Origin of the sequence: Streptomyces peucetius (assembly GCF_025854275.1) — a bacterium.
GTDB classification, from domain to species: domain Bacteria; phylum Actinomycetota; class Actinomycetes; order Streptomycetales; family Streptomycetaceae; genus Streptomyces; species Streptomyces peucetius_A.
Window position 1 is genome coordinate 1,425,027 of sequence record NZ_CP107567.1, and the last position, 111,970, is coordinate 1,536,996.

The window sequence follows — 111,970 nt, forward strand, 5'->3', positions numbered from 1 at the left end:
GACCATGGTGCCGATGCCTTCGTCGGTGAAGATCTCCAGCAGGATCGAGTGCGGGACCCGGCCGTCGATCACCCGGGCGGTGTTGACGCCGTTTCGCACGGCGTGCAGGCAGCCCTCCATCTTCGGGACCATGCCGCTGGACAGCTCCGGCAGCAGTTTCTCGAGCTGGGACGCGGTGAGCCGGCTGATCACCTCGTCGCTGTTCGGCCAGTCCTCGTAGAGTCCCTCGACGTCCGTGAGGACCATCAGGGTCTCGGCGCCCAGCGCCGCAGCGAGAGCCGCAGCCGCCGTATCAGCATTGACGTTGTAGACATGTCCGTCGTCCTGGGAGCGCGCGATCGAGGAGATGACCGGGATGCGGCCGTCGGTGAGCAGCGCCGCGATGGCGCCGGTGTCGATCTCGGTGATCTCGCCGACCCGGCCGATGTCGACGAGTTCGCCGTCGATCTGCGGCTGGTGCTTGGTGGCGGTGATGGTGTGGGCGTCCTCGCCGGTCATGCCGACGGCGAGCGGGCCGTGCTGGTTGAGCAGGCCGACCAGTTCGCGCTGCACCTGGCCGGCGAGCACCATCCGTACGACGTCCATCGCCTCCGGCGTGGTGACCCGCAGGCCCGCCTTGAACTCGCTGACCAGGCCGTGCCGGTCGAGCGCGGCGGAGATCTGCGGGCCGCCGCCGTGCACGACGACCGGCTTGAGGCCGGCGTGGCGCAGGAAGACGACGTCCTGGGCGAAGGCGGCCTTCAGGTCCTCGTCGATCATGGCGTTGCCGCCGAACTTGATGACGACGGTCCTGCCGTTGTGACGGGTCAGCCAGGGCAGCGCCTCGATGAGGATCTGCGCCTTGGGCAGTGCGGTGTGCTTCCTGGTGGCTGTCATGAGGAGTACGCGCTGTTCTCGTGGACGTAATCGGCGGTGAGGTCGTTGGCCCAGATGACGGCGGACTCCGCACCGGCGGCGAGGTCCGCGGTGATCTTCACCTCGCGGTAGCGCATGTCGACCAGGTCCCGGTCCTCGCCGACGGAGCCGTACCTGCAGACCCAGACGTCGTTGATGGCGACGTTGAGCTGGTCGGGCTCGAAGGCGGCCTTGGTGGTGCCGATGGCGGACAGGACACGGCCCCAGTTTGGGTCCTCGCCGTGGATGGCGCACTTGAGCAGGTTGTTACGGGCGATGGAACGGCCGACCTCGACGGCGTCGTCCTCGGTGGCCGCGTTGATCACCTCGATGCGGATGTCCTTCGAGGCGCCCTCCGCGTCGCCGATCAGCTGCCGAGCCAGGTCGTCGCAGACGGCGCGCACGGCCTCGGCGAACTCGCTCTGGCCGGGGGTGATCCCGCTCGCGCCGGAGGCCAGCAGCAGCACGGTGTCGTTGGTGGACATGCAGCCGTCGGAGTCGACCCGGTCGAAGGTCTGCCGGGTGGCGTCGCGCAGTGCCGCGTCGAGGGCGGCGGCCTCCAGGTCGGCGTCGGTGGTGAGGACGACGAGCATCGTGGCGAGGCCGGGGGCGAGCATGCCCGCGCCCTTGGCCATGCCGCCGACGCACCAGTCGTTACCCTCCGCGACGGCCGTCTTGTGGACGGTGTCGGTGGTCTTGATGGCGATGGCGGCCTTCTCGCCGCCGTGCTCGGAGAGCCGGCCGGCGGCCGTCTCGATACCGGGCAGCAGTTTGTCCATCGGGAGCAGCACGCCGATCAGGCCGGTGGAGGCGACGGCGATCTCGCCGGCGCTGAGGCCGAGCACGTCGGCGGCCTTCTCAGCGGTGGCGTGGGTGTCCTGGAAGCCCTTGGGGCCCGTGCAGGCGTTGGCCCCGCCGGAGTTGAGCACCACGGCGCTGACCTCGCCGCCCTTGAGGACCTGCTCCGACCACAGGACCGGTGCGGCCTTGACGCGGTTGGAGGTGAAGACGCCCGCGGCGGCGCGGCGGGGGCCGGTGTTGACCACGAGGGCCAGGTCCGGGCTGCCGCTCTCCTTGATCCCGGCGGCGATACCCGCCGCCGTGAATCCCTTCGCTGCGGTCACGCTCACTGTGCGACTCCATTCGCTTCTCCGCCCGTGCAGCTCAGCAGTGCGGGCATCGTGTTCGTCTGCGGCCCGGCGGCTGCACGTGCGTCGCTCACGGTGCGACTCCAATCGTGGAAAGACCCGTGCTCTCGGGAAGTCCGAGGGCGATGTTCATGCTCTGCACCGCGCCGCCGGCGGTGCCCTTGGTGAGGTTGTCGATGGCGCTGATGGCGATGACGCGCCCGGCGTTCTCGTCGTACGCGACCTGGATCAGGACGGCGTTCGATCCGTACACGGAGGCCGTGGTGGGCCACTGCCCCTCCGGCAGCAGGTGGAGGAACGGCTCGTCGGCCAGCGCCTTCTCGTACGCGGCCCGTACGTCCTGGGCGGTGGTGCCGGGCTTCGCCTTCGCGGAGCAGGTGGCGAGGATGCCGCGGGGCATGGGGGCCAGGGTGGGCGTGAAGGACACGGTGACCCGCTCCCCCGCGACGGCGCTGAGGTTCTGGATCATCTCGGGGGTGTGGCGGTGGCCGCCGCCGACGCCGTACGGGCTCATGGAGCCCATGACCTCGGAGCCGAGCAGGTGCGGCTTGAGCGCCTTGCCCGCGCCGGAGGTCCCGCTGGCGGCGGTGATCACGGCCTCGGGCTCGGCGATGCCCGCCCGGTAGGCGGGGAACAGGGCCAGCGAGACGGCGGTCGGGTAGCAACCGGGCACCGCGACACGCTTGGACCCCTCCAGCGCGGCGCGGGCACCCGGCAGTTCGGGCAGGCCGTACGGCCAGGTGCCGGCGTGCTCGGAGCCGTAGAACGTCTGCCAGTCGGCGGCGTCCTTCAGCCGGAAGTCGGCCCCCATGTCGATGACCAGCACGTCCTTGCCGAGCTGCTCGGCGACGGCGGCGGACTGCCCGTGCGGCAGGGCCAGGAACACGACGTCATGCCCGGCGAGCACCTCGGTGGTGGTCGGCTGGAGCACCCGGTCGGCCAGGGGCAGCAGGTGCGGCTGAAGGCCGCCGAGGGTCCGGCCCGCGTTGGAGCTGCCGGTCAGGGCGCCGATCTCGACCTCCGGATGGGCCAGGAGCAGGCGGAGCAGTTCCCCGCCCGCATACCCGCTCGCCCCGGCGACTGCCACTCGTACCGTCATCGAAAATCCTCCTCATCGATGGCATGACTATACGCATCCATGCAGGTTTATGCAATGACTGGCCTGCGGCGCCCACCCGACCCGATCGGACACAGGATGTCGCGTCCGGCCTGGTGGGCGCTGCCTAGCGTGGTGATCGTCAAAAGGAAGGAGAACCGGGCATGCTGGAGCGGCTGAACCAGGCCCTGGAGCACATCGAGCGCCGTCTCGACCGGACCGTGGAGGTGGACGAGCCGGCGCGCATCGCGGCCACCTCGGAGTACCACCTGCGCCGGATGTTCTCCGCGCTCGCGGGGATACCGCTGTCGGAATACATCCGGCGCCGGCGGCTCACCCTCGCGGGCGCCGAGGTGCTCGCGGGGCGTGAGCCGCTGCTGGACATCGCGGTGCGCTACGGCTACGGCTCGGGCGAGGCGTTCGCGAGGGCGTTCCGCGCCATGCACGGCGTCGGGCCGGGCGAGGCCCGGCGCACCGGCGCCGCTCTGAGCTCCCAGCCCCGGATGGCCTTCCGCCTCGTCATCGAAGGGAGCAGCAGCATGCGCTACCGCGTCGCGGACAAGCCGGCCTTCAACGTCGTCGGCCTCAAGGCCCGGGTACCACTGGTGCATTCGGGGCCGAACCAGGCGATCATGGACTTCGTCCGAGGGATCGAACGGCAAGCCGTGGAGCGGCTGGAGAAGCTGTCGGACCAGGAGCCGCACGGCATCGTCGCGGTCTGCGACGACCTGGACCCCAGCCGCGCCGAGGGCACCGAGCTCGACTACTACCACGGCGTGATCACCTCCGCGGCCGCCCCCGGGGGCACGACCGCCCTGGCCGTCCCGGCCGGCACCTGGGCGATCTTCACCACCTCCGGGCCGGCACCGCAGGCCGTCCAGGAACTGTGGCGGGACGTTTTCACCGAGTGGTTCCCGTCGAACCCGTACCGCAGCCGCCCCGGCCCCGAGATCCTGCGGACCCGTCTGTCGCCGGACGGAACCGAGGCCGACGCCGAACTGTGGCTCCCGGTGGGGCCCGAGCTGGGCTGAACGACGTGCCCCAGCCCCGGGGGGCGGGCGCGTGCGAGTGCTTCGGCCGGCCCGGAAGGCGGCCGAAGCGCTCCGTCACAGCGGACCGGATCTGCTCTCGGCAGATCGGGTGGGGCGGCCGCCGCTCCCGGTGCTTGGGTGTCGGTATGGAGATCTTGGTTCTTGGCGGAACGGCATGGGTGGGCAGGGAGTTGTCGCGGCAGGCGATGGAGCGCGGCCATCGGGTGACGTGCCTGGCCCGCGGCGAGAGCGGGGACGTCGCGGACGGAGCGACGCTGGTCGCCGCCGACCGGCGCGACCCTTCGGCGTACGCACCGCTGCTGGAGCGTGCCTGGGACGCGGTCGTCGAGGTGTCGTGGCAGCCGGGGTTCGTCCGTGCGGCGCTGGACGCGCTGGGCAGCCGGGCGAGGCACTGGACGTACGTCTCCTCCGTCAGCGCCTACGCCTCCCACGCCGCGCCGGACGCGGACGAGTCCGCGCCCCTGCTGGCCCCCACCGGGCACGACGAGGCCGACCGGGCGGTGTACGGCGAGGCGAAGGCCGCCTGCGAGCAGGCATCGACGGCCTCCGTGGGCGACCGCCTCCTGATCGCCCGCGCCGGCCTCATCGGAGGTCCCGGCGATCACAGCGGACGCTCCGGCTACTGGGTGGCCCGGGCCGCCCGTGACCCGCGGGGACCGGTGCTGGTACCCGACGCGCCGGCACTGCCGACGCAGGTGGTCGACGTGCGGGACCTGACCGCCTGGCTGCTCGACGCAGCCGAGAAGGGGACGACCGGCACGTACGACGCCGTCGGCCCGGTCGTCCCGTTCGCACGGTGGATCGAGCTGTCCCGCGCCGCCGGGGGGCACACAGGGGCGGTGGTCACCGCCGACCCGGCCTGGCTGCTCGCGAACGACGTGGCCCAGTACATGGGCGACGAGTCGCTGCCCATGTGGCTGGCCGACCCGGCCTGGCTGGGGTTCTCGGCCCGGAGCGGGTCGGCGGCGCGTGCGGCGGGCCTGCGCCATCGACCTCGCGCGCAGTTGCTGGCGGACACCCTGCGGTGGGAACGCGAGCAGGGCCTGGACCGGGCACGACGCGCCGGCCTCAGCGCCCGTCGTGAGCGCGAGTTGCTCGACGGCCTCGGCTGAGGCTCTCCGCTCTCCGCCTCCCCGCGCGAACACGTCCCACCGGGTCGCCGAGACCCGCCGGACGTGTCCGGCGTCACCGGCCGCCGTCGCGGGGCCGGTGCAGGCGGGCGCGGGGCCGGTTCGGGGCGGGCGCGGTCCCTCAGTGCGCCTCGGGGGACCCCTCGGCCCGCGCCGCGTTCTTCGCCTTGATGCGCTCGGCCTCCTTGCGGACCTCGGCCTGCGTGGCACGCTCCTGCCGCAGCCAGCCGGGAAGCTCCCGCTTCAGCTCGTCGATCTGCTCCGTGGTGAGCGGGTCCGTGAGCCCGCCGCGCGCGAGGCCGGCGATGGAGACGCCCAGCTTCGCCGCGACCACGGGCCGGGGGTGCGGACCGTTGCGGCGCAGGTCCTGCAGCCACTGGGGAGGGTCGGCCTGCAGCGCGTTCAGCTCGCCGCGCGTGACCACGCCCTCCTGGAACTCGGTGGGGGTGGCCGGGAGGTACACACCCAGCTTCTTCGCCGCGGTCGCGGGCTTCATCGTCTGGGTGTTCTGGTGCGACGTCATGATGTCAAGGGTATCGACCATGTTCGATACCTCCGACCACGACCGGTAGCCTGGCGGCGTGACAGGCTCGGAAACACCCCCTTCGTTCAGGCTCGCCTACGTCCCGGGCGTGACGCCGGCCAAGTGGGTGCGGATCTGGAACGAGCGGCTGCCCGACGTGCCGCTGACCCTGGTCGCCGTCTCCGCGGCCGACGCACCCGGAATGCTGCGGCGCACCGACGCCGACGCCGGGCTCGTGCGGTCGCCGATCGACCGCACCGACCTCAGCGCGATCCCTCTCTACACCGAGACGACGGTCGTGGTGGTCCCGAAGGACCACGTCGTGGCGACGGTCGACGAGGTGACCGCGGAGGATCTCGCCGACGACATCGTGCTGCACCCGCTCGACGACACCCTCGAATGGGAGCGCCTGCCGGGGCGGCCCGCGATCGAGCGCCCCGCGACCACGGCCGACGCGATCGAACTGGTGGCGGCCGGGGTGGGTCTGCTCGTCGTCCCCCAGTCGCTCGCCCGGCTGCACCATCGCAGGGACCTGACCTACCGGCCGGTCACCGACGCTCCGGTCTCGAGCGTGGCGCTGTCGTGGCCAGAGGACGGGACCACCGACCTGGTGGAGCAGTTCATCGGGATCGTCCGCGGGCGGACCGTCAACAGCACACGGGGGCGCGCGCCGGCCGCGGCGCAGCCGAAGTCCGAGCGCCCCGCGACGGGCGGCGCCCGCCGCGGGCAGGCAGCGGCCGGCAAACCGGCGGCGAAGCGCACCCGAGCCGGATCTCCCGGCGCCAAGGGCGGCAAGGGAACCCGGCGCGGCAAACCCCGCCGCCGGTCGTAACCGCTCCGGTCGTCGTAACGGGCCCGGTCGTGACGGCTCGGGTCGTGACGGCCCAGGCCGTGCGGGACGGACACGTCGTCGGTGTGCCCGCGGTGTGACGCGTTCAGGCGGCGGCTTCGAGGCACAGGTGCCAGCGGCCCGGTACGCCGGTCAGTGTCACCGTCGACAGCGGCCGGACGTCGACGTTCCAGTACATCGAGGGATGCGCGCGCAGCGCGTACACGAACGCCGCCCGGACGACGGCCGGCTCGGCCACGGCGACGATGGAGCCGCAGTCCTGCGCGGGACGGGTGTCAAGCCAGCCCCCTATGCGCGAGATGAAACCCAGCAGCGGCTCCCCGCCGTGCGGGGCACTGCGCGGGTCCGCCAGCCACGCGTCGACGGCGGCGGGTTCCCTCGCGGTGACCTCGGCGAGCGTGAACCCGCGCCAGCGGCCCATGTCGCAGTCCCGCAGCGCGGGCTGCGCCAGCGGCGCGAAGCCGAGGGCCTCCCCGGTCTCCCGGCTGCGCGGGGTGGGCGAGCAGTAGCGCAGCTCGGCGGCGCTGAGCGGTACGAGGGCGTGGGCGGCGAGCTGAACCTCGTCCCACCCCGCCCGGTCGAGCGGCCGGTCGTCGTCGAAGCGCTCGGTGAGCAGGGTGGAGGTGCGCGCGGCGGCGACCAAGGTGACCCGGACACTCATGGCGTGATGGTGCTGTCCGGCGCCCCGCAGGTCAAGGGGTCGCCGGGAGCGAGGACCGAAGGGGCAGCACCAGCCAGTCCCCGGGATTCTCCACGGCCCGGAATCCGGCCTTCTCGTAGACGCCGTGCGCGTCGTCGGTGGTGAGCAGGATCCTGCGTACCCCGAGCGGGACGAGGTGGTCGCGTACGGCGGCGACCAGGGCGGTTCCGAGGCCGTTGCCGCGGGCGGGCCGGTCGACGTACACGTCGCAGAGGTAGGCGAAGACGGCGTGGTCGGTGACGACGCGCGCGTAGCCGGCCATCTCACCGGTCGAGGTGACGTAGGCGCCGAAGTTGAGCGATCCGGCGACCGCGCGGTCGTGCGCCTCGCGGCTGCGGCCGATGGCCCAGTAGGCGTCGGTGGACAGCCAGTGATGGGACCGGGCCACATCCAGGCGGCCGGGGTCGGTGGAGATGGTGTAGGAACCGTACGTCGTGGCGCTCATGGCGGGAGGCTCGCACGGCGCCGGCGGTTCTGTCAGGGCGTTTTCCGCGGTACGGGATCCAGCGCGGCGCGCAGCCTGCGGACGCCCTCCGCGATCTCGGCCGCGCCCGCCACGCCCGCGAAGCTCAGGCGGAGGTGTCCGGCGGGAGGTTCGGCGCAGAAGTAGGGGCGGCCGGGTGCCACGGCCACGCCCGCCCGCAGGGCGGCGGCGGCGAGAGCGGTCTCGTCGGTGCCGTCCGGCAGTCGCAGCCACAGGTGGTACCCGCCGGCGGGGATGTGGGGCAGGGAGAGTCCGGGCAGTTCGAGCCCGAGGGCGGCCGTCATGGTGTCGCGCCGGGTCTTGAGTTCGGCGGCCACGGCGCGCAGATGGCGGCTCCACGCGGGAGCGCCGACCAGTTCCAGCGCGGCTTCCTGGAGGGGGCGGGGGACGAAGAAGTTGTCGACGACGTGGATCGCGCGGAGCCGTTCGAGCACCGGACCGCGGGCGGCGAGGACGCCCACCCGCAGGCTGGGCGAGGTGGCCTTGGTGAGCGAGCTGACGTGCACGACGACGCCGTCGTGGTCGTCCGCCACCAGCGGAGCGGGCAGCGGCCCCGCGTCGTCGTGGACGAGACGGCGGGCGAAGTCGTCCTCGACGACGAAGGCCCCGGCCTCGCGGGCGATCCGCAGCACGCCGGCGCGCCGCGCCGGTGCGAGGACCGCGCCCGTCGGGTTCTGGAAGAGCGGCTGGCAGACGAAGAGCCGGGCGCCGGTGGCCCCGAACGCCGCCGCGAGCAGTTCCGGCCGTACCCCTTCCGCGTCCACGGGGACCGGTACGGGCCGCAGCCCGGCGGCGCGGGCGATGGCGAGCATGCCCGGGTACGTGGGCGACTCGACCAGGACGGGCGCGCCGGGCGGCGCCAGCGCGCGCAGTGCGGTGGTCAGTGCCGACTGCCCGCCCGAGGTGACCAGCACATCGGCGGCGGTGACGGTGCCGCCGAGCCCGCGGGCGAACCATTCGCGCAGTTCGGGAAGCCCGTCGGTGGGCGGGCGGCCCCAGGCCCCCGGCCGGCGCCCGGCGCGGGCGAGCGCGGCGGCCATGGCCCGTTCCGGCTGGAGCGAGGGGTGCAGATAGCCGCCGTTGAACTCGACGACGCCCGGCGGCGGCGCGGCGAGGGTGACGAGGACACCGGCCGCGTCGACGGCCCTCGGTACGACCTCCGCCGCGGCGTCGGCGCTGAGGGCGACCTCCTGCCAGGATGTGTCGCCGGCGGGCGGCGCGTCGGGGCGGGGCCGGGCCCGGTAGGCACCCGCGCCGGGCCGGGTGACGACGAGCCCCTCGGCGGCGAGTTGCGCGAGCGCGCGGGAGACGGTCACCGGGGAGACCCGGAAGCGTTCGACCAGAGCCCGGCTCGACGGCAGCTTTCCACCTTCCGGGTAGCGGTTCAGCTCGCTCTTCAGCGAAGACGCCAGCTCCGCCACGCTGCTACGCTCATGCATGACAGCACAGGATAGCGCTACCACCGACACCCCGATAGCGGTCAGCAGCGGCACCCTGCTCGCCGCGCTGGGCATCGTCGCCTTCTCCCTGACGTTTCCGTCCACGGTCTGGGGCCTCGAGAGCTTCGGCCCGTGGTCCCTGACGGCTGTGCGCGGCGTGCTCGCCGCGGCCGTCGCGGGCACGTTCCTGCTGACGCTGCGCGTACCGCTGCCGGAGCGCCGGCACTGGGCCGGCCTCGCGACCGTCGCCGCGGGCGTGGTCGTGGGATTCCCGCTGCTGACGACGCTCGCGCTGCAGACGTCGACCACCTCGCACGCCGCCGTGGTCGTGGGACTGCTGCCGCTGACGACCGCGGCGTTCGCCACTCTGCGCACCGGCGGCCGGCCGTCCCGTACGTTCTGGGCCGCGGCGCTCGCGGGGGCGGCCGTCGTGATCGCGTTCACGGTGCGGGAGAGCGGCGGGGCGCTGCACGCCGGTGACCTGTATCTGTTCGGCGCGCTGCTGGTGTGCGCCGCCGGCTACACCGAGGGCGGCCGGCTCGCCCGGCAGATGCCGGGCTGGCAGGTGATCGGCTGGGCCCTGGTGCTGTGCCTGCCGCTCGCGCTCGCCGGCTCCGCCGTGGCGCTGTCGTACGAGCCGGTCCACCTCGGCGCGCGCGGCGTGATCGGGCTGGTCTGGGTCGCCGCCGGGTCCACGTTCTTCGGTCTGTACGTCTGGTACCGCGGGATGGCCGAGATCGGTGTCGCCAGGGCCAGCCAGCTCCAGCTCGCCCAGCCGCTGCTCACCCTCGTCTGGTCGGTGCTGCTGCTCGGCGAGGACCTCTCGCCCGCGGCCCCGCCGGCCGCCCTCGCCGTCCTGGTGTGCATCGCCGTCACCCAGCGGTCACGCAGCTGAAGGTGCAGCGGGCTCCCCCGGCCGTAGACTCGACAACACGGACCATTCGACACATCGAGCCGCTTCGAGGAGGTCACTCCCGATGCAAGCGAACGTGGGCGACACGCTGCTGGTGCACGGCAGGACCGTGGGACAGCACGACAAGGTCGCCGAAGTCGTCGAGGTACTGGGGCCCCAGGGCAATCCACCGTTCCGCGTCCGCTTCGAGGACGGGCACGAGGCGCTCCTGTCCCCCGGCCCCGACACCGTCGTCAGGCACCACGAGAAGACCTGACTCCGCCCCCTCTCCGGACCAGGGCCGGGCCGGCGGGCCGGACCCTGGTTGCGTCTGCGGTCGGGGCGTCCTCGGGTCGGTGCGGCTGTGTCCGGTCCGGCGCTGCGGTCGTTGCGGGTGCGGTCCGGCCGGGTTCAGGCCGGTGGCCGGACCCTGGTCGGATAGTGGTCGGCCACGACCCGGGTCATCGCGCCGATCGGGTCGGTCACGACCTCCATCGCCGAGAAGTAGCAGTGACCGGCGACCTCCGGGTACCGCTCGGCGTACGTGAGATGCCGGGAGAGCTCCGAGGGGTCCTGCCAGGCCTCCGGCTGCCCCGGCGCACCCGCCTTGTACAGGGCCTCCCCGATGAAGAGGTCGACGCCGGTGCCTCTCGCCACCTCCGCCCACCAGGGCACGAGCATCTTGTAGTCGGCGGGCGGGAAGCCCATGTTCCAGTAGACCTGGGGCACGACGTAGTCGATCCACCCCTCTTTTACCCAGCGCCGGGTGTCCGCGTGCAGGTCGTCATAGGTCTGCACGCCGGCCTCCGTACGCGATCCGAGTGGGTCCGTCGCGGCGTTGCGCCACACACCGAAGGGGCTGATCCCGAAGCGGACGTGTTTCTTCACGGCCTTGATCCGCGCGGCCGTCTCCCGCACCAGCCGGTCGATGTTGTCGCGGCGCCATGCGGCCTTGTCGGTGAAACCACCGCCGTACCGCGCGAAGGTCGCGTCGTCGTCGAAGGCCTGGTCGGGGACGGGATACGGGTAGAAGTAGTCGTCGAAGTGGACCGCGTCGACGTCGTAGCGGACGACGGCGTCCATGATCGCGTCCTGCACGAAGCGCCGGACCTCCGGGACACCCGGGTCGTAGTAGAGCTTCCCGCCGTACGCCACCGTCCACTCCGGGTGGAGCCTGGCCGGATGGCTCTCGACCAGGCGCGTCGGGTCGGTGTGCGTGGCCACCCGGTACGGGTTGAACCAGGCGTGCAGCTCCAGACCGCGCCGGTGCGCCTCGCGCACCGCCGTGCCGAGGGGGTCCCAGCCCGGGTCCCTGCCCTGGACGCCGGTCAGATACTGGCTCCACGGCTCGTACGGCGACGGCCACAGGGCGTCCGCGGTGGGCCGGACCTGGAGGACCACGGCGTTCAGCCGGCGGTCCACCGCGGTGTCGAGGTACGCCAGGAGTTCCGCGCGCTGCCGGTCGGCCGGCAGGCCCGGCTGCGAGGGCCAGTCCCGGTTCGCGACGGTGGCGAGCCACATCCCGCGGAACTCCCGCTTCGTCTGCCGCCCCCGGCCCCGGCGCCGGTTCTCGGCAGCGGCGCCGGTCCCTGCCGCGTCCCCGGCCGCCGCGAACGCGGCGAGCGCTCCGGCCGCCGTCACCACGAACCCTCTTCTGCCGATACGCCCCATAAGTCCACCTCTGTCAGGCTCGGTGTCCACCGCCGTATCCGCAGAGCATGCCCGCCCCGGGCGCTCGGGCATCCACACATCCGGAGTAACGTCGTGGGGTCGGGCGGGCGCCGGAACCATACGGGGGACCTGCCGGCCGAAGGATCAGCGAAAGGCACGAGGTGACGGACTCAATGGCCGACATTGCACGCGTCGGAGTAGTGGGTTGCGGCCAGATGGGCGCGGGCATCGCGGAGGTGTGTGCCCGCAGCGGCCTCGAGGTGAAGGTGGCCGAGACCACGGGTGAGGCCCTGGAGATCGGCCGTACCCGGCTGTTCAACTCCCTCTCCAAGGCCGCCGAGCGCGGCAAGATCAGCGAGGAGGAGCGCGACGCCACCCTGGAGAGGCTGAGCTTCACGACCGACCTCGGGGAGTTCGCCGACCGCGACCTCGTCATCGAGGCCGTCGTGGAGAACGAGCAGGTCAAGACCGAGATCTTTCAGGTGCTGGACCAGGTGGTGACCCGCCACGACGCGATTCTCGCCTCCAACACCTCCTCCATCCCGCTGGTGAAACTGGCTGTCGCGACCTCCCGCCCCGACCAGGTCATCGGCATCCACTTCTTCAACCCGGCCCCGGTGCAGAAGCTCGTCGAGCTGATCCCGGCGCTCACCACCTCCGAGGAGACCATCAAGCGTTCGGAGGCCGTGGTGCAGCAGGTGCTGGACAAGCACCCGATCCGCGCCCAGGACCGCTCCGGCTTCGTGGTCAACGCTCTTCTCATCCCGTACCTCCTCTCGGCGATCCGGATGTTCGAATCGGGCATCGCGTCGCGCGAGGACATCGACAACGGCATGGAGATGGGCTGCGCCCACCCCATGGGGCCGCTGAAGCTCTCCGACCTGATCGGCCTCGACACCGTGGCCTCGGTCGCCGACAGCATGTACGCGGAGTTCAAGGAGCCGCTGTACGCCGCTCCCCCGCTGCTGCAGCGGATGGTGGACGCGGGCCGGCTCGGCCGCAAGACGGGCTCCGGCTTCTACACGTACTCCTGACCGGTCGGCGTCGCCCGCCCGGCCCGGCGGTGCCACGGCCCGTGGCGCCGGGCCGCGCGGTGCCGCCGGGCAGGCCGGCCGTCAGCCGAACCGCAGGTGGTGCAGCATCAGCAACCCGGCCGCCATGCCGGCGGCCGGGACCTCGCCGCGGGCGATCATGTCGGGCACCAGCTTGAGCGGGACCCACTCGCGGCGCGAGGACTCGAAGTCGTCCACGGGGTGACCTGTGTACGTGGCGTCCTCGGCCCAGTAGAGGTGGTGGCGGGCGTCGGTGAGGCCGTTGGACGGCTCCACGGTCAGCAGATGGTGGAGGGGACCGGGCCGCCAGCCGGTCTCCTCCTCCATCTCCCTGGCCGCCGCCGCCCGGACGTCCTCCCCGTCCTCGACGACACCGGCGGCGAGCTCCCACCCCCAGCTGTCGGTGATGAACCGGTGCCGCCAGAGCATCAGCACCTCGTTGGCCTCGTTGACGGCGGTCGCGACGGCAACGGGGCGGAGGCGGACGAGGAAGTGGTCCAGATGCCGGCCGTCGGGCAGCTCGACATCGGCGAGATTGACCCTGAACCACCGGTTCTCGTACACGGTTTGTTCGCTCAAGTTCGTCCACTGCATGTTTCTGCCACCTTCCGACACGTAGATGGCAACATGGCAGCAGGAGCCCGGTCATAGGGGAACGCGCAGCGCCCCCTCGATGAGTCCGGCCGTCTCTTTCGCGCCGGCACAACCGCTCGCCGCCAGCCCCTCACGCACCGCCCGCAGCCGGTCCCTCAGCCGCTGCGACTCCATCCCCCTGGCCCGCTCCAGCATCTCCGCCGCGGTCCGCGCCGCGCGGTCCGCCTCCCCCTGTCGCAGCTCGATCTGGCTCAGCAGGGCGAGCCGGTGCACCCGGCCGCGGTCGTGCGCCGGTGTGCCGACGGCGGCAGCCGCGTGCGCCCTCGCGGCCGTGAGATAGCCCAGACCGAGCAGCGCCTCGGCGACCTGTACGTCGACCAGGCCCGGCTGGACGTAACCGGTCTCGTCCGGCTCATGACCGGGGCGGATCCGACCCGCCTCCGACTGCGCACGCCGGATGCAGGTCAGCGCGCCGGCGGCGTCGCCCAGATGCGCGTACGCCTTGGCCTGCATCGCGTACAGGTCGGCGGCCAGAGCCGGGGTGATCTGCCGGCCGGCCGACCGCAGCGCCGCCTCCGCGAAGGCGAGCGCCTGCCGGTGCTCGGACATGAACAGCGACTGGTTGACCAGAAGCGCGACGACGTACGCGCCCAGCCCCCGGTCCCCGCTCGCTTTCGCCAGCCGCAGCGCCTGGTGGAAGTAGCGCTGGGCCGGTCCGTGCGCGTCGGAGTCGTAGGAACAGATACCGGCCACCGCCACCAGTCCCCCTGCGGCACGGTGCAGTTGACGGCCCAGCGCGTCGCCGTACGAGCCGCGCAGCAGCGGTGCGGTCTCCGCGTTGAGGAAGCCGACGATGCGGGAGCGGGTCGCGACACCGCCCGCCCGCCGGTACATCAACTCGTAGTGCGCGCGGGCGGCCCGGAGCATCTCGATGTCCGCGGTGCCGACACGGGTGCGGCCCTCGCGTGAGACGTCCGAGTCCTCCGGCGGGTTCTCCCACTCCCAGACGGGCATCACGGCGGGCGTTCCGGTGACAGCGGGCGCCGGGGCTTCGCGTGCGCCCTGCTGCCGCTGCCGCTGCCGCTGCTGGGCCTCGTACCGCCACTGCGCGGTGGCCCGCTCCACGAACCCGGACAGCGACGAGTTGTGCGGCACGGCGCGGTCCCCTGCCGGTACGCCGAGACCGATGTCGTCGAGCGTGACCACGCGCCGCAGCCGGCCCGCGAGCACCTCGCAGATCAGGTCGGGCACCTGGCCGCGGGGCCGCTGCCCCTTCAACCACCGTGCCACGGCGGTGTGTTCGTACCGCAGCGACAGTCCCCTGGCCGAGCCCGCCAGGTTGACGCGGGCGGCCAGACCCGCGTGGGAGAAACCCGCCTCTTCGAGCAGTGCGTCGAGCAGGGTGTTGGGCTGCATGGCCCCCTCCGGTGACTCAAGTCCGCTCAGGGTAGTGGAGGGCGAATCGCACGGGGTGTGAAAGTAGTGCGCTTTTCTGCGGCTTGTGTGCTCTGCCCGGGGCCGGGGCGGGGGCTGTTGACTTAACTGCCTCTCCCTGGGAGGCGGCCGGGCCGCCGGCTCCCCCTCGTACAGTGCGGCGGCCCTGATCGCGCCGTTCGTCCTGCTGATCTGCCCGACACTCCGCGGCAGGGCGGACGGCGCGCGTGCCGTGGCGCCTGCGGCGGACTTGCCCCCACCCCGCTGTACCGATGTGCGGCTCCGCCGCGTGGCGGGGCAAGCCCCGGACCCGTACCGCGCTTCGCGCGATGACCTCAAACTCTCCCTACGGCCCTACGGCCCTACGGCCCAGCGGCCGTGGGTGGGGTGCCTCCCACGCCGCCAGGCGCAGGGGGCCATGCCCGCAAGCCGGGCTCGATGTGCCGCTGTGGCAACTTCAGCCTCGCCGGCGTTTGAGGCGCGGGTCCGGGGCGGAGCCCCGACAGGACCGGCGCACTCCAGCCCCGCCGGCGACTGAGGCGCCGGGCTCGGGGCGGAGCCTCCGAAAACGGGTCCAAGTGGAGACCGCCGTGCGGCGGAGCCGCATGTCGGGACAGCGGGAAGGGGCGGGGTGGGGGAAACGCATCGCGCAGCGGCGACCGCGGAGGGCCCGGCAGGCCGGCGTGTGCACGCCGGTCGGCCGGGCCCTCCGCAACGAGACGAACGGGGCTCACGCGCCCCGCAACACCGCTCCCGTCCGCTCCGACGCCAGCGCCACCGCCGCGTCACGCGCGGCCGACGCCTCGTCGACCGTCAGCGTGCGGTCGGCCGCACGGAAACGCAGCGCGTACGCGAGCGACTTGCGGCCGCCCCCGATCTGCTCGCCGGTGAAGACGTCGAACAGCCGGATGGACTCCAGTAGTTCGCCCGCTCCCTCGCGCAGCGCGGACTCGACGTCCGCCGTGGGCACGTCGTCCGCGACGACGAGCGCGACATCCTGCGTGGCGACGGGGAACGTGGAGATCTGCGGCGCCTGGACGACTCCGGTCACCGCCTGCTCCAGCACGTCGAGCTCCAGCTCCATCGCGCAGGTGCGGTCCGGCAGGTGCAGCGCCTTGACGACGCGCGGGTGCAGTTCGCCCGCGTGGCCGACGAGGGTCTCCTCGCCGTCCACCGTGGCGTACAGCGCGGCGCAGCGGCCCGGGTGCCACGGCGCGTGCTGGTCGGCGCGGACCGTCAGCTCGACGCCCGCCTCGCGGGCGACCAGCCGGCCGGCCTCGACGGCGTCGGCCCAGTCGGCCGGGCGGCCCTTGCCCCACCAGCCGTCCTGCTCGCGGGCGCCCGCGAGGACGACGGCGACGCGGCGCGGCTGGCGCGGGAGTGCGGCGTCGAGGCCGGCGATCTCCTCGTCGGTCGGGCGGCGGTCGACGGGCAGCCGTACCGCGCGCCGCTCCTCGCCGGTGGGGCGGAAGACGAGACCGGTCTCGAAGAGCGCCAGGTCGTGGCTGCCGCGGCCGTCGTTGCGGCGCAGTGCGCCGAGGAGGCCCGGCAGCAGCGTGGTGCGCAGCGCCGGCTCCTCGTCGGAGAGCGGGTTGACGAGCCTGACGACCCGGCGGCGGGCGTCGTCGTTCTCCAGGCCGAGCTGGTCGAGGACGGGCTCGCCGATGAAGGGGTAGTTCGGCGCCTCGACGTAACCCGCGCCGGCCAGGGCGCGGCCGACCCGGCGGTGCAGCCGCTGCCGGGCGGTGAGCCCGCGGCCGGACGGCGGGGTGGGCAGCGTCGAGGGCAGGTTCTCGTAGCCCTCCAGCCGGATGACCTCTTCGGCGAGGTCGTTGGGCTCCGCGAGGTCGGGCCGCCACGAGGGGACGGTGACGACGAGGTCGTCCTGTCCGTACACGTCGCAGCCGACCTCCTGGAGGCGGCGCACCACGGTCTCGCGGCCGTAGGTGACGCCTGCGACGCGGTCGGGGTGGTCCGCGGGCATGGCGATGGTGCGGGGCGCGCTGGGCGCGACGACCTGGGTGACGCCGCCCTCCGCCGTACCGCCGGCGAGGAGCACCAGCAGGTCGACGGTGCGCTGCGCGGCCGCTGCCGCGGCCTGCGGGTCGACGCCGCGCTCGAAGCGCTTGGAGGCCTCGGAGGACAGCTTGTGACGGCGCGCGGTGCGGGCGATGGCGACCGGGTCGAAGTGCGCGGCCTCGATGACGACCTCGGTAGTGGCACCGGCGGTGTCGTCGTGGTCGGCGATCTCGGTGTTGGCGCCGCCCATGACGCCCGCGAGGCCGATGGGTCCGCGGTTGTCGGTGATGACGAGGTCTTCCGCGTCGAGCACGCGCTTGGTGCCGTCGAGCGTGGTGAGCTTCTCGCCGGGCTCGGCGCGGCGCACCCCGATCGGCCCGTCGAGACGGGAGCGGTCGTAGGCGTGCAGCGGCTGGCCGAGCTCGAGCATCACGTAGTTGGTGATGTCGACGGCGAGCGAGATGGGACGCATCCCGGCCTTCTGCAGCCGGCGCTGCAGCCAGATCGGGGAGCGCGCCTCGGCCTCGAGGCCGACGACGGTGCGCGCGGTGAAGCTGTCGCAGCCGACCGGGTCGGCGACGTCGACGGGGTAGCCGTACGAGTTCGGCCCGGGCACGTCCAGCAGCGCCGGGTCGCGCAGCGGCAGGCCGTAGGCGGTGGCCGCCTCGCGGGCGACACCGCGCAGGGAGAGGGCGTAGCCCCGGTCGGGGGTGACGGCGATGTCGAGGACCTCGTCGACGAGTTCGAGGAGCTCGATCGCGTCGGTGCCGACCTCGTGCTCGGGCGGGAGCACGATGATGCCGCCGCTGCCGTCGTCGCCCATGCCGAGCTCGTCGCCGGAGCAGATCATCCCGTGGGAGGTCTTGCCGTACGTCTTGCGGGCGGCGATCGCGAAGTCACCGGGCAGCACGGCGCCCGGGAGGACCACGACGACCTTGTCGCCGACGGAGAAGTTGCGGGCGCCGCAGACGATCTCCTGCGGCTCGCCGGTGCCGTTGGCCCGGCCGACGTCGACGGTGCAGAAGCGGATCGGCTTCTTGAACTCCGTCAGCTCCTCGATGGTCAGCACCTGGCCGACGACGAGGGGGCCCTTGAGCCCGGCGCCGAGCTGCTCGACGGTCTCGACCTCGAGGCCGGCGGCGATGAGCTTGGCCTGGACGTCCCGGCCGGTCTCCGTCGCCGGCAGGTCGACGTACTCCCGCAGCCAAGAAAGCGGGACCCGCATCAGATCTCCATCCCGAACGGCCGGGTGAACCGGACGTCACCCTCGACCATGTCTCGCATGTCTTCGACGTTGTGGCGGAACATCAGCATCCGCTCGATGCCGAACCCGAAGGCGAATCCGCTGTACTTGGTGGGGTCGACGCCGCAGGCGGTGAGCACCTTCGGGTTGACCATTCCGCAGCCGCCGAGCTCGATCCAGCCTTCGCTGGAGCAGGTGCGGCAGGGCCGGTCCGGGTTGCCGACGGACTCGCCGCGGCAGACGTAGCAGACCATGTCCATCTCGGCGGACGGCTCGGTGAAGGGGAAGAAGTTGGGCCGCAGACGGGTCTTCATGCCCTCGCCGAACAGTGCCTGGACCATGTGGTCGAGGGTGCCCTTGAGGTCGGCCATGGTCAGGCCCTCGTCGACGGCGAGCAGCTCGACCTGGTGGAAGACGGGGGTGTGCGTGGCGTCCAGCTCGTCGGTGCGGTAGACCCGGCCGGGGCAGATCACGTAGACCGGCGGCTCCCGGTCGATGAGCGAGCGGATCTGCACGGGCGAGGTGTGGGTGCGCAGCACCACGCCGGAGTCCGAGCCGCCCTGCTCGTCCTGGACGAAGAAGGTGTCGTGCTCGCCGCGCGCCGGGTGGTCGGGGCCGATGTTGAGGGCGTCGAAGTTGAACCACTCGGCCTCGACCTGCGGGCCCTCGGCGACCTCGTAGCCCATGGCCACGAAGACGTCCTCGATGCGCTCGGAGAGCGTGGTCAGCGGGTGACGGGCACCGGCGGGCACGCGGTCGTGGGGCAGCGTGACGTCGACGGCCTCCTCGACGAGCACCCGTGCGTCGCGCTCGGCCTCGAGCTCGGCCTGGCGGGCGGCGAGCGCCTTGCCGACGGCGGCACGGGCCTGACCCACGCGCTTGCCGGCCTCTGCCTTGGCCTGCGGCGGCAGTGCGCCGATCTCGCGGTTGGCGAGCGAGAGCGGCGAGGTGCCGGAGGTGTGCGCGGATTTCGCGTGCGCGAGCGCCTCGAGGGAGTCTGCGGCGGCGAAGGCTGCGAGCGCCTCGTCCCGCATGCGCTCGATCTCTTCCGGTTTCAGTGCCTCGACCTCAACCGGGTCGTACGACTTATTGGGTGCGGACATCTCTTCCCGTACTTCCGATGGGCTGGCTGGGGACCCCGCACGTCAGGGACGACCGAGGACGCAAAGGTGCCAAAGGTCGAGTCTAACGGGGTGTGGAGCGGCGAATGAGCCCGCCGGTCGCCCGGGCCCTCCCGCTGCGGCCGGGAACGGCCGCTACTGGAGGTGTGCCGGGGTGCCGACGGGCAACGTAAATCGGAACTCGGCACCGCCGCCGGGTCCCCGGCCGACGGTGATCGTCCCGCCGTGCGCCTCGACGATGCCCTTGACGATGTACAGACCGAGGCCGGTGCCGCCGCGTTTGCTCCCCCGCCAGAAGCGGGTGAAGACTCGGCCCATCGACTCCTCCGGAATGCCGGGGCCCTCGTCGGTCACGGTGACGGCGGTGCCGGTACCGCTCTGCTCATGCGCGGAACGCGAGGGCGCTATGTCGATGGTGACAGTTCCCTCGCCGTGCCGCACCGCGTTTTCCAGCAGGTTGCCGAGCACCTGGTCGATCTTGTCGGGGTCGGCCCACAGGTCGGGCAGCGGCCGGGTGACGTGGACCCGGAAGCGGTCGGGAGCCTGGCCGGCGGCCACGTGCGCGTCGACGTGGCGGCGTACGGCGGCGCCGAGGTCGACCGGCTGGCGGCGCACCTCGAGACGGCCGGAGTCGATGCGGGAGATGTCGAGGAGCTCCGCGATGAGGCGGGTGACGCGGCCCGCGTCGGCGTCGACGGTCTCCAGCATCAGTCGCTTCTGGTCGTCGGTGAACCGCTCCCACTTGGCGAGGAGGGTCGCCGTGAAGCCCTTGACGGAGGTCAGCGGGGAGCGCAGCTCGTGGGCGACGGTGGCGATCAGCTCGGCGTGGCTGCGTTCGCTGCGGCGGCGGGCCTCCGTGCCGCGCAGGCTGACCACGAGCCGGCGCAGCGGGCCGGTGGGGGCGTCACGCACGTAGCGGGCGGAGACGAGGACCTCGCGGCCGCCGGGCAGCAGGAGATTGCGCTCGGGCTGGCCGACGCGGGTGGCGAGCCCGCCGTACGGGTCGGTCAGGGTCCACCAGCGGCGGCCCTTGAGGTCCTCCAGCGGCAGGACGCGTTCCAGCGGCAGCCCGATGGCGTCGGTCCTGTCCACGGCGGTGATGCGGACGGCGGCCGCATTGAAGCAGACGACGAGTCCCCGCTCGTCGGCGACGACGAGACCGTCGGGGAGCTCGTCGGGGTCGATCAAGGGCGCCTGGGCGCCCCACAGGGCCGCGTCCTGCGGCTCTGCCGGCCTGCTGGTCCCGACCGTCATGTCCCCGTACCCCACCTCTCCGCCGGCGCAGTGGGCCCCCGAGTGCGTCACACTACTAGCTGAAAGTGACGTCGCCGACCCCCTGAGCGAGTGGTCCGTCAGGTCGCCGGGGCACCCTTGGCCCCGGCGCGCTGGGCGCGCGCCGACGCGTAGAGACATACGGCCGCCGCGGTCGCCAGGTTCAGGCTCTCGGCCTTTCCGTGGATCGGGACGCGTACGACGGCGTCGGCGAGCGCTCGTGTCTCCTCCGGCAGTCCCCAGGCCTCGTTGCCGAAGATCCAGGCGGTGGGACCGCCCATGGTGCCGGCGTCGAGCTCGTCGTCGAGGTCGTCCTCGCCCGCCCCGTCGGCGGCGAGCACGCGTACGCCCGCGTCGCGCAGCCCCTGGACGGCCTGCTCGACGGGTACGCCGACGGCGACGGGGAGATGGAAGTGGGAACCGACCGAGGCGCGCACGGACTTGGGGTTGTAGAGGTCGACGGACGCGTCGGTGAGGATCACGGCGTCCGCGCCTGCGGCGTCGGCGCAGCGCAGCACGGTGCCGGCGTTCCCGGGGTCGCGTACGTGGGCGAGCACGGCGACGAGCCTGGGGCGGGCGGCCAAAATGTCCTCGAAGGGCGAGTCGAGGAACCGGCAGACGCCGACGAGGCCCTGCGGGGTGACGGTCTGGGAGACCTCGGCGAGCACGCTGTCCGCGGCGTGGTGGACGCGGGCCCCGGCGGCCCGCGCTGCGTCGACGATGTCGGCGTAGCGCTCCGCTGCCTCGACGGTGGTGAACAGCTCGACCAGTGTCGCCGCGCCGTCGGGCCCGCGGTGGGCGACGGCCTCCCGGACGGCCTGCGGCCCCTCGGCGATGAACAGGCGGTCCTTCCCCCGGAAGTTGCGCTTGGCGAGCCGCCGTGCGGCGGTGACTCGGGGCGAGCGGGGGGAGATCAGCTCGGGGGTCGGCATGCGGCTCGACGGCTCTCTCTCACGGGTCCGGTTGGGGAAATGTTTCGTTGCGTGCGGTCGGGCGGGCGCCGCGGGGCCTCGGTACTCGGCCGTGAGCCTCGGCGAGTGCGGGCGCGGCCGTGAGCCTCGGCGAGTGAGCCGAAGGGGCGCGCGAGTGTCGAAAGTGGAGAACACGCGGAGGTCCCGAGGAACGAGGGACCGAGCATGATCGACCGTCGACACTCGCATCAAGCGCCCCGGAGGTGAACCGAGCCCTTGAAAAAGAAACGAGACCCGCAGGCCGAGGCCTGCGGGTCCGGTTCGGCTCCGTGCGGGCGTCAGGCAGCCTTGGGAGCGTTGACGTCGCTCGGCAGCGCCTTCTGCGCGACCTCGACGAGCGCGGCGAACGCGCCTGCGTCGTTCACGGCGAGCTCGGCCAGGATCTTGCGGTCCACCTCGATGTTGGCGGCCTTCAGCCCCTGGATGAGGCGGTTGTACGTCATGCCGTTCTGGCGGGCAGCGGCGTTGATGCGCTGGATCCACAGCTGACGGAAGTCGCCCTTGCGCTTCTTGCGGTCGTTGTAGTTGTAGACCAGGGAGTGGGTGACCTGCTCCTTGGCCTTGCGGTACAGGCGCGAACGCTGACCGCGGTAACCGCTGGCCTGCTCGAGGATCGCCCGGCGCTTCTTGTGGGCGTTGACTGCCCGCTTGACGCGTGCCACTTGTTGACTCCTTGTAGCGGGGCCGTGGTTTCCTCACACGACCCGAAAACGAATTGGTCCCGGTCTCGGCGTCCCGCCCCCGTCACCGGGGACGCGGGACGTCACTTGCCGAGAAGCTTCTTGATCTTCTTGGCGTCGGCCGGAGCCATCTCCGCGTTGCCGGTGAGGCGACGCGTCAGCGTGGACGGCTTGTGCTCGAGCAGGTGGCGCTTGCCGGCGCGCTCGCGGAGCACCTTGCCGGAGCCGGTGATCTTGAAGCGCTTCTTGGCACCGCTGTGCGTCTTGTTCTTCGGCATAGCGCCGTATCTCCTCATCAGTGGCGCTCCCCCGGTGCGGGCACCGGACTGCGGGAGCGTCAGATCGTGGTTATGGGTTCCGGGGCGGACCGGGGCTGCCGGGCGGGCAGCCCGACGGTCATGCCTCGGACGTTGTGTCGGCCGGGGCGGCGTCGCCGCCCTCGTCCTCGTGCGAGCCCTGGCGCTCCGCCTTGCGTGCCGCCTGAGCCTCACGGGCCTCGGCCATGGCCTCGGTCTTCTTCTTGTGGGGGCCGAGAACCATGATCATGTTCCGGCCGTCCTGCTTCGGGTTCGACTCGATGAAGCCGAGGTCCTCGACGTCCGCCGCGAGACGCTGCAGCAGACGGAAGCCAAGCTCAGGGCGGGACTGCTCACGACCACGGAACATGATCGTGATCTTGACCTTGTCACCCTGCTTGAGGAACCGGACGACGTGACCCTTCTTGGTGTCGTAGTCGTGCGGGTCGATCTTCGGCCGGAGCTTCATCTCCTTGATGACCGTGTGCGCCTGGTTCTTGCGCGCCTCACGGGCCTTCATGGCCGACTCGTACTTGAACTTCCCGTAGTCCATGAGCTTGCACACGGGCGGACGGGCGTTCGCCGCCACCTCGACGAGGTCGAGGTCGTACTCCTGAGCAAGCTCAAGGGCCTTGGCAAGCGGAACAATCCCGACCTGCTCGCCGCTGGGACCGACAAGTCGCACTTCGGGAACGCGAATCCGGTCGTTGATGCGGGGCTCGGCGCTGATGGATCCTCCTAAGTAGCACCACGCGGATGTCTGGCAGACAGCCGCGCATTGTCTGTTTGAACAGACCAACCGCGCCGGGACGTCAAAAATGCCCCGGACGGGACACAGGCGGCAGCTCCTTGAACCGGAGCACCGCCGCGGTCGACCGCGGGGCGCACATCGGGCGACTCCATCGTCCGTACGGAACGATGGTGGCCGCCTGACCGGTGACCCGCCGTCCCGCAGGACGGCCAGGTGGGAGATCGGAGCCTCCACTTGTGGGCTGGTCACTTACATGTCCAGCCGGTCGTCACACAAGGTTAGCAGCTCCCGGGGGACGGTGCTAACCGGCGGCCGGGGCCGGGGTCGGCACGACGGGGCATATCGTGTGCCTCATGAGTGACGCGACCTCCCCCAACGAAACATCCGGATCACCCGAATCGCCTGACTTCGACGCCATGGCGCGTGACATCGCCGAGGTCCCGGCCGTCGAGGTGATCGTCACGGTCGCGGTGAACCTGATGAGCGCGGCAGCGGTGAAGCTCGGCCTCACCGAGGACGCCGAGGACCACAAGGACCTGGACGAGGCCCGCAAGCTCGTCCACGCCCTGGCCGGACTGCTGGACGCCAGTACGACGGAGATCAGCTCCTTCCACGCCGCCCCGCTCCGGGACGGTCTGAAGTCGCTGCAGCTCGCCTTCCGTGAGGCGTCGCTGGTGCCGGACGAGCCGGGCCAGGGCCCCGGCGAGAAGTACACCGGCCCCGTGTACGGCTGAGCAGTTCCGTTACGCGGCAGGGCTTACGTAGAAGGGCTCGCCCGGAGGGGTGGCCCCGGCCGGCAGCAGCGCCAGGTCGAGGCCCCGCACCAGGCGGGCCCTCAATACGTCGTCGCCCGCCAGCGCCTGCGCGACGCGCCGTCCCGCCTCCGCGGGGTCGCCGTCCGCCGCCAGTACCAGCGCCAGCGTGCCGTCGGAGTCCCGGCCGGGACCGAGGTGGGCGCGCAGCACCGCCGGATCGGCCGCGAGCGCCGTCCGCAGGGCCCCGGTGACCGCGGGGTCGGCGAGCGGGTCGGTGCTCGTACGGCCCTCGGCGAGGGCGAGCAGGGCAGGACCGCTCAGCTGGTACGGGACGGGGCCGGCCAGGTCGAGCACGAGGGTGTCCGCCTTCTCGTGGGCGGCGGCCTGGAGCGCCTGGTGCAGGGGCACGGCGACCGGGCGGGCCTCGGGGTTCCACCGGGCGAGCGACGCGATCGAGGTGAACGCCGGAAGGGCGCGGCGGGAGCCGGCCGTGAGCGTCGGCACGGCCATGTCACTGGTCTTCTCGCGGCGCAGCCCCGTCTCCTCGTCCTCCTCCACCTCGCCGAGGACGGCGACGACGGGAACCAGGAGCCGGGCGCCGCGCAGCGCCTCCAGGACCGGCTGTTCGGCGGTGCGGTCCTCGGACCAGGCGGCGAGAGCCGCCTCGAGGTCCGGGTCGGCGGTGCCGTCGTCGTCGGAGAAACCGGGATCGGGAATGTTCTTGAGCGCCACCCGACGAGCCTAGCGTCCTGCCGGTACGGGCCCGCGCCCGGTCAGCTGCGGCGAGGGCCACAGGTCAGGAGCGGCGAGGGCGGCAGGTGGTGGGCCCGCGCGTGCGGCGGTTCAGGGGCGGCGCGTGCGGCCGCCGCGCCAGAGGACGACGGCCGTGGCCAGCAGCAGAGCGCCGACACCGCCGGCGGCCGCGGCAAGCCAGCCGCCGGAGCCGCCGTCCTCGTCGGCCGGTGTGGGGCCAGGACCGAAGTACTCCTTGCCGTAGCCCGCCGTGGCCGCCTTCAGGTCGCCGGGACGCAGCTTCGCGCCCTCGGCGATCGCCGCCGCCGGGTCGACCGTGCCGTAGCCCTTGGCGTCGTCACGGCCGCCCTTGGGGGCGTCGCGCGCGGTGTCCATGAGGAGCTTCTTGACCTGGGCGGGCGTGAGCTCGGGGTGCGCCGAGCGGACGAGGGCGACCGCGCCGGACACGAAGGCCGCGGCGGCGCTGGTCCCCCAGCCCTCGTAGTAGCGGCCGTCGGGGTCGGCGATCACGATGTTGACGCCCGGGGCGCTGACGGTGGCGTACCAGCGGCGGGTGGAGAACGAGGCGTGGGTGCCCCAGCGGTCGACGGCGGTCACCGCGATGACGCCCGGGTAGGCGGCGGGGTACGAGATGTGGTCGCCCTTCTCGCCGCCGTTGCCGGCGGAGGCGACGACCACCGAGCCCTTCGAGAGGGCGTACTGCACGGCCGCGTCCTCACCGGCCTCGGGGTGGGCGGACTCGCTGTCGTCGCCGAGCGAGAGGTTGATGACATCGGCACCCTGGTCGGCCGCCCAGCGGATGCCCTGGGCCAGGGCGGTGCCACGGGTCTTGCGGGCCTTGTCCCGGGCCTTGTCGCTGCCTTCGAGGATGACCCGGACGGGCAGGATCTTCGCCTCGGGGGCGATGCCGAGCACGCCGGACTCCCGGCCGGGGCCGTGGCCGTGTCCGGCGACGATGCCGGCCATCGCGGTGCCGTGCCGGGCCCACGCGCGGTCGCCGCGGGAGGCGCCGAAGCCGATGAAGTCCTTGCCGGGCAGTACGGAACCGGCGAGGTCGGGATGCTGGTCGTCCACCCCGGTGTCGAGCACGGCGACGGTCACGCCCTCACCCCTGGTCGTCTGCCACGCCTGCTCCGTGTGCATCGCCTCGAGGCTCCACTGCTGGTCCCGGATGCTGTCGGCGTGCGCGGGTGTCGCGGGCAGCACGACGAACGCGGTGGCGGCCAGGGCCGCGAGGGCGCGACGGCCGAGGGGGCGGCGGACGTGGGGGCGGCGGACGTGGGGGCGTCTCATCGGGGCGTCTCCGTGCCGTGGCCGGTTGCCCGGCTCCTGTTCCCGTCCTCGCGGCCGACCTCGCTGCCGTCGTCGCCGCTGTCCCGGCCGCCGCCCTGACCGCTGTCCTCGCCCTGGGCGACGGCGCGGCGCAGGCCCTCCTCGATGCGCTGTGCCAGGCCGGCGGCCTCATGGCCGAGGCCGGCCTCGGCGGGGGCGCTCGTCGCCCCCTTGGCCTGGGCCTCGTCGGCCGGCTGGGGGTCGCTCACGGCACGGCCGTCGGCGAAGCCGGAGACCGCGTAGACGACGACAGGGGCCTCGGTCACCACCTTGATCGTCCAGCTGGCCCGCTGGTCACTGCCGAAGCCGGCGGCGACGGTGCCCTTGGCCGGGAAGGTGCGGGGCATCAGGTCGGTGCGCTCACCGAGCGACTCGGTCGTGAACCGGTTGTGCAGAGCGAGCATCCCCTTGGGGTCCGCCTCCGTGAAGACGAGTCCGACGGTGGTGAGGCTGCTGGCCGTCGCGTCGGTGTACGTGGCGCGCAGCACACGGAGGCAGCCCACCGGCTCGAGCGCCTTGGTGAGCAACGGGTCGAGCGCCGTCGCGCAGTCCCCGTCGGGCGCGACCGCTATCCGCGTCCACACCCGGTCGGCACCGCCCGGGCCCGCGTCGTCGCCGGAGAGGGTGCGCGGGAACAGGGTGTCCACGGGAAGGCTGTGCCAGGCGGCGCGCACATGGGCGTACCCGGCGCGCTCGGGGGTGTCGGCACTCGAGTCGCCGGTCAGCCACGTGCCGGTGGCGGCACCGCCGATCAGTCCGAGCCCGAGCACCACGGCGACGACGGCCCCGACGGTCCGCGCGGGATGCCGGGCGGGGACGGGACGCAGCCGCGTCGTCATCTCGACCGGTGTCTCCGGCGGGATCCACAGCTGCGCGGGCGGCCGCGGCGCACCCGGCCGCGGCGTCATGTCGACGCTGCCGACGGGACGCGGGGGCCGCGCCGGGGGCACCGGCCGGGACGGTGGCGCGTCGGCGACGGGGCGGAGTCGCGTGGTGGTCTCGACGTCGGGAATCGCGCCGTCGGCACCGCCGCTACGCGCCGGCGGCGTCACCGGCCGCTGGGGCGCACCGGTGCCGGCCGTGAGCGCGTCACCCGACGGCCGGTCGGAGCCGGCCCCGGCACGCGGCGGGCCGAATGCCCCCGCCCCTTCGGCGCGGGGTGCCGGCGGAGCGGGACGGTGCGGCGGCGTCGGTCGCTCGGCACGGGACGGCGGCACGGCAGGGCCGGGGGCCGCAGCCGCAGGGCCCTCGGCACGGGACGGCGGTACGGCAGCGGATCGCGGGGGCGACGCCGGCCGGTCGGGTACGGCGGGGCCCGGGGCACGCCGTGGTGGGGCGGGAATCTCGTCGCCGGTGCCCGGTCCGGGCGCGGGCCCGGCCGGGCGCTCTGCGCGGGACGGCGGGACCGAAGGGTGGCGCTGCGGCTCTGCGGCGTCGTCCGGGGGCAGAAAGGCGTCGGAGATGCGGGAGCGGGGCGGGGGCTGCGGGCCGGAAGGGCGCTGCGCCTCCGTGCTCATGCCCACCCCCCGTTGCTCAACCACGCACCGCCGACGGATCACCGCCCGGGGCAGGCCCGTTCGTCACTTCGTGCCGTCACTCTAACGGGCACGACCGACGACCTCGGCCACCCGCCTGTGGTCCGTGGGGATCTGCCCAGAACATCCCCTACCCCGGGGTAATCATGTCTGGCAAGCTCGGCCCATGACTCCCCGTGCCGCCGACCGGGCCCGCTACGACAGGGCCACCGCCCACCTCGACGCGCCGCTCGCGATCGTCGATCTCGAGGCGTTCGACGCCAACGCCGGGGATCTGGCGCGCAGAGCGGACGGCAAGCCGATCCGGGTCGCCAGCAAGTCGGTGCGCTGCCGGGCACTGCTGGAGCGGGTGCTGGCCATGGACGGGTTCGCGGGGATCATGTCGTTCACGCTGGACGAGTCGATCTGGCTGGCGCGCGCCGGTTTCGAGGACGTACTGCTCGCCTATCCGTCCGCGGACCGCGCGGGTTACGCGGAGCTGGCGGGCGATCCCAAGCTCGCCGCCGCAGTGACCGTGATGGTCGACGACCCGGCGCAGCTGGAGCTCATCGACCGGGCCCGGGCGGGCGGCGCGGAGGAGATCCGGGTCTGTCTCGAAATGGACACGGCGCTGCGTCTGCTGGGCGGCCGCGTGCGGGTCGGTGCGCGGCGCTCGCCGCTGCGTGAGCCCGCGCAGCTCGCCGAGCTGGCCCGGTCCGTCGCCCGCCGGCCCGGTTTCCGCCTGGTGGGGCTGATGGCGTACGAGGGCCATGTCGCCGGGGTGGGCGACGCGGTCACGGGGTCGCCGGTGCGTTCGCGTGCCGTGCGGCTGATGCAGCGCGCGGCGCGTAAGGAACTGGCCGCGCGCCGGGCCGCGGTGGTGCGGGCGGTACGGGCCGTGGCTCCGGAACTGGAGTTCGTCAACGGGGGCGGCACCGGCAGCGTGCAGCACACGGCCGCCGAGGACGCCGTCACCGAAATCGCGGCCGGTTCGGGCCTGTACGTGCCGCGGCTGTTCGACAACTACACGTCGTTCACGGGCCGCCCGGCCGCGCTGTTCGCCCAACCGGTGGTGCGCCGCCCGGGCGTGGGGGTGGTGACGGTGCTCGGCGGCGGTTATCCCGCTTCCGGGGCGGCGGGCCGGGACCGGCTGCCCGTTCCGTATCTGCCGGAGGGCTTGCGCTACGACCCCCAGGAGGGCGCCGGAGAGGTGCAGACCCCCCTGTTGGGCGCACCCGCCGACGACCTCCTGATCGGTGACAAGGTGTGGTTCCGGCACGCCAAGGCCGGGGAGTTGTGCGAACGTTTCGACACTCTGCATCTCGTCGAGGGCGACCGGGTCACGGGCGCCGCGCCGACGTACCGGGGCGAGGGGCGAACCTTCCTCTGAGAGCCGGGGCCTGCGCCGCGAGCCGCGGCTCAGTACGCGACGGTGTACCGCGTGCGCCGGTGCCCGGGCCGTTCGGCCTCGTCCAGCACGGCGACCGCGAAGTCCTCCATGGATATGGCGGAGACACCCCGGACGTCGACGAGCAGTTCGTCGGTGCCGAGCCGGTAGGCGCCCGTGCGCTCGCCGGGCTCCAGCAGGGCGGGCGGGCTGAGGTACACCCAGTCCGCGAGGACGCCGACCGCCCTGCAGACGTCGAGCTGGGCGGCGCAGGCCTCGGCGATGGGCCGCAGCTCGGCGGGGAAGCCGGGATCGTCGACCACGGTGACGCCGCCGCCTTCTGGCAGGGTGAGGGTCGCCGCGCCGCCGACCACGAGCAGCCGCACGCCGGCGCGGGCGACGCCCGCGAGCAACGCCGTGGTCGTGCTGACGAGTTCGTCCTCCCGTCCGCGCGCCGGCCGGGTCGCGCCGATCACGAGGTCCTGGTCCGCTGCCAGGGCGGTGACGGACTCCGGGTCGGCGGCGTCGCCGACCCGGAGGCGGGCGGCGGCAGGCAGGCCGGCCGCGCGTGCCGGGTCGCGTACGACGGCGGTGACGTCATGGCCTCGGGACAGGGCTTCCGCCACCGTCCGGCGTCCGACGTTCCCCGCTGCTCCGAACACGGTGATGCGCATGGTCCGACTTCTCCTTCTGGTCGTGTCGACGACGGGTGCCGGCAGTCTGTGCGGTGACGAGGGCGCCGAGGACGACGAGTCCGCCGACGGTCTGCAGCAGGTTCAGCTGCTGGCCGAGGACGGCCGCGCCGAGGACCGTGGCGACCACGGGGCTCAGCAGTCCCAGGAACGAGACGGCAGTCGGCCGCAGCGCCCGGATCCCGCGGAACCAGAGCGCGTAGGCGACGGCGGCGCCGATGATCGACAGGTAGGCGTAGCCGGCGAGGTTCGCTCCGGTGAGGGTGGACGGGGGCGGGCCCTCCACGGCGAGCGCGACGGGGAGCAGCAGCAGGCCGCCGGCGACGAGTTGCCAGCCGGTGGTGGCGAGCAGCGGCGCGGGCGATGTCCAGCGTTTGGCGAGGACGACCCCGACGGCCATGACGAGAGCCCCACCGAGGGCGGCGGCGACTCCGACGGGATCCAGCCGCGCGTCGGCGCGCAGCACGAGCAGGCTGACCCCGCCGACGCCGGCGAGCCCGGCGAGGACGGTGCGCGGTGACAGCCGCTCGCCGAGAAGTCCTGCGGACAGCCCGGCGGCAAGCAGCGGTTGTACGGCTCCGACGGTCGCGGCGACACCACCCGGCAGCCGGTAGGCGGCAACGAAGAGCAGTGCGAGGAACACGCCGATGTTCAGCGCGCCGAGCACGAAAGCGCGCCACCACCACACGCCGTGCGGCAGCCGCCGGGTGACGGCCACGAGCAGGAGTCCGGCGGGCAGGGCCCGCAGCAGGGCGGCGAGGAGGGGCCTGTCGGGCGGCAGCAGTTCGGTGGTGACCAGGTAGGTGGTGCCCCAGACGGCGGGTGCGAGTGCGGTGACGAGGACAATTCTCGCGTGATTGCTTAGCACTAAGGCAATGTACCTCACCATTAAGCAAAAGAGCTAGACTTGACGGCATGGCAGACCATGTCGATCTCGTCCTGAGGCAGTGGGGCGCGCAGCGCCCCGATCTCGATGTGTCACCGATGGCCGTGATCGGCCGGCTCTCCCGGGCCGGGCAGCTGATCGGCGCCGAGCTCGCCCGCACGTTCGCCGAGCACGGTCTCGACCGGGCGTCGTTCGACGTCCTGGCGACCCTGCGGCGCAGCGGTCCCGCGCACCGGCTCACACCCGCCGGTCTGATGCGGTCCGCGATGGTCACGTCCGGGGCCATCACCCAGCGCCTGGACCGTCTCGAGGCGCGAGGGCTGGTCACCCGCACTCCCAGCGAGTCGGACCGCCGGGTGGTGCACGTCGAGCTGACCCGGGAGGGGCTGGCGCTCGTCGACCGGACACTGCCCGACCATCTGGCGACCGAGCACCGGGTGCTGGCCGCGCTGACCGGCCCCGAACGCCGCGGTCTGGCCGGCACGCTGCGCCGCCTGCTGGAGTCGCTCGGGGACACGGCCGCCGAGGAGATTCTCAATTATGAGAGCGAGTTTTGCGAAAGCGTCCCGGCCGGGCAGGCCCCGCGGAACGGGCCGATCCGCATCGAGTACGGCGGTGAGCGCGACGCGGACGGGAGCGACGCGGACGAGAGCAACACCGACAAGAGCGACGCCGGCGAGAGCGACGGGGATGCGAGCGGCTCCGCAGGGGGCCGGCCGGAGCTGAACCGTGCCCTGGCGATCGCCCGCGACATCAGGCGGACCGCACCCGAGCGGCCCGTGGTCCTGACCGTGGCGAGGCTCGGGCTGCTGGCCCCGACCTCCTCCGGTCTCGCGGCCGTCGCCCGCGAACTGCGGGAGCACGGCATCGGGCTCGAGATCCTCACGGGCCCGCTGAGCGGTGTGCACGATCCCGAGGAGCCCGGCGCCACTCTCTTCGGCGTCCTGGTGGAGGCGGCCGAGCTGGAACGGGGATCGCGGCCCCCCGCACGGAAGCGGCCGGCTCGTGGCGGCGGCCGGCCCAAGGTGATCGACGACGACATGCTGGTCCGGGCACGCTCGCTGCGGGACCAGGGGGTGCCCGTGTCGGAGATCGCCGCCCGGCTGACCATCAGGACCGGCAGGAACGCCGGGCAGCACCCGTCGGTCGCCTCGCTCTACCGGGCCCTCGCACAGGACCGCCGCGAGGACCGGCAGCCGTAGCCGCATCGGACGTTCGGCGACGGCGGTCGCCCGTGGCGGCGGACGGCTCAGCCGGGGCCGATGCTGCTGCCGACGCCGCCGCCGGTGGCGTCACCGGCGGGGCGGATGCTCGCCGCGATCTCGTCCATCACCTCGAGGCCGGGTGCGGAGGAGGCCGCGTCGAAGGCGAAGCGGACGACCATCAGCGCCCCGGTGCCCGCGGGCGACGGGAAGGCGATCGTCTGGACGTAGCCGCCGGTGCTCTCGCCGGTGACGACCCGCCAGCGCACCAGGTAGCCCGCCTTGCCCGCGACGGCGACGTTCTGCGACTTGAGGACCTTGTGGGACTCGATGCCGCCGTGGGGGCGGTTGCCGAGCCGGTCCTCGCCGTACACGGCCTCCGCGGCCTCGGCGACGTCCTGCTCGGCGAGGGTCTTGGCCGTGGTGTCCGCCGACGGCGCGTTGGCCGCCAGGGAGGACACACGGGCATGCCGGCACAGTGAGGACCCACCCGCCGGGCAGTCGTACGTCTCGTCCACGTAGATCGTCGCGCCCTCCTCGAGGGAGCTGGTCGCCCGTACCCAGCCGTCCGGGATGGCGAGGGTGATGCCGTTGAGCTGGTCCTCGAGGACGGTGGCGTCGTTCGACTCGGTGGGCGACGGACCGGTGCTGTTCCCCGGGTTCTCCGGGTCGGCCGTCGCCGGGGCCGCCGGTGCGGTGCTGCTCGGGGACGCCTCGGGGGTGGACTCGCCCTCGTCCCCGCCGAGGAGTACGGCGCCGCCGGCGACCGCGGCGACGAGGACCACACCCGCGACGGCCAGTGCGATCAGCCGCCTGTTGCCGCCGCCTCCGGTGCCGCCGTCCCCCGCCTGCGGCATCGCAGCGGTGTGCGGCTGCGGGGGGCCGAACGACAGCCCCGGCCCGTACGGCTGGGCCTGCCCCTGCGCGCCGTCGCCGGCCTGGGCCGCGCGGGAGTGCGCGGTCCAGGCCGTGCCGTCCCACCAGCGTTCGGTGTGGGGCGCCTGGGGATCCGGGTACCAGCCGGGAGGGGTCGTCATGCTCATACCACCACCCTATGGGCGGTGGGGGGTCCGGCTACAGAGGGGTCACGTAGGCGCCGGAGATCCCGCCGTCGACCAGGAAGTCCGTGGCGTTGACGAACGACGAGTCGTCGCTGGCGAGGAAGGCGACGGCAGCGGCGATCTCGTCGGCCTCCGCGAACCGCCCGGCCGGGATGTGCACCAGACGGCGTGCGGCCCGCTCGGGGTCCTTGGCGAACAGTTCCTGGAGGAGAGGCGTGTTGACGGGGCCGGGGCACAGGGCGTTGACGCGGATGCCCTCGCGGGCGAACTGGACGCCGAGTTCGCGGGACATGGCGAGCACGCCGCCCTTGGAGGCCGTGTACGAGATCTGCGAGGTCGCGGCGCCCATGATGGCGACGAAGGACGCGGTGTTGATGATGGAGCCCCGGCCCTGGCGCTGCATGTAGGGGATGGCGGCCTTGCAGCAGAGGTACACGGAGGTGAGGTTGACCTCCTGGACGCGCCGCCACGCCTCGATGCCGGTGGTGAGGATCGAGTCGTCGTCGGGCGGCGAGATGCCGGCGTTGTTGAAGGCGACGTCGACGCTGCCGTAGGTGTCGTACGCCGCCTTGAACAGCGCCTCGACCTGCTCGGCGTCGGTGACGTCGACGCGTACGAAGGTGCCGCCGACCTCGTCGGCCGCGGCCTTGCCCGCGGTCTCGTCGATGTCGCCGCAGACGACCTTCGCGCCTTCGGAGGCGAGCCGGCGCGCAGCCGCCAGGCCGATGCCGCTGCCGGCGCCGGTGATCACTGCGGTGCGGCCTTCGAGGCGGCGGCAGAGCGGGGTCTCGGTCATGGTGTCTCAGGCCTCCGTGCTGATGAAGACGTTCTTGGTCTCGGTGAAAGCGGTGAGGGCGTCGGGGCCCAGTTCCCGGCCCAGGCCGGACTGCTTGTAGCCGCCGAACGGGGTCCAGTAGCGGACGCTGGAGTGGGAGTTGACGGAGAGGTTGCCCGCGCGGACGGCGCCGGCGACGCGCAGGGCGCGGCCCACGTCGCGGGTCCAGACGGATCCGGAGAGCCCGTACTCGGTGGCGTTCGCGAGCCGTACGGCGTCCTCCTCGTCCTCGAAGGGAAGCACGACGGCGACCGGCCCGAAGACCTCTTCGCAGGCGGCGGGGGCGTCGGGCGCGACGTCGGTGAGCACGGTCGGCGGGAACCAGAAGCCGGGTCCGCCGGGCGCGGTGCCCCGGATCGCCTTCGCGTCGTCGGGCACATAGCCGCGCACCCGGTCCAGTTGGGCACGTGAGATCAGCGGGCCCATCTGCGTCTTCTCGTCGGACGGGTCGCCGACGACGACGGACTCGACGGCGGGGGCGAGCAGACCGAGGAACCGGTCGTACACCGACGCCTGCACGAGGATGCGGGTGCGCGCGCAGCAGTCCTGGCCGCTGTTGTCGAGGAACGACATGGGGGTGGCGGCCGCGGCGGCGTCCAGGTCGGAGTCGGCGAAGACGATGTTGGGGCTCTTGCCGCCGAGTTCGAGGGTCACCCGCTTCACGCCGTCCGCGCACTTGGCCATGATGCTCTTGCCGACCCGGGTGGAGCCGGTGAAGACGATCTTCGCCACACCGGGGTGCTCGACGAGCGCGTTCCCGGCCACGTCGCCGGCTCCGGGCAGCACCTGGAAGAGGTCCTCCGGCAGGCCGGCCGCCAGGGCGAGTTCCGCGAGGCGCAGGGCGGTCAGGGGCGTGGTCTCGGCGGGCTTGAGCAGGACGGCGTTCCCGGCGGCGAGGGCGGGGGCGGTGCCCCAGGCCGCGATCGGCATGGGGAAGTTCCAGGGCGCGATCACGCCGACGACACCGAGGGGTTCGAGCAGCGTGACGTTCATGCCGCCGGGCACGGGAATCTGACGGCCGTTCAGCCGCTCCACTCCCCCGGCGGCGTAGTCGAGCAGATCGCGGACGTTGCCCGCCTCCCACCGGGCGTTGCCGATGGTGTGGCCGGCTTCGCGGACCTCCAGGCGGGCCAGTTCCTCGATGTGGTCGTCGACGACCACGGCGAAGCGGCGCAGCAGGCGGGCCCGGTCGGCGGGGAAGGCGGCGGCCCAGAGCCGCTGTGCCTTCGCGGCGCGGGCGACTGCGGCGTCCACCTCGGCCGGCGTGGTCGCGAGGACGGTTCGTACGACCTCTTCGGTGGCCGGGTCGAGTACGTCGTGGTGCGTGTACGCCAAGGGATGCCTCACATGCGTTCGAAGGAGCGGCGGAGCTCCCAGTCGGTCACCGCGGAGTCGAAGGCGTCGAGTTCGACGCGCGCCATGTTGCGGTAGTGGGCGACGACCTCGTCGCCGAAGGCGGCCTTGGCGATCGGGCTGGTCTCCCAGAGCTCGGCGGCCTCGCGCAGGGTGGTGGGGACGTGTTCGTAGTCGGCGGAGTAGGCGTTTCCGGTGCAGGCGTCCGGCAGTTCGAGCTGCTGCTCGATGCCGTGCAGACCGGCGGCGACGAGGGCGGCGACGGCCAGGTGCGGGTTGACGTCACCGCCGGGCAGCCGGTTCTCGAACCGCAGGGAGCGTCCGTGGCCGACGATCCGCAGGGCGCAGGTGCGGTTGTCGTATCCCCAGGCGACGGCGGTGGGGGCGAAGGAACCGGGCCGGAACCGCTTGTAGGAGTTGACGGTCGGCGCGTACAGCAGCGAGAAGTCCCGCAGCGCCGCGAGCTGGCCCGCGAGGAAGTGGCGCATGACGGGGGACATCCCGCCCGGGCCGTCGCCGGCCATGACGCCCCGGCCGTCGGCGTCCTGGAGCGAGAGGTGGATGTGGCAGGAGTTGCCCTCGCGCTCGTTGTACTTGGCCATGAAGGTGAGCGAGACGCCCTCCTGGGCGGCGATCTCCTTCGCGCCGGTCTTGTAGACGGCGTGCTGGTCGCAGGTGACGAGGGCCTCGTCGTAGCGGAAGACGATCTCGTGCTGGCCGGGGTTGCACTCGCCCTTGGCTGACTCGACGGTCAGGCCGGCGCCGGTCATCTCGTTGCGGATGCGGCGCAGCAGGGGCTCGATGCGGCCGGTGCCGAGGACGGAGTAGTCGATGTTGTACTGGTTGGCCGGGGTGAGGGCGCGGTATCCGCTGTCCCAGGCCTGTTCGTAGGTGTCCTTGAAGACGATGAACTCGAGCTCGGTGCCGACGTGCGCCGTGTATCCGTGCTCCGCGAGGCGTTCCAGCTGGCGGCGGAGGATCTGGCGGGGGGCGGCGACGACGGGTGAGCCGTCGTTCCACGCCAGGTCGGCGACGACGAGTGCGGTGCCCTCGTTCCAGGGAATCCGGCGCAGCGTGGTGAGATCCGGGTGCATGGCGAAGTCGCCGTAGCCGCGTTCCCAGGACGACATCTCGTATCCGTCGACCGTGTTCATCTCGGTGTCGACGGCAAGGAGGTAGTTGCAGCCCTCGGTGCCGTGCTCGAGGACCTCGTCGAGGAAGAAGGGGGCGGCGAACCGCTTTCCCTGGAGACGTCCCTGCATGTCGGGGAAGGCCAGGACGACGGTGTCGATCTCGCCGCTCGCGACGAGGGCCCGCAGCTCGTCGAGGGCGAGCGGTGGTTGTCGGTCTGCCACGGGATTGCTCCTCCTTGGGTCAGCCAGGAGTCATAAGGTATTGCTGGAGACCATTGATTGGGAAGGGGAAACGGCGAGGTGACGAAGACAGAGGGGACGACGGACGGGCCCGCGGACCGGCTGACGCCCGTGCTGCGCCCCGTACGCGCGGGCAACGGCTTCGAGGAGGCGCTCGAACAGATCCTTCAGCTGCTGCGCCTCGGACTGGTCCCGGGCGGGGAGCGGCTGCCGGCGGAACGGGAGCTGGCCGAGCGCATGGGCATCAGCCGGGTCACCCTCCGCGAAGTGCTCAAGGTCCTCACCGACCAGGGCCTGGTGGAGAGCCGGCGCGGCCGCTACGGCGGAACGTTTGTCCTCCACCGCCCCGACAGCACCGGCGAGGAGGAGCTGCGGCGCCGGGTCGCGGACGTGGACGTGGAGGACACCCTGCGCTTCCGCGAGGTGCTGGAGGTGGGCGCGGCCGGGCTGTGCGCCGCCCACGGCCTGACGGAGCAAGGGGCACGGCAGTTGCGGACCGCGCTGACCGCGACGCACGACGCCCCCTTGCAGGAGTACCGCAGGCAGGACACGCTGCTCCATCTGACGCTGGCCGAACTGTCCGGCTCCGCCTCGCTCACCGCCCAGTACGCGGCGGTGCGGGCCGAGCTGAACGATCTGCTCGACTGCATCCCGCTGCTGGTGCGGAATCTGGAGCACTCGCAGCACCAGCACACGGCCCTCGTCGAGGCGGTGCTGGACGGCGATCCGGACGCGGCGCGCGAGGTGATGCGCGAGCACTGCGAGGGGACGGCGGCGCTGCTGCGGGGCTTCCTGCCGTGACGCCGGCGCGGGGCCGGGTGGGGGTCAGGCAGGCCCGGCCCGCGCAGGGGCGCACGGTGAATCCGTGACGCCGGCTTTACGCACAGGGCTTGCGCTGCCGCCGCACGGCCGCAAAGGTGTCCGCACAAACCTTTGACCTGAGCCAGGAGCGACCATGGCCGACGGCACCACATCGCGCACCCCGTCCACCGCTCCCCCGTCGTCCGAGCCCCGAGGGGCCGAAGGGGACGCCTATCTGAACCGGCGCACCCTGCGCAGAGGCAGCGCCGGCTGGCTGCTGCTGACCGGCCTCGGCGTCGCGTACGTCGTCTCCGGCGACTTCTCCGGCTGGAACATCGGACTCTCCAAGGGCGGCTTCGGCGGGCTCGCCGTCGCCCTCGTCCTGATGGGCGCGATGTACGCCTGTCTGGTCTTCGCGCTCGCCGAGCTGTCCGCGATCCTGCCCACCGCGGGCGGCGGCTACGGCTTCGCCCGACGCGCGCTCGGCCCGTGGGGCGGCTTCCTCACCGGCACCGCCATCCTCATCGAGTACATCCTCGCGCCCGCCGCGATCTCCATCTTCATCGGCGACTACGTCGAATCACTGGGGCTCTTCGGCCTGGAATCCGGCTGGCCGGTCTATCTGGCCTGCTTCGCGGTCTTCATCGGCATCCACCTCTGGGGTGTCGGCGAGGCACTGCGCTTCAGCCTGGTGGTGACCGCGATCGCGGTCGCGGCACTGCTGATCTTCGCGGTGGGTGCGTTCACCGAGTTCAGCGCCGGCGGCCTCGACGACATCCCCGTCGACACAGAGGCGTTCGGAGCGAGCTCCTGGCTGCCGTTCGGCCTGCTGGGGATCTGGGCCGCGTTCCCGTTCGGCATGTGGTTCTTCCTCGGTGTCGAGGGCGTGCCGCTCGCCGCGGAGGAGGCGAAGGACCCGGTGCGGTCCATGCCGAAGGCGCTGTCGATCTCCATGGGGATCCTGGTGCTGCTCGCGCTGCTGACCTTCTTCGCGGCGAGCGGCGCCCGCGGTTCCGCCGCCATCCAGGAGGCCGGCAACCCGCTGGTGGTCGCGCTGCAGGGCGACGGCGACCCGACCGCGCTGAGCCGCTTCGTCAACTACGCGGGCCTCGCGGGTCTGGTGGCGTCCTTCTTCTCCCTGATCTACGCGGGCTCCCGGCAGCTCTTCGCCCTCTCACGCGCCGGGTACCTGCCGCGCTTCCTGTCCCTGACCAGCCGCCGCAAGTCCCCCTATCTCGGGCTGCTGATCCCCGGCGCGATCGGCTTCGCGCTCGCGGCGGGCACCGGGAACGGCGCGCGGATGCTGAACATCGCCGTCTTCGGTGCGACGATCAGCTACGCGCTGATGGCTCTGTCGCACATCGTCCTGCGGCGCCGCGAGCCGGAGCTGCCGCGTCCGTACCGCACGCCGGGTGGTGTCGTCACCTCGTCGGTCGCCTTCGTGCTGGCACTGTCGGCGCTGGTGGCCACGTTCCTGGTGGACAAGGACGCGGCGTTCATGGCACTCGGCGTGTACGCCGTGGCACTCGCCTACTTCGCGCTCTACAGCCGCCATCGTCTGGTGGCACGGGCACCGGAGGAGGAGTTCGCGGCGCTGGCGGCCGCGGAGGCCGAACTGGAACGCAAGTAGCGGGAACCCGAGCAGCGGGAACGGAAGCGGAGAGAGGCGTTGTCGTCGTGTCGCAGCCACTGATCGGGGTCAGTACGTACTGGGAGGCGGCCGCGCGGTGGGGCGTATGGGAGCTGCCCGCCGCGCTGCTGCCGGCCGGGTATCCCCGCCTCGTCCAGGCGGCGGGCGGCCTCGCGGCGATGCTTCCGCCGGACGAGCCGTCCCTTGCCGAGTCCGTCGTGGCCCGCCTCGACGGAATCGTCGTCGCGGGCGGCCCGGACGTGGCACCGGAGCGGTACGGCTCCGAGCGCGATCCCCGCACGGGGCCGCCGGCGCCTGAACGGGACGCCTGGGAGCTGGCGCTGATCCGTGCGGCCCTCGCGTCCGGGACACCGCTGCTCGGCATCTGCCGCGGCATGCAACTGCTGAACGTCGCACTCGGCGGGACGCTGGTGCAGCACCTCGACGGCCACGCCGAGAGCGTCGGCGCCTTCGGCACGCACCCGGTGAAGCCGGTGCCGGGCACGCTGTACGGCTCACTGGTCCCGGAGACGTCCGAGGTCCCGACGTACCACCACCAGTCCGTGGACCGGCTGGGACGGGGTCTTGTGGCGAGCGCGTACGCGGAGGACGGGACGGTGGAGGCGGTGGAGGCGGGGGCAGCGGGGGCGGGCTGGGTGCTGGGGGTGCAGTGGCACCCGGAGATGGGGACGGACCGGCGGGTGATGACGGGCCTCGTGGACGCGGCGCGCACGTAGCGCTGCGCGGAGCCGTTTCCCCTCCCCGCCCCTTTCCGAAACCGGGGGCTCCGCCCCCGGTTTCGGAAAGGGGCGGGGAGGCGACAAGCCCGCCGCAGGCGCCACCCACCCGCACCCGCACCGCCCCGCGCCACCCCCACGTCACCCCCGCGTCAGCCCCAGCAGGTCCCGCGCCGGCCCCGTCGGCCGCTGGGCGTGCGGCCAGACCGCCCGCAGGTCGCGTTCGAGGGCCACGCCCTCCACCGGCACCCGCGTCAGACGGCGCGAGGACAGCTCCTCGGTCACCGCGAGCTCGCTCAGGACCGCCGGCCCCGCCCCGCTCACGGCCGCCGCCTTCACCGCCGTGGTGGAGGCGAGTTCCATCAGCGGGGCGGAGAGCCCGCCGTACCGGGAAAGCGCCGAGTCGAGCACCTGCCGGGTACCGGATCCCCGTTCCCGCAGCACCAGCGGCGTCCTGGCCAGTTCCTCCGGTGTCAGGGGGGCCCGGCGCCGCCGGGCCCACGCATGGCCGGGGGCGGCGACGACGAACAGCCGGTCGTGGCCGATGACCGTGCCGTCCAGGCCGTCGGGGACGGAGAGGCCCTCGACGAAGCCCAGGTCGGCCTCGCCGGACAGCAGCCGTTCCGCCACCGCCGACGAGTTGCCCGCGATCAGCGAGACCGCCGTGTCGGGGCGGTCCGCACGCAGCGCGATCAGCCACCCGGGCAGCAGGTACTCGGCGATCGTCATGCTCGCCGCGACCCGCAGCCGCGAGTCGCGGCGGCCCCGCAGCGCCTGGGCGCCCGCGTCGAACGCCTCCGCCGCCTCCACGATCCGCCGGGCCCAGTCGGTTACCAGGGCGCCCGCCTCGGTCAGCCGGGAACCGCGCGGGGAGCGGTCGACGAGGGCGACGCCCAACTGGCGTTCCATCGAGCGGATGCGGCTGCTCGCGGCGGGCTGGGTGATGCCGACCTCGCGGGCCGCCCGTCCGAGGCTTCCGTGCCGGGCCACCGCGAGCAGCAGTTCCAGCGCCCCCAGGTCGGGCACCCGGTGGGTCAGCGGCACACGCGGCTCTTCGCTCATAAGACCAGCTTATGAGGCGATAGGGGCGAGGTCCCTGGTGGGGGCGGGTGCCCTCGGCGAACGTGAGGCCATGGTCACCGCCGTACAGCCTCTCCCCCGCACTCCCGGGCCGGCCCGGACCGCCGGCGCGCCCGCGTCCGCGCCCCGTCTGCCGTCGCTCCGGCATCTCGGCCCGAACTGGTACGCCGCCGTCATGGGGACGGCGATCGTCGCCGGCGCCGGGGTCGCGCTGCCGGTGGACGTCCCCGGTCTGCGGGCGGCGTGCACGGGAGTCTGGGCGCTGTCCGCGGTACTGCTGGCCGTCGTGCTCACCGCCCGGGCGGCGCACTGGGTCCACCACCGGGACCAGGCCCGTGCTCATCTTCTCGACCCCGCCGTGGCCCCGTTCTACGGCTGTCTGTCGATGGCGCTGCTGGCCGTCGGCGGCGGCACGCTCACGCTCGGCGCGGACGTGGTGGGCGAAGGTCCCGCGACCACGGCGGGGTTCGCGCTGTTCGGCGCGGGGACGTTCGTCGGCCTGGTGACCGCCGTCGCCGTGCCGTACCTGATGGTCGTACGGCACCGGCTCACGCCGGGCAGCGCGTCGCCGGTGTGGCTGCTGCCGGTCGTCGCCCCGATGGTGTCCGCGTCGACCGGGCCGCTGCTGGTGCCGCATCTGCCGCCCGGCCAGTGGCGGGAGGCGATGCTGCTCGCGAGCTACACGATGTTCGGCCTGAGTCTGCTGGCCACGATGCTCGTCCTGCCGGTGGTCTTCGCGCGGCTGGTGCACCACGGCCCGCTGCCGCTCGCGCTGACCCCGTCGCTGTTCCTCGTCCTCGGCCCGCTCGGCCAGTCGACGACCGCCGTGCACAAGCTGGCGGACGTCGCGCCGGAGGCGATCGAGGCGGCGTACGCGTCGGCGCTGGGCGCGCTGGCCCTGGTCCACGGTGTGCCGGTGATGGGGTTCGCCCTGCTGTGGCTGGCGCTCGCGGCGGCGATGGTGCTGCGGGCGGCCCGGCGCGGCATGCCGTTCACGATGGGCTGGTGGGCGTTCACCTTCCCGGTGGGCACGTGCGTGACCGGCGCGGGGGCGCTCGCGGAGCGGACGGGTCTGGTGGCCTACGCGTGGCTGTCCGTCGGGCTCTACGCGTTCCTCGTCACGGCGTGGGCGGTGGCCGCGGCGCTCACCGTGCGGGGTCTGCTGTGCCGGGAGCTGCTCGCCGCGCCCCGCTGAGCGCCGCGCCGAGCATCGCGGGCGCGCGGACGAGGGAGGGCCCGTACCAGGTCAGGTACCGCCCGTCGACGAGCGCGGCGGGCAGGCCGGGGAAGGCTTCCGGGCCGTCGTCGGCGGTGAAGCGGTACGGCTCGTCGGGCAGGACGACGGCCTCGGCGCCGCTCGCCCGCAGTTCGTCCAGCGGGATGCGCGGGTAGCGCTCGGTGTGTCCGGCGTACACGTTGACGACGCCGAGGCGGGCGAGCACGTCGCCGGCGAAGGTGTCGCGTCCGAGCACCATCCACGGCCGGCGCCATACGGGCACCACGGCCCGCAGCTCCGGCAGGGATTCGACCGCCGCCCACGCCTCCTGCGCCTCGTCGAGCCAGCGCGGCCGGGCGAGGGCACATCCGGTCACGAGCACCCGCTCCAGCTCGCGGAACGCCTGGTCGAGGCCCCGTACCTCGGTGACCAGCACCTCGGCGCCCGCCTCGCGCAGCGCGGTCAGGTCGGGCTCACGGTTCTCCTCCTCGTTGGCGATCACCCGGTCGGGCCGCAGTGCCAGCACCGCCGCCACGTCCGGGTTCTTGGTGCCGCCGATCCGCCGGGCGTCGAGACCGGGCGGACGGCTGCACCAGTCGGTGACGCCGACGAGGAGACCGGGCGCGGTGACGGCGATCGCCTCGGTCAGCGAGGGAACCAGGGAAACGACGCGCACGGGGCCGCCTCAGCCGCGCGGGTCGCTGGTCGTGGCGATGTACTCGGAGACCGCGACGACGAGGATGCGGGTGTCCGGCGTGGTGGCGCGCCAGCGGTGCCGTACGCCGCCGGACAGGAAGAGCGCGTCGCCGGGGCCCAGCCGGTAGGCCCGGCCCTCCGCCTCGACCTCGACGGCGCCGTCCGCGACGTACAGCAGCTCGTCGTTGCGGTGCTCGAACTCGCGGCCGGTCTCCTGTTCGCCGGTGAACTCCAGCGCGTTCAGCTGGTGCCGCCCGCGCACCAGGGCGCGGATGCCGTCGGTGGGACCGGAGGAACGGGCATCGTCACCGGCGCGCACGAGGTCGACGGTGCGTCCCGCGTCGGAGGCGGCGAGCAGCCGCTGCGCGGTGGTGTCGAGGGCGTCGGCGACCCGCTGGAGGGAGCGCATGCTGGGCCGGGCCCGCTCGTTCTCGATCTGGCTGAGGAAGGGCACGGAGAGTCCGCTGCGGGCGGCGACGGCGGCCAGTGTGAGGCCGAGGTTCCTGCGGCGTTTGCGCACGGCCGCGCCCACCCGGAGAGGTTCTTCCCTCTCCTTGGTGTCCTTCGCGTCCTTCGCGTCCATGGGCCGGGCTCCCCTCCCCTGGGTCCTGTCTCACCATACGCATCATCGGTCCAGCCGTACTCGACAAGCGCGTGAGCAAAGGCCTCCGAGGGGGCCGGAGGGACGCGGACAGGTACCGGAAAGGGGTGGATCCCGCCGTATCGGCCGGATCCACCCCTTCGCGTGAGGGCCCGGGGCTCGTGTCCGCACGGGCCCCGGCGGGCTACCGCGGTGCGATCTCGTCCGCGATGCCCGGGTTCTGCTCCATCCAGGCCTTGACGGCCTCCTCCTCGTGTCCCGTGCCGTACTTCTGGATCTCGTTCTCCAGTCCGGCGAGCTGCTTCTCGTCGAGCTTGAAGTCCTTGAACCACTTCGTGAGCTGCGGGTACTGCCGGGGGAAGTTCTTGGAGGCGACGGTGTGGATCTCGTCGCCCCCGCCGAAGGACTTCTTCGGGTCGGCGAGCTTGGTCAGCTCGTACTCGCTGTAGGCCCAGTGCGGGGTCCACAGCATGACCGCGATCGGCTCCTTCTTGGCGTACGAGCGCTTCAGCTCCGCGAGCATGCCCGGGGTTGAGCTGTCGACGACCTCGAACTCGCCCTCGAGACCGTAGTCCGGCAGGACCTTGTTCTTGAGGATGTTCATGGTCTCGGTGCCGGGCTCGATGCCGACGATGCGGCCCTTGAACTCGTCGCCGCGGCCCTTGAGGTCGGCCAGGGAGTCGACCCCGTCGACGTACGAGGGCACTGCGAGTTCCAGGGACGTGGGCCCGTACCAGGCGCCGAGGTCGGTGAGCCGGTCACCGTACTTGTCCCAGTACTTCTTCTGCGTGATCGGCAGCCAGCCGTCGAACTGCACGTCGATCTGGCCGCGGGAGAGCGCGGTGTACATCGGGCCGACCTCGAACTGCTTGAGGTTCATCGTGTAGCCGCGCTCCTCGAGGACCGCCTTCCACAGGTAGGTGGCGGCGATGTCCTCCTCCCACGGGAACCAGGCGACGTTCAGGGGACGGTCGCGCTCGTCCTTGCCGCCCTTGCCCGCCGTGCCGCTCCGGTCCACCGGAGCCCACTTGCCGGCGAGGTCCGGGTTCTCCTTCAGCCAGGCGCGGACGGCTTCCTGCTCCTTGCCCTTGCCCGTCTCCTGGATCTTCGCCTCGAGACCGGTGAGCTGCTCCTCGGTCATCTTGAAGTCGTTCAGCCACTTGCCGACCTGGGGGAACTCCTCGGAGAAGCCCTTGCGCGCGAGGGTGTGCACACCGTCGCCCTTGCCCCAGGAGCCCTTGGGATCCTTGAGCTTCTTCAGGTCGTAGGTGCTGTACGCCCAGTGCGGCGACCACAGGGTGGTGACGATGGGCTCCTTCTTGTCGTACGCGCGCTTCAGCTCGGCCAGCATGCCGGGCGTGGAGCCGTCGACGACCTTGTACTCGCCCTCGAGGCCGTAGTCCTTCAGGACCTTGTCCTTGAGGATGCCCATCATCCCGGCGCTCGGCTCGATGCCGATGATCCGGCCGTCGAACTCCTCCGACCTGCCCTTGAGGTCCTCGAGGGAGTCGACGCCCTTCATGTAGGCGGGGACGGACAGCTCGAGCGAGGTGGGGCCGTACCAGGAGCCCAGGTCCTCGAGCTTGTCCTGGTACTTCTCCATGTACGAGGCGTGGGTGACCGGCAGCCAGGCGTCGGTCTGGAAGTCGATCTGCCCGCCTGCGAGTCCGGTGTAGAGCGAACCGGCCTCCAGCTGCTTGGTGTCGACCTCGAAGCCGCGCTGCTCCAGCAGCTCCTTCCACAGGAAGGTGGAGGCGATGCCCTCGTCCCACGGGATGTAGCCGATGGAGACCTTCTTGCCGTCCCCGATCCTCGACGCGTCCGCGGCGGTGTCCGACCTGTCGCCGCCGAACATGTTCATGCCGCCTGCCACGAGGGCGAGGACGACGATGCCGACGACCGCGACGGCGGGCTGCGGGCGGTGGTCCCAGATCTTCAGCCCGCCGGCCATGGCACGCGCCTTGGCGAGCGCGCGGCGGCCGAGCGGCGAGACCTGGCGGCCCAGCGCACCGGTCATCCGGTCGAGGTACATGGCGAGGATGACGATCGAGACGCCGGCCTCGAAACCGAGGCCGATGTCGACGTTGCCGATGGCCCGGTAGACGGCGCCGCCGAGGCCACCGCCGCCGACCATGCCGGCGATGACGACCATGGACAGGCCCAGCATGATGACCTGGTTGATACCGGCCATGATCGTCGGCAGGGCGAGCGGGAGCTGCACCCGGATCAGTGTGTTGCGCGGGGTGGTGCCGAAGGCCTCCGCGGCCTCGACGAGCTCCTCGTCGACCTGCCGGATACCGAGTTCGGTCATCCGTACGCCGGGCGGCAGGGCGAAGATGATCGTGGCGATGATGCCGGGGACCACGCCGACGCCGAAGAAGATGATGCCGGGGATCAGATAGACCATCGCGGGCATCGTCTGCATGAAGTCGAGCACCGGCCGGACGATCGTGCTGACCGTCTTCGACCGCGAGGCCCAGATGCCGAGCGGAACGGCGATCGCGAGCGTCACGAGGGTGGCGACGAGCACCAGCGAAAGGGTCGACATGGCGTCGTCCCACAGTTCGACGGCGTCGATCAGCGCGAAGCCCGCGAAGGCGAGGACACCGGCGAGCAGCCCGCGCAGCCACCACGCGACGACCGCGAGGATGCCGGCGAAGAGCAGCGGCGCCGGCGCGGAGAGCGCCGCGTCGATGGCGTCGTACATTCCGGTGACGAGCGAGCTGATCGCGTCGAACAGCCAGGACAGATGGCGCTGGAGCCAGTCGACACCGCTGTCGACCCAGTCGCCGAGGGGGAGCCTAGGCACGGGCCACCGCCTGGTGCGCCGGGGCGGCGGGCTTGCCGAGGTCCGGCGCGGACTGCGCGGGCACGGCCGGCGGCGGGGCGGGCGTCATCGGCTCGCCGAGGACGGCGAGCAGACGGGCCCTGGGTACGACGCCGATCAGTTCGCCCTCGTCGTCGGTCACGGCGACGGCCACGCCGCTGGTGGAGCAGGGCGTGAACAGCTCGATGATCGGCGTGTCGGCGGGGACGGTCGCGGGCGCGGCGGCCAGCACGTCGGCGGCGTCGCGCAGTTCCTTGCCGCTGTCCGTCTTCGTGCCGTACGCCGTCTCCGGGTCGGCCATGATCGCGCCGGCGGTGAGCACCCGGGAGCGGTCGACGTCCTGGGTGAAGGAGGCGACGTAGTCGTTGGCCGGGGTGACGAGGATGTCCTCGGCGGTGCCGAGCTGGACGATCCTGCCGTCGCGCATGACGGCGATCGAGTCACCGAGCCGCATGGCCTCGTTGAGGTCGTGGGTGATGAAGACGATGGTCTTCTTCAGGCGCTTCTGGAGTTCGAGCAGCTGGTCCTGCATGTCGCGGCGGATCAGCGGGTCGAGGGCGCTGAAGGACTCGTCCATCAGCAACAGGTCGGCGTCGGTGGCGAGCGCGCGGGCGAGGCCGACGCGCTGCTGCATGCCGCCGGACAGCTCGTCGGGCCAGGACTTCTCCCAGCCGCCGAGGCCGACCAGTTCCAGGGCCTCCTTGGCGCGCCGGTCGCGTTCGGCGCGGGGGACGCCCTGGACCTCGAGCCCGTAGCCGGCGTTCTCGAGAACGCTGCGGTGCGGGAAGAGCGCGAAGTGCTGGAACACCATGCTGATCTTGGTGGACCGTACGGTCCGCAGGTCGCGGCCGGTCAGGCCGGTCAGGTCCTGGCCGTCGAAGAGCACGCGTCCGGCGGTGGGCTCCAGGAGCCCGTTGAGCATGCGCAGCAGTGTGGACTTGCCGGAGCCGGAGAGACCCATGACGACGAATATCTGGCCCGGCTCGACCGTGAAGGAGGCGTCGACGACCGCTGCGGTTGTGCCGTCGGCGCGCAGCTCGTCGCGGTCGGCGCCGCCTTCGAGCCTGGTCACCGCTTCGTCGGGTCGTCTGCCGAACACTTTGTACAAGTGCTCTGCCTGCAGCCTGGACACATACACCTCACGGGTCGAACCGGAAAACGGCCCGCCACCCCCGCCGGCAGGCAGTGGAGCGCGACGAGGTCTTCCCGTTGCCCGGTGCAATTGTTGAAATCCGTACCGGGTTGGCTCCGCGCCCACGCCTCCCCCGGTCCGCGGCAGCCAAACGGAAGTGTGACTCAGTTCACCTTCGGCATGTAGTGTCAGGGGCACCGGTCACGGGTTATGGGCCCGCTGTCGGTGCGGTGCGGCATCATCGTGCCCGTGACCCGACGCCTGATGCTCCTCGACACCGCTTCCCTCTACTTCCGGGCCTATTACGGGGTACCCGACTCCGTCCGGGCGCCCGACGGCACGCCGGTCAACGCGGTGCGAGGACTCCTCGACTTCATCGCGCGACTGGTCCAGGACCACCGCCCGGACGATCTGGTCGCCTGCTGGGACAACGACTGGCGGCCCCAGTGGCGTGTGGACCTCATCCCGTCGTACAAGGCACATCGCGTCGCCCAGGAGCACGAGCTCGGCCCGGACGATGAGCAGGTCCCCGACACCCTCACCCCGCAGGTCCCGATCATCGAGGCCGCCCTCGCGGCGTTCGGCATCGCCCGCGTCGGCGCCGAGGGGTACGAGGCGGACGACATCATCGGCACCCTCACCGCCCGCGCGACCGGCCCGGTCGACATCGTCACCGGCGACCGCGACCTGTTCCAGCTGGTCGACGACGCACGCGAGCGGCGTGTGCTGTATCCGCTCAAGGGCGTCGGAACGCTGCAGACCACGGACGAGGCGTGGCTGCGCGAGCGGTACGGGGTGGACGGGCCGGGCTACGTCGACCTGGCGCTGCTGCGCGGCGACCCGAGCGACGGGCTGCCCGGCGTTCCGGGCATCGGCGAGAAGACCGCGGCCAAGCTGCTCGACACGTACGGCGACCTGGACGGGATCATGGCCGCCGTCGGAGACCGCACGTCGAAGCTGACACCCACGCAGCGTCGGCGCCTGGACGAGGCACGGGCCTATCTCGCCGTCGCACCCAAGGTGGTGCGGGTCGCCACCGACGTGGCGCTGCCCGTCTTCGACGCGACACTGCCGGCCGCGCCGCGCGATCCGGTCGCCGTCGAGGAACTCGCGGGGCGGTGGGGGCTGGGCGGCGCGGTGGTGCGGCTGCTCAACGCACTGAAGCACTGAGGCGCCGAGGCTCGGGCCCGATGGATGTTAACTTAGGTAAGCCTAAGCAACCATCCTCGTCCAGGGAGCAGCACCGTGGCAGATCGAGCGGAACGACCGGCCCGCACGTCCCCGAAGGTCCACGAGGCGCAGGTGGTGCGCACCGAGCGGCTCACCCCGCACATGGTGCGGGTGGTGCTCGGGGGTGACGGGCTGGCCGCGTTCGACCTCGGCGGTTACACCGACCACTACGTCAAGCTGGTCTTCCCCGCCGAGGGCGTCACGTACCCGGAGCCGTTCGACATGGACCGGATCCGCGAGGAGCTGCCACGCGACCAGTGGCCCGCGAACCGGACCTACACGGTGCGGACCTGGGACGCCGCCCACCGCGAGCTGACCGTCGACTTCGTCGTCCACGGCGACGAGGGCCTCGCCGGCCCGTGGGCGGCCCGGGCCCGCGTCGGCGACACGATGCGGCTCCTCGGGCCCGGCGGTGGTTACGCCCCCTCCCCGGAGGCGGACTGGCACCTGCTGGCCGGCGACGAGAGCGCGCTGCCGGCGATCGCGGCGGCGATGGAACACATGCCGCCGGGCGCCGTCGTCCACGCCTTCGTGGAGGTCTCGGGCCCCGACGACGAGCAGAAGAGCGTCACTCCGGACGGCGCGGAGATCACCTGGCTCCACCGCGGCGACCGCCCGGTCGGCGAGGCACTCGTCGAGGCGGTGACGGCGCTGGACTTCCCTGAGGGGACGGTGTGCGCGTTCGTCCACGGCGAGGCGGCCTGCGTGAAGGAACTGCGCCGCCTGCTGCGTGTGGAACGCCAGATCCCCAAGGAGCAGCTCTCGATCTCGGGCTACTGGCGGCTGGGCAAGACGGACGAGGCGTGGCGCGCGGTGAAGCGGGAGTGGAACGAGCAGGTGGAGCGCGAGCAGGAGGGCGGCGCGGCGTGACGCGGTGACAGTGCGGGCCCGCATGCGCGGGGCCGTTCCCCTACCCGCCCCTTCCCGCTGTACCGATGTGCGGCTCCGCCGCGTGGCGGGGCAAGCCCCGGCCCCGTACCACGCTTCGCGCGGTGGCCTCGATCTCCCCCTACGGCCTGGCGGCAGTGGCAGTGCCCGCAGCCGGGCTGCTGTGCAGCCCCAGCCCGAAGTCGAGGCACTGGAGCGGATGCGCATCCCCGAGTCCTTCGACCCCCGCTCCTCAAAAGGCGTTCGGTTCGTCGACGTCCTCGACGCAACACGCTGCACGTCCTCCACCGAGCGAACGTCCTCCCGCGCCAGCCGGCGGACCCGGACAGCCGCACCAAAGATGCCGTCCGCGCCCGCGCAGGAGAGCATTGCCGGTGCGCGGCCACAGTCGGCCCGACCAACCGGGCGAGAGGTGCAGAACATGCCGGAACCCACGTCCAGAACACGTTTCATCGGTGAACTCTCTGCCGAGTTCGCAGGCACCATGATCCTCATTCTCTTCGGGTGCGGTGTCGTCGCACAGGTCGTCGCCGGTGGTGCGCTGACCGACGGGGCACTGGGTGACCACGACAGCATCGCCTGGGGCTGGGGTCTGGGCGTCGTTTTCGGCGTTTATGTGGCGGCGCGGGTCAGCGGCGCCCACATCAATCCCGCGGTCACCCTCGCGCTCGCGGCTTTCAAAGGCTTCCCATGGCGCAAGGTCCTGCCGTACGCCCTGGCACAGACGGCGGGCGCTTTCGTGGCCGCCCTGCTGGTGCGCTGGAACTACAGCGAGGTGCTGGCGCGGGCCGACCCCGGCCACACCGACAAGACGGAGATCGTCTTCTCCACCTTGCCGGGCAACGGCGTTCTCCCGATCAGCCAGTTCGGGGCCTTCCGTGACCAGATCATCGGCACCGCCCTGCTGGTGCTGCTGATCTTCGCGGTCACCGATCTGCTCAACACACCGCCGCGCGCGAATCTAGCCCCCTTCATCATCGGCCTGATCGTCGTCGTCATCGGCATGGCCTGGGGGACCAACGCCGGCTACGCGATCAACCCGGCCCGTGACCTCGGGCCCCGGCTGGCGGCGTTCCTGACGGGCTACGGAGGCGCTTGGCGTGATCAGTACGGCGACCTCTACTTCTGGGTGCCGATCGCCGGCCCCCTGATCGGTGGTCTGGTCGGTGCACTGTTCTACCGCCTGCTGATCAGCCGCTTCCTGCCCGTCGCCGAGCAGGAGCCCGGCCGGGTGCCCGCGCCGGACCAGTAAACCGGACGAGTGAGAGGCCAGCCATGCCCGAGTTCGTCGGTGCGGTGGACCAAGGCACCACCAGCACCCGTTTTATGATCTTCGACCACGACGGCAACGAGGTCGCACGCCACCAGCTCGAACACGAGCAGATCTTCCCGCGCTCCGGCTGGGTCGAACACGACCCCGTGGAGATCTGGGAACGCACGAACTCCACAATGCAGAACGCCATCCGCCAAGGCGCCCTGTCCGCCGCCGACCTGGCGGCCATAGGGATCACCAACCAGCGGGAGACCACGGTCATCTGGGATCCCAGCACCGGTCAGCCGCACTACAACGCGATCGTCTGGCAGGACACCCGCACCGACTCCATAGCCGCGGCACTGGAGCGCGAACACGGGGACCTCATCCGGCGCAAGACAGGGCTGCCCCCGGCGACGTACTTCTCCGGCGGGAAGATCAAGTGGATCCTGGAGAACGTCGACGGTGTCCGGGAGGCCGCCGAGAACGGCCGGGCCGTCTTCGGCAACACGGACGCCTGGGTCCTGTGGAACCTCACCGGCGGTCCGAACGGCGGCATCCACGCCACGGACGTCACCAACGCCAGCCGTACCATGCTGATGAACCTCCAGACCCTCGACTGGGACGACGAACTGCTCGACGTCTTCGGCATCCCACGCGCCATGCTCCCGGCCATCAATCCGTCCTCGCACCCGGAGGCGTTCGGGACCACCCGCACCACCCGTCCGCTGCGCACCGCCGTACCCATCACGGGCGTCCTCGGGGACCAGCAGGCGGCCACGGTCGGCCAGGTCTGCTTCCGCCCGGGCGAGGCCAAGAACACCTACGGCACCGGAAACTTCCTGGTCCTCAACACGGGCACGGAGATCGTCCGCTCCAGCAGTGGCCTGCTGACGACGCTGGCCTACCAGTTCGGGGACGCTCCGGCGGTGTACGCCCTGGAGGGATCCATCGCCGTCACCGGCTCCGCCGTCCAGTGGCTCCGCGACCAGATGCACATCATCAGCTCCTCTTCTGAGGTGGAGGCCCTGGCCAAGCAGGCGCAGGACAGCGGCGGCATCTACTTCGTACCGGCCTTCTCCGGCCTGTTCGCTCCATACTGGCGCTCCGATGCCCGGGGCGCGATCGTCGGCCTCGCTCGCTTCCACACCAACGCGCATCTGGCCAGGGCGACCCTGGAAGCCATCTGTTACCAGAGCCGCGACGTAGCCGAAGCGATGGCGCAGGACTCGGGCGTCGCACTCGACGTGCTGCGGGTCGACGGCGGCGTCACCGCCAACGACCTGTGCATGCAGATCCAGGCCGATGTCCTCGGCGTACCGGTCAGCCGCCCGGTCGTGGCCGAGACCACCGCGCTCGGCGCCGCCTACGCGGCGGGGCTTGCAACCGGCTTCTGGGAGAACACCGACGAGCTCCGCTCGCACTGGCACGAGTCGAAGCGGTGGGAGCCGCAGTGGAGCGAGGAGGAGCGGGAGAAGGGCTACGCGGGCTGGAAGAAGGCCGTGCAACGCAGTCTCGACTGGGTCGAGGTCGAATAGCCGGGACGGCGAGCGCCTGTGTGTTCGCCCCGGGCCTGCACTGCCTCAGCCCACCACACGAAAACGGTCCACCGACTCGAGGAGGCCCTCGCTGCGGCCGTCGACCTCGGCGGCGACACCGACACGGTGGCCGCCGTGACGGGCGCGCTCGCGGGCGCCGTGTACGGCATCGACGCGGTGCCCGCGCGGTGGACGGCACCGCTGCATGTGCCGCTGCCGGGGTTCGGCGACCGGGTGCTGCGCCTCGCGGAGCTCACCGATCTGGCCGTGGCACTGCGCCGTGGACAGTGCTTCCGCCCCGGCGGATGATGGAGCCAAAAGGGAAATTCACGGACGAAAGGCATGGATCACCATGTCCGAACACCCTGACTGCGCCCTGGTCCGCCGGGGCTACACGGCATTCGTCGCGGGTGACATGGACACCCTCGGTGAGCTGTTCACCGCCGACGCCGTCTTCCACGTCCCTGGTGATCACATCCTCTCCGGGCACCACAAGGGACGGGAAGCGATCATGGGCCTCTTCCGCCGCATCGGCGAGGAGACCGCCGGCACGATGCAGATCCAGATCGAGACGATCCTGGCCGATGGGCGCGGGCACGTCATGTCGTTCCACACCACGCGCGCGGACCGCGGCGACCGCGGTCTCGAGATGCGTGAAGGCCTGTTCTTCTCCATCGCGGGCGGGAAGATCACCGACATCGACGAGTGCGTCGAGGACATCGACGAACTGAACGCCTTCTGGAGGTGAGGGACGACCGGGCGACACGCTGCACGTCCTCCACCGAGCGAACGTCCTCCCGCGCCTGACCGACCGGGCCCCGGCCGCATGGACCGGGACCCGGTGATCGTCAGCCGACGGGAGCCGTGATCGTCAGCCGACCGAGCTGTACGCCACCACGCCCCGCAGCAGCGAGTCGACCGCCTTGCGGGCGTTTTTCGCGACGGTGCTGTTCTCCCGGGGCGCGGCCGCGGCGATCTGGCCGAGCACGTCGATGACCTGCTTGCACCAGCGCACGAAGTCGCCCGCGGGCATCCCCGCCTCGCGCAGCACCGCGTCGAGCCCCTTGTCGGAGGCCCATTCGTACGCGGCCCAGGCGAAACCGAGGTCCGGCTCCCGCTGTCCGACGCCCTCCGCCTGGTTGATCCTGAACTCCTCCTCCAAGGCGTCCAGCCGGCCCCAGATGCGGACCATCTCGCCCAGCGCGGCCTTCGCCTTCCCGGCGGGCACCTTGGGCGGCAGCGCGTCGTCCGACTGCCGCGCCTCGTACACCAACGCCGACACGCACGCGGCCAGTTCCGCAGGGCTCAGCCCCTCCCAGACCCGCTCGCGCAGGCACTCGCTGGCCAGCAGGTCCAGTTCGCCGTAGAGCCTGGCGAGGCGCTTGCCGTCCTCGGTGACCTCGTTGCCGCGGAGGTAGTCCATCTCCGTCAGCAGGGCGACGATCCGGTCGAAGGTCCGCGCGATGGTGTTCGTACGGCCCTCGATGCGGCGCTCCAGCTGCCGGGTGTCCCGCTGCAGCCGGTGGTAGCGCTCCGCCCAGCGGGCGTGGTCCTCGCGCTCGTCGCAGCCGTGGCAGGGGTGGGCCCGCAGTTCGGCGCGGAGCCTGGTGATCTCACGGTCGTCCGCCGCGGGGGACCGGCCCTTGCGGTGCCGCTCGGGCGCGATGTGCCCCGCCTTGGTGCGCAGCGCCGACGCGAGATCCCGACGCGACTGCGGTGAGCGGGGGTTGAAGGACTTGGGGATGCGCATCCGCTCCAGCGCCTCGACCGGCACCGGGAAGTCGATCGACGCCAGCCGCTTGACCTGACGCTCCGCGGTGAGCACCAGCGGGCGCGGCCCGTCGTGGTACTCGAAGCCTCGGTGGCCGCCCGTCCGCCCGGCGGGCAGTCCGGGATCGAGGACCAGCGCCAGACCGGCGAACTTGCCCGTCGGCACATGGATCACGTCGCCCTGCTTCAGCCGTTCCAGCGACGCGGCGGCGGCCGCGCGGCGCTGCGCGGCGCCCTGCTTGGCGAGTTCGGTCTCGCGGTCCTTGAGGTCGCGGCGCAGCCGCGCGTACTCCTCGAAGTCGCCGAGGTGGCAGGTCATGCCCTCGCGGTACCCCTGGAGGCCCTCCTCGTTGCGCTGCACCTGGCGGGAGATGCCCACCACCGACTTGTCGGCCTGGAACTGCGCGAACGACGTCTCCAGCAGCTCGCGCGAGCGGTGCCGGCCGAACTGCTGCACCAGATTGACCGCCATGTTGTACGACGGCTTGAAGCTGGAGCGCAGCGGGTAGGTCCGTGTGCCGGCGAGTCCGGCGAGCGCGCCCGGGTCCATGGCCCGCTGCCACAGGACCACCGCGTGGCCCTCGACGTCGATGCCTCGGCGCCCGGCGCGACCCGTCAACTGGGTGTACTCGCCGGGGGTGATGTCGGCGTGCTGCTCGCCGTTCCACTTGACGAGCTTCTCCAGCACCACGGAACGGGCGGGCATGTTGATGCCGAGCGCCAGCGTTTCCGTCGCGAACACGGCCTTCACCAGGCCGCGTACGAACAGTTCCTCGACGACCTCCTTGAAGGTCGGCAGCATGCCGGCGTGGTGGGCGGCGATGCCCCGCTCCAGACCTTCCAGCCACTCGTAGTAGCCGAGGACATGGAGGTCCTCCCCTGGGATGGAGGCGGTCCGCTCCTCGACGATCTCGCGCACCTTCGTGCGCGCCTCCTCGTCGTTGAGCCGCAGACCCGCGTAGAGGCACTGCTGCACGGCGGCCTCGCAGGCCGCGCGGCTGAAGATGAACGTGATCGCGGGCAGCAGACCCTCGGCGTCGAGCCGGTCGATGACCTCGGGCCGGCCGGGTGTCCAGATGCGGCTGCGCTGTCGCCGCTCGCGCTCCCGGTCCGCCTCCCGGACCATCTTGCCGCGGCGGCGGTCGCGCGGGTTGTACGCGCGGCTGCTCTCCATCCGGGCCAGCCGTACGAGATCGGGGTTGACCTCGCGGCGGGCGACACCGCGGCCGCCGTGGTCGCTCTCCTCCTCGAAGAGGTCGTACATCCGCCGCCCGGCCATGACGTGCTGCCACAGCGGGACGGGACGGTGCTCGGAGACGATGACCTCGGTGTCGCCGCGGACGGTGTCGAGCCAGTCGCCGAACTCCTCCGCGTTCGACACGGTCGCCGAGAGTGACACCAGTGTCACCGACTCGGGGAGATGGATGATCACTTCCTCCCACACCGCGCCCCGGAAGCGGTCGGAGAGGTAGTGCACCTCGTCCATGACGACATAGCCGAGACCCGTCAGCGCCTGGGAACCCGCGTACAGCATGTTGCGCAGCACCTCGGTCGTCATGACGACCACCGGCGCGCCGGCGTTGACGCTGTTGTCACCGGTCAGCAGGCCGACCTTCGCGGAGCCGTACCGCTTGACCAGGTCGGTGTACTTCTGGTTCGAGAGGGCCTTGATGGGCGTGGTGTAGAAGCACTTGCGGCCCTGCTCGAGGGCGAGATGCACGGCGAACTCGCCGACGATGGTCTTGCCCGAACCGGTGGGCGCGGCGACGAGCACGCCTTTGCCCGCCTCCAGGGCCTGGCATGCCTCGATCTGGAAGGGATCGAGATCGAAGTCGTACATCGCGCGGAAGGGGGCCAGCGCGGTGGCCTCCTCGGCGGCGCGGACGCGGGCGGCGGCATAGCGCTCTGCGGGAGAGAGATCCTCGGTCATCTTGTTCACGAGCCTACCCGCCGCCTCTGACAGTCAGTCGATCTTTAATCGGACGAGAGCATCCACCGCCGGGAGTACCCCGGGGGATCGTGCCGATACATGCGCGAGCGGGGCACGCCACCCCGGGCGTGCCCCGCTCGCGCATGTACCGGCCTGCCGGCCGTGCCTCAGGTGATGTCGTCGTAGCCGCCCTGACGGTGCGAGCGACCGCCGTCGGCCTCGCCGGTGGCCTGCTCGGGCAGTGCCCGGGCCGTGGTGGCGACCGGTTCCACCTCGCCGAGGGCCGCGGGGGTCAGGTCGAGGTCGGACGCCTCGTCGTCGCTCAGCTCGGCGTCGGGGTTGCGGCGGCGCCGGCGCAGGTCATTGAGCAGGGAGAAGCCGACTGCCATGAAGTACAGCAACGCCAGCGGACCAGCCAGCAGCAGCATCGAGAGAGGCTCTCCGCCAGGCGTCGCGATCGCGGAGAAGCCGGTCAAGCCGAGCACCATCGCCCGCCACCACGAGAGCATCCGCGTACCGCTGAGCACGCCGGTGATGTTGAGGAAGACGAGTAGCAGCGGGAGTTCGAAAGCCGCCCCGAACACGAGGATCATCCGCGTGATGAGATCAAGATAGTCGTCGAGCGGCAGGAGGTTCTGCGCGTTGTCGGGTGTGAAGCTGAGCATGATCTGTGCCGTTTGAGGCAAGATCGAGTAGGCCAGATACGCGCCGCCCGCGAAGAGCGGGACACCGGCTGCTACGAACGAGAGCGAATGACGTTTCTCGTTACGGTGCAGTCCAGGAGCGACGAACGCCCACAACTGGTAGAGCCATACCGGTGTCGCGATCAGGACACCGGCCATCAGGGACACCTTCAGGGTGATGGTGAACGGTGACAGCAAACCGTTCGTCGTCATGACCGCGCAGGGGCGACCGTCCTTGGTCTCCACCGCTCCGTTGACGCAACCGACCGACTCCAGGATCGGCCTCATCAGGAACTCGAAGATGTCCTTCTGGAAGAACGCGGCCACGACCACCGCGACAACGATGGCAAGAACTGACTTGAGCAACCGGTTCCGCAGCTCACGCAGGTGCTCCGCGAGTGGCATCCGCCCCTCGGCGTCCTTCTCCTGCTTGCGGACAGACTTGAGCAACCCACGTTCCTCGTTTCATGCGGCGGCACCGACGGGACTGTGTCAGCTCTGGGGCGTGCGGTTCTGCTCGTTCACCGGACGAGCCGTGGACACATCACCGGGAGCGGCCTGAATCGTACGCGGCGGGGTCTGCTCGCTGCTCTGCGGGTCCGCGGTGGGCTGGGCCGGGGTCGACGCTTCGTCGTCCTTCTTCATCGCCTTGGCCTCGCTCTTGAGGATGCGAGCCGACTTACCGAGAGAACGGGCCATGTCGGGCAGCTTCTTGGCGCCGAACAACAGCAGGATGACAACGATGATCAGAACGATCTCGAGGGGCTTCAGATTGCCGATCATGTGCGATTCCTTCTCACCGAGGCGGCTTGAGCGGGCTGCCCGGCGTCGGACACACGTCCGGCCACCGTGCTTACGGTGCGATCGTAACCCGCAGGGGTAAACAGGATGCAATGCCTGCGCAGACTCCACGGAACGACCCGACAGGGCAGTCGTGCCGCCACCAGCAGCGTACCGCCAGGGCCGATGGTGCAGGAGAGGGCGTGGGCGGTCTCCGTCGCCCGGCGGGGCGTTCGGTCAGCGCAGGGTCTCGCCGGCGCGGGCCAGGCCGGTGGCGGCCCGTTCCAGGTCCTCGGCGGCCCGGCCCACGCGTTCCGCGGTGCGGGCCACCTCGCGGCCCAGGCGCTGTGCCTCGATGAAGACCTTGATGCCGAGGATCCCGAGGACGGCGATCCCGAGAAAACCGAGGGCGATGGCGAGCATGGGCCAGAACATGCGCAGAGCCTAGACCGTTCCTGTAGCGGTTCCCGAGCGGGGCGTCACACGGTGGAGTGCAGGCGCAGGGTTCTGACCCCGCCGCCCGTGAGCAGTTCCACGATGCGTTCACCGGCCGGTTTGCGGACCGCGGAGCCGCACTCCGGGCAGGTGAAGGAGTAGAACGTGGTGCGGCGGCTGCCGCCGATGGCGAGGCGCAGGGCTCCGGCGGACAGCTCGAAGCGGCCCCGGCACTCGGGGCAGGCGGCCTTGAACAGCACCGGCCCGACACGGGCGGGGACCGGCGACATCGCGGGCATCTGCGGCATCACGGTCATGAGGCGCCGGCTCCCTGCGGCTGGGACTCCTGCCGCTCCTGCTCCTCGTACGCGGCCAGCGCGTCCCGCGCCGCCGTGCGGGCGCTGTCGGCGAGGTCCTGCGGCGACACGATCCGTCCGTCCCTGCCGAGCCGCAGCGCGAGGCGGCGCAGCGATGCGGGCGAGGGCGTACGCAGGGTGATGCGCAGACCGCCGTCGGGCAGTTCCTCCGCCCGGTCGTGCGGGTAGTACTCGGCGACCCAGCGTCCGCCGGGGGCGACCTCCACGACGACCTCGGGGTCGTCGGCGGACGGCTGCACCAGACCCTCGGAGAGGTCCCGCAGTTCGATCTCGGGCGGCGCGGCCGGCGCGTCGAGCAGCCGGATCTCCGCGACCCGGTCGAGCCGGAACGTGCGGCGCGCCTCGGAGAGGCGGCACCAGGCCTCCATGTAGGTGTGGCCGACGGCGAAGAGCCGGATCGGGTCCACCTCGCGCTCGGTGAGCTCGTCGCGCGCCGGCGAGTAGTACCGCAGCCACAGCCGCCGCCGTTCCGAGATCGCCCGGTCCACGTCGGCGAAGACCCCGCCCTCGGACTCGAAGGTCACCGAGAGGCGGGCGCTGGCGCCCGCCGCCTCACCGGCCGCGCCCTCCACCTTGGCCGTGGCCCGCAGCAGCGCCTCGCGGTCGCCCTCCCGCAGGCCGGGGAGCGTCGCGACGGCACGGGCGGCGACGAGCAGGGCGGTCGCCTCGTCGGCGGCCAGCCGCAGGGGCTCCGCGGTGGACTCGCCGGACGCGTCAGGGTTGCGCCACCAGATGCGCTCGCCGTCGGTGTCGATGTCCAGCAGGTCGCCGCCGCGGAAGCTGGTCCCGCACATGGGCAGCACGTCGAGGTCGGAGATCAGCTCGTCCTCGGTGATGCCGAAGGCGCGGGCGACGTCCGCGATGCGCGCGCCGGGGCGTTCGCGCAGATAGGTCACCAGCGACAGCATCCGCCGGGTCTGGTCGATGGCATTGGCCGCCATGGTCCGCGACTCCCCCTCAGCCCTTGGCCACGGCACGCAGCCGGTCGACCACGTCCGCCCGCAGGTCCGCGGGCTCCAGCACGACGACGTCCGGCCCGAACTCGACGAGCCAGGCGTCCAGACCGTGTCCGTACGGAATCTCCAACTCGTCCCACCCCTCGCCGAGTTCCCGTACGGCGGTGGCCCGCGAACGCAGCGGGTAGCCGCAGCCGGCCCGGAGCCGGATCAGGGCCGAGCGGGTCGCCGTCTCACCGGCCCAGCTCTCCACGGTCTCGCGGACTGTGACGACGTCGGGCACGGGCACGGTGAACGCCCCGGAACGGGAGGAACGGACCTTGCCGGTGATGCGGGAGAGCCGGAAGACCCGCTCGGCGCCCCGGTCCCGGTCGTGACCCGCGAGGTACCAGTGGCCGCGCCAGCATTCGAGCGTCCACGGTTCGACATGGCGCTGCTCGGGGCGGGCCGCGTTGGCCCTGCGGTAGTCGAAGAGGACGGGGCGCCGGTCACGGCAGGCGAGCATCAGCGGTTCGAAGGCCGCCTCGTGGACGGGGATGCGTGGTTCGAGAGCGCTGTGGTGGAGCTCGTACGTGTCCTCGGTCTCCGGCATCCCTGCCGCCCGCAGCTTCTGCAGGGCGCCGCTGGCGGCGCCGGCGAGCCTCGCCTGCTGCCACACCTTGGCGGCCAGGCCCAGTGCGGCGGCCTCCTCGGCGTCCAGGGTGATGGGCGGCAGCCGGTTGCTGTCCCGGCGCGCCAAGTAGCCGATGTCCCCGTCGAGGGACTCCACCGTCTCGATCACCAGGCCGAGTTCACGCAGATCGTCCTTGTCGCGCTCGAACATCCGGTTGAACGAGTCGTCGGAACCCGCTTCCAGGTACGCCTCGATGGACCCGCGCAGCTCGCGCTTGCTGAGCGGGCGCCTCGTCCCGAGCAGACACAGCGCCAGATTCATCAGCCGCTCGGCCTTGGCAATGGCCATCGACGCCCTTCACCTCTTTTTATGAAGTCCCTTACGCCCGTCGACCGTACCGCCCCGGGGTGTCCGGACAAAAGCGAGGGCCCGTGCCGTCAGGCACGGGCCCTCGCGTGGTCACCGGGTGATCAGCCTCAGACTCCGACCAGGTCGCAGACGAAGATCAGCGTCTCACCGGGGGCGATACGGCCGCCGCCGGCGCCGCGGTCCCCGTAGGCGAGGTGCGGGGGGATGGTCAGCTGGCGGCGCCCGCCGACCTTCATGCCCTGTACGCCCTGGTCCCAGCCGGAGATGACCTGGCCGGCGCCCAGCTGGAACTGCAGCGGGGTGCCGCGGTTCCACGAGGCGTCGAACTCCTCACCGGTGGAGAAGGCAACGCCCACGTAGTGGACGGAGACGGCGTCGCCCGCCTTCGCCACCGGGCCGTCGCCCTCCCAGATGTCCTTGATCTCCAGATCGGCCGGCGGCTCGCCGCCCGGGAAGTCGATCTCGGGCTTGTCGATGCTCACGGATGTTGCTCCTTGCGTTCTGTCTGCGATCAACCGGGACAGTCTCGCAGAATGTCCCGGCCCGCCTACTGAACGGCCAGGATGTCGACCGTGAAGACCAGGGTGGACTTCGCCGGGATGCCCTGCTGCTCCTGGTCGCCGTAGCCCATGTCCGGCGGGACGACGAGCAGCACGCGGCTGCCGGCCTTCTTGCCCTCCAGCCCCTTCTGCCAGCCCGGGATGACCTGCGCGAGCGGGAAGCTCACCGGCGCGTTGCCCCTGGCGTAGCTGCTGTCGAACTCCTTGCCGTCCTTCCACAGGACGCCCTGGTACTTCACGGAGAGCGTGTCCGTGGCCTTGACCGCGGGGCCGGTGCCCTCGATCACGTAGTTCGACACGAGCTTGGCCGGCGCGTCCTTCTTGGGGACGATCAGCGACGGCTTGTCACCGTCGGTGTTGGTGCCGACCTTGGGCAGGTCGATGTTGTCCTGGGCGACCTCGGTGCCCTTGGCGGACGTCGGCAGCGTGGTGCCCTTGACGATGTCCATGACGAACACCAGCGTGGAGTTGGCCGGGATGCTGCCCTGCTCCTGCGCGCCGTAGCCGAGGTCCGGCGGGATCGCCACCTCGAGACGGCTGCCGACCTTCTGGCCGTCGAGGGCCTGCTGCCAGCCCTCGATGACACCACCGCCGCCGAGCGTCACGGTGAACGGCTCGCCGCGGTCGAAGCTGTTGTCGAACGGCTCCTCGCCGTCCCACACCTGGCCCAGGTAGTCGACCTGGGCGACGTCGCCCTTCTTGAGGGTCTGGCCCTTGCCCTCGCTGACGACGTTGACCTTCAGGTCCTTGGGGGGCTCTCCCTCGCCCTTGGCGAGGGTCGGCTTCTCGCCGAACTTCGCACCCTCGGTGATCGAGGGAAGCCCCTTCGTCATCGAGGTGGAAGCGGAATCGGAGCCCTTGTCGTCGCCGCATGCCGCTGTCGTCAACAGCAGCAGGGGTACGACGAGCAGGCCGGCAAGTCGGCGCACGTGGTCCTCATGTCTCTAACGGCTCGGTGGATGCGGGACACTCTAGGCCGTGCCGAGGGCCCCGCACGAGAAACGGATGCTGCATCCGAGAAACGTACGGGGCCCGGGTGACGTTCCGACACACGTGCGACACGCCCGGAGGGACGCCGCCGGCCGCAAGATCACATGCCGGCGATGAGCTTCTCCACCCGGTCGTCGACCGACCGGAACGGGTCCTTGCACAGCACGGTGCGCTGCGCCTGGTCGTTGAGCTTGAGGTGCACCCAGTCGACGGTGAAGTCCCTCCGCTGTTCCTGCGCCCGCCGGATGAAGTCGCCACGCAGCCGCGCCCTGGTGGTCTGCGGGGGCACCGACTTGCCCTCGAAGATCTTCAGGTCGTTGCAGATGCGGGCGGCCTGGCCCTTCTTCTCCAGCAGGTAGTACAGCCCGCGCCGGCGGTGGATGTCGTGGTACGCGAGGTCTATCTGCGCCACTCGGGGGTGCGACATCGACATGTTGTGCTTGGTGCGGTACCGCTCCAGCAGCTTGTACTTCATGACCCAGTCGATCTCGGTGTCGATCCGGTCGAGGTCCTCCTGCTCGATCGCGTCCAGCGTGCGGCCCCACAGCTCCAGGACCTGCTCGACGGTGCCGGTGCGGATGCCGCGCCGGTCGACGAAGTCGACGGCCTTCTCGTAGTACTCGCGCTGCACCTCGAGCGCGGACGCCTCCCGGCCGCTGGCCAGGCGCACCTTGCGCTGGCCCGTTATGTCGTGGCTGACCTCTCGGATGGCCCGGATCGGGTTCTCCAGGGTGAGATCACGCATGACGGTGCCCGCCTCGATCATGCGCAGCACCAGGTCGGTCGCGCCGACCTTCAGCAGCATCGTCGTCTCCGACATGTTGGAGTCGCCGACGATGACGTGGAGCCGGCGGTACCGCTCGGCGTCCGCGTGCGGTTCGTCACGGGTGTTGATGATGGGGCGCGAGCGGGTGGTGGCGGAGCTGACGCCCTCCCAGATGTGCTCCGCTCGCTGGCTGACGCAGTAGACCGCCCCGCGGGGCGTCTGCAGCACCTTTCCCGCACCGCAGATCAGCTGCCTGGTGACCAGGAACGGAATGAGGATGTCGGCCAGCCGCGAGAACTCGCCGTGCCGCGCGACGAGATAGTTCTCGTGGCAGCCGTAGGAGTTTCCCGCCGAGTCGGTGTTGTTCTTGAAGAGATAGACGTCGCCCGCGATTCCCTCCTCGTGCAGGCGGCGTTCGGCGTCGACGAGAAGGCCTTCGAGAATGCGCTCGCCGGCCTTGTCGTGCGTGACCAGCTCGGTCACATTGTCGCATTCGGGTGTTGCATATTCCGGATGCGAACCCACGTCGAGGTACAGGCGGGCGCCGTTCCGCAGAAAGACATTGCTGCTGCGGCCCCATGACACGACACGGCGGAAGAGGTAGCGCGCCACTTCGTCAGGTGACAGTCGGCGCTGTCCCCTGAACGTGCACGTGACGCCGTACTCGTTCTCCAGCCCGAAAATGCGGCGGTCCATGTCTGAACATTACGCCTCAGGGCCTGAGCTGAAACCGGGTTGGGCAGCCCCGTTTCGATCATTTTCCGATGAGTGGCCGCCGGCGTGCGGCCCGGAACCCGTGATGTCCTCGGTGCGGCCGGGAACCGCGAGCACCCGCTGAGTGGTCGTCAGAACCAGCAGCGCGGCGATTCCTCCGGCCCCCGCGACGGCGAAACTCCACGCCGTACCGCCGATCTCGACCGCCGGGCCCGCTACGGCCGTGCCGACGGCGGCTCCGACACCGAAGGTGGTCACCAGCCAGGAGAACGCCTCGGTGACCGTGCCGCGCGGCGCGTGCCGGTCCACGACGATGAACGCGCAGGCGATCGCCGGTGCCAGGAAGACGCCGGCGAGTGCCGACAGCGCCGTCATCGCCACCACACCGGGCGTGAGGACCAGGGGGAGGTAGCCGGCGGCCAGCAGCGCCACGATGATCCGCAGCCGCCGCTCCGGAGCCCCGGCCCACTGGCGGGCCCCGTACGCGGTGCCGCCGATGAGGGCGCCGAGGCCGAGCGCGGCCATCAGCCAGCCGTACACGGACTCGCGCCCGTGGTCGTCGGCATAGGCCACCCCCGCGACCGTGATCGAACCGAGGGCGAGACCGACGAAGAAGAACGCGCCGAGGAGCGCGAGCAGGCCCGACGAGCGCAGCGCGCCCAGCCAGTGCGCCTCGCGCGGCGCGGAGCGCCAGGCGCGGGACGGCTCGGACAGTACGACCGACAGGGCGCCCACGACCCCTATGGCGTTGATCACGAGCAGCGCGGCTGCGGGCGACCAGAGCGAGACGAGCAGCGTCACCAGCAGCGGTCCGACGGTGAACATGATCTCCTGGGCCACCGCGTCCATGGCGTAGGCCCGGTGCACCCGGTCCTCGCGCCCCAGCACACTGGGCCACAGGGCGCGCAGGCCGCCCTCGAGCGGCGGGGTGAACAGTCCGGCGACGGTCACGGCGGCGTACGCGACGACCAGCGATCCCGTGCCGGCCGCGGCGAGCAGGAACATGCCGAGTGCGGAGACGACGGCGGCCGGCAGCTGCACCCTCGGCTGCCCGTACAGGTCGACGGCCCGGCCCAGCAGCGGCTGGCCGACGGCGGTGGCCAGGCCGTACACGGCGGCGAGCGCTCCGGCGAGGGTGTAGCTGCCGCCCTCGGCGCGGGTGAAGAGCACGATGGCGATGTGGGCCGTCGCGTTGGGCAGCCGCCCGACGAGGGTGCCGGTGAGCAGCCGTGCGGCGTGCGGCGCCTTGAGGATGTCTGCGTACCCGGCGGCCATGCCGTCCCCTCTCCCCCGTCTCCCGGCTTCGGACTCCAGGGCGAAGTTTTACGTATAACGTGACGGCCCATACGTACCATGTCGACAGCCCGCGGGTCCACAGCGCCGCCGCCCCGGGCTCCCGTGACACCCCGACGGGCGGCCGAGGACGGGAGCAGATGGCACACCGGGCCCAGCAGGACCGTCCCCCCGCCGCCGGAGCGGACACCAACCGCCCCACCAGCAGGGACGTCGCCCGCGCCGCCGGCGTCTCCCAGGCCACCGTCTCCCTCGTGCTCGGCGACAAGTGGCGGGGCCGGGTCTCGGAGCGGACCGCCGCCGTGGTCCGCGACGCGGCCCGGGAACTGGGCTACCGGCCCAATCTCGCCGCCCGCAGCCTCCGCCTCGGCCGCACCAGGACCGCGCTCCTCGTCGTCCCGGCCCTCACCAACGACTTCTTCGCCCGCGTCTACACGGGAGCAGCCGCCGTCGCCGCACAGCACGGCTTCGGCGTCGTCCTCTATCCCTCCCCGGAGGGCGTCGGCCCCGCCAGGGACCCCTTCGCCTCCGCCCGCGCCGCCCTGGACGGCGTAATCGCCTCCTCGATGGCCGCCCAGGCCCTCACCGCCATCCGTGGCACCGACCTGCCTCTGGTCATGCTCGACAGCGACCCGGCGGACACCGGCGCCGCCGCCCACGTCAACCTCGACATCGCCGACGGCATGCGCCAGGTCGCCGATCATCTGCTCGCGCTCGGCCACCGGCGGATCGTGCACCTGGCCTCTGCCGTCGCCTCCTGGACCTTCGACGTACGCGCCCGCGCGCTGCGCACCGCGACGGACGGGGTCACCGGTACGCAGCTGCGCACCGTCACCGCTCCGCTCGACGTGGACAGCGGCCGGGAGGCCGCCGTGCGGGCGCTGACCGCACCGGGGACCCGCCCCACGGCCATCGTCTGCGACGACGACATCCTCGCCGCCGGAGCCTGCAAGGCCGCCCGCCGGCTCGGTCTGCGCATCCCCGAGGACGTCACCGTCACCGGCTTCGACGACCTCGCCCTCGCCACCGCCGTCGAGCCGGAGCTCACCACCGTCCGGCTGCCTGCGGAACAGGTCGGCGAGCGCGGCATGACCGCGCTGCTCGACCTCCTCGACGACCGGCGCCCCGAGGAGGGCAGCCTGCCCGTCGAACTCGTCGTACGGGGCTCCTCGGCGCCGCCGCCGGCCTGACCGCCGGCCGGACACGGCTGCGCCCCGGGCCGCACGGGCGGTCCGGGGCGCAGCCGTCGATCAGCCGGGCTACTCCGGTTTCTCCGGGCTGTCCGGGGTGCTGGTTCCAGGGGTGCTGGTTCCCGGGGTGCCGGTCCCCGGGGTGCCACCGGCCTCGTCGGTCTCCTCGTCGGACGGCGCGTCCGTGGGCGTGGAGGCAGCGCCGTCGGCCTCCAGCAGCCGAGCCAGCTGCCGCCCCACGATCCGCTTGAACTTCCGCTGCTGGGGCCGCGTACGGTCCAGCACCGCGACCTCCAGGCGCTCTGCCGGGATCTCACGGTCGCTGCCGTTCGACTGGCTGGAAAGCGCCTGCACGGCCAGCTTCAGCGCCTCCGCCAGCGACATGCCGTCGCGGTGACGCTGGTCGAGGAAGCCGCTGATCTGCTCCGAGTTGCCGCCGACCGCGACCGAGCCGTGCTCGTCCACGATCGAACCGTCGTGCGGCAGCCGGTAGATCTGGTCGCCCTCCGGGGAGACGCCGACCTCGGCGACCACCAGCTCCACCTCGTACGGCTTCTCACCGGCGCTGGAGAAGATCGTGCCCAGGGTCTGCGCGTACACGTTCGCCAGGCCGCGGGCCGTCACATCGTCGCGGTCGTAGGTGTAGCCGCGCAGGTCCGCGTAGCGCACGCCGCCGATGCGGAGGTTCTCGTACTCGTTGTACTTACCGGCGGCGGCGAAGCCGATCCGGTCGTAGATCTCGCTGAACTTGTGCAGGGCACGGGACGGGTTCTCGCCGACGAAGACGATGCCGTCGGCGTACTGCAGCACGACCAGGCTGCGGCCGCGGGCGATGCCCTTGCGGGCGTACTCCGCCCGGTCGGCCATGGCCTGCTGGGGTGAGACATAGAACGGCGTCGACACCGGCTATCCGTCCCTTTCTGTCTGAGGCGAGTACATCAGAGCCGTCACCGTCACAGGAGCGCGGCGCGCGGACCGTCGGGCTGGGTGAGGCGGCCCTCGAGGATCGAACGCGCGATCTCGGAGGTCTCCGCCTCGGTGAGCCGGCGGAAGCCCTCGTCCGTGATGACGGTGACGATCGGATAGATGCGCCGGGCCACGTCCGGCCCGCCGGTTGCCGAGTCGTCGTCCGCCGCGTCGTACAGCGCCTGGATCACCAGCGTGGTGGCCTGCTGCTCGGTGAGGTCCTCGTGGTAGAGCTTCTTCATCGCCCCGCGCGCGAAGATCGAGCCCGAGCCGGTCGCCGCGAACCCGTGCTCCTCCGAGCGGCCGCCCGTCACGTCGTACGAGAAGATGCGGCCCTTCTCGCGGTCGATGTCGTAGCCGGCGAAGAGCGGGACGACGGCGAGCCCCTGCATCGCCATGCCGAGGTTGCTGCGGATCATCGTGGAGAGGCGGTTCGCCTTGCCCTCCAGGGAGAGCTGGACGCCCTCGACCTTCTCGAAGTGCTCCAGCTCCAGCTGGAACAGCTTGACCATCTCCACCGCCAGGCCCGCGGTGCCCGCGATGCCCACCGCCGAGTACTCGTCGGCCGGGAAGACCTTCTCGATGTCGCGCTGGGCGATCATGTTCCCCATCGTCGCCCGCCGGTCACCGGCGAGCACCACACCACCCGGGAACGTGGTGGCGACGATCGTCGTCCCGTGCGGCGCCTCGATGGCCCCCTGCAGCGGCGGCAGGACACGCTTGCCGGGCAGCAGGTCGGGTGAGTGGTCGCCCAGGAAGTCCATGAACGACGAGGACCCGGGCGTCAGGAAGGCTGCCGGCAGACGCCCGGTGCTACGAGGGTTGGCTTCCACGCGTTTCCTTCCGGATTGACGGCGGCCCGCCGCATCACGCGCGGGCCGATCTTTCGAGCTGTGCACGGACCTTACCCGCGCCGTCGCCGGTCATCCGCCCCGGTGCCCCCGGCTTTCGCCGGACGGCACCGGGGGGACGACCAGGGCTACTGACCGCCCTTCTGGACGAAGGATCGGACGAAGTCCTCGGCGTTCTCCTCGAGCACGTCGTCGATCTCGTCGAGAACCGAGTCGACGTCGTCCGAGAGCTTCTCCTGCCGCTCCTTGAGGTCTTCCGCGGCCTGCGCGTCCTGCGCCTGCTCCTCGACTTCCTCGGTGGAGCGCGTCGCCTTCTGCTGTCCGCCGCCGGTGTCCTTGGTCGCCATGCACCTCACCCCGCTCGGTTCGACGTATCTGATCAGACCCTACTCGCGGGGTCCGACATCGGCCCCGCACTTCCTCCAACGTCCGGGGCCCACCTTCATGATTCCCGGACGGAGGCCTTTTCAGCCCCCGGAGAGCACCCGGACCAGGTCTTCCGCATTGCGGCAGCGGTCCAGCAGCTCCTTGACGTGGTTCCGGGTGCCGCGCAGTGGCTCCAGCGTGGGGACCCGTTGCAGAGAGTCACGGCCGGGCAGGTCGAAGATGACGGAGTCCCAGGAGGCCGCGGCCACGTCGTCCGCGAACTGCTCGAGGCAGCGGCCGCGGAAGTACGCCCTGGTGTCCTCCGGAGGCTTCGCCTCGGCCCGTTCCACCGCGCTCTCGACCAACAGGCGCTTCATCCTGCCGCGGGCCGCCAGACGGTTGTACAGGCCCTTGTCCGGGCGTACGTCCGCGTACTGGAGGTCCACCAGGTGCAGCCGGGCGGCGTCCCACTCCAGCTCGTCGCGCCGGCGGTAGCCCTCCATGAGCTCGCGCTTGGCGACCCAGTCCAGTTCCCCGGCGAGGCTCATCGGGTCGGTCTCGAGCCTGCCCAGGGTGTCCTCCCAGCGGTTCAGGACGTCCTTGGTCTGCTCGTCCGCGTCGGCGCCGAATCGCTCCTCGACATACTTGCGGGCGAGCTCGAAGTACTCCATCTGGAGTTGTACGGCGGTGAGTGTGCGGCCGCTACGGAGGGTGATCAGCTGCTTGAGCCCCGGGTCGTGCGAGACCTGGTGCAGCGTCCGCACCGGCTGCTCGACGGCGAGGTCGACCGCGATGAAGCCGTCCTCGATCATCGAGAGCACCAGGGCCGTGGTGCCCAGCTTGAGGTACGTCGAGATCTCGGAGAGGTTCGCGTCGCCGATGATCACATGGAGGCGGCGGTACTTCTCCGCGTCGGAGTGGGGCTCGTCCCGGGTGTTGATGATGGGGCGCTTGAGGGTCGTCTCGAGGCCGACCTCGACCTCGAAATAATCCGCGCGCTGGCTGAGCTGGAACCCGTGCTCGTGTCCGTCCTGACCGATTCCGACCCGTCCGGCGCCGGTGACGACCTGCCGGGAGACGAAGAACGGGGTGAGGTGGCGCACGATGTCCGAGAAGGGGGTCTCCCGCTTCATCAGGTAGTTCTCGTGCGTGCCGTAGGAGGCGCCCTTGTTGTCGGTGTTGTTCTTGTAGAGGTGGATCGGCTGGGCGCCGGGGAGCTGCGCGGCCCGCTCGGCCGCCTCTGCCATGATCCGCTCTCCCGCCTTGTCCCAGAGGACGGCGTCGAGCGGGTTCGTGACCTCGGGCGAGCTGTACTCGGGGTGGGCGTGGTCCACGTAGAGCCTGGCGCCGTTGGTGAGGATGACATTGGCCAGGCCGATGTCCTCGTCGGTGAGCTGGCTGGAGTCGGCGGCCTCGCGGGCGAGGTCGAAGCCGCGGGCGTCCCGCAGCGGGTTCTCCTCCTCGAAGTCCCAGCGGGCGCGGCGCGCCCGGTGCATCGCCGCCGCGTAGGCGTTGACGATCTGGGACGAGGTGAGCATGGCATTGGCGTTCGGGTGGCCGGGGACGGAGATCCCGTACTCCGTCTCGATGCCCATTACTCGCCGTACGGTCATGCGGCCCTCCTTGCCCGGCGGCGTTCCCCTCCGGGAACGGCGCTCAAGTACCGCGGGTGCTCCGGTGCGTGCGCGGTGCTCGTCCCCGCACCGCGCGACCCGGCGGTACGACAGAGCCTAAAACGCCGCTGCGTGGGTGGGGAGATCAATTTCGTCATTGCTCCGGTGTGGGTCGGACCTGTCCGGAAAGCAACCGGCTGCGGATGCCCCGCCCCCTGCCGTAGGCGGGGGCCGGCGGCATCCGCAGCCGGTGTGCCTTTACAGGTACTGACCGGTGTTCGCCACCGTGTCGATGGACCGACCGGTGTCCGCGCCCTGCTTTCCGGTGACGAGCGTGCGGATGAAGACGATCCGCTCGCCCTTCTTGCCGGAGATACGGGCCCAGTCGTCCGGGTTGGTGGTGTTGGGCAGGTCCTCGTTCTCCTTGAACTCGTCCACGCAGGCCTGGAGGAGGTGGGAGACCCGGAGGCCCTTCTGGTTGTGGTCGAGGAAGGCCTTGATGGCCATCTTCTTGGCCCGGTCGACGATGTTCTGGATCATCGCGCCGGAGTTGAAGTCCTTGAAGTAGAGGACTTCCTTGTCGCCGTTGGCGTACGTGACCTCGAGGAAGCGGTTCTCCTCGGATTCCGCGTACATCTGTTCCACGACCGACTGGATCATGGCGTGGGCCGCGGCTTCCTTCGATCCGCTGTGTTCGCCGAGGTCGTCGGCGTGCAGCGGGAGCGAGGGGGTCAGGTACTTGGCGAAGATGTCCTTGGCGGCCTCCGCGTCCGGACGCTCGATCTTGATCTTGACGTCGAGCCGACCGGGCCGCAGGATCGCGGGGTCGATCATGTCCTCACGGTTCGAGGCGCCGATGACGATCACGTTCTCCAGGCCCTCGACACCGTCGATCTCGGCGAGCAGCTGCGGGACGATGGTGTTCTCCACGTCCGAGCTGACACCGGATCCGCGGGTGCGGAAGAGGGACTCCATCTCGTCGAAGAAGACGATGACGGGGGTGCCCTCGCTCGCCTTCTCGCGGGCGCGCTGGAAGACCAGGCGGATGTGCCGCTCGGTCTCACCGACGTACTTGTTGAGGAGCTCGGGGCCCTTGATGTTGAGGAAGTAGCTCTTCCCGGCGGGCTGCCCGGTCACCTCGGCGACCTTCTTGGCAAGGGAGTTGGCGACGGCCTTCGCGATCAGCGTCTTGCCGCATCCGGGCGGGCCGTAGAGCAGGATGCCCTTCGGCGGCCGCAGTTCGTGCTCCTTGAAGAGGTCGGGGTACAGATACGGAAGCTCGACGGCGTCGCGGATCATCTCGATCTGGCCGCCGAGGCCGCCGATCTTGTTGTAGTCGACGTCGGGGACTTCCTCGAGGACGAGCTCCTCGACCTCGCTCTTGGGGATGACCTCGTACACGTACCCGGAGCGAGGATCGAGCAGCAGGGCGTCACCGGGGCGGATACTCATGTCCAGCAGCGGCTCGGCGAGCCGGACCACTCGCTCCTCGTCGGTGTGACCGATCACCAGGGCGCGCTCGCCGTCCTCGAGGATCTCCTTGAGGGTGACGATGTCCCCGGCGCGCTCGAACTCCATGGCCTCGACCACATTGAGCGCTTCGTTGAGCATGACTTCCTGGCCGCGCCGGAGCTCCTCGAGCTCGACGCTGGGGCTGACGTTCACCCGGAGCTTGCGGCCCCCGGTGAAGATGTCACAGGTGCCGTCCTCGTTGGCCTGCAGGAAGACACCGAAGCCGGCCGGCGGCTGGGCGAGCCGGTCGACCTCCTCCTTGAGGGCCACGATCTGGTCGCGGGCCTCACGGAGCGTGTTGGCGAGCCGCTCGTTCTGAGCGGACACGCCGGCCAGGTTTGTCTGCAGCTCGACGATCCGCTCTTCGAGAATCCTCGTGTGTCGCGGAGAGTCGGCGAGCTTGCGGCGCAGGACGGCGATTTCCTGCTCGAGATAGGCGACCTGGCCGGCTGGGTCTTCAGACCCCCGCCCCGGCCGGATGCCGCGGTTGATGTCGTCGTCGTGGGCTGCCACGGTCCTCACCTCCTCCAAGGGGAGCTGGACGCTTCCTGACCCTACCTGTGTGGGTGGTGATTGAAACCCCTAGATCACAAAGACGGAAGGGGTGTGTCCGATCTTCACCCTTGCGCTCTTACTCCTGCGAGGGGAATACCCACCGGATACCCACCCAGCAACATCGGGAAGCGGGCGGTTGTATCGTCGAAGCGTTCAACACCCGTCAGGGGTGGCACGACTTGCTTCACAGAGCTACACCCGACGAAGGAAACGGCAGGAGATATGACCGTGCAGCACGAGGTTCCCACCGACGGCGCCGCAGAGGCGCTCGAGGTCTGGATCGACCAGGACCTGTGCACCGGGGACGGAATCTGCGCGCAGTACGCCCCCGAGGTCTTCGAGCTCGACATCGACGGACTGGCGTACGTGAAGTCGGGTGAGGACGAACTGCTCCAGGACGCGGGCGCCACAACCCCGGTGCCGCTGCCCCTGCTGAACGACGTCGTGGACTCCGCGAAGGAGTGTCCGGGCGACTGCATCCACGTCCGACGGGTTTCGGACAAGGTGGAGGTCTACGGGCCCGACGCGAAGTGACGGATCACATACTCCGCGCCTCGGGCTGGGCGCCACGGACGAACTTGCCGCCCTTCCACTGCCACTTGACCTGTTCCCGCTCGTCGGGGCAGCAGCCGGGCACGGCCGGGGAGGAGTAGCCGAGCAGAGTCGCCGTGATCGTGGCGTCACGTACCGCGAGCGCGCCGACGCTCTGCTTCTGAGCGGGGTCCACGAGGGTGGCGACCACCCTGGGGCCCGCGTCCCGTCCGTTCGCCAGTACGTAGACACCGCTGGGGGGTGTGCCGGAGCCGGCGTCGCACCGGGCGGCCACCACTGTCTCCGGCGCGCCGTCGCCGTCGAGGTCTCCCGCCGCCTTCTTGGTGACCACGCTGCCGAGGCTGCCGCATTCGAGGGGCAGCCGCACGGCCGCGGGGTCGGGCGCGGGAGCGGGCGCCGCCGCCGTGGTGGTCCCTGGGCCGCCGCCGGGCTGTGAGGCCGTGGCGGCATCGGGCTGCACCAGCCCGGCGGCCGCCACCACCGCGGCCATCGCCGCTGCCGTGGCCAGCCAGTGCACCGGGCGGGCGTTGGTATGCGCGAGTTCCGGGACGGCGACGGAGTTCTGCACGCGAGGGGTCTCCTGGGGGCTCTGCCGGCGGGGGGTGGCCAGCATCGTGCCATACGTCACACGGGACCGGAACAGCGGGGTCCGTAAGGGTCGGGTAAAGGCGCCTGGCCGACCCGGCCCAACATGAGGAAGCCGCCGCCGAGTTCCGTGCGGGTCACGGGAACTCGGCGGCGGCGGCGGTGCGTTGTACGGGTGCGGGCGGGACAGCCCTTGGCCGGTCAGCCCTTGTTGGGCCGTCAGCCCTCTTGGGCGGTCAGCCCTTGTTGGGGCCCTCGTAGTCCTCGCCGTACGCGCCCTTGGCGGGCCGGCGGCGGCGCATCGGGGGCTCGACACCGTCGGCGAGGCGGCGGGCGGTGACCAGGAAGCCGGTGTGGCCGATCATCCGGTGATCAGGGCGCACGGCCAGGCCCTCGACGTGCCAGTTGCGGATCATCGACTCCCACGGCTGGGGCTCGGCGAAGCAGCCGATCTCCCGGATGGACTCGACGGTGCGCGCGAGCTGGGTCGTGGTGGCGACGTAGCAGCACAGGATGCCGCCGGGCACAAGCGCCTTGGAGACGGCCTCGAGGCACTCCCAGGGGGCGAGCATGTCCAGGATGACCCGGTCGACGTCGGCGTCGGTCAGGTTGTCCTGGAGGTCGCCGACGGTGAGCTGCCAGGCGGGGTGCGGGCCGCCGAAGTAGCGCTCGACGTTCGCCTGGGCGATTTCGGCGAAGTCCGCGCGGCGCTCGTAGGAGTGCAGCATGCCGTGGTCGCCGATGGCGCGCAGGAGGAAGCTGCTGAGCGAGCCCGAGCCGACCCCGGCCTCCACGACGCGGGCGCCGGGGAAGATGTCGGCGAAGGCCAGGATCTGCCCCGCGTCCTTGGGGTAGACCACGGCGGCGCCGCGGGGCATGGACAGGACGTAGTCGGGGAGCAGGGGGCGCAGCGCGAGGTAGGCGACGTTTCCCGTGGTTCGGACAACACTGCCCTCGGGAGCGCCGATCAGCTCGTCGTGCGGGAAAGAACCCTTGTGGGTGTGGAAGTTCTTTCCGGCCTCGAGCGTGAACGTGTAGTGGCGTCCCTTGGGGTCGGTGAGCTGGACCTGGTCCCCGACCTTGAAGGGCCCGCGACGGCGGGCGGCACCGGTCGGTTCGGACATGTGACCAGTGTATGGGGTTCAGGAACCGGGGCGTGCCATGGCCGCGACGAAGGCCCGCTCGACGTCCGCGGCGGACAGGACGCCGTAGATCTCACCGGTCTCCTCGACGACGAGGTACTCACTGGCGGGGGTGGCACGCAGGGTGTCGAGCAGCGCTTCGCCGGCGAGCTCCGCGGGGACCTTCATGCCTTCGGTGAGGTCCTGGGACAGGCCGCCGACCGCGACCCAGGGGCGGCGGTGCTCCGGGACCCCGACGATGGCGGCCTCGCGGACGAGTCCGGTCGGGTCTCCCTGGCCGTCCACGACGACGAGGGCGCGGGCTCCGGCCTCGTTGGCGCGGCGCAGGGCCTCCGACAGGGGGGTGTCGGACTCGACGGGCACGGCGCGGCGGGTCAGCGCGCGGGCGGCGAGTTCCGGCAGGTGTTCGCGCAGGCGGGCCATCCGCAGGCTGTTGCCGGCTCCGGTCCAGATGATCGCGGCCAGGATGGCGGCGAGCAGGGCGTCGGTGACGGTCTCCACTCCCCCGATGTCCTCGGTGGAGTTCCCGAGGGCGCCGGTGTGGGTGAGCAGTGGCAGGCCGACGAGGACGGCGACGGCCAGTGCCCGGCCGACCCATGCGGCGGCGACGGTGCCGGCCATGGGCCTGCCGGTGATCTTCCAGACGACGGCGCGCAGCATCCGGCCGCCGTCGAGGGGGAGACCGGGCAGCAGGTTGAAGGCGGCCACGATCAGGTTGGAGATCATCAGTCCGGCGAGGAGCACGCCGGGCACGGTGCCCGGCTCCACCGCGTACATGCTGAGGTAGAAGACGCCGGCGAGGGCGAGGGAGAGAAGCGGTCCGACGAAGGCGAGCCAGAATTCGCGGCCCGGGGTCTCCGTCTCCTTCTCGATCTCGGAGACGCCGCCGAAGAACTGGAGCTGGATGCGGCGCACCGGGAGCTTGAACCGGAGGGCCGCGACGGTGTGGGCCAGTTCGTGGACGAGCACGGAGGCGTAGAAGGCGACGGCGAAGAACAGGGACACGAGGTAGCGCGCGTTGCCCAGCTCGGGGAGCACGCGGTCGAGCTGTCCGCCGAAGACCCAGGTGATCAGCGCGGCGACGACGAACCAGCTGGGGGCGACGTAGACGGGCACGCCGAAGGGGCGGCCCATGAGAATGCCGCCGCCGGGCCCGGCGGGGCGACGCGGCGTGCCGCTGCCGGACGGCTTGTCCGGCCCGTTCCGCGCCCGCTCGCGCTCACCGCTCGTGTCGTCCTCGTTCACGGGTTCCCTTCGTTGCAAATGTGCCGGTCGTGCGTCGTCCGCTCGAAATGATGCAGTGAATGATGCAGTGCTCGGGGTTCTGTCGTCGATGGTATGCCGCTCGCTGTCGGTGGCGGGCCGTAGGGTCTGCGTCATGAGTACGAGCCAGCAGCCCGCGGATCCGGTCGTGTCCGGCGGACCCTTTGTGCCGGTTCCGCCCGGCGCAGCGCCGGTACCGGTCACCCCCTCGGGGACGGACACGACCCTCCCCGAGGAGTCCGCGCCCGCGGAGGTGCCCGTGCAGGCCGGCACGCCTGCCGCGGCACCCGCCGCCGCGGAGGAACCCGCCCGCGTCGCGCGGCCCATGTCGCTCTCGCCGTCGCGCGCGAGCGACTTCATGCAGTGCCCGCTGCTCTACCGCTTCCGGGTGATCGACAGACTGCCTGAGAAGCCGAGCGAGGCGGCGACGCGCGGGACGCTGGTGCACGCGGTGCTGGAGCGGCTCTTCGACGATCCCGCCACCGACCGGACGGCGCCACGCGCCAAGGCGATGATTCCCGGCCAGTGGGACCGGCTGCTCCAGTCGCGGCCCGAGCTGGGCGAGCTCTTCGCCGAGGACGCCGGCGGGGAGCGGCTGTCGCGCTGGCTCGGCGAGGCCGAGCAGCTGGTGGAGCGGTGGTTCACGCTGGAGGACCCGACGCGGCTCGAGCCGGCCGAGCGGGAGATGTTCGTCGAGACCGAGCTGGAGTCCGGGCTGCGGCTGCGCGGCGTGATCGACCGGGTGGACATCGCGCCGACGGGCGAGGTGCGGATCGTCGACTACAAGACGGGCAAGGCCCCGCGTCCCGAGTACAGCGAGGGCGCGCTGTTCCAGATGAAGTTCTACGCGCTGGTGATCTGGCGTCTGAAGCAGGTGGTGCCGCGCCGGCTGCAGTTGGTGTACCTGGGCAGCGGCGATGTGCTGACGTACGACCCGGTGCCGGCCGATCTGGAGCGCATGGAGCGCAAGTTGCTGGCCCTGTGGGAGGCGATCCGGCTGGCCACGGAGACGGGTGACTGGCGGCCGCGGCCGACGAAGCTGTGCGGCTGGTGCGATCACCAGTCGGTGTGTCCGGAATTCGGCGGCACTCCCCCGGTTTATCCGCTGAGTGTTTCCCCGCCCCCGTCGGCGGAGGATGGTCAGGGCAGAATGGGCCCGGTCTAAAAAAGGAGTACCCGTGGCTATCCGCGTCCTACTGGTCGACGACCAACCGCTGCTGCGCACCGGTTTCCGGATGATCCTCGAGGCCGAGCAGGACATCGCGGTGGTCGGCGAGGCCGGGGACGGCCTCCAGGCCCTCGACCAGGTGCGGGCGCTCCAGCCCGACGTGGTGCTGATGGACATCCGGATGCCCCGGATGGACGGTGTGGAGGCGACCCGGCAGATCACCGGACCCGACCGGGACGGCCCGGCGAAGGTCCTGGTCCTGACGACCTTCGATCTGGACGAGTACGTCGTAGAGGCGTTGCGGGCCGGCGCGAGCGGCTTCCTGCTGAAGGACGCGCCCGCCGGCGAGCTGGTCCAGGCGATCCGGGTGGTCGCCGCGGGCGAGGCCATGCTGGCGCCGAGCATCACCCGCAGACTGCTCGACAAGTACGCCGATCACCTGCCGTCCGGCGAGGAGCCGGTCCCGGACACGCTGCACACGCTGACGGACCGTGAGGTGGAGGTGCTCAAGCTGGTCGCCCGCGGACTGTCCAACGCGGAGATCGCGGCGGACCTCTTCGTCAGCGAGACGACCGTCAAGACGCACGTCGGCCATGTGCTGACGAAGCTCAGTCTCCGCGACCGGGTCCAGGCAGCGGTGTACGCGTACGAGAGCGGTCTCGTGCGCCCCGGCGCGCAGTAGCCGGCGCCGGACGCTCAACGGACGAGGCGCGCGCGCCGGCACCGGCCCGAGCTCCCCGGCACCTGCACCGGACGCTCAACGGACGGGCGGAGCAGGCCCGGTGGAGCCGCCGGCGGGCGCCGCCCGTGTCCTGCTGCCCAAACCGGCCGGCCTCCGGCAGCCGCTTCGAGCAGCTGCCGGGGGCCGGCCGTCGGTGTCCGTCAGGCCGCCCGATCAGGCGGTGCCGCCCTTGGACAGCTCCCACAGCTGCAGGTCGGAGCTGGAGTTCAGCACCCACTCGACGCCGGTGATGTCGTCGCGCGCCGCGACGTACTGCTTGCCCTGCCACAACGGCAGCACGGGGACGTCCTTGGCCACGATCTCCTGGATCTGCTTGAAGGCCGGGGCGGCCGCCGTGCGGTCGACCTCACGCCGCGACTGCGGGATGAGCGCACGGGCCTTGTCGCTCACGTAGGGCGAGTTGAGGAAGTTGCCCTCGCCGAGGAACGGCGCGGTGTAGTTGTCCGGGTCCGGGAAGTCGGGGAACCAGCCGAGTCCGTAGACGGCGTAGTCGCCGCGCTTCTGTGCGGGCCGGAACTTGGACCACTCGGTGCCCTGGATCCTGACGTCGAAGAGCTCGCTGGCGTTCAGCTGGTCGCGGAGCGCCTCGAACTCCTTGGCCGTTCCCTCGCCATAATGGTCGGTGGTGTAGTGCAGCGTCAGCTTGACCGGGGTGTCGATGCCGGCCTCGCTCAGCAGAGCGGCGGCCTCCTTGCGGCTGGGCTCGCCGTACTTGTTGAAGAACGAGTTGGTGTGCGCGGAGATGCTCTTCGGGATGAGGGAGTAGAGCGGCTCGGCGGTGGCGCCGTACACCTCGCCGGCGATCTGGCCGCGGTCGACGAGCGACGCCATGGCCTGCCGGACCGCCTTGTCCTTCACCACCGGGTCGCTGGTGTCGAAGGCGAGGTAGCGGATCTCCAGGCCGGGCATCTCGGTGAGCTTGACGCCGTCCTTGGGGTTCTCCAGCATGTCCCGGATCTGCTCCGGCGACATGGCACGGGTCATCAGATCGATGTCGCCGGAGTCCAGGGCCCTGCCCATCGAGTCGGCGTCGGGGAACGAGCGCAGGACGACCTTGTCGTTCTTGAGCTTCAGGTCGCCCTTGTACTTCGGGTTCTTGGTGAAGACGACCTTGGAGATCCTGTCGCCGTCGGTCTCGGTCTTCATCGTGTACGGGCCGGAGCCGTCGACCTGGAAGCCCTCGCGCAGCTTCTTCCCGTCGTACTTCTCCTTGCTGACGATGCCGGCGGCCGGCGTCGAGAGCTTGTACGGGAAGGTGGCGTCGGGCGTGGCGAGATGGAAGATGATCTCGTTGTCGCCCTTGGTCTCGATGGTGTCGATGTTCGAGAGCAGGGCGGCGGTGCCGTTGTCGGCGTCGATCTCCAGGACACGCTCGATGGAGAACTTGACGTCCTCCGCGGTCACCGGGGTGCCGTCGGCGAACTGGAGGCCGCTGCGCAGCTTGCAGCGGTAACTCTCGCTCACGGTGTCGGTGAAGATGCAGGACTCCGCCGCGTCCGGGACGGGCTCGCCGCCGCCGCGGGGGGTGTGCATCAGCGTCTGCAGGGTCTGCCGCAGGACGTTCCAGGCGCCGGTGTCGTAGGCGTAGGCCGGGTCCAGGGGTGCCGGGGCGTCCTCACCGGCGACGAACTGGTCCGTGGTGCCCACGACTATGGCATCACCGCCGCCGGACCCGCCGTCCGTGCTGCCGCAGGCGACGAGCACGGGCGCGAGCAGGCCGACCACGGCCGGCAGCACCAAAGTCTTACGGTTCATCCTGGACGTTCTCCCTCATCCATCCGGCACTGTGGTACAGCGATGTGTTCAAGACACTCCGCCGCCTCCGCCCGGTCTGGGCGGTGCGATCGGGCCGGGGATACAGACGATCGGTCCTGTGTTTCCGACGGCTGGGTGGCCGACAGGGACACCACGGTGATGCAGCGAAGCTCTCGGCGACGAGATTAGTCGGCGACGCCAGCAAAGCGTGAACGAGCCCGAGTTGAGCCGTATTCACTGAGTGATCATCAATACCTGTGAGTGGATGGCGCTGCCATGCAGGATCGGCCGACTTGCCCATCAAACGGGACACATAACCCGGCCCGACATCCGCCCGAACGGGATGTCAGGCGCAAATCACCCAGGACAACGGCAGCACACACGGTGACGAAGGTCACCCTGCGAACAAAAAAGCGAACGGCTCGGCAATCGCTCCGCCGGTCACGGAAAAGGCATGCACCGCTGCCCTGAGTTCATTCCGCATTCGAGAAACACGGAACGTACACGTATCAGTGCCTGGCGCTGATCAGCGTCCGCAGGAAAACAAGGTCGACTTCTTCAAGGGACGATACGACCACCCGTCCGTCGGACGGCTGGATCGGCGCCACCGACGGGACGGCGACCACACGGCAGCCCGCGGCCTCCGCGGCAGCCACACCGGTCGCTGTGTCCTCCACGACGGCGCATCTCGCCGGGTCCGCGCCGACCCCCTGGGCCGCGAGCAGATAGGGATCGGGGTGCGGCTTGGTGCGCGGCACCTCGTCACCGGCGACCGAGAGGGCGAAGTGCCGGCGGCCGAGGGAGTCGAGGACGCGGTCGATGATCCGCCGGTGCGAGGCGGAGACCAGCGCGGTGGGCACATTGTGCCTGGCCAGTTCGGTGAGCAGCCTCTCGGCGCCCGGCATCAGGGGCACGCCGCGGCCGATCCGCTCCTCGAACTTGTCGTTGAGCAGCACGGTCAGTTCCGGGAGGGTGATGTCGGCGCCGGTGGCCTCGATGAGATAGCCGGCGCTGCGGGTCATGGGGCCGCCGACCACCACGTCCCGCCATTTCTCGTCCAGCCGGTGACCGAGGTCGGCGAAGACCTCCACCTCCGCGTCCCACCAGAATCCCTCGGTGTCGACGAGAGTGCCGTCCATGTCGAGAAATACGGCCTGCAGTGCGGCCGCTTCCGCCGAACGGGTCAGCGACGCGGGGACCGTGCTGGTCATAGGCACACCTCCGGGAGGGACGAGAAGGCCGGCCACCTCGCCCCAGCGGCTTTCCCGCGGGGACAGGCGACCGGCCTGCACTGGACCGACCAGTGTACGACTCGCCCGATCAGCGCGCGTTGAAATACTTCGCCTCGGGGTGGTGAATCACGATGGCGTCGGTGGACTGCTCGGGGTGGAGCTGGAACTCCTCCGAGAGCTTGACGCCGATCCGCTCCGGCTCGAGCAGCTCCGCGATCTTCGCGCGGTCCTCGAGGTCCGGGCACGCGCCGTAGCCGAGCGAGAACCGTGCGCCGCGGTACTTCAGTGCGAACATGTCCTCCACCTGGGCCGGGTCCTCTCCGCCGAAGCCGAGTTCGGCGCGGACGCGGGCGTGCCAGTACTCGGCGAGGGCTTCGGCGAGCTGGACGGACAGGCCGTGGAGTTCGAGGTACTCGCGGTAGGCGTTGGCCTCGAAGAGTTTGGCGGTCTCCTCGCCGATCCGTGATCCGACGGTGACGACCTGGAGTCCGACCACGTCGGTCTCGCCGGATTCCTCGGGGCGGAAGAAGTCGGCCAGGCACAGCCGACGCCCGCGGCGCTGGCGGGGGAAGGTGAAGCGGGTGCGTTCCGCGCCGTCGTCGCCGAGGATGATCAGGTCGTCGCCCTTGGACACGCAGGGGAAGTAGCCGTGGACGACGGCGGCTTCCAGGAGGTTGTCGGTCTGCAGCCGGTCCAGCAGACCGCGCAGCCGCGGCCGGCCCTCGCTCTCCACCAACTCCTCGTAGGAGGGCCCGTCACCGGCACGGGACTGCTTGAGCCCCCACTGCCCCTTGAACAGGGCGCCCTCGTCGAGCCAGGAGGCGTAGTCCTTCAGCGGGATGCCCTTGGCGACCCGGGTGCCCCAGAACGGCGGGGTGGGCACCGGGTTGTCGATCGCCACGTCCGAGCGGGCCGCGCCCTCCTCGGGCCGCTCCTCCACCACCGTGCCCGCCGCCGCCCTGACCCTGCGCTGCTTCAGCTCCGGCAGCACCGCACCCGGGACACCGCGCTTGACCCCGATCAGCGCGTCCATCAGACGCAGCCCCTCGAACGCGTCCCGCGCGTAGCGGACCTCACCCTCGTACAGCTCGTGCAGGTCCTGCTCGACATAGGCACGCGTCAGCGCCGCACCGCCCAGGATGACCGGGTAGTCGGCGGCCATCTTGCGCTGGTTGAGCTCCTCCAGGTTCTCCTTCATGATCACCGTGGACTTCACCAGCAGACCCGACATACCGATCACATCGGCCCGGTGCTCCTGAGCCGCCTCCAGGATCGCGGAGACGGGCTGCTTGATCCCCAGGTTGACCACGTTGTAGCCGTTGTTGGACAAAATGATGTCGACCAGGTTCTTGCCGATGTCATGGACATCACCCCGGACCGTGGCCAGCACGATCGTGCCCTTGCCCTCCGCGTCCGACTTCTCCATGTGCGGCTCCAGGTGCGCCACCGCGTTCTTCATCACCTCGGCCGACTGCAGCACGAACGGCAGCTGCATCTGCCCCGAACCGAACAGCTCACCGACGACCTTCATGCCCTCCAGCAGCGTGTCGTTGACGATGTCCAGCGCCGGCCGGGACTGGAGCGCCTCGTCCAGATCCGCTTCCAGACCGTTCTTCTCCCCGTCGATGATCCGCCGCTGCAGCCGCTCGTCCAGCGGCAACGCCGCGAGCTCCTCCGCCTTGCCCGCCTTCAACGACTTCGTCGTGGCACCCTCGAACAGCTCCATCAGCTTCTGCAGCGGGTCATAACCCTCACGCCGACGGTCGTAGATCAGATCCAGCGCCGTGGTGACCTGCTCCTCGTCGAACCTGGCGATCGGCAGAATCTTCGACGCGTGCACGATCGCCGAATCCAGACCCGCCTTCACACACTCGTCCAGGAAGACCGAGTTCAGCAGAATCCGCGCGGCCGGGTTCAGACCGAAGGAAATGTTCGACAGGCCCAGCGTCGTCTGCACCTCGGGGTGACGGCGCTTCAGCTCCCGGATCGCCTCGATCGTGTTGACACCGTCCTTACGGGACTCCTCCTGCCCCGTGCAGATCGTGAACGTCAGCGTGTCGATGAGGATGTCCGACTCGTGAATGCCCCACTCACCCGTCAGATCCGCGATGATCCGCTCGGCGATCGCCACCTTGTGCTCGGCCGACCGCGCCTGGCCCTCCTCGTCGATCGTCAACGCGATCAGCGCCGCACCGTGCTCCTTCGCCAGCCGCGTCACCTTCGCGAAACGCGACTCGGGCCCGTCACCGTCCTCGTAGTTCACCGAGTTGATGACCGCACGGCCACCCAGCTTCTCCAACCCCGCCCGGATCACCTCCACCTCGGTCGAGTCGAGCACGATCGGCAACGTCGAAGCGGTCGCGAAGCGGCCGGCCAGCTCCTCCATGTCCGCAACACCGTCGCGCCCGACGTAGTCGACACACAGGTCGAGCATGTGGGCGCCCTCGCGGATCTGGTCGCGGGCCATCTCCACACAGTCGTCCCAGCGGCCCTCCAGCATCGCCTCGCGGAACTTCTTCGACCCGTTCGCGTTCGTCCGCTCGCCGATCGCCATGTAGGCGGTGTCCTGACGGAACGGCACCGTCTGGTAGAGCGAGGCCGCCCCGGGCTCCGGACGCGGATCCCGCGCCGACGGCTCGACACCGCGCACCCGCTCGACGAGCTGACGCAGATGTTCCGGGGTCGTACCGCAGCAGCCGCCCACCAGGGAGAGGCCGTAGTCGGTCACGAACTGTTCCTGGGCGTCGGCCAGCCCTTCGGGGCCGAGGGGGAAGTGCGCGCCGTCCCTGGTGAGGACCGGCAGACCCGCGTTGGGCATGCACAGCAGCGGGATACGGGAGTGGCGCGTGAGATAGCGCAGGTGTTCGCTCATCTCGGCGGGGCCGGTGGAGCAGTTCAGGCCGATCATGTCGACGCCGAGCGGCTCCAGCGCGGTCAGCGCCGCCCCGATCTCGGAGCCGAGCAGCATCGTGCCGGTCGTCTCGAAGGCGAGCGAGCACAGCAGCGGAAGATCGGCGCCCATCGCCTCCATGGCGCGGCGTGCGCCCAGGATCGCGGCCTTCGTCTGGAGCAGGTCCTGCGTCGTCTCCACCAGCAGCGCGTCCGCGCCGCCGGCGATCAGCCCCTCGGCGTTCTGCTGGAAGCCGTCCCTGAGCACGGTGTAAGGGGCGTGCCCGAGCGTGGGGAGCTTGGTGCCGGGGCCCATGGAGCCGAGGACCCAGCGCTGCTGCCCGCTCGACGCGGTGAACTCGTCGGCAACCTCGCGGGCGATCCGCGCGCCGGACTCGGACAGCTCGTACACCCGCTCGGGGATGTCGTACTCGCCCATCGCGGAGTGGTTTGCGCCGAACGTGTTCGTCTCCACGCAGTCGACGCCCACCTCGAGGTAGGCGGAGTGCACGGAGCGCACGATGTCGGGGCGGGTGACGTTGAGGACCTCGTTGCAGCCCTCGAGATTCTGGAAGTCCTCGAGCGTCGGATCCTGGGCCTGGAGCATCGTGCCCATCGCGCCGTCGGCGACCACCACCCGGGTGGCGAGTGCTTCGCGCAGTGCTTCGATACGGGTCCGGCTGTCAGCGGCGGGGGTCGGCAACGAGGCCATGGATGCAGCTCCCTGAGGTGCGACGGCTGTCGGCTTTGCGACCTTCGGTGGAGGCCGCACCCCGCCAGAGTAGCCGGGCAGGCCCCCACAGGGGCCAGGTGTCCCACGGGGCGGACGTGGATACTCCACGCTTTTTCCACCGGCCCTCGACGCGAGATACTCGGTCCGCCGTGACCGAGGTCGGCATCGACCGATAGTGTTCAGCATTGTCGAACTGTGTTGGAGAAGGGCCGATCCGATGGCGAAGAACATCCAGTCACTGGAGCGGGCGGCGGCCATGCTGCGACTGCTCGCAGGCGGAGAACGCCGACTGGGCCTGTCGGACATCGCGTCGTCACTCGACCTGGCCAAGGGTACGGCTCATGGCATCCTGCGGACCCTGCAGGCGGAGGGTTTCGTCGAGCAGGACGCCGCTTCTGGCCGCTACCAGCTGGGCGCCGAGCTCCTGCGTCTCGGCAACAGCTATCTGGACGTGCACGAGCTGCGGGCGCGTGCGCTGGTCTGGACCGACGACCTGGCCCGCTCCAGCGGCGAGAGCGTCCACCTCGGCGTCCTGCACCAGCACGGCGTGCTGATCGTGCACCACGTCTTCCGGCCCGACGACAGCCGCCAGGTGCTCGAGGTGGGGGCCATGCACCCCCTGCACTCGACCGCCCTCGGCAAGGTCCTCGCCGCGTACGACCCGGTGGCGCACACCGAGGCGCTCGAGGTCGACCGCAAGGCCTTCACACCCAGAACGGTGACGGATCTCGAGGACTTCGAGTCGGTGCTCGACCACGCCCGGGCGCGCGGCTGGGCCGCCGATGTGGAGGAGACCTGGCACGGCGTCGCCGCCGTCGCCGCGCCGATCCACGACCGGCGTCGCATGCCCGTGGGCGCGATCGCCATCACGGGGGCCGTGGAGCGGATCTGCGACGGCGGCGAGCTGCGTTCCGAGCTGGTGGCGGCGGTGCGGGACTGCGCCCGCGCGGTGTCGCGGGACCTCGGCGCCGGGCGGTTCTGAGCCCTCTGGCGCATCATCGGTAACGATCCGGTTTTCGCCCGACACAACCCTTGACGTCACGTTTACCGGAGGACAAAACTGCCGTTCACCGGTCGGCATTGTCGAACAGCTAACGGCAATACACGCTAGAGTGTGGCAACGCCAGGCCGGGAGAACGCCCTCTGCTGAGGGCGCGGACCACCGGAGGGACCCGGGGTTCGCCTTCCCCCTGGACGAAGGACAAAGGAGTCGCGGGTGTCCAACTCCGACATCTTCATCGGCGAGATCATCGGTACCGCCGTTCTCATCCTGCTCGGTGGTGGCGTCGTCGCCGCCGTCGTGCTCAAGCGCTCGAAGGCGCAAAACGCCGGCTGGCTGGCCATCACCTTCGGGTGGGGCTTCGCGGTCCTGACCGCCGTATACATGACAGGTACCCTGTCCGGCGCGCATATCAACCCGGCCGTCACTGTCGGTATCGCGATCAAGGACAACGACTGGGGCAACGTCCCCGTCTACCTCGCCGGCCAGATCCTCGGCGCCATGATCGGCGCGACCCTGGTCTGGCTCGCCTACTACGGCCAGTTCCGGGCGCATCTCACCGACCCCGAGGTGGTCGGCGAACCGATCGACGAGAAGGCCATCGAGGGCCCGCACGACGAGGCCGCGACCAAGGCCGGCCCGGTGCTCGGTGTGTTCTCCACCGGCCCGGAGATCCGCAACGTCTGGCAGAACCTCGCCACCGAGATCATCGGCACGACGGTTCTGGTCCTCGCGGTGCTCACGCAGGGACTCAACGAGAGCGGCAAGGGCCTCGGACCGCTCGGCGGACTGATGGTCGCCCTCGTCGTCGTCTCCATCGGTCTCTCGCTCGGCGGTCCGACCGGCTACGCCATCAACCCCGCCCGCGACCTCGGTCCGCGCATCGTGCACGCCCTGCTCCCGCTGCCGAACAAGGGCGGCTCCGACTGGAGTTACGCCTGGATCCCGATCGCCGGCCCGCTGATCGGTGCGGCCGTCGCAGCGGGTATCTACAACGTCGCGTTCGCCTGAGCCGTATCAGCAGCACGAGCCGTAATTCAACGAGACCCGAGCAGGAGCAGACCGTGACCGACGCACACACCACCGGCCCGTTCATCGCGGCCATCGACCAGGGCACCACCTCCAGCCGCTGCATCGTCTTCGACAAGGACGGCCGGATCGTCTCCGTCGACCAGAAGGAGCACGAGCAGATCTTCCCGAAGCCGGGCTGGGTGGAGCACAACGCCGCCGAGATCTGGACCAACGTCCAGGAGGTCGTCGCCGGAGCCATCGAGAAGGCCGGCATCACCTCCGCCGACGTCAAGGCCATCGGCATCACCAACCAGCGCGAGACGACGCTGCTGTGGGACAAGAACACCGGTGAGCCCGTCCACAACGCCATCGTCTGGCAGGACACCCGCACCGACGCCCTGTGCAAGGAACTCGGGCGCAACGTCGGCCAGGACCGCTTCCGCCGCGAGACCGGCCTGCCGCTGGCCTCCTACTTCGCCGGGCCGAAGGCCCGCTGGCTGCTCGACAACGTCGAGGGCCTGCGGGAGCGCGCCGAACGCGGCGAGATCCTCTTCGGCACCATGGACTCCTGGGTCATCTGGAACCTGACCGGCGGAGTCGACGGCGGCGTCCACGTCACCGACGTCACCAACGCCTCCCGCACCATGCTGATGAACCTGCACACCATGGAGTGGGACGACAAGATCCTCCAGTCCATGGAGGTCCCGGCGGCGATCCTGCCGGAGATCCGGTCCTCCGCCGAGGTCTACGGACTCGCCAAGGGCGGCGTGCTGGACGGCATCCCGGTGGCCTCCGCGCTCGGCGACCAGCAGGCGGCCCTGTTCGGCCAGACCTGCTACTCGAAGGGCGAGGCCAAGTCCACGTACGGCACCGGCACCTTCATGCTGATGAACACCGGTGACGAGCCCGTCAACTCCTACAACGGTCTGCTGACCACCGTGGGCTACCGCATCGGCGACCAGAAGGCGGTGTACGCGCTCGAGGGTTCGATCGCCGTCACCGGTTCGCTGGTCCAGTGGATGCGCGACCAGATGGGCCTGATCAACTCGGCCGCCGAGATCGAGACTCTCGCCTCCTCGGTCGAGGACAACGGCGGCGCCTACTTCGTCCCGGCCTTCTCCGGCCTGTTCGCCCCGTACTGGCGCTCCGACGCCCGCGGTGTGATCGCCGGTCTCACCCGGTACGTCACCAAGGCGCACATCGCGCGCGCCGTTCTCGAGGCCACCGCCTGGCAGACCCGCGAGATCACCGACGCCATGACCAAGGACTCCGGCGTCGAACTGACCGCGCTCAAGGTCGACGGCGGCATGACCTCCAACAACCTGCTGATGCAGACCCTCTCGGACTTCCTGGACGCCCCCGTGGTGCGCCCGATGGTCGCCGAGACGACCTGCCTCGGCGCCGCCTACGCCGCCGGCCTGGCCGTCGGCTTCTGGCCGGACACCGACGCTCTGCGCGCCAACTGGCGCAGGGCCGCCGAGTGGACCCCCCGCATGGACGCTGACAAGCGTGACGCTGAGTACAAGAGCTGGCTCAAGGCCGTGGAGCGGACCATGGGCTGGCTCGACGAGGAAAACTGACGAGGAGCAAGAATGACCACCCTGCAGAGCGTCCCCTCCCCCGGGGCGCACCCGGCCTCCGGCTCGGCTGTGTCTTCCCTCAAAGCAGCGGGCCGCGCCGAAACTCGGGAGCAGCTCTCCAAGGCGACGTACGACCTCCTGGTGATCGGCGGCGGCATCCTGGGCATCTCCACCGCCTGGCATGCGGCGCAGTCCGGGCTGCGGGTGGCCCTGGTGGACGCCGGCGACTTCGCCGGTGCCACCTCCTCCGCCTCCTCCAAGCTCCTCCACGGCGGACTGCGCTACCTGCAGACCGGCGCGGTGAAGCTGGTGGCGGAGAACCACTTCGAGCGGCGCGCGGTCTCCCGCCAGGTCGCTCCCCACCTGGCCAACCCTCTCAAGTTCTACCTGCCCGTCTACAAGGGCGGCCCGCACGGAGCGGCCAAGCTCGGCGCGGGTGTCTTCGCCTACTCGGCGCTGTCCGCCTTCGGTGACGGCGTCGGCCACGTCATATCGGCGGCGAAGGCGCAGCGCGACGTGCCGGAGCTGCGCACCGAGAACCTCAAGGCCGTCGCCGTCTACGGCGACGACCAGATGAACGACTCGCGTATGGCGCTGATGACGGTCCGCGCCGCCGCCGAGTCGGGCGCCACCGTCCTCAACCACGCCGAGGTCACCGGGCTGCGCTTCACCAAGGGCCGGGTCACCGGCGCGGAGCTGCGGGACCGCACCGACGGCACCGAGTTCGGTGTCACCGCGCGCCTCGTGCTCAACGCCACCGGCCCGTGGGTCGACCACCTGCGCCGCATGGAGGATCCGGCCGCGGCCCCCTCCATCCGCCTCTCCAAGGGCGCGCACCTGGTGCTCAGGCGCACCGCCCCGTGGAAGGCCGCGCTCGCCACTCCGATCGACAAGTACCGCATCACGTTCGCCCTCCCCTGGGAGGACATGCTGCTGCTCGGCACGACCGACGAGGAGTACGAGGGCGACCCGGCGGACGTCGCCGTCAACGACAAGGACATCACCCAGATCCTGGACGAGGCCGCGTTCTCGGTCCGCGACCAGCAACTGTCGCGGGACCTGATCACGTACTCCTTCGCGGGTCTGCGCGTCCTGCCGGGCGGCCCCGGGGACACCTCCAAGGCCAAGCGCGAGACGGTCGTCACGGAGGGCCCCGGCGGGATGCTGTCGGTGGCCGGCGGCAAGTGGACCACGTTCCGCCACATCGGCCGTACGGTGATGAACAAGCTGGCGGCCCTGCCGGGGCGTCCGCTCGCCGAGGACATGGAGCCCCTCGCGCACCTGCCGAAGAAGCTGCCGCTGCCCGGCATCGCCAACCCGAACGCGGTCGCGCACCGGCTGCTGGTGGACGGCGGTACCCCGGGCCCGCGGATGGCGGCCGACACGGCCCGGCACCTCGCCACCCACTACGGCTCGCTGTCGTTCGACATCGTCCGCCTGGCGAACGAGGACCCGGCGCTCGCCGAGCGCATCCACCCCGACGCGCCGGAGATCTGGGCGCAGGTCGTGTACGCCCGCGACAACGAGTGGGCCGAGACGGCGGACGACGTGCTGCGCCGCCGCACGACGCTGACGATCCGGGGGCTCGCGACGGACGAGATCCGCAGCCGGGTCGAGGACGTGCTGGGGTCGCGCTGACGCGTGGCGCATGATGGTCCGACGGCTCGACGGCGTTGATCCGGTCGGCGTGACGAGGGCGGCTCCCCGGGAGCCGCCCTCGTTGTAGTCTCGGAGCCTGCCAGACATCCGATGTCCGGGCAGTGATGCACGAGGGGGCGACGTCATGGCCGTGACCGACGAGGCCATCGAGAAGATCAAGTCGATGATCGTCTCCGGCGCCCTGCGTCCCGGCGACCGGCTGCCCAGGGAGAGCGAGCTCGCGGCCGAGCTGGGCCTGTCCCGCAACTCGCTGCGCGAGGCGGTGCGCGCCCTGACCCTCATCCGCATCCTCGACGTACGGCAGGGCGACGGCACGTATGTGACCAGCCTGGACCCGCAGTTGCTGCTGGAGGCCCTGAGCTTCGTCGTCGACTTCCACCGCGACGACACGGTGCTGGAGTTCCTCGCGGTACGCCGCATCCTGGAACCGGCGGCCACGGAGATGGCGGCGAGCCGGATCTCCGGTACCGAACTCGACGCGCTGAGCGCCGAGTTGGACGCGCTCGGTCCGGAACCGTCGGTCGAGGAACTGGTGGCGGCGGACCTGGACTTCCACCGGGGCATCGTGCGTGCCTCGGGGAACTCGGTGCTGTGCTCCCTGCTCGACGGGCTGTCGGGGCCGACGACACGCGCCCGCGTCTGGCGCGGCCTCACCCAGGAGGACGCGGTGAGCCGCACGCTCCGTGAACACCGGGCGATCCTGGCGGCGCTGCGGGACGGGGACGGGGAGGCGGCGCGGTCGTGGGCGACGGTGCATGTCGCGAGCGTGGAGCAGTGGCTGCGGGCGACGCTCTGACGCCTGCGGCGGGCGTGTTCTCCCCTCCCCGCCCCTTCCCGAAACCGGGGGCGCTGCCCCCGGACCCCCGCGCCTCAAACTCCCCCTACGGCCTGGCGGCCGTGGGCGGGGGCACCTCCCACGCCGCCAGGCGTAAGGGGCGTACCCCCAGCGAGGCTGATTTCGCGGGGCGGAATCCAGCCCCCCGGCGATTGAGGGCACCGCGCGAAGCGCGGTACGGGGTCCGGGGCCCGCCCCGGTTTCGGGAAGGGGCGGGGAGGGGACGGGCCGCGGCTACCGCGGTGGGCGGAGGCGCAGTCCCTGCATGCCTCCGTCCACGGCGAGCGCCGTCCCCGTCACGGCCGCGGCCGCCGGGCTCGCGAGGTACGCCACAGCCGCCGCCACCTCGTCGGCCGTGACGAGCCGTCCGGTCGGCTGACGGGCCTCCAGCGCGGCGCGTTCGGCGGCGGGGTCCTCGGCGCGTTCCAGCAGGCGGGTGACCCACGGGGTGTCCGCGGTGCCGGGGTTGACGCAGTTGACCCGGATGCCCTCGCGCACATGGTCGGCGGCCATCGCGAGCGTGAGCGAGAGGACCGCGCCCTTGCTCGCGCTGTAGAGGGCGCGCTGCGGGATCCCGGCGGTGGCGGCGACGGAGCAGGTGTGGGTGACGGAGACCGCCCCGGGCCGGGCCGCGGCCGCGCGCCGCAGATGCGGCAGGGCGTGGCGGGCGATCCTGACCATGCCGATCACGTTGACGTCGAGGACGCGCCGCCATTCGTCGTCACCGTTGTCCGCGACGGTCCCGGTCGCGCCGACACCGGCGTTGGAGACGACGGTGTGCAGCGCCCCGAACTCGGCGACCGCAGCGGCCACCGCCGTGCGTACCGAGACGTCGTCCGTGACGTCGGCCTCGAGGGCGAGCGTCCCCTCGGGGGCACCGCCGGTGTCGCGGTCCAGTACGGCGACGCGCGCGCCGCGTGCCCGCAGCAGCGCGGCGACGGCTGCGCCGATGCCGGAGGCCCCGCCCGTGACGAGGGCGGCCATGCCCGCGAAGTCCTGCGTACCGGTCACCGGTCGTCCTCCGGTGCCGTGCGGCGGGCCTGCCAGACGGGCCCGTCCGGGTAACTGTGGGTCGCGACGGAGCCGGGGAGCATCCGGGCCGAGAAGCCGGGCGCCCGGGGTGCGGCGTAGCGGCCGCCGACGACCACGGCCGGGTCGGCGAAGTGCTCGTGGAGATGGTCCACGTACTCGATGACGCGGTCCTCCCAGCTGCCGGACACGGCGACGAAGTCGAACATGGCGAGGTGCTGGACCAGTTCGCACAGTCCGACCCCGCCGGCGTGCGGGCAGACGGGCACGCCGTACTTGGCCGCCAGCAGCAGGATCGCGACGTTCTCGTTGACCCCGGCGACCCGTGCGGCGTCGATCTGGACGAAGTCGACGGCCCGCGCCTGGAGCAGCTGCTTGAAGACGACGCGGTTGGCGACATGTTCGCCGGTGGCGACCCTGACGGGCTGGCCGGCCCGTACGGCGGCGTGGCCGAGTATGTCGTCGGGGCTGGTGGGCTCCTCGATCCAGTACGGCTCGTAGGGGGCGAGTGCGGTCATCCAGCGCACCGCGTCGGCGACGTCCCAGCGCTGGTTGGCGTCCACCGCGATGCGTACGGAGGGGCCGACGGCCGCCCTGGCGAGCTTCATCCGCCGGACGTCGTCCTCCATGTCGAGGCCGACCTTCAGTTTGATCTGGCCGAAGCCGGCGGCGACGGCCTCCTTCGCCAGCCGGACGAGCTTCTCGTCGGAGTAGCCCAGCCAGCCCGGGGAGGTGGTGTACGCGGGATAGCCGTGCTCCCGCAGCAGCGCCGCCCGTGCCGCCCTGCCCGGTTCCGCGGCCCGCAGCAGGGCGAGGGCCTCGTCCCTGGTCAGCGCGTCCGTCAGATACCGGAAGTCGACCAGGCGGACGAGCTCCTCCGGGCTCATCGAGGCGAGGAACTCCCATACCGGCAGGCCCGCTCGGGTGGCTGCCAGATCCCACGCCGCGTTGACGACGGCACCGGCCGCCATGTGGGCGACGCCCTTCTCGGGGCCGAGCCAGCGGAGTTGGGAATCGTGGGTGAGGTCGTGGTGGAGTGCCGCCAGATCCGCGGCGCAGGAAGGGGCGGGCCGGCCGACGACATGGGGGCGCAGCGCCTCGACGGCGACGGCGACGACGTCGTTGCCGCGGCCGATGGTGAAGCAGAAGCCGTGGCCCTCGCTCCCGTCGCCGGTGCGCAGCACCAGGTAGGCGGCGGAGTAGTCCGGGTCCGGGTTCATGGCGTCGGAGCCGTCGAGCTGTTCTGACGTGGGGAAGCGGATGTCGTGGACCTCGAGCCCCTCGATGGTCTGACCCATGCGCGCTCCCGGTGACGATGAACATCGGACCTCTGGATGGACATCCGATGTATAGCGCCGCAGAGCCGCACAGGTCCAGGGATTCGCCGAATCCGGCGCACACAGCTCGGATGAATTATGGGGTGTGCACGCCCTCGCTCCTATGTTTGACCGACCGCGGCGGAGTTCACCCGGCCGTGCACGGGGGCTGCGGCGGGAGACGGGGAAAGCCGTAAGGTTGGGGCGTGGACAAGGGAACTTCGGAAGGAGGCACTGGGTGATCGAGCTCGAGGGGGTGCCCGAGCTGATCGACCCGGTCATGGTGGCCGCGTTCGAGGGCTGGAACGACGCCGGCGACGCCGCCTCCACCGCGGTCGCTCATCTGGACCGGGAATGGAAGGGCGAGGTGTTCGCGGCGCTCGACGCCGAGGACTACTACGACTTCCAGGTCAACCGGCCCACGGTGTGGCTGGACGGCGGGGTACGGAAGATCACCTGGCCGACCACGCGGCTCTCCGTGGTGCGTATCGGGGGCGACAAGCCGCGCGACCTCGTGCTGGTCCGCGGCATCGAACCGTCCATGCGCTGGCGTTCGTTCTGCAACGAGATCCTGGGCTTCGCCCATGAACTCGGCGTCGAGATGGTGGTGATCCTGGGCGCGCTGCTCGGCGACACCCCGCACACCCGGCCGGTCCCCGTCAGCGGGATCACTTCCGACCCGGACCTGGCCAGGACGATGGATCTCGAGGAGACCCGGTACGAGGGTCCGACCGGCATCGTCGGCATCCTCCAGGAGGCGTGCACCCATGCGGGCGTGCCCGCGGTGAGCCTGTGGGCGGCCGTGCCGCACTACGTCTCGCAGCCGCCCAACCCGAAGGCGACGCTCGCCCTGCTCAACCGGCTGGAGGACCTCATCGGTCTCCGTATCCCGCTGGGCGAGCTGGCCGAGGACGCCCGGGCCTGGCAGCTCGGCGTCGACCAACTGGCCGCGGAGGACAGCGAGGTCGCCGAGTACGTCCAGACGCTGGAGGAGGCGCGCGACACCGCCGAGTTGCCGGAGGCTTCCGGGGAGGCCATCGCCCGCGAGTTCGAGCGGTATCTGCGCCGGCGCGACGGCGGAGGTCCGGGCGGTCACGCGACGGACGGCGGCGAGGGCAGCTCGTATCTGCGGGACACCGGCGGCCGGACCAAACCCTCGATACCGCCGCGGCCGGAGCCCGGGACGGGCCCGGCGGAGGGCCCTTCCGAAGGTCCGGCGGAGGGCTCGGCGGAAGGTCCGGGCGCCGAGCCGGAGGCGCGGGGCGACGACGAGGGCGACGGCCCCGATGACTCGTCGAGGGACTGAGCGATACGGAAGGGGGCTGGTGCCGACGGCACCGGCCCCCTTCCGTCGTTCAGCCGGTCACACCTGTTCGACGGCGACCGCGTCGTACTCCGTGTCGGGCGTCGGCGGTACGTCGAATCTCGCGTTCGGCAGACAGATCCGGTCGCCCCGGGCCGCGGCCGTGGTAGGGATCCGGAAGCGCGGGTCGGTGATCCGGGCGATCGGCCCTCCCTCCGTGCCCGCGGCGTTCAGCCGCACCACGTCCACCTGGTTCAACTGCTGCTGGACGATGCAGAGGTGACGGCCGAGCAGCTGGCCGTCACCGAAGGGGATCGTGAGTCCGCCGAGGCCGACCCGGCGGGCGGTGCCGTCGCGCGGATCGACGCGCATCAGCGATCGCCCTCGACCGCGGTGTTCACGACCAGCAGAGCGCTGCCGTCCGGTGTGCGGGCGATGCCGCTGGCGGGGAAGTCCGTGCCCTGCTCCCATGCGCCGCCAAGCGGCACGGTCGCCACTTCGTGCGCGGGCTCGCCGCGCCGGTCCGGGGCCGGCCAGTAGAGCTGCGGCCGGAAAGAGTCGGTGAACCAGGCCGCGCCGGGCGTGAGGACCACATCGTTGACCATCGAGCCCTCGGCGCCGACGGCCCGGCCGATGGCGATGCCCTCTGGCTGGAAACCGTCTGGAAGGGGGAAACGAGTCGGCCATGATCCTGGCGACGCGGCACGGCCACCCCGGCGGCGGGGCCGAGAAGCGCGGCCGAGTCGACGGCTGCGGCCGCGCCGAGAACCTCTCTGCGTGCGAAGGAACGTTCCACAGTGCGTCCGTCCGGCAACTGGTGGACGGATGCCCCTGAGGGGCCGGTGCCGTCAGCTCACCACACGCCGGGATCCCGCGCCGAGGGAACGTCCAAGCGGAGGAACGGGCTCCCTGCGGACGCCGACGCGGTTCCGGATCGCGTCCGCGCCGCGTCCGCAGGGGGACGCCGCAGCCGCCAGGCGCTACAGCGCCACGCCGAGCAGCGCGTCGACCGTGCGGGACACGAGCCCCGGCGCGCCCTCGTCCGTGCCGCCCTCGGACTGCTGGAGCGCGGCCCAGCGGTCCACGGCCGCGAGTGCCGACGGCGCGTCGAGGTCGTCGGCGAGAGCCCGGCGGACCTCCTCGACCAGGGCGTCGGCGGACGGCCCGTCGGGCCGGGAGACGGCCGCGCGCCACCGCCCGAGACGCTCCACGGCGTCGCTGAGCACCGCGTCGGTCCACTCCCAGTCGGCCCGGTAGTGGTGCGAGAGCAGGGCGAGCCGTATGGCCGCCGGGTCCACCCCGTCGCGGCGCAGCGCGGAGACGAAGACGAGGTTGCCCTTGGACTTGGACATCTTCTGGCCGTCGAGGGCGACCATGCCCGCGTGGACGTAAGCCTTCGCGAAGGGGTGCTCACCGGTGAGGGCCTGGGCGTGCGAGGCGCCCATCTCGTGGTGCGGGAAGGCGAGGTCGGAGCCGCCGCCCTGGATGTCGAAGCCCATGCCGAGGTGGTCGAGCGCGATGGCGACGCACTCGATGTGCCAGCCGGGCCGGCCGCGGCCGAGTGTGCCGCCGTCCCAGCTCGGCTCGCCCTCGCGGGCGGCCATCCAGAGCATGGGGTCGAGCGGGTTCTTCTTGCCGGGGCGTTCGGGGTCGCCGCCGCGTTCCGCGGACAGCAGGCGCATCGCCTCCGCGTCGAGCCGGGACACCTCTCCGAAGTGCGGGTCGGACTCGACCGAGAAGTAGACGTCGCCCTCCAACTCGTAGGCGGCACCGGCGTCGCGGAGCCGTTCCACCAGCGGGACGATGCCGGGTATGGCTTCGACGGCCCCGATGTAGTGGCGCGGCGGCAGCATCCGCAGTGCGGTCATGTCCTCGCGGAACAGCGCGGTCTCGCGCTCCGCGAGCTCCGTCCAGTCGTGCCCGTCGCGGATCGCGCGTTCGAGCAGTGGGTCGTCCACATCCGTGACGTTCTGGACGTAGTGAACCTGCCGCTTGGTGTCGAGCCACACGCGCTGCACAAGGTCGAACGCGTTGTAGGTCGCCGCGTGACCCATGTGGGTCGCGTCGTACGGTGTGATGCCGCAGACGTAGATACGGGCGACGGGACCGGGGTCGAGGGTCACCAGACCGTCGGTCGCGGTGTCGTGGATCCGGAGGTCGCGGCCCTTGCCGGGCAGGGCGGGGACCTCAGAAGCGGGCCAGGCATGCATGCCATGAGCCTAACCGGATGCCGCTTCCGCATACGAACCGGATCACTGCTCTTGGCCGGTTGGGCACTCTTGCGATCCGGCACCCGGTGTGCTGGGCCGGAGCTACACGGGTGGCCAGGGAATCGCCGGCCAGTCCCCCGAGGGGAGCGGGTGGGTGCCGGAGGCGAGCAGCGCCGCCACCCTGCCGCGCAGGGCGGCGACCTCGGCCGCGGTGAGCAGTTCCGCCAGTCGGGTGGCGAGCGGCCCGCCGTCGGCGAGGGAGACCGCCATGGCCGTCAGTGTCGCCGTCGCCTCCGCGGGAAGCGGTTCCCCCGCCCACCCCCACAGCAGGGTGCGCAGCTTGTCCTCGACGTTGAAGGTGACGCCGTGGTCGATCGCGTAGAGGCCGCCGTCGGCGGTGGGCAGCAGATGGCCGCCTTTGCGGTCACCGTTGTTGATCACCGCGTCGAGCACGGCGAGCCTGCGCAGCCGCAGGTCGTCCGCGTGGACGAGCAGCGCCGTACGACCCTCGCCCACCTCGGCGAAACCGACCGCCCTCCAGCCCTCCCCCGGCTCCTCGTCCTCGACGAGAGCCAGCAGGCCGGCCTCGGGGTCCGCCTCTATCCACAGCTGGACCATGCCCTCGCCGTACGGGCCCTCGCGCAGGACGGTGGGCGGCACCAGGCCCCAGCCGGTCGCCTCGGAGAGCTCGTAGGCCGCCACCTCGCGCTGCGCGAGCGTGCCGTCGGGGAAGTCCCACAACGGCCGCTCCCCCGCGACGGGCTTGTAGACGCAACGGGCTTCCTCGCCGTCGAGCGAGACCGTGCAGTACAGCACCGCGTTGGACGCCTCGCGCACCCTTCCGCGCACGCTCAGCTCGCCCTCGGCCAGCAGCGAGAGCGCGTCGGCCGTGGTCACTCGCCCCGGCGGTATCCGTTCTGGCGCGGGCATACGTGTCCTTCCGGATCCAGGGGCAGGCTGCACAGCGGGCACGGCGGGCGGCCCGCGTTCACCACGTCCAGTGCGCGCTTGGCGAACGCTCTTGCCTGCGCGCCCGTGAGCCGGACCCGCAGCATCGGCGGGCCGTTCTCCTCGTCCTGCAGCAGCCGCTCCTCGGCCTCCGCGAGATCCTCCTCGGACTCGGCCTCCAGCTCGACGAGCGCCTGCGCCTCCACGATCATGCGCTGTTCCTCGCCGTCCCACGCCAGCGCCATCGTGCCGACGCGGAACTCCTCCTCGACCGGATTGTCGAGCGGCGCGGTGTCGGCGACGTCGGCCGGGGCGACGGCGGGCACGGGCGCGTTGCCGCCGGTGCGGCGCACCACCTCGTCCAGCAGTTCGTCGATCCGCTCGGCGAGGGCGGCCACCTGTGTCTTCTCCAGGGCCACGCTGGTCACGCGCCCTGCGGCGGAAGCCTGCAGGAAGAACGTACGGCGGCCAGGCAGCCCGACCGTACCGGCCACGAAGCGGTCCGGCGGGTCGTAGAGGAACACCTGACGGGACACGTTCTGTCTCCCTTTGGATCGTCGGGTCGGTCGGTTTCCGAGCGGGTCGTACGGGATCACGGGCCGGGCGGAACTCAGCTTTTCGGCGCGTCCACCCTACTGCGCGGAGCGATCACGGTGCGCCCGCGCCGCCGCCGACGACCGCGTCGTCGTCGGCGGCCTTCTCCTGCGGGCCTTGAGTGGGGGGCACCAGCGCGCCCAACTCGCCGGTGTCGCCGAGACGCAGCAGGAACGGCCGGCTGCGGGTGTAGCGGATGGCGGTGACGGAGCACGGCTCGACGTGGATGCGCTGGAAGAGGTCGAGATGCATGCCGAGCGCGTCCGCCACCAGGGACTTGATGATGTCCCCGTGCGAGCACATCAGAAACGCGGCGCCGTCGCCGTGCTCCAGGTCGACGCGCGCGTTCCAGTCGCGGACGGCGTCGACCGCGCGCGCCTGCATGGCCCGCATGGACTCGCCGCCGGGGAAGACCACCGCCGACGGGTGGTGCTGGACGACCTCCATCATCGGTTCCTGGGCGAGTTCCTTCAGCTTGCGGCCCGACCAGTCGCCGTAGTGGCACTCGCCGATGCGCTCGTCGGTCTCCACGGTGAGCGCGGGCCGCGCCTCCAGCAGCGGCGCGAGGGTCTCACGGCAGCGTTCCAGCGGGCTGGAGACGGCCGCCACGAGCGGCACGGCGGCCAGTCTCGCGGGCAGCCCGGCCGCCTGTGCGGCACCGCGCTCGTCGAGGTGGACGTCCGGCGTCCAGCCGGCGAGCACGCCCTCGGTGTTGGCGGTGGAGCGTCCGTGGCGTACGAGGATCAGCGTGGCCATGGGGGCCAGCCTACGGTCCTGGCATGTGCGGCGGGCCCCGGGTGTGCCGGGCGGGCAGCCAGGGAAGAATGCGCGCCGTGATCGTGGACTGTGCCATCTACCGCGACGGACGCCGCACCGAGGGCCCGTCGGACTTCTCGGACGCCCTCGACGAGGCGCGGGCCACCGGTGACGCGTTCCTGTGGATCGGCCTGCACGAGCCCACGGAGGACGAGTTCGGCCATGTCTCCGAGGAGTTCGCGCTGCACCCGCTCGCCGTGGAGGACGCCCTCAAGGCGCATCAGCGGCCCAAGCTCGAGGTGTACGACGACTCGCTGTTCGTCGTCCTCAAACCCGTGGTGTACGAACCGCAGAGCGACGCGGTGACGACCGGTGAGCTGATGGTCTTCATAGGTGACTCGTTCGTGGTGACGGTCCGGCACGGCGAGGGGGCGCCGCTGAGCGCCGTCCGCGAACGGCTGGAGGCAGAGCCCGCGGTGCTGCGCCACGGCCCGACGGCGGTGCTCTACGCGATCAGCGACGCCATCGTCGACCACTACATCGACGTCGCGGCCGAGCTCCAGGTGGACCTGGAGGAGATGGAGACGACGGTCTTCGAACCGGGTCGCAGGGACGCCAAGAACACGGCGGCGCGGATCTACACCTTCAAACGGCAGGTGCTCGAGTTCCGCCGGGCCGCCGGGCCGCTGGCGGCTCCCATGTCCCGGCTGGCGGGCGCGGGCGTGCCGTTCGTCCATGAACAGTCGCAGCCGTTCTTCCGGGACGTCAGCGACCATCTGACCCGGGCGAACGAACAGGTGGAGGGGTTGGACCGGCTGCTGTCCGACATCCTCTCCGCCCACCTCGCGCAGATGGGCGTGCGGCAGAACGACGACATGCGCAAGATCTCGGCATGGGCGGCCATGGCGGCCGTGCCGACGATGGTCGCGGGGATCTACGGCATGAACTTCGAGCACATGCCGGAGCTGAAGCTGGTCTGGGCGTATCCGGCGACGGTGCTGCTGATGGCGGGCGCGGTGTACGGGCTCTTCCGGCTCTTCAAGCGGCGCGGCTGGCTCTAGGCGGCCGGCCGCCTAGCGGGCGAGCGGGCCCAGGTGGACGCGGAGGTCGGGCCGGCTGCGCAGTCCCGGCAGGCGGGCCTGCCGCCAGCCTTGTGCGTACGCAGGCGGGGCGGTGTCCCCCTCGACCACGACGGCGACCGGCCGGTCCCGGGCGAGTGCGGCGAGCCCGGCGGCGGTGACACTGCCGTCGTGGCCGCCGACCTGGCGCGAGGCGCAGCCGGCCTGGAAGGCGATCCGGGGTGCTTCCGTTCCGCTGATCACACACGGCGGGCGGACACCCTGACGGCGCAGTTCGGCGGCGATCCGGTCGAACGCCTGCCGGTCGGCACGGCTGCCCACCATCTTGCTGTGCAGGACCCCGTACTGGACGGCCAGGTGGCCGGCGATCAGCAGCGCGAGCACGATCGCCACCAGTGGTCTCGGCCGCGCCGCCGTGACGATCCACATCAGGCACACCGCCGTCGGCAGCGCGAGGAGGGCATAGGTCGGCAGCAGGAAGCGCGGGGCGGCGTAGCCGATCAGCAGCAGGTACGGGACCGCCAGAGAGAGCCCGGCCAGCGTCGGCACAACCACGGTGGACGCCTGCCGGCCGCGCACCGCCGCCACCACCCCGCCGACGACGAAGAGCGGCAGCACGAACCACCACACTGCGGTGACGGGCTCCTTCCACGGAACGTCGCAGGGGCGGCACAGCGACCACCCGGCCAGCGCGCGCATCTGGTCGCCGAACGCGAGCTGCCACCCCAGGTCGCCCTGGATCTCGCTGGCCCGCCGCAGCCGCTCCGGGAGACCGCCGTAGCTGACGTACGCCTCGACGATCCAGGGGACGCATCCCACAGCCGCTCCGGCGGCGAGCACCATCAACAGCGCGGGCCGCCGCCAGGCCCTGACGGCGAGGGAGATGACCGCGAGGGGCGCGACCAGCCAGAAGGCGTCGGACGGCCGCATCAGGGCGACGAACGCCGCTCCCACGCCCGTGCCCATGAGGGCGCCGAGTTCCGAGCGGTCGTGGGCGGCCCGCAGGAAGCAGCCGACGGTGAACAGGGACCCGAGCGCGACCCACAGGTTGGGCATCACCTGCGGTCCGTAGAAGAGCGTGATCCAGAGCCCGGCGAACAGGCCGCCGGCGAGCGCGAGCACCCGAGGAGGGAGCAGGCTCCGCCACACCCACAGCGCGAGGAACAGCCCGGCTCCCGACAGGAGGGCCAGATAGACGCGGATGACGTCGACCGACGAGGTCAGGACCGTCACCGGTGCGACGAGGAAGGTGACGCCCCGGGCGCGCGGCGCGCTGAAGAAGGCGGCCTCGGACCCCCGGGCAACCTGGCTGACGTACACCGTCTCGTCCCAGCCGAGCGCCGTGCCGGGGTGGAAGAGGGCCAGTTGTGCCAGCGTGTACGCCACGGCGACCGCCGCGGGCCACCGGAAGTCACGGAGGGCCGGGCGCCGGTCGCCCGGGGACCCGGACGGGTGGTCCCGCGACACGGCGGTCACAGCAGGGGTGTGCGTCATGTCGGCCACGCTGCATCGGTGCCGTACGGGTCACAACCCGAACCCGCCGGGCGGCGGAACGGCGTCAGCCGAGCGGGTCACCGGCCGTACGGCCGGGCCCGTTCAGAAAGCGGGGGCGGCGGTGGCTGGACCGTCGAGGGCGCCGCGGCGCTCCGGCATCCTCAGGCCCACCATGCGGCGCAGGCCGCAGAGCCGCTCGTACGCGTACATCGCGTGGATGCCGGCGGCCAGGACCGCGGACTTCGCCCGGGGCCAGTGCAGCAGCCGGCCCATGAGGGCCATGACGGCGAGGCTGACGTCGCGGTGGACCCGGCTCTCGGCCAGCGCGCACTCGCGCAGTACGCGCTGGATGGTGCGGCCGTGCCCGGCGGCGGCGAGACGGAACAGTTCCTCGTGGCAGTAGGCCAGGTGGTTGTCCTCGTCGTCGCAGATCATCCGGATGGCCTTGCCGATCTCCGGATGGTCGCCGAAGTACTTCACGAGCAGGTTCATCTGCTCGGCCGCACGCTGCTCCGTGACCCGGCTGTGCGAGAGGTAGACGACGATGTCGTGCTCCGTGAGGCGCTCCTCGCGGCGCAGCTTCTCATGGGTGAGGCCGATGCCCCGCCGCTCCAGCAGCATGGTGTAGTCGGTCTCCGGCGGCACCGGGACCGGGTCCAGCTGCCGCTTCTTGAGCAGTGCGTTGAACAGCCGGCCGTGCTTGTCCTCGTCGGCCCCGTGCCGGGTGATCTTCGGGGCGAGGTCACTCATGGTCTCGGGGACGAGAGCGGCGATACGGGCGTTCTCCCAGCCTCCCTGAGCCTCGCCGCTGGCGGCGATCGAGCAGAACAGCTGAAAGGAGTCGTCGTTGTCGACGATCTCCTGGAAGAGACTCCGGGCCGAGAGCATGTCTGCCACCTCCGTCGGGCCTTCGGGCATCCGCACGCACGAGTCAAATGCGATACCGCCGCCCAGGCAACAGCGAACCCGGACAACTCAACCGAACGGGCCACAGGGCGGCGGCGCACGGCAGCCATGAGGCAGTAACCGTCACGGCCGTCGCGCGTTGTACCGCGTGACGGCCGTGGCGGGGAAGACCCCCGAGCCCCCACCACGGCCGCAGGCTTGCCCCGGCGTGCTCAGGCGAGGCCGGCGCGCTCCAGGGCCTCGGTACCGGCGCGCAGTGCGGTGATCCGCTCGTCGAGCGTGAAGCCTGCTGGCGAGAGGGTCAGGGTGGTGACACCCGCCGCCGCGTACGCCTGCATCCGGTCGGCGATCCGCTCCACCGGGCCCAGCAGCGCGGTCTGGTCGATCAGCGTGTGCGGGACGGCGGCGGCCGCGCCGGCCTTGTCGCCGCCGAGGTACTTGTCCTGGATCTCGGCGGCTTCCTTCTCGTAACCCATGCGCTGCGCGAGCTGGTTGTAGAAGTTCTGCTTCCGGCTGCCCATGCCGCCGACGTAGAGCGCCGTGTACGGCCGGAACATGTCGGCCAGGCCGGCCACGTCGTCGCCTACCGCGAGCGGCAGGGTCGGGCAGACGTCGAAGCCGTCCATCGGCTTGCCGGCCTTCTCGCGGCCCGCGCGGATGTGCCGCAGCGCGGTGTCCTCCATGTGGTCGGCGGACGGGAAGATCAGCAGGGCGCCGTCGGCGATCTCGCCGGTCTGCTCGAGATTCCTGGGGCCGATCGCCGCGATGTAGAGCGGGATGTGCTCGCGCTGCGGGTGGACGGTGAGCTTGATCGGCTTGCCCGGACCGTCGGGCAGCGGCAGCGTCCAGTGCTCCCCCTCGTACGAGAGGCGCTCGCGGGACATCGCCTTGCGGACGATCTCGACGTACTCGCGGGTGCGGGCCAGCGGCTTGTCGAACTTGACGCCGTACCAGCCCTCGGAGACCTGCGGTCCCGAGACACCCAGTCCGAGACGGAACCGGCCGCCGGAGAGCGAGTCCAGCGTGGCCGCGGTCATCGCGGTCATGGCGGGCTGGCGGGCCGGGATCTGGAGGATCGCGGAACCGACGTCGATGCGCTCGGTCTGGGCGGCGACCCAGCTGAGCACGGTCGGCGCGTCCGAGCCGTACGCCTCCGCGGCCCAGCAGACGTCGTAGCCGAGCCTGTCGGCCTCCTGCGCGACGGCGAGGTTGTCGCCGTCCATGCCCGCGCCCCAGTAGCCGAGGTTGATGCCGAGCCGCATAACCGCTCCTCTTTACTGATCAGTAACGTGCCGGTCCCCGGACTCTAGCGCGGGGCGGCGCATCCGTGGAGGGGCGCGTTGTCCACAGCCTCTCTCGGGGGTGCGCCCCGGCCAGTAATCTCAGCGCCCATGGAGCAGAGGCATCTCGGCCGTACCGGCCTGCGCGTGTCCCGGATCGGACTCGGCACCCTGACCTGGGGCCGGGACACCGACGAGCACGACGCCGCCGAGCAGTTGAAGGTCTTCTGGGAGGCCGGCGGCACGCTGATCGACACCGCCGACGTGTACGGCGGCGGGGAGGCCGAGTATCTGCTGGGCCGGCTGGTCGAACGGCTGGTGCCGCGCGAGGACCTGGTGATGGCCACGAAGGCCGGCAGCGTGCCGGACCCCGACCGGCGCTTCGACGGCTCGCGCGGCCATCTGCTCGCCGCCCTCGACGCGTCGCTGTCGCGGCTGGGCACGGAGTACGTGGATCTGTGGCAGGTCCACGCCTTCGACCCGGGCACACCCCTGGAAGAGACGCTCCAGACACTGGACATCGCGGTCAGCAGCGGACGGGCACGGTACGCGGGCGTGTCCAACTTCAGCGGCTGGCAGCTGGCGAAGGCGGCGACCTGGCAGCTCGCGGCGCCGGGATCGCGCACCCGGCTCGCGAGTACGCAGATGGAGTACTCGCTGCTGCAGCGGGGCGTGGAACGGGAGGTGCTGCCCGCGGCGCTCGACCTGGGGGTGGGGCTGCTGCCGTCGTCCCCGCTGGGGCGCGGGGTGCTCACGGGCAAGTACCGGACCGCCACGCCGTCCGACTCCCGGGGCGCGTCGGAACAGATGGCGCCCTTCGTGGAGCCGTACCTGGACGAGGCGGCGAGCAGCATCGTGGACGCGGTCGCCACGGCGGCGGACGGCCTGGCGGCGACGCCGCTGGAGGTGGCGCTGGCGTGGGTCCGCGACCGGCCCGGCGTGGTGGCGCCGATCGTCGGCGCGCGCAACGCTCAGCAGCTGAGAGCGGCGTTGTCGGTGGAGGCGCTTAGTCTTCCTGACGAGATCTGCCAGGCGCTCGACGATGTGTCGGCGCCCGTGCACCGCTATCCCGACCAGGACTGGAGCACGCTGTGACTGCGCGTTCCCGGGGGACCTCCCCCGGTTCCCCCGCCGACTCCCCCTCTCCCCCGCCCGCCCCGGCGGACGCCGGAGGCGTCCCGGGCGAAACACCCGCACCGGCGGGCCCCGCCGATGCGCCTGGCGCGGCGGGCGCCGAAGGCGTCGCCGGCGGATCGGACGACGCGGCAGCCACCGGGGCGCCGGGCGGGGCGGCACACGGTGATGCCGAAGGCATCGCGGGCGAGGCGGCAGCCGAAGGCCCGCCCGGCGGCGCCGACCACGGCAGCCAGGGCGCCGCCCAAGGCCCGCCCGGCGATGCCGGCCCCGGGACGGCGGAGCCCGGCCAGGAGGAGGGGCACGCGGACGCGGACGCCCGCGAGGACGCGCCCGGCGACGACGAGGCGCGGGAGACCGACTCCGGGACCGCGGAGCCCGGCCAGGAGCCGAGCGCGGCATCCGACGAGGAGGGGCACGCAGACGCGGCGGCCCGCGAGGACGCGCCCGGCGACGACAAGGCGCGGAAAACCGACTCCAGGACGGCGGAGCCCGGCCACGGGCCGGACGCTACGGACCGCCGGGACGCCACCGACGCGCCCGGCGACAACGACGAGGCGCGGGAGGCCGACTCCGGGACCGCGGAGGCCGGCTCCGGGCCTGATGCGACAGGCCGCCGGGACGCCGGCGACGTGCCCAGCCGCAGCGGCGGTGGGGCTGGTGCGGCAGAGAACGCTCGCAGTGGAGAGACGGCGGACGCCGTGCCCGGGGAGGCACCGGCAGGGGCCGCGTCCGATGAGGGCGGGGAGGCCGGCGAGGGGCTGAGTGAGGCGGAGGCCGAGATCGCCGCGCAGCGGGAGCTGCGGGAGCGGATCGAGCGGCGGAAGGCCGAGCGGGAGGCGCCCATCGCCAGCGGGGCGAAGCTCAGCGGGAAGGCCGCCGACCTGCTCGCCGCCGTACGAGCGGTGGAGAGCGGCGAGAAGCCGGCCGCGGACGCCTTCGCGTCGCCCGCCCCCGAGCCGCGGCGCGCCGCCCCCGCGGCGCCCACCGCACGGCCGGTCCCAAGGAAGCCGGCCGAGCCCGGTGAAGCCGCCGTCGCGGCCGTGCGCAGCCTGCTCGTGAAGGGCGGCGCCCCCGAGGGCCTCGCCGGTCAGGCCGCCGAGGTCCTGGGCGAGGCGGCCGGCGACGTTCTCGCAGAGGACCCCTGGCGGCTGCTCTCCGTGCCCGGGGTGCGGCCGGAGCAGGCGGACGGGTTCGCCCGGGCGCTGCTCGGGCCGGACGCCGGGCCCGGCGACGAGCGCCGGACCTCTGCGCTCGTCACGTGGCTGCTGGAGCGGGCCGCTCTCATGGGACACACGGCACTCGAGGCTCCGGCGGTCCGAGCCGCGCTCGCGGAGCGGTCCGTGCCCGATCCTGACGGGGCCGTCCAGCAGGCCGTCGCGGACGGCACCGTCCTGGTCTTCCAGGACGGCGTCGACGAGGACGGGGGCGAGGAGGACGACGAGAGCCGCACCGTGCCCGTCCTGCTCGGTCTCGACCGGTACGCGATGGCGGAGGAGAGCCTCGCGGACGGCCTGGCCAGGCTGGTCAGGACGGGACCCGCCGACGTCTGGGAGGGGCCCGAGCTCGTGCGGGCCGCGGGAGCGCACGGTCTGGTCGTGCACACCGGCGGCGAGGCGTCCCGCGCCGAGCCCGTCGCGCTCGCGGAGACCGCCCGCCGCCTGGGCCTGCGGGCCGTCGTGGCCGTGCACGCGGAGAACGGAGTGCGCAGGCTCGGACCGGACGCGGCCGCCGTGACCGTCGCCGCCCTGCTGGACGGCACTGCCGGGCCCGGCCGCGACGAGGACGGCGCGTTCGCGCTGGACCTGCTCGTCGTGCTGGACGCACCGCAACTGGACGTGGAGACCGCCGCGATGCTCGTGGAGTCCATGCCGGACGGCGGGCGGCTGGTGCTCGCGGGGGACCCCGGCGTGCTCTCCGGGGCGGGCGCGGGCCGGGTCTTCCAGGACCTGCTGGCGGCCCGGGTGTGCCCGCAGGTCGCGTCGCGTACGCCCGACCCGGGGCCGCTCGGCGAGCTGGTGTCGGGCATCGGCATCGGTGAGCTGAACCAGGTCGCGGCCCCGGGCAGGGAAATCGTGATCGTCCCGGTGCGAGACGCAGGCGAGGCCGTGCACCGTACGGTGCAGCTCGTCGTCGACTCCGTGCCGCGCGCCATCGGGGTGCCCGCCGAGCAGACCCAGGTCATCACCGTGGGGCACGGCGGCTCCGCCGGCACCCGTGAGCTCAACGCGGCACTCAAGCAGCGTCTCAACCCCGGCGGCGGCCGTTTCGCCGGCTTCGACCCCGGCGACCGGGTGGCGTACGCCCCGGCGCCCGGCCGGACGCTCACCGGCACGGTCGTCTCGGCGGACGCGGCCGGACTGCATCTGGACTGCGAGGGCATCGCGACGGTCGTGCCGAGGGAACGGGTCGAATCGGCGCTGCGCCACGGCTGGGCGCTGACCGCGCACCAGGCCGAGGGCATGCGCTGGCCGGCCGTGGTCGTCGTCCTGCCGGGAGACGCGGCGCAGGCGCTGAGCAGGCCGTGGGTGTACACGGCGTTCGGTCGCGCCGAGCGGCATCTTTCGGTGGTGCACGGCGTGGACCAGGCGCTGCCGCAGGCGGTCGCCGAGCGCCCCGGCCCCGGGCGCACCACCAGGCTGCGCACTTTGCTGGAGGGCCTGCTCGCCGAGCCCGCGGCACAGCCTCAGCCGCAGCCCCAGCCGCAGGCACCGTCACAGGCACGGCAGGCGCTGTGAACGGCCCCGGCCCGGGACGACCACGCGGGTCGTCCCGGGCCGGGATCGGCGACGGCACCGTGCAACCGGATGCGACCGGCGCGGGCCGGTCAGGACTCGTCGTCGGGGGCCGTCATCTCCTCGCGCAGCTCGTCCTCGTCGAAGACCGAGCTGACGTCGAACCGGCAGACGACCCGCTCGGGGTCGGCCTGGTCGAAGGGGACGCTCAGCCACTCCCCCGGCTCCGGAAGTTCGTCGGCCGCGGACACCCACAGTGTGGAGTCGCCCTCCTCGAGGCCGAATTCCTTGTGCCGGGACGCGATTTCATCCGGCTCGAACTCACCGAAGAGCACCCCCAGGGCCGCATGCACGCTGGCACCGACGACCGGGGTGGTCAGCCCGTCCTCGTCCCCGTCCTGGTCGAGGTCCGCGATGCGCTGCGCCTGCGCCAGCAGCCGCTGGGGCTCCACCACGGCGTAGTCCCGGCGGATCAGCACGCTCAGCGCGTTCGGCTCCTCGGGGCCCGCGTAGGGCGGCAGTGAATCGTCCGCACCGGGGATCTCGAAGGGGGTGACCTCGTCATACCGGTCGTAGAGCCGCTCGTCGTACGCCTCGGCCGCCGCGGCGAGCGCGTTGAAGGCGTCGTAGACGGCCGGGTCGTCGTCTCCGGTGCGGTTCTCGACCGCCTCGAGGTGACGGTCCAGTGCGGCTTTGACCGCCTCGGCGGCGGCACGTACCTCGGCAGCGGTGGGCTGCGCAGCATCAGACATAGTGCAGACGCTATCCGTACCGGGGTGCTGCCCGCACAATAGATGCGATGCCGGAATACGAATTTGTCGACGTGTACGTACCTCGCGGGGTCTCCCGCAAGGAGGCGACCCGTCTGCTGACCGACCATGCCGAGTACGGACACTGGGAGTTGGACCGACTGACCCTGCACCGGGACGGCAGCCGCAGAGTGCGGCTCCGCCGGCGCATCATCCGCCAGGTGCGGGCCACCTGGTGATCACCGCTGGTGATCAGAGGCAGGACCAAACGAAGGAGCGGGCCCCGCAACTGCGGGACCCGCTCCTCTGCGTACGGCAGGCCGGAACCCGGCCGGGGTCCGTGCCCGGGCCGGGTCCGGCGCGCCCCTAGAGGGCCGCGCGCGTCCTCCGGTAGAGCACCGCTCCGGCGAGCAGCAGACCGACGCCCGCCGGTGCCACCACGTCGAGCGCGTCCATGCCGGTCTCGGCGAGCTGAGCGCCGCCAGGGGGCGTCACGGTCCGGCTCTCGGGCGTGTTCGGCCCGGTCGGGGTACCCGGAGTCTCCGGAGTCGCGGGGCTCGCCGGCGTCGCCGGGGTCTCCGGCGTACCCGGGGTCTCAGGCGTCTCAGGCGTACCCGGGGTCTCAGGCGTCTCCGGCGTACCGGGGGTCTCCGGGGTCTCCGGCGTACCCGGGTCCGGCGTGCCCGGGTCCGGCGTACCCGGGTCCGGCGTACCCGGGTCCGGCGTACCCGGGTCCGGCGTACCCGGGTCCGGCGTACCCGGGTCCGGCGTACCCGGGTCCGGCGTGCCGGGCGTGGTGGCACCCGAGCCGTTCGCGCAGCCGTTGCCGGACACGGGGTTGAGCAGACCGCCGACGTTGACGCTGTTGCCGCAGACGTTGACCGGTACATCGACCGGCGCCTGGACGTTGTTGCCGGAGAGGACACCGGGTGAGTTACTCGTGGTGCCCTCCGCGCTGGAGCCGCCGCCCCCTGCGCCCGATCCGGAGACGTTGGCACATTCGTTGCCGAAGGTCGGGTTCAGCAGCCCGACCACGTCCACGGTGTTGCCGCAGACGTTCACCGGGATGTGCACCGGAACCTGAACCGAGTTGCCGGACAGAACGCCCGGCGAGTTCGACGCTGTTCCGTTCGCCCCGGCGTCCGCCTGCGCGTAACCGCCGCCGCCGAGGGCGAGTACGCCGCCCGCGGCTGCCACGGTGATCAGGCCTTTTCGCGTGACCTGTCTCATGTCTTGATGCCCTGCCTTCCAGCTTCACGAATACCCCTGGGCACATGCCGAGGGTTTGGAAGAAGCGGGTGGCCCCGGAGCGCATGGCGCGCACTCCGGAGCCGCCGGATTCACTGCCGGCCCACTACGGGCCGGGAACGCAACGTCAGTCGTTGACGCAGAGGTTGCCGAAGGCGGGGTTCAGCAGGCCGATGACGTCGACCGTGTTGCCGCACAGGTTCACGGGCACGTGGAGCGGCACCTGGGCCTGGTTGCCCGACAGAACGCCAGGCGATTGCGCGGCAGCACCCTGGGCGCCCGCGTCGGCCATGGCCATGCCCGCACCGGCGAGCAGCAGACCACCGGTGGCAGCTGCGGTCGCGACGACCTTCTTGATCATTATTCCTCCTGTTGGCAAATGCGGTCCCAGCCACGGACCGCACCACCTGTAACGAGGAGGAACCAGAGGGGCTACGAGGTGTCACCCGCATTCACTCTTTCAATTCACACACGCACGCGCTGGCGATTATCGGAGCGTCGTCCGAGCAGTCCGCAGCAGCGCCGGTCCGGTGCTTTCAGCACTGGTCGATGAACCGGTCGAGGACCCGCACGCCGAACTTCAGGCCGTCCACCGGCACCCTCTCGTCCACGCCGTGGAACATCCCGGCGAAGTCCAGCTCCGGCGGCAGCTTGAGCGGTGCGAACCCGAAGCAGCGGATGCCGAGATCGTCGAAGGACTTGGCGTCCGTACCGCCGGAGAGCATGTACGGCACGGCCCTCGCGATCGGGTCCTCCGCCTTGAGCGCCACCTGCATCGCGTCGACGAGCGCCCCGTCGAAGCTGGTCTCCAGGGCCTTGTCGCCGTGCACGTCCTCGCGCCTGACCCGGGGGCCGAGCAGCCGGTCGAGCTCGGCGAGGAACTCCTCCTCGTAGCCCGGCAGGAAACGCCCGTCCACGTGCGCGGTCGCCTGACCGGGGATGACGTTCACCTTGTAGCCGGCGCCGAGCATGGTGGGGGCCGCGGAGTTGCGCAGCGTGGCGCCGACCATCTTGGCGATGCCGCCGAGCTTGGCGAGGGTCGCGTCCATGTCCTCGGGGTCGAGCGGCGTGCCGAGGGCGTCGGACAGCTCGTCGAGGAAGGACCGTACGGTCTTGGTGACCCGGACCGGCCAGGTGTGGCGGCCGAGCCGGCCGACGGCCTCGCACAGCTCGGTGATGGCGTTGTCGTTGTTGGTCATCGAACCGTGCCCGGCGGTGCCGTCCACGGTCAGGCGCATCCAGTGCATGCCCTTCTGCGCCGTCTCGACGAGGTAGAGCCGCAGGTTCTCGTTGACGGTGAAGGAGAAGCCGCCGACCTCGCCGATGCCCTCGGTGACGCCCTCGAAGAGCCCCGGGTGCTTGTCGACCAGGTACCGGGCGCCGTAGGTGCCGCCGGCCTCCTCGTCGGCGAGGAAGGCGAGGACGATGTCGCGCGGGGGCTTGCGGCCGCTGCGCAGCCGGTCCCGCACGACGGCCAGCGTCATGGCGTCCATGTCCTTCATGTCGACCGCGCCGCGGCCCCAGACGCAGTCCTCGACGATCTCGCCGGAGAAGGGGTGGTGGGTCCAGTCGTCCGCGTTCGCGGGCACCACGTCGAGGTGGCCGTGGATGAGCAGCGCGGGCCGGGACGTGTCCTCGCCCTCGATGCGGGCCACGGTGGAGGCGCGCCCCTTGTGGGACTCGAGGATCTGCGGCTCCAGCCCGACCTCGGCGAGCTGTTCCGCGACGTACTCGGCCGCGGCGCGCTCACCCGGACCCGAGTGGTCGCCGTAGTTGCTGGTGTCGATCCTGATCAGCTCACGGCAGAGATCGACGACCTCGTCCTCGCCCGTGACCGCCCGGGCCGTGTTCGACTCGCTCACGCTGATTCCTCCCGCTGTCGCTGCTGGTGGTCCGGGCTCATCCTCTCGCCATCGGCCTCGCGGCCCAAGGGCGGCCACCGGACCTCTGCACGGTGGCCGGGGGGCGGTGCGGGGGTGTGATCGAGGGGGGTCGAATGTTTGCTATGGTTTTCCACGTCGGAACGGCCCAGGGCCGCGAGACAGACACCTTGTCCGGGTGGCGGAATGGCAGACGCGCTAGCTTGAGGTGCTAGTGCCCTTTATCGGGCGTGGGGGTTCAAGTCCCCCCTCGGACACCAACAAGACCCCCACGGGTTCCCGTGGGGGTCTTCGCGTTTCCCGGTGCCGCGGGACGGCTCGTCGGCGTATGCTGGCTTCGACTTCGACCGTCCAGACGGTCGGGCCGTTTCGGGGACCGGACGAAAGGCAGGCGGAGACCATGCGTGACCAACTCCTCGACGCCGTGGAGCGGCTGCTGGTGAAGGGCGGCGTGGACGCCGTACGTCTGGACGCCGTCGCCGCGGAGGCGGGCGTGAGCAAGGGCGGCCTGCTCCACCACTTCCCGAGCAAGCGTGCTCTCGTCGCAGGGGTGGTGCAGCGGCTGATCGACAGGTTCGAAGCGATGCTGCCGGGCCCGGACGCACCTCCCGGCGCGTACACCACCGCCTGGCTCGACGCCTCGATCCCGCAGGAGGCACCCGGGCACGGCAGTGCCGACCGCGACTACGTCCCCATGGCGCTGCTCGCCGCGGCCGGCGGGCCGGAAGCGCTCGATGTCCTCCAGCGTCACTACCGGCGGTGGCAGGAACGACTGGAGGCGGACCGGCTGGCGCCCGGCGTCAGCACCCTGGTGCGCATGGCGGTGGACGGCTGGTGGACGGCGCGCATGCTGGGCCTCGCCCCGCCGCACGGCGCGGCCCACGTCGAGCTGCGCAGGCTCGTCGGCGATCTCATCAGCTCGGGGCACATCGGCGAGGGCCTCACCGGCACCGGTCTCCCCGGCACCGGCCTCACCGGCACGGACGGAGGGTCGCGCTGATGGGGGCGGCTCTGCTGGTCGCGGCAGCGATCATCTCCGAGGTGATCGCGACTCTTTCGCTGCGCGCCTCGCACGGCCTGACCCGGCTCGGCCCCACCGCCCTGGTGGTCGTCGGCTACGGCGCCGCGTTCCTGATGCTGGCGCAGGCCCTCAAGACGCTCAACGTCGGCCCGGTGTACGCGATCTGGTCGGGTGTCGGCACGGTGGGCGCATTCCTGGGCGGTGTCGTGCTCTTCGACGAACCGGTCCGGCCGGCGACACTGATCGGGATCGCTCTCGTCATCGTCGGCGTCGTCGTGATGTACGTCGGCGGCGGGATGGAGCACTGATCGGGGCACACCCGTCGCACGGGCATACAGTTCCTCGGTGAGACGCAGAAACAGAGCGGCGGTCCCCGCCCCGCTCCCCCAGCGCGACGGCATCGATCCCGTGAGGCTGCGCCTGCCCGAGGACCCCGGCCGTCGCTGGCCCACCGTGCGGGCGCACCTGCTGGACCGGTATGCGGACGCCGTCGGCACGGCGCGGGTGGAGTCGATGCTGCGGGACGGGCGCTTCGTCGGCACGGAGGGACCGGTCACCGGGGACGAGCCCTACACCGAGGGGCGGTTCCTCTGGTTCCACCGGGACTTCCCGGCGGAGCGGCCGGTGCCGTTCGGGGTCAGGATCGTGCACCGCGACGAACACATCGTGATCGCCGACAAGCCGCACTTCCTCGCCACCACACCGCGCGGCAGCCATGTGAAGGAGACCGCCGTGGCCCGGCTGCGCCGCGATCTCGGCCTGCCCTCGCT

At 71.5% G+C, this 111,970-nt stretch carries 103 protein-coding genes, 1 tRNA gene and 1 pseudogene (2 of these 105 only partly in view); 37 read left to right on the forward strand and 68 right to left on the reverse strand.

Annotated features, from left to right (window positions below):
- From argB to argC, 3 genes are all read right to left on the reverse strand, one after another.
- On the reverse strand, nucleotides 1–876 hold the 5' portion of the coding sequence (gene argB / locus OGH68_RS06560) for an acetylglutamate kinase (RefSeq protein ID WP_264242372.1). Its footprint begins 27 nt before the window's first position; the window shows 876 of its 903 coding nt (coding positions 1–876); it begins with the start codon at nucleotides 874–876; the stop codon falls past the left edge of the window.
- Complete coding sequence (gene argJ, locus OGH68_RS06565) at nucleotides 873–2,024, reverse strand: bifunctional glutamate N-acetyltransferase/amino-acid acetyltransferase ArgJ (RefSeq protein WP_264242373.1); 1,152 nt, start codon at nucleotides 2,022–2,024, stop codon at nucleotides 873–875. Before argJ ends, argB begins: the two co-directional genes overlap by 4 nt.
- Before the next feature lie 88 nt (nucleotides 2,025–2,112).
- Nucleotides 2,113–3,141 (reverse strand): N-acetyl-gamma-glutamyl-phosphate reductase, encoded by a 1,029-nt coding sequence (gene argC, locus OGH68_RS06570; RefSeq protein WP_264242374.1) that lies wholly within the window; start codon nucleotides 3,139–3,141, stop codon nucleotides 2,113–2,115.
- 161 nt (nucleotides 3,142–3,302) lie between these two features.
- Between argC and OGH68_RS06575 the strand changes: the two genes are divergently transcribed.
- Nucleotides 3,303–4,169, forward strand: a complete 867-nt coding sequence (locus OGH68_RS06575) for an AraC family transcriptional regulator (RefSeq protein WP_264242375.1) — start codon at nucleotides 3,303–3,305, stop codon at nucleotides 4,167–4,169.
- Between the two features lie 146 nt (nucleotides 4,170–4,315).
- Nucleotides 4,316–5,302, forward strand: coding sequence for an NAD-dependent epimerase/dehydratase family protein (locus OGH68_RS06580; protein ID WP_264242376.1), 987 nt, complete (start codon nucleotides 4,316–4,318; stop codon nucleotides 5,300–5,302).
- Between the two features lie 139 nt (nucleotides 5,303–5,441).
- Here OGH68_RS06580 and OGH68_RS06585 read toward each other — a convergent pair whose 3' ends face one another.
- Nucleotides 5,442–5,864: a DUF5997 family protein gene (locus tag OGH68_RS06585; RefSeq protein ID WP_264242377.1), complete on the reverse strand. Its 423-nt coding sequence runs from the start codon at nucleotides 5,862–5,864 to the stop codon at nucleotides 5,442–5,444.
- Between the two features lie 37 nt (nucleotides 5,865–5,901).
- Between OGH68_RS06585 and OGH68_RS06590 the strand changes: the two genes are divergently transcribed.
- The gene (locus tag OGH68_RS06590; protein ID WP_264242378.1) at nucleotides 5,902–6,675 is read left to right on the forward strand and encodes a LysR substrate-binding domain-containing protein; all 774 of its coding nucleotides are present in this window, start codon (nucleotides 5,902–5,904) and stop codon (nucleotides 6,673–6,675) included.
- A gap of 103 nt (nucleotides 6,676–6,778) precedes the next feature.
- On the opposite strand, the gene OGH68_RS06595 is transcribed toward OGH68_RS06590, so the two are convergent.
- Genes OGH68_RS06595 through OGH68_RS06605 form a run of 3 tightly spaced genes read right to left on the reverse strand, consistent with a single transcriptional unit; the run spans nucleotide 6,779 to nucleotide 9,316 of the window.
- Nucleotides 6,779–7,354 (reverse strand): histidine phosphatase family protein, encoded by a 576-nt coding sequence (locus tag OGH68_RS06595; RefSeq protein WP_264242379.1) that lies wholly within the window; start codon nucleotides 7,352–7,354, stop codon nucleotides 6,779–6,781.
- Nucleotides 7,355–7,385: 31 nt separating this feature from the next.
- Nucleotides 7,386–7,838, reverse strand: coding sequence for a GNAT family N-acetyltransferase (locus OGH68_RS06600; RefSeq protein ID WP_264242380.1), 453 nt, complete (start codon nucleotides 7,836–7,838; stop codon nucleotides 7,386–7,388).
- A 32-nt stretch (nucleotides 7,839–7,870) separates the two neighbouring features.
- Nucleotides 7,871–9,316, reverse strand: coding sequence for a PLP-dependent aminotransferase family protein (locus OGH68_RS06605; RefSeq protein WP_264242381.1), 1,446 nt, complete (start codon nucleotides 9,314–9,316; stop codon nucleotides 7,871–7,873).
- On the opposite strand from OGH68_RS06605, the gene OGH68_RS06610 reads away from it, so the two are divergent.
- Together OGH68_RS06610 and OGH68_RS06615 are read left to right on the forward strand one after the other, a co-directional pair.
- Nucleotides 9,315–10,211, forward strand: coding sequence for a DMT family transporter (locus OGH68_RS06610; protein WP_264242382.1), 897 nt, complete (start codon nucleotides 9,315–9,317; stop codon nucleotides 10,209–10,211). The genes OGH68_RS06605 and OGH68_RS06610 overlap by 2 nt on opposite strands.
- A gap of 82 nt (nucleotides 10,212–10,293) precedes the next feature.
- Complete coding sequence (locus OGH68_RS06615) at nucleotides 10,294–10,485, forward strand: DUF1918 domain-containing protein (RefSeq protein WP_264242383.1); 192 nt, start codon at nucleotides 10,294–10,296, stop codon at nucleotides 10,483–10,485.
- Between the two features lie 134 nt (nucleotides 10,486–10,619).
- On the opposite strand, the gene OGH68_RS06620 is transcribed toward OGH68_RS06615, so the two are convergent.
- Entirely contained in the window at nucleotides 10,620–11,879 is a 1,260-nt protein-coding gene (locus OGH68_RS06620; RefSeq protein ID WP_264242384.1) for a glycoside hydrolase family 10 protein, read from the reverse strand.
- A 173-nt stretch (nucleotides 11,880–12,052) separates the two neighbouring features.
- On the opposite strand from OGH68_RS06620, the gene OGH68_RS06625 reads away from it, so the two are divergent.
- A complete protein-coding gene (locus OGH68_RS06625; RefSeq protein ID WP_264242385.1) occupies nucleotides 12,053–12,913 on the forward strand; it encodes a 3-hydroxybutyryl-CoA dehydrogenase in 861 nt (286 codons plus the stop codon).
- An 81-nt stretch (nucleotides 12,914–12,994) separates the two neighbouring features.
- Here the strand turns inward: OGH68_RS06625 and OGH68_RS06630 are convergent, their stop codons facing one another.
- From OGH68_RS06630 to infC, 9 genes are all read right to left on the reverse strand, one after another.
- Nucleotides 12,995–13,525, reverse strand: coding sequence for an NUDIX hydrolase (locus OGH68_RS06630; RefSeq protein WP_264242386.1), 531 nt, complete (start codon nucleotides 13,523–13,525; stop codon nucleotides 12,995–12,997).
- A gap of 51 nt (nucleotides 13,526–13,576) precedes the next feature.
- Nucleotides 13,577–14,941, reverse strand: coding sequence for a transcriptional regulator (locus tag OGH68_RS06635; RefSeq protein WP_264242387.1), 1,365 nt, complete (start codon nucleotides 14,939–14,941; stop codon nucleotides 13,577–13,579).
- Between the two features lie 748 nt (nucleotides 14,942–15,689).
- On the reverse strand, nucleotides 15,690–18,203 hold the full coding sequence (pheT, locus tag OGH68_RS06640; protein ID WP_264242388.1) for a phenylalanine--tRNA ligase subunit beta: 2,514 nt from the start codon (nucleotides 18,201–18,203) through the stop codon (nucleotides 15,690–15,692).
- Nucleotides 18,203–19,324 (reverse strand): phenylalanine--tRNA ligase subunit alpha, encoded by a 1,122-nt coding sequence (gene pheS / locus OGH68_RS06645; protein ID WP_264242389.1) that lies wholly within the window; start codon nucleotides 19,322–19,324, stop codon nucleotides 18,203–18,205. Before pheS ends, pheT begins: the two co-directional genes overlap by 1 nt.
- A gap of 153 nt (nucleotides 19,325–19,477) precedes the next feature.
- Nucleotides 19,478–20,596 (reverse strand): ATP-binding protein, encoded by a 1,119-nt coding sequence (locus tag OGH68_RS06650; protein ID WP_264242390.1) that lies wholly within the window; start codon nucleotides 20,594–20,596, stop codon nucleotides 19,478–19,480.
- Between the two features lie 98 nt (nucleotides 20,597–20,694).
- Complete coding sequence (locus OGH68_RS06655) at nucleotides 20,695–21,546, reverse strand: TrmH family RNA methyltransferase (protein WP_264242391.1); 852 nt, start codon at nucleotides 21,544–21,546, stop codon at nucleotides 20,695–20,697.
- Between the two features lie 317 nt (nucleotides 21,547–21,863).
- On the reverse strand, nucleotides 21,864–22,247 hold the full coding sequence (gene rplT / locus OGH68_RS06660; RefSeq protein WP_005319596.1) for a 50S ribosomal protein L20: 384 nt from the start codon (nucleotides 22,245–22,247) through the stop codon (nucleotides 21,864–21,866).
- Nucleotides 22,248–22,348: 101 nt separating this feature from the next.
- Nucleotides 22,349–22,543: a 50S ribosomal protein L35 gene (gene rpmI, locus OGH68_RS06665; RefSeq protein WP_100106297.1), complete on the reverse strand. Its 195-nt coding sequence runs from the start codon at nucleotides 22,541–22,543 to the stop codon at nucleotides 22,349–22,351.
- A 118-nt stretch (nucleotides 22,544–22,661) separates the two neighbouring features.
- Complete coding sequence (gene infC / locus OGH68_RS06670) at nucleotides 22,662–23,360, reverse strand: translation initiation factor IF-3 (RefSeq protein ID WP_264242392.1); 699 nt, start codon at nucleotides 23,358–23,360, stop codon at nucleotides 22,662–22,664.
- Nucleotides 23,361–23,665: 305 nt separating this feature from the next.
- On the opposite strand from infC, the gene OGH68_RS06675 reads away from it, so the two are divergent.
- Nucleotides 23,666–24,046: a DUF1844 domain-containing protein gene (locus OGH68_RS06675; protein ID WP_264242393.1), complete on the forward strand. Its 381-nt coding sequence runs from the start codon at nucleotides 23,666–23,668 to the stop codon at nucleotides 24,044–24,046.
- Nucleotides 24,047–24,055: 9 nt separating this feature from the next.
- On the opposite strand, the gene OGH68_RS06680 is transcribed toward OGH68_RS06675, so the two are convergent.
- The 3 genes from OGH68_RS06680 to OGH68_RS06690 form a co-directional block, all read right to left on the reverse strand.
- Nucleotides 24,056–24,799 (reverse strand): SseB family protein, encoded by a 744-nt coding sequence (locus OGH68_RS06680; protein ID WP_264242394.1) that lies wholly within the window; start codon nucleotides 24,797–24,799, stop codon nucleotides 24,056–24,058.
- Nucleotides 24,800–24,910: 111 nt separating this feature from the next.
- The gene (mycP, locus tag OGH68_RS06685) at nucleotides 24,911–26,113 is read right to left on the reverse strand and encodes a type VII secretion-associated serine protease mycosin (protein ID WP_264242395.1); all 1,203 of its coding nucleotides are present in this window, start codon (nucleotides 26,111–26,113) and stop codon (nucleotides 24,911–24,913) included.
- A complete protein-coding gene (locus OGH68_RS06690; protein ID WP_264242396.1) occupies nucleotides 26,110–27,060 on the reverse strand; it encodes a hypothetical protein in 951 nt (316 codons plus the stop codon). The genes mycP and OGH68_RS06690 overlap by 4 nt, the downstream gene beginning before the upstream one ends.
- A gap of 793 nt (nucleotides 27,061–27,853) precedes the next feature.
- Here OGH68_RS06690 and OGH68_RS06695 point away from each other — a divergent pair.
- Nucleotides 27,854–29,056, forward strand: a complete 1,203-nt coding sequence (locus OGH68_RS06695; RefSeq protein ID WP_264242397.1) for an amino acid deaminase/aldolase — start codon at nucleotides 27,854–27,856, stop codon at nucleotides 29,054–29,056.
- Between the two features lie 29 nt (nucleotides 29,057–29,085).
- Here the strand turns inward: OGH68_RS06695 and OGH68_RS06700 are convergent, their stop codons facing one another.
- Together OGH68_RS06700 and OGH68_RS06705 are read right to left on the reverse strand one after the other, a co-directional pair.
- Nucleotides 29,086–29,727 (reverse strand): NAD(P)-dependent oxidoreductase, encoded by a 642-nt coding sequence (locus tag OGH68_RS06700; RefSeq protein ID WP_264242398.1) that lies wholly within the window; start codon nucleotides 29,725–29,727, stop codon nucleotides 29,086–29,088.
- Nucleotides 29,651–30,613, reverse strand: coding sequence for an EamA family transporter (locus OGH68_RS06705; protein ID WP_264242399.1), 963 nt, complete (start codon nucleotides 30,611–30,613; stop codon nucleotides 29,651–29,653). Before OGH68_RS06705 ends, OGH68_RS06700 begins: the two co-directional genes overlap by 77 nt.
- A gap of 47 nt (nucleotides 30,614–30,660) precedes the next feature.
- Here OGH68_RS06705 and OGH68_RS36125 point away from each other — a divergent pair, with 47 nt between their 5' ends.
- On the forward strand, nucleotides 30,661–31,833 hold the full coding sequence (locus OGH68_RS36125; RefSeq protein ID WP_319020183.1) for a MarR family transcriptional regulator: 1,173 nt from the start codon (nucleotides 30,661–30,663) through the stop codon (nucleotides 31,831–31,833).
- Between the two features lie 47 nt (nucleotides 31,834–31,880).
- Here the strand turns inward: OGH68_RS36125 and OGH68_RS06715 are convergent, their stop codons facing one another.
- Genes OGH68_RS06715 through OGH68_RS06730 form a run of 4 tightly spaced genes read right to left on the reverse strand, consistent with a single transcriptional unit; the run spans nucleotide 31,881 to nucleotide 36,437 of the window.
- Complete coding sequence (locus tag OGH68_RS06715) at nucleotides 31,881–32,876, reverse strand: DUF2510 domain-containing protein (protein ID WP_319020184.1); 996 nt, start codon at nucleotides 32,874–32,876, stop codon at nucleotides 31,881–31,883.
- A 31-nt stretch (nucleotides 32,877–32,907) separates the two neighbouring features.
- Nucleotides 32,908–33,690 (reverse strand): 3-oxoacyl-ACP reductase, encoded by a 783-nt coding sequence (locus OGH68_RS06720; protein ID WP_264242400.1) that lies wholly within the window; start codon nucleotides 33,688–33,690, stop codon nucleotides 32,908–32,910.
- A gap of 6 nt (nucleotides 33,691–33,696) precedes the next feature.
- The gene (locus OGH68_RS06725) at nucleotides 33,697–35,064 is read right to left on the reverse strand and encodes an aldehyde dehydrogenase family protein (protein WP_264242401.1); all 1,368 of its coding nucleotides are present in this window, start codon (nucleotides 35,062–35,064) and stop codon (nucleotides 33,697–33,699) included.
- An 8-nt stretch (nucleotides 35,065–35,072) separates the two neighbouring features.
- On the reverse strand, nucleotides 35,073–36,437 hold the full coding sequence (locus OGH68_RS06730; protein WP_264242402.1) for a glutamine synthetase family protein: 1,365 nt from the start codon (nucleotides 36,435–36,437) through the stop codon (nucleotides 35,073–35,075).
- Nucleotides 36,438–36,515: 78 nt separating this feature from the next.
- Here OGH68_RS06730 and OGH68_RS06735 point away from each other — a divergent pair, with 78 nt between their 5' ends.
- The 3 genes from OGH68_RS06735 to OGH68_RS06745 all read left to right on the forward strand — a co-directional run bounded on the left by OGH68_RS06735 (nucleotide 36,516) and on the right by OGH68_RS06745 (nucleotide 39,623).
- Nucleotides 36,516–37,256, forward strand: coding sequence for a FadR/GntR family transcriptional regulator (locus OGH68_RS06735; RefSeq protein ID WP_264242403.1), 741 nt, complete (start codon nucleotides 36,516–36,518; stop codon nucleotides 37,254–37,256).
- 154 nt (nucleotides 37,257–37,410) lie between these two features.
- On the forward strand, nucleotides 37,411–38,886 hold the full coding sequence (gene eat / locus OGH68_RS06740) for an ethanolamine permease (protein ID WP_264242404.1): 1,476 nt from the start codon (nucleotides 37,411–37,413) through the stop codon (nucleotides 38,884–38,886).
- Between the two features lie 47 nt (nucleotides 38,887–38,933).
- Entirely contained in the window at nucleotides 38,934–39,623 is a 690-nt protein-coding gene (locus tag OGH68_RS06745; protein WP_264242405.1) for a gamma-glutamyl-gamma-aminobutyrate hydrolase family protein, read from the forward strand.
- Nucleotides 39,624–39,764: 141 nt separating this feature from the next.
- Here the strand turns inward: OGH68_RS06745 and OGH68_RS06750 are convergent, their stop codons facing one another.
- Nucleotides 39,765–40,685, reverse strand: a complete 921-nt coding sequence (locus OGH68_RS06750; protein WP_264242406.1) for a LysR family transcriptional regulator — start codon at nucleotides 40,683–40,685, stop codon at nucleotides 39,765–39,767.
- Between the two features lie 70 nt (nucleotides 40,686–40,755).
- Here OGH68_RS06750 and OGH68_RS06755 point away from each other — a divergent pair, with 70 nt between their 5' ends.
- Nucleotides 40,756–41,898 (forward strand): TDT family transporter, encoded by a 1,143-nt coding sequence (locus OGH68_RS06755; RefSeq protein ID WP_264242407.1) that lies wholly within the window; start codon nucleotides 40,756–40,758, stop codon nucleotides 41,896–41,898.
- Here OGH68_RS06755 and OGH68_RS06760 read toward each other — a convergent pair.
- From OGH68_RS06760 to OGH68_RS06775, 4 genes are all read right to left on the reverse strand, one after another.
- Nucleotides 41,849–42,595: a helical backbone metal receptor gene (locus OGH68_RS06760; protein ID WP_264242408.1), complete on the reverse strand. Its 747-nt coding sequence runs from the start codon at nucleotides 42,593–42,595 to the stop codon at nucleotides 41,849–41,851. The two genes, OGH68_RS06755 and OGH68_RS06760, sit on opposite strands and share 50 nt — an antisense overlap.
- A 9-nt stretch (nucleotides 42,596–42,604) precedes the next feature.
- Nucleotides 42,605–43,198 carry a helix-turn-helix domain-containing protein gene (locus tag OGH68_RS06765; RefSeq protein WP_264242409.1) on the reverse strand — a complete coding sequence of 198 codons (594 nt, stop codon included), beginning with the start codon at nucleotides 43,196–43,198 and terminating at the stop codon, nucleotides 42,605–42,607.
- Nucleotides 43,199–43,400: 202 nt separating this feature from the next.
- Nucleotides 43,401–46,025, reverse strand: coding sequence for an ABC transporter permease/substrate binding protein (locus OGH68_RS06770; RefSeq protein WP_264242410.1), 2,625 nt, complete (start codon nucleotides 46,023–46,025; stop codon nucleotides 43,401–43,403).
- A complete protein-coding gene (locus OGH68_RS06775; protein ID WP_264242411.1) occupies nucleotides 46,018–47,175 on the reverse strand; it encodes a quaternary amine ABC transporter ATP-binding protein in 1,158 nt (385 codons plus the stop codon). Before OGH68_RS06775 ends, OGH68_RS06770 begins: the two co-directional genes overlap by 8 nt.
- 210 nt (nucleotides 47,176–47,385) lie before the next feature.
- Here OGH68_RS06775 and OGH68_RS06780 point away from each other — a divergent pair, with 210 nt between their 5' ends.
- The 6 genes and pseudogenes from OGH68_RS06780 to OGH68_RS06805 all read left to right on the forward strand — a co-directional run bounded on the left by OGH68_RS06780 (nucleotide 47,386) and on the right by OGH68_RS06805 (nucleotide 52,831).
- Nucleotides 47,386–48,345: a 5'-3' exonuclease gene (locus OGH68_RS06780; RefSeq protein ID WP_413470944.1), complete on the forward strand. Its 960-nt coding sequence runs from the start codon at nucleotides 47,386–47,388 to the stop codon at nucleotides 48,343–48,345.
- Between the two features lie 75 nt (nucleotides 48,346–48,420).
- Nucleotides 48,421–49,275, forward strand: coding sequence for a siderophore-interacting protein (locus tag OGH68_RS06785; protein ID WP_264242412.1), 855 nt, complete (start codon nucleotides 48,421–48,423; stop codon nucleotides 49,273–49,275).
- 439 nt (nucleotides 49,276–49,714) lie between these two features.
- Nucleotides 49,715–50,545 carry an MIP/aquaporin family protein gene (locus OGH68_RS06790; RefSeq protein WP_264242413.1) on the forward strand — a complete coding sequence of 277 codons (831 nt, stop codon included), beginning with the start codon at nucleotides 49,715–49,717 and terminating at the stop codon, nucleotides 50,543–50,545.
- Between the two features lie 23 nt (nucleotides 50,546–50,568).
- Nucleotides 50,569–52,083, forward strand: coding sequence for a glycerol kinase GlpK (gene glpK, locus OGH68_RS06795; protein ID WP_264242414.1), 1,515 nt, complete (start codon nucleotides 50,569–50,571; stop codon nucleotides 52,081–52,083).
- 78 nt (nucleotides 52,084–52,161) lie between these two features.
- Nucleotides 52,162–52,392 (forward strand): annotated as a pseudogene (locus tag OGH68_RS06800) (ADP-ribosylglycohydrolase family protein); the annotation flags it as partial.
- 43 nt (nucleotides 52,393–52,435) lie between these two features.
- Nucleotides 52,436–52,831: a nuclear transport factor 2 family protein gene (locus tag OGH68_RS06805; protein WP_264242415.1), complete on the forward strand. Its 396-nt coding sequence runs from the start codon at nucleotides 52,436–52,438 to the stop codon at nucleotides 52,829–52,831.
- A gap of 123 nt (nucleotides 52,832–52,954) precedes the next feature.
- On the opposite strand, the gene OGH68_RS06810 is transcribed toward OGH68_RS06805, so the two are convergent.
- The 11 genes from OGH68_RS06810 to OGH68_RS06860 all read right to left on the reverse strand — a co-directional run bounded on the left by OGH68_RS06810 (nucleotide 52,955) and on the right by OGH68_RS06860 (nucleotide 64,301).
- On the reverse strand, nucleotides 52,955–55,783 hold the full coding sequence (locus tag OGH68_RS06810; protein WP_264242416.1) for a DEAD/DEAH box helicase: 2,829 nt from the start codon (nucleotides 55,781–55,783) through the stop codon (nucleotides 52,955–52,957).
- Between the two features lie 167 nt (nucleotides 55,784–55,950).
- On the reverse strand, nucleotides 55,951–56,916 hold the full coding sequence (gene tatC, locus OGH68_RS06815; RefSeq protein ID WP_264242417.1) for a twin-arginine translocase subunit TatC: 966 nt from the start codon (nucleotides 56,914–56,916) through the stop codon (nucleotides 55,951–55,953).
- A gap of 42 nt (nucleotides 56,917–56,958) precedes the next feature.
- Nucleotides 56,959–57,249 (reverse strand): Sec-independent protein translocase subunit TatA, encoded by a 291-nt coding sequence (tatA, locus tag OGH68_RS06820; RefSeq protein ID WP_264242418.1) that lies wholly within the window; start codon nucleotides 57,247–57,249, stop codon nucleotides 56,959–56,961.
- A gap of 234 nt (nucleotides 57,250–57,483) precedes the next feature.
- Complete coding sequence (locus OGH68_RS06825; RefSeq protein WP_264242419.1) at nucleotides 57,484–57,681, reverse strand: hypothetical protein; 198 nt, start codon at nucleotides 57,679–57,681, stop codon at nucleotides 57,484–57,486.
- A gap of 44 nt (nucleotides 57,682–57,725) precedes the next feature.
- Nucleotides 57,726–57,998: a hypothetical protein gene (locus OGH68_RS06830; protein WP_413470945.1), complete on the reverse strand. Its 273-nt coding sequence runs from the start codon at nucleotides 57,996–57,998 to the stop codon at nucleotides 57,726–57,728.
- Entirely contained in the window at nucleotides 57,995–58,999 is a 1,005-nt protein-coding gene (locus tag OGH68_RS06835) for a helix-turn-helix transcriptional regulator (protein WP_264242420.1), read from the reverse strand. The genes OGH68_RS06830 and OGH68_RS06835 overlap by 4 nt, the downstream gene beginning before the upstream one ends.
- Nucleotides 59,000–59,015: 16 nt before the next feature.
- Complete coding sequence (locus OGH68_RS06840) at nucleotides 59,016–59,975, reverse strand: helix-turn-helix transcriptional regulator (RefSeq protein ID WP_264242421.1); 960 nt, start codon at nucleotides 59,973–59,975, stop codon at nucleotides 59,016–59,018.
- Nucleotides 59,976–60,103: 128 nt separating this feature from the next.
- Nucleotides 60,104–60,478 (reverse strand): FKBP-type peptidyl-prolyl cis-trans isomerase, encoded by a 375-nt coding sequence (locus OGH68_RS06845; protein ID WP_264242422.1) that lies wholly within the window; start codon nucleotides 60,476–60,478, stop codon nucleotides 60,104–60,106.
- 65 nt (nucleotides 60,479–60,543) lie between these two features.
- Nucleotides 60,544–61,485: an FKBP-type peptidyl-prolyl cis-trans isomerase gene (locus tag OGH68_RS06850; RefSeq protein WP_264242423.1), complete on the reverse strand. Its 942-nt coding sequence runs from the start codon at nucleotides 61,483–61,485 to the stop codon at nucleotides 60,544–60,546.
- 161 nt (nucleotides 61,486–61,646) lie between these two features.
- On the reverse strand, nucleotides 61,647–63,008 hold the full coding sequence (gene pafA / locus OGH68_RS06855; protein ID WP_264242424.1) for a Pup--protein ligase: 1,362 nt from the start codon (nucleotides 63,006–63,008) through the stop codon (nucleotides 61,647–61,649).
- Between the two features lie 9 nt (nucleotides 63,009–63,017).
- A complete protein-coding gene (locus tag OGH68_RS06860; protein ID WP_264242425.1) occupies nucleotides 63,018–64,301 on the reverse strand; it encodes an MFS transporter in 1,284 nt (427 codons plus the stop codon).
- Nucleotides 64,302–64,459: 158 nt separating this feature from the next.
- Here OGH68_RS06860 and OGH68_RS06865 point away from each other — a divergent pair, with 158 nt between their 5' ends.
- Complete coding sequence (locus tag OGH68_RS06865; RefSeq protein WP_264242426.1) at nucleotides 64,460–65,509, forward strand: LacI family DNA-binding transcriptional regulator; 1,050 nt, start codon at nucleotides 64,460–64,462, stop codon at nucleotides 65,507–65,509.
- Nucleotides 65,510–65,578: 69 nt separating this feature from the next.
- On the opposite strand, the gene prcA is transcribed toward OGH68_RS06865, so the two are convergent.
- The 5 genes from prcA to arc all read right to left on the reverse strand — a co-directional run bounded on the left by prcA (nucleotide 65,579) and on the right by arc (nucleotide 71,330).
- The gene (gene prcA / locus OGH68_RS06870; protein WP_264242427.1) at nucleotides 65,579–66,412 is read right to left on the reverse strand and encodes a proteasome subunit alpha; all 834 of its coding nucleotides are present in this window, start codon (nucleotides 66,410–66,412) and stop codon (nucleotides 65,579–65,581) included.
- A 50-nt stretch (nucleotides 66,413–66,462) separates the two neighbouring features.
- Nucleotides 66,463–67,308 carry a proteasome subunit beta gene (gene prcB, locus OGH68_RS06875; RefSeq protein ID WP_264242428.1) on the reverse strand — a complete coding sequence of 282 codons (846 nt, stop codon included), beginning with the start codon at nucleotides 67,306–67,308 and terminating at the stop codon, nucleotides 66,463–66,465.
- A 146-nt stretch (nucleotides 67,309–67,454) separates the two neighbouring features.
- On the reverse strand, nucleotides 67,455–67,673 hold the full coding sequence (locus OGH68_RS06880; protein ID WP_018848997.1) for a ubiquitin-like protein Pup: 219 nt from the start codon (nucleotides 67,671–67,673) through the stop codon (nucleotides 67,455–67,457).
- A 120-nt stretch (nucleotides 67,674–67,793) separates the two neighbouring features.
- Complete coding sequence (gene dop / locus OGH68_RS06885; RefSeq protein WP_413470946.1) at nucleotides 67,794–69,305, reverse strand: depupylase/deamidase Dop; 1,512 nt, start codon at nucleotides 69,303–69,305, stop codon at nucleotides 67,794–67,796.
- Between the two features lie 258 nt (nucleotides 69,306–69,563).
- Nucleotides 69,564–71,330 carry a proteasome ATPase gene (arc, locus tag OGH68_RS06890; RefSeq protein WP_264242429.1) on the reverse strand — a complete coding sequence of 589 codons (1,767 nt, stop codon included), beginning with the start codon at nucleotides 71,328–71,330 and terminating at the stop codon, nucleotides 69,564–69,566.
- Between the two features lie 264 nt (nucleotides 71,331–71,594).
- Between arc and OGH68_RS06895 the strand changes: the two genes are divergently transcribed.
- Entirely contained in the window at nucleotides 71,595–71,906 is a 312-nt protein-coding gene (locus OGH68_RS06895) for a ferredoxin (protein WP_264242430.1), read from the forward strand.
- Between the two features lie 4 nt (nucleotides 71,907–71,910).
- Here the strand turns inward: OGH68_RS06895 and OGH68_RS06900 are convergent, their stop codons facing one another.
- The 3 genes from OGH68_RS06900 to OGH68_RS06910 all read right to left on the reverse strand — a co-directional run bounded on the left by OGH68_RS06900 (nucleotide 71,911) and on the right by OGH68_RS06910 (nucleotide 74,896).
- Entirely contained in the window at nucleotides 71,911–72,537 is a 627-nt protein-coding gene (locus OGH68_RS06900) for a hypothetical protein (RefSeq protein ID WP_264242431.1), read from the reverse strand.
- Between the two features lie 208 nt (nucleotides 72,538–72,745).
- The gene (locus OGH68_RS06905) at nucleotides 72,746–73,633 is read right to left on the reverse strand and encodes a tRNA (adenine-N1)-methyltransferase (RefSeq protein ID WP_005319518.1); all 888 of its coding nucleotides are present in this window, start codon (nucleotides 73,631–73,633) and stop codon (nucleotides 72,746–72,748) included.
- Nucleotides 73,634–73,651: 18 nt separating this feature from the next.
- Nucleotides 73,652–74,896, reverse strand: a complete 1,245-nt coding sequence (locus tag OGH68_RS06910) for a site-2 protease family protein (RefSeq protein ID WP_264242432.1) — start codon at nucleotides 74,894–74,896, stop codon at nucleotides 73,652–73,654.
- Between the two features lie 343 nt (nucleotides 74,897–75,239).
- Here OGH68_RS06910 and OGH68_RS06915 point away from each other — a divergent pair, with 343 nt between their 5' ends.
- Nucleotides 75,240–76,079, forward strand: a complete 840-nt coding sequence (locus OGH68_RS06915; protein ID WP_264249946.1) for a RecB family exonuclease — start codon at nucleotides 75,240–75,242, stop codon at nucleotides 76,077–76,079.
- Between the two features lie 13 nt (nucleotides 76,080–76,092).
- Nucleotides 76,093–76,764 (forward strand): response regulator, encoded by a 672-nt coding sequence (locus OGH68_RS06920; protein ID WP_264242433.1) that lies wholly within the window; start codon nucleotides 76,093–76,095, stop codon nucleotides 76,762–76,764.
- Nucleotides 76,765–76,977: 213 nt separating this feature from the next.
- Here the strand turns inward: OGH68_RS06920 and OGH68_RS06925 are convergent, their stop codons facing one another.
- The 3 genes from OGH68_RS06925 to metH form a co-directional block, all read right to left on the reverse strand.
- Nucleotides 76,978–78,579, reverse strand: coding sequence for an ABC transporter substrate-binding protein (locus OGH68_RS06925; protein WP_264242434.1), 1,602 nt, complete (start codon nucleotides 78,577–78,579; stop codon nucleotides 76,978–76,980).
- 509 nt (nucleotides 78,580–79,088) lie between these two features.
- Entirely contained in the window at nucleotides 79,089–79,790 is a 702-nt protein-coding gene (locus OGH68_RS06930; RefSeq protein ID WP_264242435.1) for an HAD family hydrolase, read from the reverse strand.
- Nucleotides 79,791–79,899: 109 nt separating this feature from the next.
- Nucleotides 79,900–83,412 carry a methionine synthase gene (metH, locus tag OGH68_RS06935; RefSeq protein WP_264242436.1) on the reverse strand — a complete coding sequence of 1,171 codons (3,513 nt, stop codon included), beginning with the start codon at nucleotides 83,410–83,412 and terminating at the stop codon, nucleotides 79,900–79,902.
- Between the two features lie 238 nt (nucleotides 83,413–83,650).
- On the opposite strand from metH, the gene OGH68_RS06940 reads away from it, so the two are divergent.
- The 5 genes from OGH68_RS06940 (at nucleotide 83,651) to OGH68_RS06960 (ending at nucleotide 89,479) form a co-directional block, all read left to right on the forward strand.
- Nucleotides 83,651–84,415 (forward strand): IclR family transcriptional regulator, encoded by a 765-nt coding sequence (locus OGH68_RS06940; RefSeq protein ID WP_264242437.1) that lies wholly within the window; start codon nucleotides 83,651–83,653, stop codon nucleotides 84,413–84,415.
- Nucleotides 84,416–84,649: 234 nt separating this feature from the next.
- Nucleotides 84,650–85,444 carry an MIP/aquaporin family protein gene (locus OGH68_RS06945; protein WP_264242438.1) on the forward strand — a complete coding sequence of 265 codons (795 nt, stop codon included), beginning with the start codon at nucleotides 84,650–84,652 and terminating at the stop codon, nucleotides 85,442–85,444.
- A gap of 53 nt (nucleotides 85,445–85,497) precedes the next feature.
- Nucleotides 85,498–87,024, forward strand: a complete 1,527-nt coding sequence (gene glpK, locus OGH68_RS06950; protein WP_264242439.1) for a glycerol kinase GlpK — start codon at nucleotides 85,498–85,500, stop codon at nucleotides 87,022–87,024.
- Nucleotides 87,025–87,036: 12 nt separating this feature from the next.
- Nucleotides 87,037–88,662, forward strand: a complete 1,626-nt coding sequence (locus tag OGH68_RS06955) for a glycerol-3-phosphate dehydrogenase/oxidase (protein WP_264242440.1) — start codon at nucleotides 87,037–87,039, stop codon at nucleotides 88,660–88,662.
- Nucleotides 88,663–88,807: 145 nt separating this feature from the next.
- Nucleotides 88,808–89,479 carry a FadR/GntR family transcriptional regulator gene (locus OGH68_RS06960; protein ID WP_264242441.1) on the forward strand — a complete coding sequence of 224 codons (672 nt, stop codon included), beginning with the start codon at nucleotides 88,808–88,810 and terminating at the stop codon, nucleotides 89,477–89,479.
- A 273-nt stretch (nucleotides 89,480–89,752) separates the two neighbouring features.
- Here the strand turns inward: OGH68_RS06960 and OGH68_RS06965 are convergent, their stop codons facing one another.
- The gene (locus tag OGH68_RS06965; RefSeq protein WP_264242442.1) at nucleotides 89,753–90,529 is read right to left on the reverse strand and encodes an SDR family NAD(P)-dependent oxidoreductase; all 777 of its coding nucleotides are present in this window, start codon (nucleotides 90,527–90,529) and stop codon (nucleotides 89,753–89,755) included.
- Nucleotides 90,526–91,845: an enolase C-terminal domain-like protein gene (locus OGH68_RS06970; RefSeq protein WP_264242443.1), complete on the reverse strand. Its 1,320-nt coding sequence runs from the start codon at nucleotides 91,843–91,845 to the stop codon at nucleotides 90,526–90,528. Before OGH68_RS06970 ends, OGH68_RS06965 begins: the two co-directional genes overlap by 4 nt.
- 256 nt (nucleotides 91,846–92,101) lie before the next feature.
- On the opposite strand from OGH68_RS06970, the gene OGH68_RS06975 reads away from it, so the two are divergent.
- Nucleotides 92,102–93,169 carry a PAC2 family protein gene (locus tag OGH68_RS06975; protein ID WP_264242444.1) on the forward strand — a complete coding sequence of 356 codons (1,068 nt, stop codon included), beginning with the start codon at nucleotides 92,102–92,104 and terminating at the stop codon, nucleotides 93,167–93,169.
- Nucleotides 93,170–93,226: 57 nt separating this feature from the next.
- Here the strand turns inward: OGH68_RS06975 and OGH68_RS06980 are convergent, their stop codons facing one another.
- The 6 genes from OGH68_RS06980 to OGH68_RS07005 all read right to left on the reverse strand — a co-directional run bounded on the left by OGH68_RS06980 (nucleotide 93,227) and on the right by OGH68_RS07005 (nucleotide 97,674).
- A complete protein-coding gene (locus tag OGH68_RS06980) occupies nucleotides 93,227–93,538 on the reverse strand; it encodes a hypothetical protein (protein ID WP_264242445.1) in 312 nt (103 codons plus the stop codon).
- Nucleotides 93,538–93,771: a hypothetical protein gene (locus tag OGH68_RS06985; protein ID WP_264242446.1), complete on the reverse strand. Its 234-nt coding sequence runs from the start codon at nucleotides 93,769–93,771 to the stop codon at nucleotides 93,538–93,540. Before OGH68_RS06985 ends, OGH68_RS06980 begins: the two co-directional genes overlap by 1 nt.
- A 375-nt stretch (nucleotides 93,772–94,146) precedes the next feature.
- Nucleotides 94,147–95,376, reverse strand: coding sequence for a cysteine--1-D-myo-inosityl 2-amino-2-deoxy-alpha-D-glucopyranoside ligase (gene mshC, locus OGH68_RS06990; RefSeq protein WP_264242447.1), 1,230 nt, complete (start codon nucleotides 95,374–95,376; stop codon nucleotides 94,147–94,149).
- A gap of 102 nt (nucleotides 95,377–95,478) precedes the next feature.
- On the reverse strand, nucleotides 95,479–96,306 hold the full coding sequence (locus OGH68_RS06995; RefSeq protein WP_264242449.1) for an SCO1664 family protein: 828 nt from the start codon (nucleotides 96,304–96,306) through the stop codon (nucleotides 95,479–95,481).
- On the reverse strand, nucleotides 96,270–96,860 hold the full coding sequence (locus OGH68_RS07000) for a DUF3090 domain-containing protein (protein WP_264242450.1): 591 nt from the start codon (nucleotides 96,858–96,860) through the stop codon (nucleotides 96,270–96,272). Before OGH68_RS07000 ends, OGH68_RS06995 begins: the two co-directional genes overlap by 37 nt.
- 112 nt (nucleotides 96,861–96,972) lie before the next feature.
- Nucleotides 96,973–97,674: a histidine phosphatase family protein gene (locus OGH68_RS07005; protein ID WP_264242451.1), complete on the reverse strand. Its 702-nt coding sequence runs from the start codon at nucleotides 97,672–97,674 to the stop codon at nucleotides 96,973–96,975.
- A gap of 68 nt (nucleotides 97,675–97,742) precedes the next feature.
- On the opposite strand from OGH68_RS07005, the gene corA reads away from it, so the two are divergent.
- A complete protein-coding gene (gene corA / locus OGH68_RS07010; RefSeq protein WP_264242452.1) occupies nucleotides 97,743–98,735 on the forward strand; it encodes a magnesium/cobalt transporter CorA in 993 nt (330 codons plus the stop codon).
- Nucleotides 98,736–98,747: 12 nt separating this feature from the next.
- On the opposite strand, the gene OGH68_RS07015 is transcribed toward corA, so the two are convergent.
- The 3 genes from OGH68_RS07015 to OGH68_RS07025 form a co-directional block, all read right to left on the reverse strand.
- Nucleotides 98,748–100,247 carry a hypothetical protein gene (locus tag OGH68_RS07015; RefSeq protein ID WP_264242453.1) on the reverse strand — a complete coding sequence of 500 codons (1,500 nt, stop codon included), beginning with the start codon at nucleotides 100,245–100,247 and terminating at the stop codon, nucleotides 98,748–98,750.
- A gap of 102 nt (nucleotides 100,248–100,349) precedes the next feature.
- The gene (locus OGH68_RS07020) at nucleotides 100,350–101,135 is read right to left on the reverse strand and encodes a ferritin-like domain-containing protein (RefSeq protein ID WP_264242454.1); all 786 of its coding nucleotides are present in this window, start codon (nucleotides 101,133–101,135) and stop codon (nucleotides 100,350–100,352) included.
- Between the two features lie 230 nt (nucleotides 101,136–101,365).
- Nucleotides 101,366–102,415, reverse strand: a complete 1,050-nt coding sequence (locus OGH68_RS07025; protein ID WP_264242455.1) for an LLM class F420-dependent oxidoreductase — start codon at nucleotides 102,413–102,415, stop codon at nucleotides 101,366–101,368.
- 129 nt (nucleotides 102,416–102,544) lie between these two features.
- On the opposite strand from OGH68_RS07025, the gene OGH68_RS07030 reads away from it, so the two are divergent.
- Together OGH68_RS07030 and OGH68_RS07035 are read left to right on the forward strand one after the other, a co-directional pair.
- Nucleotides 102,545–103,528: an aldo/keto reductase gene (locus OGH68_RS07030; protein WP_264242456.1), complete on the forward strand. Its 984-nt coding sequence runs from the start codon at nucleotides 102,545–102,547 to the stop codon at nucleotides 103,526–103,528.
- A 671-nt stretch (nucleotides 103,529–104,199) separates the two neighbouring features.
- Nucleotides 104,200–106,305, forward strand: coding sequence for a helix-hairpin-helix domain-containing protein (locus OGH68_RS07035; RefSeq protein WP_264249948.1), 2,106 nt, complete (start codon nucleotides 104,200–104,202; stop codon nucleotides 106,303–106,305).
- 89 nt (nucleotides 106,306–106,394) lie between these two features.
- Here the strand turns inward: OGH68_RS07035 and OGH68_RS07040 are convergent, their stop codons facing one another.
- Nucleotides 106,395–107,054, reverse strand: coding sequence for a hypothetical protein (locus tag OGH68_RS07040; RefSeq protein WP_264242457.1), 660 nt, complete (start codon nucleotides 107,052–107,054; stop codon nucleotides 106,395–106,397).
- A 47-nt stretch (nucleotides 107,055–107,101) separates the two neighbouring features.
- On the opposite strand from OGH68_RS07040, the gene OGH68_RS07045 reads away from it, so the two are divergent.
- On the forward strand, nucleotides 107,102–107,290 hold the full coding sequence (locus OGH68_RS07045; protein WP_100106356.1) for a DUF5703 family protein: 189 nt from the start codon (nucleotides 107,102–107,104) through the stop codon (nucleotides 107,288–107,290).
- Between the two features lie 127 nt (nucleotides 107,291–107,417).
- Here the strand turns inward: OGH68_RS07045 and OGH68_RS36130 are convergent, their stop codons facing one another.
- The 3 genes from OGH68_RS36130 to OGH68_RS07065 all read right to left on the reverse strand — a co-directional run bounded on the left by OGH68_RS36130 (nucleotide 107,418) and on the right by OGH68_RS07065 (nucleotide 110,161).
- Complete coding sequence (locus OGH68_RS36130; RefSeq protein WP_319020185.1) at nucleotides 107,418–108,281, reverse strand: chaplin; 864 nt, start codon at nucleotides 108,279–108,281, stop codon at nucleotides 107,418–107,420.
- A gap of 145 nt (nucleotides 108,282–108,426) precedes the next feature.
- The gene (locus OGH68_RS07060) at nucleotides 108,427–108,660 is read right to left on the reverse strand and encodes a chaplin (protein ID WP_264242458.1); all 234 of its coding nucleotides are present in this window, start codon (nucleotides 108,658–108,660) and stop codon (nucleotides 108,427–108,429) included.
- Nucleotides 108,661–108,835: 175 nt separating this feature from the next.
- Nucleotides 108,836–110,161, reverse strand: a complete 1,326-nt coding sequence (locus OGH68_RS07065; protein WP_264242459.1) for a M20/M25/M40 family metallo-hydrolase — start codon at nucleotides 110,159–110,161, stop codon at nucleotides 108,836–108,838.
- Between the two features lie 190 nt (nucleotides 110,162–110,351).
- On the opposite strand from OGH68_RS07065, the gene OGH68_RS07070 reads away from it, so the two are divergent.
- The 4 genes from OGH68_RS07070 to OGH68_RS07085 form a co-directional block, all read left to right on the forward strand.
- Nucleotides 110,352–110,439: transfer RNA gene (locus OGH68_RS07070), tRNA-Leu, on the forward strand.
- Between the two features lie 140 nt (nucleotides 110,440–110,579).
- Nucleotides 110,580–111,179, forward strand: coding sequence for a TetR/AcrR family transcriptional regulator (locus OGH68_RS07075; RefSeq protein ID WP_264242460.1), 600 nt, complete (start codon nucleotides 110,580–110,582; stop codon nucleotides 111,177–111,179).
- Complete coding sequence (locus OGH68_RS07080) at nucleotides 111,179–111,508, forward strand: DMT family transporter (protein ID WP_264242461.1); 330 nt, start codon at nucleotides 111,179–111,181, stop codon at nucleotides 111,506–111,508. The genes OGH68_RS07075 and OGH68_RS07080 overlap by 1 nt, the downstream gene beginning before the upstream one ends.
- 37 nt (nucleotides 111,509–111,545) lie before the next feature.
- On the forward strand, nucleotides 111,546–111,970 hold the start of the coding sequence (locus OGH68_RS07085) for a pseudouridine synthase (protein ID WP_264242462.1). The gene runs 520 nt beyond the window's last position; 425 of the gene's 945 nt are visible here — the first part of the coding sequence; it begins with the start codon at nucleotides 111,546–111,548; its stop codon lies off the right edge, out of view.

Bases quoted from the DNA above. Each gene is read 5' to 3' on its own strand.
- argC (WP_264242374.1), bottom strand. From the start codon at position 3,141: ATGACGGTACGAGTGGCAGTCGCCGGGGCGAGCGGGTATGCGGGCGGG.
- OGH68_RS06575 (WP_264242375.1), top strand. From the start codon at position 3,303: ATGCTGGAGCGGCTGAACCAGGCCCTGGAGCACATCGAGCGCCGTCTC.
- OGH68_RS06580 (WP_264242376.1), top strand. From the start codon at position 4,316: ATGGAGATCTTGGTTCTTGGCGGAACGGCATGGGTGGGCAGGGAGTTG.
- OGH68_RS06585 (WP_264242377.1), bottom strand. From the start codon at position 5,864: ATGGTCGATACCCTTGACATCATGACGTCGCACCAGAACACCCAGACG.
- OGH68_RS06595 (WP_264242379.1), bottom strand. From the start codon at position 7,354: ATGAGTGTCCGGGTCACCTTGGTCGCCGCCGCGCGCACCTCCACCCTG.
- OGH68_RS06600 (WP_264242380.1), bottom strand. From the start codon at position 7,838: ATGAGCGCCACGACGTACGGTTCCTACACCATCTCCACCGACCCCGGC.
- OGH68_RS06610 (WP_264242382.1), top strand. From the start codon at position 9,315: ATGACAGCACAGGATAGCGCTACCACCGACACCCCGATAGCGGTCAGC.
- OGH68_RS06605 (WP_264242381.1), bottom strand. From the start codon at position 9,316: ATGCATGAGCGTAGCAGCGTGGCGGAGCTGGCGTCTTCGCTGAAGAGC.
- OGH68_RS06615 (WP_264242383.1), top strand. From the start codon at position 10,294: ATGCAAGCGAACGTGGGCGACACGCTGCTGGTGCACGGCAGGACCGTG.
- OGH68_RS06620 (WP_264242384.1), bottom strand. From the start codon at position 11,879: ATGGGGCGTATCGGCAGAAGAGGGTTCGTGGTGACGGCGGCCGGAGCG.
- OGH68_RS06625 (WP_264242385.1), top strand. From the start codon at position 12,053: ATGGCCGACATTGCACGCGTCGGAGTAGTGGGTTGCGGCCAGATGGGC.
- OGH68_RS06630 (WP_264242386.1), bottom strand. From the start codon at position 13,525: ATGCAGTGGACGAACTTGAGCGAACAAACCGTGTACGAGAACCGGTGG.
- OGH68_RS06635 (WP_264242387.1), bottom strand. From the start codon at position 14,941: ATGCAGCCCAACACCCTGCTCGACGCACTGCTCGAAGAGGCGGGTTTC.
- pheT (WP_264242388.1), bottom strand. From the start codon at position 18,203: ATGCGGGTCCCGCTTTCTTGGCTGCGGGAGTACGTCGACCTGCCGGCG.
- pheS (WP_264242389.1), bottom strand. From the start codon at position 19,324: ATGTCCGCACCCAATAAGTCGTACGACCCGGTTGAGGTCGAGGCACTG.
- OGH68_RS06650 (WP_264242390.1), bottom strand. From the start codon at position 20,596: ATGACGGTCGGGACCAGCAGGCCGGCAGAGCCGCAGGACGCGGCCCTG.
- OGH68_RS06655 (WP_264242391.1), bottom strand. From the start codon at position 21,546: ATGCCGACCCCCGAGCTGATCTCCCCCCGCTCGCCCCGAGTCACCGCC.
- rpmI (WP_100106297.1), bottom strand. From the start codon at position 22,543: ATGCCGAAGAACAAGACGCACAGCGGTGCCAAGAAGCGCTTCAAGATC.
- OGH68_RS06675 (WP_264242393.1), top strand. From the start codon at position 23,666: ATGAGTGACGCGACCTCCCCCAACGAAACATCCGGATCACCCGAATCG.
- mycP (WP_264242395.1), bottom strand. From the start codon at position 26,113: ATGAGACGCCCCCACGTCCGCCGCCCCCACGTCCGCCGCCCCCTCGGC.
- OGH68_RS06690 (WP_264242396.1), bottom strand. From the start codon at position 27,060: ATGACGCCGCGGCCGGGTGCGCCGCGGCCGCCCGCGCAGCTGTGGATC.
- OGH68_RS06695 (WP_264242397.1), top strand. From the start codon at position 27,854: ATGACTCCCCGTGCCGCCGACCGGGCCCGCTACGACAGGGCCACCGCC.
- OGH68_RS06700 (WP_264242398.1), bottom strand. From the start codon at position 29,727: ATGCGCATCACCGTGTTCGGAGCAGCGGGGAACGTCGGACGCCGGACG.
- OGH68_RS36125 (WP_319020183.1), top strand. From the start codon at position 30,661: ATGGCAGACCATGTCGATCTCGTCCTGAGGCAGTGGGGCGCGCAGCGC.
- OGH68_RS06715 (WP_319020184.1), bottom strand. From the start codon at position 32,876: ATGAGCATGACGACCCCTCCCGGCTGGTACCCGGATCCCCAGGCGCCC.
- OGH68_RS06720 (WP_264242400.1), bottom strand. From the start codon at position 33,690: ATGACCGAGACCCCGCTCTGCCGCCGCCTCGAAGGCCGCACCGCAGTG.
- eat (WP_264242404.1), top strand. From the start codon at position 37,411: ATGGCCGACGGCACCACATCGCGCACCCCGTCCACCGCTCCCCCGTCG.
- OGH68_RS06750 (WP_264242406.1), bottom strand. From the start codon at position 40,685: ATGAGCGAAGAGCCGCGTGTGCCGCTGACCCACCGGGTGCCCGACCTG.
- OGH68_RS06755 (WP_264242407.1), top strand. From the start codon at position 40,756: ATGGTCACCGCCGTACAGCCTCTCCCCCGCACTCCCGGGCCGGCCCGG.
- OGH68_RS06765 (WP_264242409.1), bottom strand. From the start codon at position 43,198: ATGGACGCGAAGGACGCGAAGGACACCAAGGAGAGGGAAGAACCTCTC.
- OGH68_RS06780 (WP_413470944.1), top strand. From the start codon at position 47,386: ATGGGCCCGCTGTCGGTGCGGTGCGGCATCATCGTGCCCGTGACCCGA.
- OGH68_RS06790 (WP_264242413.1), top strand. From the start codon at position 49,715: ATGCCGGAACCCACGTCCAGAACACGTTTCATCGGTGAACTCTCTGCC.
- glpK (WP_264242414.1), top strand. From the start codon at position 50,569: ATGCCCGAGTTCGTCGGTGCGGTGGACCAAGGCACCACCAGCACCCGT.
- OGH68_RS06805 (WP_264242415.1), top strand. From the start codon at position 52,436: ATGTCCGAACACCCTGACTGCGCCCTGGTCCGCCGGGGCTACACGGCA.
- OGH68_RS06810 (WP_264242416.1), bottom strand. From the start codon at position 55,783: ATGACCGAGGATCTCTCTCCCGCAGAGCGCTATGCCGCCGCCCGCGTC.
- tatA (WP_264242418.1), bottom strand. From the start codon at position 57,249: ATGATCGGCAATCTGAAGCCCCTCGAGATCGTTCTGATCATCGTTGTC.
- OGH68_RS06825 (WP_264242419.1), bottom strand. From the start codon at position 57,681: ATGTTCTGGCCCATGCTCGCCATCGCCCTCGGTTTTCTCGGGATCGCC.
- OGH68_RS06830 (WP_413470945.1), bottom strand. From the start codon at position 57,998: ATGACCGTGATGCCGCAGATGCCCGCGATGTCGCCGGTCCCCGCCCGT.
- OGH68_RS06835 (WP_264242420.1), bottom strand. From the start codon at position 58,999: ATGGCGGCCAATGCCATCGACCAGACCCGGCGGATGCTGTCGCTGGTG.
- OGH68_RS06840 (WP_264242421.1), bottom strand. From the start codon at position 59,975: ATGGCCATTGCCAAGGCCGAGCGGCTGATGAATCTGGCGCTGTGTCTG.
- pafA (WP_264242424.1), bottom strand. From the start codon at position 63,008: ATGGACCGCCGCATTTTCGGGCTGGAGAACGAGTACGGCGTCACGTGC.
- OGH68_RS06860 (WP_264242425.1), bottom strand. From the start codon at position 64,301: ATGGCCGCCGGGTACGCAGACATCCTCAAGGCGCCGCACGCCGCACGG.
- OGH68_RS06865 (WP_264242426.1), top strand. From the start codon at position 64,460: ATGGCACACCGGGCCCAGCAGGACCGTCCCCCCGCCGCCGGAGCGGAC.
- OGH68_RS06880 (WP_018848997.1), bottom strand. From the start codon at position 67,673: ATGGCGACCAAGGACACCGGCGGCGGACAGCAGAAGGCGACGCGCTCC.
- dop (WP_413470946.1), bottom strand. From the start codon at position 69,305: ATGACCGTACGGCGAGTAATGGGCATCGAGACGGAGTACGGGATCTCC.
- OGH68_RS06895 (WP_264242430.1), top strand. From the start codon at position 71,595: ATGACCGTGCAGCACGAGGTTCCCACCGACGGCGCCGCAGAGGCGCTC.
- OGH68_RS06900 (WP_264242431.1), bottom strand. From the start codon at position 72,537: ATGCTGGCCACCCCCCGCCGGCAGAGCCCCCAGGAGACCCCTCGCGTG.
- OGH68_RS06905 (WP_005319518.1), bottom strand. From the start codon at position 73,633: ATGTCCGAACCGACCGGTGCCGCCCGCCGTCGCGGGCCCTTCAAGGTC.
- OGH68_RS06915 (WP_264249946.1), top strand. From the start codon at position 75,240: ATGTCGCTCTCGCCGTCGCGCGCGAGCGACTTCATGCAGTGCCCGCTG.
- OGH68_RS06925 (WP_264242434.1), bottom strand. From the start codon at position 78,579: ATGAACCGTAAGACTTTGGTGCTGCCGGCCGTGGTCGGCCTGCTCGCG.
- OGH68_RS06930 (WP_264242435.1), bottom strand. From the start codon at position 79,790: ATGACCAGCACGGTCCCCGCGTCGCTGACCCGTTCGGCGGAAGCGGCC.
- metH (WP_264242436.1), bottom strand. From the start codon at position 83,412: ATGGCCTCGTTGCCGACCCCCGCCGCTGACAGCCGGACCCGTATCGAA.
- OGH68_RS06940 (WP_264242437.1), top strand. From the start codon at position 83,651: ATGGCGAAGAACATCCAGTCACTGGAGCGGGCGGCGGCCATGCTGCGA.
- OGH68_RS06955 (WP_264242440.1), top strand. From the start codon at position 87,037: ATGACCACCCTGCAGAGCGTCCCCTCCCCCGGGGCGCACCCGGCCTCC.
- OGH68_RS06960 (WP_264242441.1), top strand. From the start codon at position 88,808: ATGGCCGTGACCGACGAGGCCATCGAGAAGATCAAGTCGATGATCGTC.
- OGH68_RS06970 (WP_264242443.1), bottom strand. From the start codon at position 91,845: ATGGGTCAGACCATCGAGGGGCTCGAGGTCCACGACATCCGCTTCCCC.
- OGH68_RS06980 (WP_264242445.1), bottom strand. From the start codon at position 93,538: ATGCGCGTCGATCCGCGCGACGGCACCGCCCGCCGGGTCGGCCTCGGC.
- OGH68_RS06985 (WP_264242446.1), bottom strand. From the start codon at position 93,771: ATGGTCAACGATGTGGTCCTCACGCCCGGCGCGGCCTGGTTCACCGAC.
- mshC (WP_264242447.1), bottom strand. From the start codon at position 95,376: ATGCATGCCTGGCCCGCTTCTGAGGTCCCCGCCCTGCCCGGCAAGGGC.
- OGH68_RS06995 (WP_264242449.1), bottom strand. From the start codon at position 96,306: ATGCCCGCGCCAGAACGGATACCGCCGGGGCGAGTGACCACGGCCGAC.
- OGH68_RS07005 (WP_264242451.1), bottom strand. From the start codon at position 97,674: ATGGCCACGCTGATCCTCGTACGCCACGGACGCTCCACCGCCAACACC.
- corA (WP_264242452.1), top strand. From the start codon at position 97,743: ATGCGCGCCGTGATCGTGGACTGTGCCATCTACCGCGACGGACGCCGC.
- OGH68_RS07015 (WP_264242453.1), bottom strand. From the start codon at position 100,247: ATGACGCACACCCCTGCTGTGACCGCCGTGTCGCGGGACCACCCGTCC.
- OGH68_RS07020 (WP_264242454.1), bottom strand. From the start codon at position 101,135: ATGCTCTCGGCCCGGAGTCTCTTCCAGGAGATCGTCGACAACGACGAC.
- OGH68_RS07025 (WP_264242455.1), bottom strand. From the start codon at position 102,415: ATGCGGCTCGGCATCAACCTCGGCTACTGGGGCGCGGGCATGGACGGC.
- OGH68_RS07030 (WP_264242456.1), top strand. From the start codon at position 102,545: ATGGAGCAGAGGCATCTCGGCCGTACCGGCCTGCGCGTGTCCCGGATC.
- OGH68_RS07040 (WP_264242457.1), bottom strand. From the start codon at position 107,054: ATGTCTGATGCTGCGCAGCCCACCGCTGCCGAGGTACGTGCCGCCGCC.
- OGH68_RS07045 (WP_100106356.1), top strand. From the start codon at position 107,102: ATGCCGGAATACGAATTTGTCGACGTGTACGTACCTCGCGGGGTCTCC.
- OGH68_RS36130 (WP_319020185.1), bottom strand. From the start codon at position 108,281: ATGAGACAGGTCACGCGAAAAGGCCTGATCACCGTGGCAGCCGCGGGC.
- OGH68_RS07060 (WP_264242458.1), bottom strand. From the start codon at position 108,660: ATGATCAAGAAGGTCGTCGCGACCGCAGCTGCCACCGGTGGTCTGCTG.
- OGH68_RS07075 (WP_264242460.1), top strand. From the start codon at position 110,580: ATGCGTGACCAACTCCTCGACGCCGTGGAGCGGCTGCTGGTGAAGGGC.
- OGH68_RS07080 (WP_264242461.1), top strand. From the start codon at position 111,179: ATGGGGGCGGCTCTGCTGGTCGCGGCAGCGATCATCTCCGAGGTGATC.